The organism is Pedobacter hartonius, from assembly GCF_900107535.1.
GTDB classification, from domain to species: Bacteria; Bacteroidota; Bacteroidia; order Sphingobacteriales; family Sphingobacteriaceae; genus Pedobacter; species Pedobacter hartonius.
The window spans coordinates 1-115343 of record NZ_FNRA01000005.1 but is presented as its reverse complement, the minus strand read 5'-3'; the positions used below and the strand labels follow the sequence as shown (position 1 = coordinate 115343).

Here is a 115343-nt window from a genome sequence, read left to right as displayed (position 1 = left end):
GATCTGAAGTCGTCTTTGAGGTATTTAAACGTGGAATTTTTTATGCTGATCCCTTCTGCATGGCGCACGTACAGTGCCCAGGCAGGCAGCTCTCCGAACATACTGAACTCCGGATATTCAGCTGCCATTTCAGGAATTTTAGCGAGTGAATCCAGAGATACATACGCTTTGTTTTTATCCGCCCCGCCACCATAAGTAACCACTATATTTTCGAGGGTAAGGTCCTGTACCGGATATCCCGGCAGGCCCACGATTTGTGCAGGCAGCAGGTTATGCGGATAGATATCTTCTTCCGGAGGCCCTTCGAGTGCATACCCCGCATCCGTTTTCGCATTCGGCACCTCAACATTCATATCGCTGATATGGATCCTTCTGATGATGCCCGGAGGCGAAGTTTTCCGGCGTTGTCCTAAACGGATAAAGATCGCTCCGCCGGTGTTTTTGGCGATGATATGGGAAATGGTCACATCTTCCATCGTTCCGCCGTCCACAATTTCAAGGGCGATAGCTGTTCTGTAGGTATCAAAAGCGTAGATATTCTTTACCCTTATATTTCTAAAGCCACCCACTGAAGCCGTTCCGAATTTCACGCCGCTTGCGCTGGAACGTACTTTACAATCCGTCACCAGGACATCTTCACAGGCACTTTTCGGGTCGCTGGATTTCAGGCATATCGCATCATCAGCAGCATCGATATTTGAGTTTTTCACCACTACATGCTGGCAGTCCTGGATGTCAATACCGTCATTGTTCCAGTAGGCAGTGCTTTTAACAGTGATGCTGTCAATGGTCAGCTGTGTACAATGGTTATAGGTCTGCACCCAGCAGGCTGCATTGAGCAGGGTTATACCCTTGATCAGTACCTTGTCACTGCGCTGGATCTCTATCAGCTGCGGGCGGAGCCTTTCATTGGGGCGTTTTAATACAAGGGGGTCTATGACCGATCCGTTCTTTACCATTTTCAGCACGTTCAAAGCCAAAGTACGCCCCTGCCCGTTGATCGTTCCCTGACCGGTAATCCCTATGTTCTGCTGATCATCGGCAATTAAAAGCGCATACCAGCGGTCGTTCTTTTCATAATCTGCAAGATTGGTGCTTCCTAAAAGGACGGAGTTTTTTTGCAGCACCAGTTCTACGCCTGTTTTTAAATGTACCGTTCCGGTGAGGAAAGTTCCCTCCGGTACGATCACTTTACCACCGCCCTTTGTATTTACTTCATCTATCGCTTTCTGGATAAATTCAGTATTCATTTTCAGCCCATCACCAATGGCTCCAAAGTCTTTAATATTCACTGTCTGTGCGTGAGTATATAAACCTGACAGGATAAACAGTACGGTTAAACTCGTTTTCAATTTCATCATTTATTTAGCGCTAATATTTTATTCGTATACGGCCTGTACTGAGGCTGTTACTGTAAATTCCTATTGAAAATTATATCGATAATGATAAGTACCTGAGCCCAGTGAAACCTTAACATCGCTATTACCGCCAGTCTTTGCCATTGGTTTATTGTTCAGCGTAATCACCGCAGCCGCAGATTTCGGCAGGGTGACTTCAGCCGTTGTATTTGGCGGAACGGTAACATCCAGCTGGAATATGCCATTTTGCAGCTGCCATTTTGAGCCGGCTTTTCCGTACAGGGTTTCCAGTTCGGCATTCACCATCGTCAGGTTGCCGCCGGGATGCGGGGCGATGCGGATTTTCTTATACCCGGTGGCGGTTTCATCCGTATTGAGCCCGGCCATTACACGGTACATCCAGTCGCCAATAGCACCATAAGAATAGTGGTTAAATGAGTTCATACTCGGGTCCTGCATATCACCATTGGCCTTAATCCCATCCCACCGCTCCCAGATGGTGGTAGCCCCTTTGGTAACAGGGTACAACCACGAAGGATAAGTATCCTGCAGCAATAAGGTATAAGCCATATCATCATAGCCAAACCGGCTGAGCACGTGGCACAAATAAGGTGTTCCCAAAAATCCCGTAGTAAGGTGATTGCCGTAATCCTTAATGTTTTGAACCAGGCGTTTTACCAGCTGGTCCCTCCTTTCAACAGGCAGCATATCAAAAGATAACGCCAGTGCAGCCGCGGTCTGGGTACCCGAAACCAGCCTGCCGTTTGCCGTCATATATTCCTTTACAAATGCATCTTTGATCTTTTCCAGCAAAACACTGTAGGTTTTAACATCTTCCGTTTTTCCCAGCACTGTGGCTGCATTGATCAGCAGCTGTGTAGAATGGGCATAAAATGTCTGGGCAATCAGGTACTTGTCTGTCACGGCAGCCTTACCGCCATCATCCGTCGGGCTTGGGCTGTAAAAACACCAGTCGCCAAAGTGCGTACCCGTATTCCACAGGTTGTCTACGCTCTTACGCTGCATAAAATCTACCCAGGCTTTCATACTGCCATACTGCTGGTCCAGGATCCGCTGGTCACCATAAGCCTGGTAAACGCTCCAGGGAATGATCGTCGCCGCATCTCCCCAGCCTGCTACGCCTGCAGAGGTTTTCGACATCATATCCGGCACTACCCAGGTAACCGCACCATCCTCATGCTGATCTGCAGCAAGGTCTTTCAGCCATTTGCTGAAAAATCCCGCTACGTTCATATTGTATTCGGCCGTGCGGCTGAATGCCTGAGCATCCCCTGTCCAGCCCAGTCTTTCATCCCTTTGCGGGCAATCTGTAGGAACGTCAAGGAAATTCCCTTTTTGCCCCCACTGGATATTGTGCTGGAGCTGGTTTAACATCGGGTTAGACGTCACCAGGCTGCCTGTAGGCTGCATATCAGAATACATGGCTACTGCCGTAATACCAGCAGTATCCAGCTTCCCGTTATAACCCTCAATTTTGATATAGCGGAAACCCTGATACGTAAAATGAGGCTCATGATGCTCCACTGTATTACTGCCAAGGATATACCTGAGCTCACTTTTCGCATGGCGAAGGTTAGTGGTATAAAAATTACCCGTTTTATCCAGTACCTCTGCATGATAGATCCGGATCTCATCTCCAGGTTTACCTTTGATGTTGAGCACTACCCAGCCTACCAGGTTCTGCCCGAAATCGATTACCGTTTCCCCTTTGGGCGTAGTGATCAGTTTCTGCACATGGAAAACTTCGTGTTTCCTCACTCCCGGCATTTCCGGGGCAATCAGATTTGTCTTCGCTTCATCGGCTATGCCAACCTGCTGCCAGCTGCTGTCGTTATAACTGCCCAGGTTCCATCCTTTCTTTTCCAGCCTGCTGTCATATGTTTCACCATTGTAAAAGGTAGAGGTCAGTATAGGCCCCGTGGCCGACTTCCAGGTTTCATCGGAACCGATCGTTTCTTTGGTGCCGTCAGTATACTTCAGCTCCAGCTGAAACAGCAGGGCAAGGTCTTTACCCCAGATATTTTTCCATTTATCCAGGTGCCCGCGGTACCAGCCATCGCCAACAATTACACCAGCTGCATTCTTTCCTTTATCCAGCAGGGAGGTAACGTCATAGGTTTGGTATTGCAGGCGTTTTTTGTAGCTCGTCCAGCCCGGCGCAAAATAATCGTTGCCAACCCGGTGCCCATTTAAATACGCTTCAAATACTCCCTGAGAGGTGATATATAGACGTGCAGACTTCAGGGTTTTGTTCACAGTGAAGGCCCTGCGGAACATAGGGCTTGGCCCGTCCGCAGTATCTGCTGCAAGATTACTTTTGATCCATCTGGCCTGCCAGTCGGATGCCTTCAGCAAACCCATTTCCCAGAATGCAGGTTTGCTCCATGCGGAGGAATTACCTTTATTATCCCGGATCTTCACCTGCCAGTAGTAGCGCTGTGAAGAAACAAGTGCAGGCCCATTGTATTCTATATGGACAGATTGGTCGGATTTCAGGTTTTGCTGCCAGAACAGGTTCTTCCCTTTGGTCAGCGAAAGAGAGTCAGTTGCCACACGCAGCTCGTAGCCGGCCTGCATCACCTCTGTTCCCGGTGCAATGATCTTCCAGCTCAGGCGGGGTTTAGCGATATCTATCCCCACAGGATTATGCTGGTATTCAGCGGTAAGTGCAAACAATGAAAGTTTTTGCGAATAGCAGGACATGGAAACTAACATGCCGATGATCAGCAATGAGATGTACCTCAACATGATTTCGGTATTTCCTGGTTTCGTTCTGAGTTGAATTAAGCGCATTAGTTGGTCAGGTTTAATTTTACATTAGTCAGATCTGTTGAATTGGGGCCTACCATCACGGTAAACTCCCCGGGCTCAGTGATCCATTGGCCATCCTTCCAGAATTCGAGGGATTTGCGGCTGACAGGGATCTGCACCTGCCTGGACTCGCCTGGCTGCAGCGAGATGCGCTGAAATCCTTTTAGTTCTTTCAGCGGGCGGGCCAGTGAAGAGATCTCATCCCGGACATACAGCTGAACGATCTCGTCGCCCTTCATTTTTCCTGTATTTTTTATGGTTACTTCCGCATATATCGTGTCAGCTGTGGTCATCGAAGATTTCGAAAGATGGAAGTCTGTATAAGCAAAGCTCGTATAGCTCAGGCCAAATCCAAAGGGGTAGCTTGGCTCAAATGAAGAACCCCAGATCTCGCGCGGGCGGCCCGGCGCAAGGGAGTTATAATAGGCCGGTACCTGGCATACATTGCGCGGATAGGTAACCGTTAATTTCCCGGAAGGATTGAGGTCGCCAAAAATGGCTTCAGCAATGGCAGTTCCTGTATCCTGACCTGCAAACCAGCCATCCAAAATGGCCGGAATATGCTCCTTCGCCCATTGGATGCCCGGAGGACGGCCATGCAAAAGAACCAGCACCACAGGTTTTCCCGTAGCGGCAATTGCTTTCATTAACTGGTCCTGCGCGCCCGGCAGTGCAATATCATCACGGTCTACATTTTCCATCACCGTTTTATCGTCATCACCCAGCACGAGGATGCAGATATCGGATTGCTTTGCGAGCGACACGGCCTCAGCAATCTCCCTGTCGTCCGGATGCTGGATACTGGTGCCTTTGGCATATACTATCTTTGCCTGGCCAGCCACTGCATTTTCTATCCCCTGTCTGACGCTGATAAAATGTTTAGGCTGCTGTGTAGAGTAGGTTCCTAAACGGATCGTATCTGCATTGGGGCCAATTACTGCGATGGTTTTATACTGATCTTTTCTGAGCGGCAGCAACTGGCCTGCATTTTTGAGCAGGATCAGGCTTTTCCGTGCAGCTTCAAGCGCAAGCTGGTCATGAGAAGGATCATTTAATACTTTTTTATAATGCTTACGCGGGTAGGAAAGGGAACCGTCAATTTGCGAGAAAAAGACGTCCGCCTCTACATCAGCGTTCTTTGTTTCAGTTTTAAGCCGTGCCATTTCCCTGCCCATCGGATTTTCTTCATTTTCAAGATGCAGTGCAAACTTAAATTCAAGCACTTTCCTTACGGCATCATCTAATAATTTAACGGGGATCTGTCCGTTTTTCACTGCTTCGGCCAGCGGCGGACCGTACATTCTGTTAGGGCCCCAGGTTTGTTTAAAGGCAAGCTCAGTATGTACCCCTGCCTCGAGTGCTTTTCTGATCGTTTCTACGCGGCTGCCTGTTGCCTTCAGGCGGTCCTGCACCCAGCGGATGTCGTTATTATCAGAAACCACCAATCCGCTGAAGTGATATTCATCTCTTAAAATATCATTTAATACATCACTGTTGATATGGCATGGCACACCGTTCAGGCTATGGTGAGCAGGCATAATTGAACCTACCCGGGCTTCTTCAACAGCCGCCCTGAAGGGAGCGAGGAAGATCTCATGTAAGCTGCGCAGGGATATTTCCACCGCTGCACCATTGGCTCCTAACACAGGTTCGCCATCGGCAACAAAGTGTTTGGCCGTAGCCAGCACATGATTGGTATTGTAACGTTCCTTTCCTTTGCCCTGCAGGCCATTGATAAAAGCTACTCCGGTACGGCTAACCAGAAAAGGATCTTCGGAATACGCTTCTTCAAAGCGGCCCCAGCGGGCATCCCGCACTACACCCAGCATCGGTGTATATACATGCTGGATCCCCAGGGCACGGGCTTCGGCGGCGATCACGGTAGAAACACGTTCCACGAGGTTCATATCCCAGGCGCTGGCCAAGGCAATAGCCTGTGGGAATGAAGTGGCTCCGGCTGCCACTACCCCATGCAGGCACTCTCCTGCCTGCATATGCGGAATATTTAATCTCTTATTGGCATTGGGATAAAAAGAAGCAAGCTGATGTGTTTTTTCATCCAGTGTCATCTCGCTGAGCAACTGCTCAATTTTGGCGTGTTCTTTTGGGGTTAAAGGAATATAATCCGCCAGCTGCTGTGCCTGTGCTTGCACAAAGGACAGACAAAAAATGAGGGATAAAATAAATGAAATTGATCTCATAAAAAGGTTTTAAAACGGGCATAAGCCTGTTTAACTGTAAGCATGGTCATCAAGGCAAAAAGCAAGAGGGGAGCAATCCTGCCAGCCCGCTCTTGCTACTACTAACTATTATTTAACTACCTGAGAGCGTTAAATTCCATTAATAACCAGGGTTATTGACGATCTGTGCACCAACGTTCCTGTCGATTGCCGTTTGTGGGATAGGTAACAGGTTGTTATTTGGTGAAACGGATGCTGCCGAAGCCTCATAACCAAATCGTTTTGTCCTGTCATAGATCAGCCCCAGACGTCCCAGCGTTAACATCCTGAACTCCTCTCCATACAATTCACGGGCGCGTTCATCCAGGATATAATCCAGGGTAACCTCTCCTGCCGCAACCGGTGTTGCCTTTGCACGTGCCCTTACCACATTCAAATCGGCAGCCGCACTGGCAAGATTCCCTTTGTTCAGATAAGCCTCGGCCCTCAGGAAATACGTTTCTGGTAAACGGATCACATAAAAATCCCTTACATACCCGTTATCTGGTGTTCCGTTGATGTGTTTGTCTGTCCCGAATTTTGCCCAGTTGGGGTATACGTATAACATGGTGTCATCACGACTGGTCAGAAAAGACTTAGGGATCAGATCTTTGGGCTTAAAGCCAGTACTTGCGGCAACCGTCGGCCCGAAATAAAACTTACGTTTGATATTCGTTTCATTGTTCCTCATATCGGTTCCGGAATTTTTCCAGATCGTATAGTTTACGTAATTGGTCATCCTTACGAAGGCTACCCCCCTGCCAGACGTATCACTGGCTACATTGGGATATCCTGCTTTCACCAGTGACCATGGCTTAGACCACATCATCCTTTCGATCAATGGTCTGGTAAAAGGAGTTGAAACACCAGGTGGCGCCGCTACACCGCCAGGTACTACGGCACCGGTAGCTGTAACCTCAAACTGAGCAACAAAAATACCTTCTGTGTTCCCGGTCTGCCTGTTCTGGTTGCCCATAGCAAACAGGTCATAATAATAATCTTTGCTGATATCCAGTGCCGCAGTAGTATTACGGCTTCCGAAACGGGCGTTTACCAATGCATAAGACCCATCAGTACCATCGATGACGCGGGTAGCCGCTGCAATAGCTCCATCGTAGTCCTTCAGTGAAATATCCACTTCAGACAGGAAGTGATCTGCTGCAGCACGTACCACGCGGCCCGGAGCGTTAGTAGTCAATGGCAGGTATGTTCTTGCAAATTCCAGGTCAGCTTTAGCAAAAGTCCATGTCTCTTCACGGGTACTTCTCTGGAAATCTACCTTAGGTGTAGCCACGGGCTCAGATACGATAGGTACCCCACCGTAAGCGTTGGCCAGGTTGCGGTAGGCAAATCCCCTGAAGAAACGTGCTTCAGCGATGGTGGCATTTTTTTCTGCCTCACTTGTCCACAATACTGCAGGGTTTGCTGCTGCGCTGATCAAAGTATTTGCTACTTTGATCATATCATACTGCAAATTAAAAAAATCTGCAGAGATCGTTTCCTGTGAATTTACCAGACCCCAGTTATTGTATTTTGTGGTGTTATCCAGGGGATCAAACATCACATCAGTTCCCAGTCCAAGTACCCAGGCATCATGTACACCATCCACAGCAGTATACAGCAGCTGTACATCGTGGTACATTGATGCGCTTAGTGCATCAAATTGTGCTTTACTCGTGAAACCACCTTCAACAACGAGCTTATCTCTGAGGTCTTCTTTTAAAAACTTGTCATCCTTGCAGGCAGAAAACAACAGGGAGCTTGCTGCGATGACGATTAATATATGTTTATATGCTTTCATAGCTGTAATAATTTAATTAGAAGCCTAAGTTTAAACCAAACGAAACGGTACGCATGAGGGGTAATGAAGTGTTCACACTGGTGTTTGATGAACCGCCGTTACCACCGATCTGTGCGCCGTTAGCAGGATCTAAACCTGTCCAGCCGGTTAACGTAAAGAGGTTTGTACCACTCACAAAAACTTTGAGGTTATTAATTTTTAATTTTTCGGTTACCTTTTTAGGGAAAGTGTAGCTCAGGGACGCATTCTGCAGCCTTGCAAAGGTTCTCGACTGATAGAAGCCATAGGAGAAAGTATTGGCATAATTTGGTCTTACTGTAGTTGTACTTTCGTGCGCAGGCGTCCAGTATTCCTTGTTCAGCCAGTTTGCCACTGTAGGCAAAACTGCACCCGGATCAAGTCCCCGAATGTTGGTAGACATAAAAAAATTGTCCTTACCGCCACCAATTATAGCGTTGATGCTAAAGAACAGCTGAAAGTTTTTATACGTGAACGTATTGGATAAGTTCATATTGTAATTCTCTTTTCCATAACCGATCACAGATCTGTCCTTAGGATCAATTACCCCATCGCCGTTCAGATCACGGATCTTGAGGTCACCCGGTACAAATATATTTGTCCCTGTGGCTGTTTTATACTTGTTCATATACTCTGTATCAGAGCTTTGTACCACACCATCAACGGTATAGTCATAAATGGCGCCCAGTGATTTTCCGATAAATAAAGAGTTGTCGATGTCATCATCTTCCTTACCGTCTTTATTTACATCCAGCCCGTATAAGTGTACCAGTTTATTTCTGTTCAGCCAGAAGTTGTAACCGGATTCCCATCTGAAACCGCCATCTGTTTTCAGGTTTACCGAGTTAAAGGTGATCTCGATACCTTTATTCTGTACCTCGCCTATATTTGCATTGACGGTCTGGAACCCTGTAAAGATTGGGATATAGCGGGTAAGCAGCTGATCAGTGGTTTTACTTTTGTATACATCGATATTACCAGACAGGCGGTTATCGAATAAGCTAAAGTCCAGACCAAAGTTAAGGGCAGCTGTTTTTTCCCAGGTTAGTGTGTTGTTGGCGATAGAAGATGGTGTGCTATAAGCGGTACTGGTACTTCCGAATACAGTATATCCTGATCCGATCAGTGCCTGAGTAGCGTAAGGGGATATTCCCTGATTACCGGTTTTACCATATGAAGCTCTTACTTTCAGGTAATTGATAAAAGTTAAGCTCTTCATGAAATTCTCTTCACTTAAAGCCCAGGCTACTGATCCGCCGGGAAACCAGCCAAATTTATTACCCTCTGAAAAAGCCGAATATCCGTCTCTTCTAATATTCAGGGTAGCATAGTATTTTTGAGCGTAATTATAATTTAACCTTCCGATATAACCTACGTTCTGGTATTTGGAATAACCACCGGTATTACCTGGCTCATTGATGAGACTGGTAGTTGCACCATTGAGGATCGTTTGTGTAGTGGCTTTATAAAGGCCATTGTAGCCCAGCGAGGTGGTACCAAAAGCAGCAAAATCCGAGCCGCTGACAGCAAGGCTTTCTATACGGGTATAGTCGCGTGTATAACCTGCCAGTGCATCTATATTATGCTTGCCAAAAGAATGCGTATAACTCAGCAAATTGTTAATCAGCCAGTTGGAGCTGGATGTAGCAGACATTGATCCGTTCGCTTTTGATAAGAACTGCAGCGGATTGGCAATTTCTGCAGGCACCAGCGTATTCACCTCGGCACCTTCATGGTGGAAAGAGGCGAGCTTTGCATTTGCGCGGTTACCGGTAACGTCAAACCTGAAGTTCAGACCTTTGATAAAAGGGATCTTTGCATTCAGAAATCCCGTACCCCTGATGCTGTTCGATCTTTCCAGGTTGTCATCATAATAGCCCTGAGTAGTTACTGTACCATTACCCCAGAAAGGATTAAATAATGAAGTATTCCCCGCAGGATACCTTTGCAGCAGCTGGTCATTTGTTCCATCAACGTATTTATAACTGAAAGGCGACAAATAGGTAGCCATATACAGATTTGGTGAAACGCCCGAATAATCCGTCGAAGAATAATAACCCGTGGCTCCGTATGACAGCCAGTCGGTAATATTATTTTCCAGCTTCAGCGTAAAATTCGGTTTTTTGAACTTGTCATTGTATATGATCCCTTTCTGATCCAGGTAACCGCCGGAAAAGTAATAGTTCATCTTATCTGTTTTACCGGAGATACTTACCTGATAATTCTGAATCGGCGCATATTGCATCACCTCGTCTATCCAGTCCATGTTATGACCTTCGTTATAGGCTTTCAGCTCCAATGGTGTCAGTACCTTGGTGATATCAGTAATGTCCTGACCCCTGATTGACATGTTGTCTTTCCTCCATTGCAGGAAATCTTCACCAGTACGCATTTCCGGTATGCGGGTAGCGTTCTGTATCCCATAATAGGTACTGAAGTTAATTGTCGGCGCATCAGTCCTGCCACGTTTAGTGGTGATTAGCACCACACCGTTTGCAGACTTAGATCCGTAAATAGCCGCTGAACTTGCATCTTTCAGGATGTCATAAGTGGCAATATCATTCATATTGATCTCATTCAGGTTCCCGTTATAGATCACTCCGTCCAGTACAATTAAAGGTGAGGTATTCGCGTTTACCGAATTCTGCCCCCTTACAACGATATTCGGGTTTGCACCCGCGCTTGTAGAAGGGCCAACGTTGATACCCGATGTTCCCTGCAGGGCCTCAAGTGCGTTGACATAGGGTACGGAGGATTTAGGGCTGTCTTCCAGACGGATAGTAGTTACCGCGCCGGTTACATCTTTTCTTTTTTGCGTTCCGTAACCTACTACAACCACATCATTCAGCTGACTGGCATTTTCAGACAGGTTAATATTGATGACGGCACGCCCGCTCACCTTTACTTCCTGGGGAGCATAGCCAATATAGCTGAAAGTCAGCGTAGCATTATCTTCAGTTCTCAGGGTATACACACCTTTTGCATCAGTAACCGCAGCAGGGCCCGCAGAACTCCTGACACTCACACCAATCAGTGTTTCGCCCCTGCTGTCGGTCACCTTACCGGTAATGGTAATAGGTGCGTGTTTAACTGCTGCCAGCAAATCCTGATTCAGCGCAGAGCAGAGCAGCAACAGGAGTGTGGTCAGCACAATTTTTCCAGTCCTTAACTTGGAAGAGCAGGAATAAATGAGTCGATTTTTCATCATACATAATTTGTTTAGGTTGTTGGTTGATTTTGGTGATGTTCGGTTGGATGGTTCTTGTTCAACAGGGCTTAGTGCTCGGATACAAAAATAATATTTGGTGCCGCGCACAAAGTATTTTAGAAGCACTGTGTGCGAACACAATTTTATAATTATTTTTTTATAAATCCTAATTTTTTTTTTAAGTTTGGCAGTACGCAATGCAAAACCGCTGACATGGAGTAAAAAAACCACATATAAATTGTATTCGAACGATCATTTCCGTTGCTGAATAAGAAATAAACTAAAAGAATCACTCTTTAACAACCGTTTCTATGAAAAAGCTCTTACCATTAAGTTTGATCCTGCTCAATGCATTTAGTTACGCACAGAACAAGGACAAACTTACCCATGCCATCGATGTAGATGCCATCAGGCAAACGGAATTAACGGGTGACATCGGATTACGCCCCACAATCATGTCTGTAATGGCTAAACGAGCAGGTGTTGATGCCTATCTGAAAAAGTTTCCTGCAAAAAAGTACTTTACATTCCCTGAAAGCAGGAAAAATTCGATCAGGCTGCTGGATGGCCTTCCGGAAAAGTGGCTTTCCTATTCGTCTGAACAATCAGAAACGTTTTCAGACCAGGCAAAACCAGGAGAATACTTTGTTTTCCAGGTGGGTGTGTACGCATCCAATCAGCCGCTAAAAAATATCAGGGTTAAATTTACGCCGCTGAAGGGTACCGGCGGAACGTTGCTTAAAGATGTGACTTGCTTCAATAGCGGAGGCATTTCTTTCAAGGGTGATGAATTTACGAAGGACCTGAACCTGGGTGCAAAAAAGGTACTGCCTTTATGGTTCGGCATACAAATACCGGAGAGCGCCAAAGGAGCCTTTAAAGGCACAATTGAAATTAAACCCGAAGGGTTGCCTGCTACGTTGGTCGCGGTTAACTTAAACGTAAGCGGGGAAGTTGTTGAAAACCGCGGATACAATGACCAGAACTCTTTGTCGCGCCTGGCATGGCTCAATTCTAAAATAGGGCTTGACGATGATATTACTACCGGATACCAGCAAGTGGTCAGGAACCAGAAAACCATCTCTATTCTCGGCCGCACCATAAAACTTGCTGAAACGGGTCTGCCAGAAAGCATAGAGACGTATTTCGACCTGAATAATGAGAAGATACTTCCCGAAGGACAGCCGGTAATTGCTAAAGCGCTGCAGTTTATTGTCGCGCAAAACGGCAGCCCGATGAAATTTAAAATAGGCCCCACGCATTTTACGGATCACCTGCCCGGAGCAACCAGCTGGGAAACGAAATTCAGTAATGCCGATGTAGTGATTACCTTAAAGGGCCGTGCCGAATATGACGGATTTATTGGCTACAGCGCGGTAGTTACTCCTTTGAAAAACACTGCTGTTGATGACATCAGGCTTGAAATCCCTATGCGCCCGGAGAAAGCAACCTATATGATGGGACTGGACAAAGAAGGTGGCTTTTCACCCAAGGACTGGCACTGGAAGTGGGATGTGCTGGAAAAACACCAGGACGAAGTCTGGATGGGCGCAGTAAACGGAGGCCTGAAGGTCAAACTGAAAGGTAAAAACTACCATCGCCAGCTGGTGAACATCTATTACCCTTTTGGCCCGCTCAGGGAACCGGAATCATGGGGAAATAACCATACCGGCGGTGTAGACATCGGCACGGTAGATAATGCTGTACTGATCAAAGCCTTTTCCGGCAAACGCAACCTGCAAAAAGGCGAGACCTATGAATTCGATTTCGAATTGCTAATTACGCCGTTTAAAACAATCAACAAAAACATCCTGTTTAACGACCGCTATTACCACTCCGACATTGATACCAGCTTAAACTTCATCAAAGTAGCCAAAGAGAAAGGTGCCAACATCGTGGTAGTCCATCATAAAAAAGACATTTACCCTTTCATTGACTATCCTTTCCATGAAGAAAATGTTCCCGATCTGAAGGCCTTCATTGACAGTTCCCATGTAAATGGCCTGCAAACCAAAATCTACTATACCACCCGCGAGCTCACCGTAAACGCGCCCGAGCTCTGGGCCATGCGCGCACTGGACAATGAGATCCTGTACCCGGGACCGGGAATGGCTACACGGTCGCTCGTTAACCCAAAAGGCGTGCACCCCTGGCTGGGCGAAAACCTGAAGGAGAACTTTATCCCCGGATGGGTGGCAACGTTTACTGCCGGAAAATATAAAGGACGACAGGATCTTGCCATTTTAACTACCCCTGATTCAAGGCTGAACAATTTCTTCCTCGAAGGGCTGGACTGGATGGGCAAAAACCTGAAGATTGACGGCATCTATATGGACGACCTGGCGCTGGACCGGGAGACAATGAAGAGAACACGGAAAGTGCTGGACCGGGAGCGCCCGGGTGCAAAGATCGATATGCATACCTGGAACCATTACAATAAATATGCAAAATGGGCATCATCACTCAACCTCTACATGGATATGCTGTCGTTTATCGACCAGCTCTGGGTGGGTGAAGCGCGCGACTATAACCGGTCGTCAGATTACTGGCTGATCGAGGTCAGCGGTATTCCTTTCGGGCTGACTTCCCAGATGTTAAACAAAGGTGGAAACAAATGGCGTGGCATGACCTTCGGGATCACCAACAGGCTGGGATGGTACAGGTCTACCTCTCCGGAATACCTCTGGAAATTCTGGGACGAGTACCACATCGATAAAAAAGAAATGATCGGCTTCTGGAACCCCACAAGTCCGGTTAAAACCGATAACCCCGAAACTGAGGTCAGCATCTACAAGGGAAAAGACGAAGTGATCATTGCCCTGGCCAACTGGACCAGTAAAGAGCAGAAATGCCGCTTAAAGATTGACTGGAGAGCTCTGGGCCTGTCGCCTGACGAGGTAACCGCAGAAATTCCTGAGATCACTGAATTTCAGGAGAAAAAATCCATCAATGTGAAAAATGAGATTACACTGGAGTCTGAAAAAGGATTTCTGATCGTCTTGAAAAGGAAATAGAGATGAACCCGGCATGATTAAAATAATGATTAAGCACACAGGGCAATAATTATTTTAATCATCAAAGGCTCCATCTAACCACTGAAAAAAATAGAAGAATAGATGAAAAAAGGCCTTTTTTTTAGTTTTGGGTTGCTGTGCATGCTGTTGTCAAACACTAGTTTTTCAACAGCTGCTGCGCAGGGCGTCACCAGGATCTTCGTTTCCCCCGGGGGAAGTGCCAACGCTTCAGGAAGCAAAAAAGATCCTCTGAACACCATTTCCGCAGCATTGGAAATGGCAGAAAAAGTCAGCCGCAAAAACCCCAGGTCAATGGAGATCCTGCTGCGTGAAGGAACCTATTTTCTGGACCGTACACTGGAAGTGGTGCAAGGCAAAACCTGGAATTCTTCTGTCCCTTTAACGATAGTTGCGTATAAAAAAGAAAAAGCTGTTTTACATGGCGGCAGCATCATTGCCCCTGAATTGCTCAAACCTGTGTCAGACAAAAACCTGGCGGCCCGTTTTCTGCCGGAGGCCCGTAGCCGCATCCGCCAGATCAGCCTGACAGATGCAGGTATTACCAACACCGGGAAGCTGCATGCTTTTGGCTTTTCCAGGCCCATGGCTCCGTCATGGCTGGAGATCTTTGTAAACAGCAAACCAGGAACGCTTGCCCGCTGGCCAAATGAAGGCACAGTGCTGATCAAGTCTGTACTCGATACAGGTTCCATCCCCCGATGGGGAGATAAAAGTAACCGTGGCGGAAAATTTACGTACGCAGCTACCAAAAGACCTTCCAGATGGAAGAATCCCGGCAAGGCATGGATCGCAGGGTACTTTATGTGGGGATATGCCGATGATGCCGCACAGCTGAAAAGCATAGATACCATTAAATCCGTTATCAGCACGCAAACCCCTTCTTATTATGGTTTTGGGAACGGTAAACCCTGGCGTGCCTGGTACGCCTATAACCTGCCTGAAGAAATTGACCTCCCCGGTGAATACTATGTAGATGTAGAAAGCAAAATGCTGTATTTCATGCCGCCGGATTCGCTGAAAAAAGTAGAGATATCAGTATTGGAAACACCAATGATGGCCATGGAAGGCATCAGCAACGTCAGCCTTAAAAACATTGATTTCAGCTGCAGCAGGGGAATGGGAATTTCGATGGAACGCACAACAGGTGTGCTGATCGACGGCTGTACATTTTCAAACCTCGGCATGATGGCCATCTATATGGGCAAGGGCATTCAGCCTGAAGACCCCACATCAAATGCCGGCGGAACACCGGCTTCAAGAACGGCAGGAAATATTGTTCAGTATGTGTATGAACACAGCACGTTCGACAGGGAAGCGGGAACAAAAAACGGGATCATCAACTGCGAAATATTCAATACCGGCAGCGGCGGTATCTATATGAGCGGAGGAAACCGCCTTACGCTGGAACCTGGGGATAACTATGTTGATAACTGTAAGGTGCATGATTTTACCAGAATCGAAAAGACCTACAGGCCAGGCATATGGATCACCGGAGTGGGCAACCGTATTTCACATTGCGATGTTTATAACTCTCCATCGGTAGGCATATTCCTGCACGGGAACAACCACCTGATCGAATACAATAACCTGCACCACCTGGATACAGATGCCGATGACATGGGCGCCTTATATTTCGGGCGTAACCCTTCAGAACTGGGAAACGTAACCCGGTATAATTACTTTCATGACATCGGCGGCGAACACAAGACCATGGCTATTTACCATGATGACGGCGCCTGCGGAATGCAGGTATATGATAATATTTTTTACAAGGCCGGCACCGTGGCCGGGTTTATTGGCGGCGGAAGGGACAATGTCTATACCAACAATATCTTTATCTACACAAAATTTGCAGCGCATATAGATGACAGGCTGAAGAACTGGGCCAGGGCCATGCTGCTGAAAGACGGCCTCTACCAGCAGCGGCTGGAAGCCGTAAATTTTAAACAGGCACCCTATTCGGTACAGTACCCAAACCTGGCGAAATACTGGGAGGATGATCCTGCAAGCCCTAAACGGAACACCTTTTCCAGGAACCTGCTGGTGAACATACAGCAGGTTGCAGAAGGCCAGCCAGAATGGCTGCCCTATCTGAATGATAATTACGAGACAAAAAAAGATCCCGGATTTAAAGATTATACCGAAAAAGATTTCCGCCTGAGCAGAAAATCTGAAGTATGGAAAAAGATCCCCGGATTCAGGGCTATCCCTTTAAAAAAGATTGGCTACCGCCCGGATCATCAAAAACATAAGGCAGGATAATGCTTGAAATCCCCTATTTGCAACCATACAGCCGGCATTCGGCCATTGAAGAACTTGCGCTGAGGCTGAAGGTGGAACCCTGGAATGCCATCACACACACTCCCTGGCAAAAACCTTATCCCAAACCGGAGGCATCATTCGCCATCGCACATGGAAATGATGCCGTGTTCCTCAAATACAGTGTAGAAGAGGAGACGCTGAGGTCTACCTATGTTCATCCGAATGACCCCGTGTACAACGACAGCTGTGTTGAATTTTTCATCGGCTTTGAGGGGGAACCGGGTTACTATAACTTTGAGTTTAACTGTGCCGGCACCTGTCTGGCAGGCTTTGGGGAAGGGAGGGAAAGACTGCTGCTGCCGGCAGAGAAAATACTGAAGATCAGGCAGCACTCCCTGGTCAGCAAAATGACCGGAGAAAATCTCATCCACTGGGAGCTTACGCTGATCATCCCACTGGAGGTATTTATCCATCACCAGCTGAAGGAGCTGTCAAAAATGAATGGGAAGGGCAACTTTTTTAAATGCGGCGATGGGTTGCCTAAACCCCATTACCTCAGCTGGACTGCCATAGCAGCACCGGAGCCGAATTTTCATTTGAGCGAATTTTTCGGGAACCTGTCATTCATGCCCTGAGCTTTTAAATTTCAATCCTGCACAGGCGAAATTAAATTGCTTGCCATTATGCTAATTTTTTTTTAATCTTGCTGAAATCTTCGTCACCTACAAGGACAATATATTCAAACAGAAATCAGATGTTTCAAGAAGAGAGCTACAATAAACACGGAGAGTGGTACAATACACATTTTCCTACTAAGGAGTCAAAAAAAGCCTTTTTTCAGAAATTTAAAGATGCAGATCAGAACACGATCAACAACTGGCTTCAGAAAATACTTTTTTCCTGTGTAGACCCGCTCCTGGTTACCCCCGGCTTAAGCTGGCTGACGGTAGGTGATGCCTATGGACTGGATGCACATTATATCCATTCCAACAGTGCCGGCCATACTGCTCATGCAAGCGACCTCAACAGTGACTTCCTTGATGTAGCCAGCAAAGAAGGTTTTGTGTCTGGTTTTTCTGCCGAGAATGCCGAAAAACTTTCTTTTGAGAACAACACTTTCGACTATGTGCTGTGTAAGGAATCTTACCACCACTTCCCCCGTCCCTATATGGCAGTGTACGAGATGCTGCGGGTGGCAAAAAAAGGAGTAGTCATTATTGAACCACAAGACCCAATCTCGAAGATGCCCGCATTGCTGTTCATCACCAATATACTGGCTGCCATTGGCGATAAGATGGTGGGCAAAGTCTGGAAGAACAGGTTTTCCTATGAGCCGGTGGGCAATTTTGTTTACAAAGTCTCGGAACGGGAGTTTGAGAAGCTGGCAGCCGGTATCAACCTGCCTTTCGTAGCTTTCAGAAGAATTAACCCCAACTTTTATTTTAAAGGTGCAGAAACGGCTAAGGCGACCGATGACAACAAACAGTTCCGCAAACTGAAGTTTAAGAAAAAGATATTTGACACACTGGTTAAGCTTGGAGTGATCTGCAGCCAGGCAGTAGGCACGATCATTTATAAAGAAATGCCTACAGCAGCAGAGATCCTGCAATTAGAAGCCGCAGGTTTTCACACTGTAAAAGTTCCCGGGAACCCATACCTGTAAAAACCCGGGACTTTATGCGGAGACAGGCAGGCTCCTAAAGCCTGTTGTACAGCATAGATTCGTCAATATAGTAATTGAGATTTTCTTTGGTCACGATATCCAAAGGCAGGAACTTTACTGCTGAGATCTCCTTTTTAAATACCAGGTGGTCTATCAGCTGGTTGATGCCCCAATAGCCCTGTCCTAAAGGATTCTGATTGATCAGGAAGCTGATCAGTCCTTTATTGAGATAGTAAAGGTTCTGAGGAATCAGATCATACCCTATGATTTTGATATGGGTAATAAATTTCTGCTCAAAATATTTTGCAATCTCATGTGCTTTAGAGGTGGTCACAAAGCAAAACTGTATCTGTGGATTACCTTCAAAAATGGTATCCAGCTGTTCTACAAATTTAGCATAGTTGCTCCTGTTGAGCTCGGCTTTGATGATCTCATAGTGATGGTTCAGGTTATTCTGCGCAAAGTAGTTCCTGAGGCCCTGCTCCTTTTTGGTAAGGTGGGCAGAGTTACTGATCTCCTCGTCAATATGCGCCACCAGGATAGAGGGGGGCTGCGGGTTTCCGAAATGGATCAGTTTACCGGCAACCATGCCGCTCTGATAAGAATCCTGCCCTATATAACTCAGGGGGTCAAACTCAGGAATCTGCGTATTGAATAGCACAAACGGTATTTCCTGCTCTTTCCAGATCTGGAAGAAAGGGATGACCTCCCGGTAAAACATGGGAGCAAGTAAGATCCCGTCCGGATTGGCCGCTGTAACCTCTTCTGCTTTTTTTACAAAGGAATCTGCATCATAAGGGTTGAAAATGAACAAACTTACTTCAACACCGTACTGCCTGGCCTCCCTGGCCGCCTTTTCAATTCCTGTTTTCGGATCATTCCAGTAACCATCTACTCCCGGATCCCCAATCAGGGCCGCAAAATGATATACCTTCTTGGTTCCCAATGCGCGGGCCATAAAATTGGGCTCGTAATTCATCTCTTCGATGATCTTCAGGATCTTTTCCCTGACCTTTTCTGAAACATTCCCCCTATCGTGCAACACCCGGTCAACAGTCCCCGTTGACACCTTCGCCTTGAGCGCAATATCCTTAATACGGATGTTCTTCATATTCAATTATATCATAAATGTTGCACAAATGTATTTAATTAGCCGACAAACAAAAAGGTATAGTCCTAAAACCCAAACCTGACCAATTAAATCTATATCGCGGTTAATATATCATAAAAAATGTATACGTATTACAAAAAAAATAAATTTTGATGGTTTAAATACAATTTAGACAGTTGTGTGCGTACACATTTATTTAACGTATTCCTTGCTTTTGAATATTTTGTTAATTATGTTTGATGATATCAAACCCGGAAATTCATTCCGCTGACAAAATAAAAATCTTAAACTATGGGAAACGACGTAAAGAATATTGAAAAAGCATTTATCAGGAAAGAACTGGTGGTGCTTGACACATATCCTTTTTCTGATCCCAGTCCGGTACCCGAGTTTGGCCGTTTATATCCCTATAACCGCTTTGACGGTTATACCTGCGAGTCCGTCAGCCAGGCCTGGGAAATGGTGGTGATGGAGAACAATTACATCAAACTGTGGATCAATCCATCCGTTGGCGGCAAAATATGGGGAGCCATAGAAAAGTCTACCGGTAAGGAATTCATCTATTTCAATCATTCGGCAAAATTCAGGGACGTGGCGATGCGCGGACCATGGACCTCAGGGGGAATGGAGGTCAATATGGGCATTATCGGGCACAGCCCCTCCTGCTCTGCTCCTGTGGATCATCACCTGTCAGAAAATACAGACGGGAGCGTCAGTTGCTTTATCGGCGCTACCGACTGGCCCTCACGTACGGAATGGCGCGTAGAGATCCGGCTGGCGAAAGATGCGGCGGCTTTCAGTACACGCAGCTGGTGGTATAACCACAACTGCCTTACACAGTCCTATTACCAGTGGAACAACGTAGGTATAAAAGTTTCCGGAAACCTGGAATATGTTTATCCGGGGAACAAAAGAATAGGGCATTACGGGAATGCCCAGACCTGGCCACTGGACGAAGAAGGAAGAAAAATATCCTTCTATGACCAGAACAACCATGGCGAATATAAATCTTACCATGTGGTTGGCTCCTATACCGACTTCTGGGGCTGCTACTGGCATGACGACCAGTTTGGTCTCGGGCACTCTTCTTCATACGATGACAAACCGGGAAAAAAAATATGGATCTGGGGCCTGTCACGCTATGGAATGATCTGGGAAGACCTGCTGACAGATACTGACGGCCAGTATAGCGAGGTGCAGTCTGGCAGGCTTTTTAACCAGAGCATCGCGTCCAGTTCTAAAACACCATTTAAACACCGCTCATTTTTACCTTATACCCTTAACAGCTGGGAAGAACAATGGTTCCCCATTAAGGACACCAAAGGTTTAACCTACGGCAATCAGCAGCTTTCTTTTTATCTCGAAGAACGGGAGGGCATGCAGTTCATGAACATCTGTGCCAATGAACCCCTGAGCCATCTCTTTAAACTGCAGCAAAACGGCCGTCAGATTCTGAATGAGCAGATTGAGCTGCAACCGATGCAGAACTGCAGTTTCGGATTACCCTACCCCGTTCAGATTGAACAGGCAATCGTATACCTGAATGACAGCATCATTTATAACGGCCCGGAAGCAAACCAGGCGCTGAGCCGCCCGGTGGAGACCGATGAGGCCTACGACTTTAACTCAGCCCAGGCTTTGTGTATACAGGCCAGGGAATGGGAAAGACAGCGTTTTCATGAACGGGCGATCCGTTATTATCAGTTATGCCTGGAGCAGGACCCTTTTTTCCTTGAAGCACTGACGGGACTTGCAGAACTTTATTTCAAACACCTGAAGTTTGAGGAAGCCTTAAAGCTGCTGATGACAGCACTGACGATAGATACTTATCACGGAGAGGCGAACTACCTGTATGCTTTAGTGAACGACCGGCTGGGCCGGATGGCAGATGCGAAGGACGGGTTTTCCATCGCGAGCCAGTCGCCCGAGTACAGGGTTCCCGCTTTTCTGGAACTCGCAAAGTTATTCCTTCGTGAAGGTCAGACAGCTAAAGCCCTTACCTATGTAAAAAAAGCAGACCAGAACGATAACCTTCAGGCCTCTTATCTGAACATCATCATCCACCGTTTAAAAGGAGACAGGGAGACTGCTGTAAAGCTTTGCAAAAAGGTATTAGCAAACGATCCCATTAATTATCTGGGCAGATTTGAACTGGCAACTGCCGGCAACATCTTGCCTATGCAACTCAGTACCAGCGAGCTTCCTTATGAAACCTATATTGAGCTGGCGATCTTCTATTACCGGTTAAATTTATATACAGATGCCATTAACTGTCTATCTGCCGCACCGGATTACGCGATGGTTCACCTGTGGAAAGCATACCTGTATCATGCCGCAGGCAGGATAACAGACAGCGCTAATTCCCTTTCCTATGCCGCCGGCCTGTCGGCCGATTTCGTTTTCCCCCATCGTGAAGAAGATGTAAAGATCCTGCGCTGGGTAGTAAGCAATCACCAGAGCTGGAAATTCAGCTATTACCTGGCGCTGGCCTGTATCCAGAACCTGAACACCGATGAAGCACTTGCACTGCTTGAAAGCTGTGGCAATGAACCAGATTCCTATCCTTTTTATAAGGTAAGGGCAGATCTTAAAAAAGGCGGCAACGAGGACGGCCGCCTCGCCGATCTGGAAAAGGCAGTGGAACATGCACCGGCAGAATGGAGAACAGCATATGATTTGTCGAGATATTTTGCAGAGCACCATGATTGGGCAGGGGCGCTGTCCGTCGCCGAAAGTGCAGGCAAAACACACCCGGACAATTATTACCTCGGCCTGCAGCTTGCAAAATGTTATATGCAGACCCAAAATTTTGAAAAAGGCATTTCATTAATGCAAAACATCAGGGTGCTGCCAAATGAAGGGGCCTCTGAAGGCAGAAACAGCTGGCGCGAAACCCATCTGCTTAGTGCATTGGCCGCGATAGATCAGAAAGAATGGAAAAAAGCAGTTTATCACATCGATGAAGCCAGAAAATGGCCCGAAAACATGGGCATTGGAAAACCCTACCATGTAGATGAAAGGCTGGAAGATTATATGCAGCTGATCTGTCTGGATAAAGCAGACACGGCAGCGCAGCAGGAACTGATACTGCGCATTGCACACTATAGAAAAGACGATTCCACTTCACCTTACGGATCAGCCGATTTTATCAGTATGGTTCTTTTAACCGCAGCCGGCGAAAATCAGGCAGCTGCAGAGCTGAGGCTGAACTGGCAGCAGCAAGACCCGGGCGACCTGGCCTTGAAATGGACCCTGGCCTGTATTCAGGGAAACACTAAGGACATTAAAAAATTATCGCTGCTGGAACCACCGGTAAGAGAAGCATTGCCCTATGAGATCCTGTTTGAAGACAGGCCATTTCCTTTTATCAAAAAACTGTACAGCAGGGGCCTGTTTAAAAAGTACTTACAATTCGTAACAATAGATCAATCAACCCTGGTATCAACAAAAACTTAAGAAAATGGAAACGAACCAACTCCAAGACCTTTCTGAATACCACCAGCTGGTATCGGATTTTTTCAAATGGCCAACCAGCAAAGCAGAATGGGAACAATATCGCCTGAGCGATGAGCAACTGGACTTCTTTAAGGAAAATGGTTATCTGAGCGGCATAAAACTATTAGAGGAATGGCAGGTAGACCAGCTGAATCACGACCTGATCAGAATGATGGACCCAAACCTGCCGGACCATACCCTCTTCCACCAATTCTTCTCCAACGCATCTGCAGACCCCAATTCGGTATTATTTCATGCGCTTGGCGCCTGGAGGATCACCCCCGGCTTTCATGATATCCTGTGGAACCCTGCATTTGTAATGGCAGCGAGCCAGTTACTGGGCAACAGGGCCGTACGTTTCTGGCATGATCAGCTCTTCTGCAAACCCGCTAAACATGGCGGTGTAGTGGCCTGGCATCAGGACTATTCTTACTGGACCCGGACAATTCCGCTGCAGCATTTAACCTGCTGGGTAGGACTGGATGATGCGACCACTGAGAATGGCTGTATGTATTACGTACCGAAAAGCCATAACTGGGGACTGCTGCAAAAACCGGAACTGGCGGGTGAAATGGAAGGCCTGATGGAATTTCTGACAGCCGAGCAAAAAGCTGCATTTAGTCCTGTGCCGATAGAATTAAAAAAGGGATACGGCACCTTTCACCATCCTTTGCTGGTACACGGGTCTTATGAAAACCGCTCTGACAGATCCAGAAGGGCATTCGTACTCAATATGTTTGCAGACGGAACCATTTCCGACACGGAGCAGACGCTGATGCCCGGAACCCCGGCGATACCGAAAGGTGAGAAAATAAGCGGGCAGTTTTTCCCGCTGCTGATTGATCCGCAGACAGAATTTGCAGTATAGACAATGGAAATATTATTTTTTTGCACACGCTGGGGCAGTGAGGAGCTGAAATGGGCAGATTTCTCGCGCAAGGTAAAGGATGCAGGTTTCGACGGAGTGGAAGCCAGTCTTCCTTTGCATCCCGGCGATCAGGAAAATATGATGGAGTCACTGTCAAAGTATGACCTGAAGTTAATCGGCCTGCACTGGGATACCGTGACCCACAATTTTGGCAGGCACAAAGCCGAGATGGAGCAGAGGTTATTTGCACTGGCAGCAATTGACCCGCTGTTCATCACTTCACATACGGGAAAAGACCACTTCAGCTTTGAGCAAAATATTGAATTGCTGTCGCGCGCCGAAGAGATCAGCCTCAGCACGGGAGTGCCTGTCTTACATGAAACCCACAGGGGAAAATTCAGCTTTGCGGTACATCAAACCAAACTGTTCCTGGAACGGCTGCCATGGTTAAAGCTTACGCTTGACATTTCGCACTGGTATACGGTAGCAGAAAGTTATTTACAGGATCAGCACGAAGCGCTTGAACTGGCATTGTTCCATACCTCGCATATCCATTCAAGGGTAGGTTTTACGCAGGGGCCGCAAATTACGGACCCCCGTTATCATGAATGGCAGGAAGCATTGCAGCATCATTTGATCTGCTGGGATAAAGTGCTCAATATTCAGAAAAATGAAGGCGCACAATTTTTTACCTTTACCTCAGAGTTTGGACCCTATCCCTATATGCCGTCTGCTATCGCGGCAAATGCCGTAGCGGGATGCCAGTGGGACCTGAACAACTATATGAAAGATCTGCTGAAAGGCAGATATACTAACCATTTAACCAAATATTATGCTGGCTGAAACCACTACCATCGAAGTATCTGCGAATAAAGGGCTGAATAAACAGATTGCCACTATCGGGGCTTTCTTTTTCATCTTTGGCTTTATTACCTGGGTAAATGGCACGCTGATCCCCTATCTCAGGATAGCCTGTGAACTGGAGGAATGGCAGGCATATCTGGTTACCTTCGCTTTCTATATATCTTATACAGTAATGGCTATTCCTTCCAGTAAATTACTGGAATACACCGGTATGGTGAAAGGTATGCGTGTAGGTCTGATGGTCATGGCCTTTGGCTGCGCACTGTTCATTCCGGCAGCGCTGATGCGCTTTTATCCCCTGTTTCTGCTTGGCCTCTTCATCGTTGGCACCGGCACTACCTTGCTTCAAACAGCAGTTAATCCCTATATTACCCTGCTGGGTCCTCCTGAAAAGGCAGCTCAGCGCATCAGTATGATGGGTATCTGCAATAAATTTGCCGGCGTACTGGCCCCGCTGATCTTAGGAGCCGTCATCCTCAACAATTCTGACGGATTGATCAGGGAACTTGAGCAAATGACTACAGCACAGCGAAATGTTCGTTTGGATAACCTTGCACATGCAGTGATCCTGCCTTATATTGTGATCGCCCTGATCCTGATGCTCATTGCATTTCTGATCAGATTTGCCCATTTACCTGAGATCAGCTCTTCAGCCGTAACATTTACAACAGCGGATAGCCCTAAACTCAGCGCCAGGCAAAGGATAAACTTCCTCCTGGGTTTTATCGCTACATTTTCTACAGTTGGCCTGGAAGTGATAGCCGGCGATACGATCGGCAACTACGGAATTTATCATGGTCTGTCATTAGATGTGGCCAAAAGCCTTACCTCTTATACCCTGGCAAGCACGATGGCCGGATATATCTTCGGGGTATATGCCATTCCGCGCTTCATTCCGCAGGAGAAAGCCTATCTCTATTCTGCCTGGTTTGGTGTACTGATCTCCCTGCTGGTCATATTTGTACCCGGGGCAACATCTATCGCCTTCGTGGCGTTACTAGGGTTAGCCAATGCTTTATTATGGCCGGCGATATGGCCACAGGCATTGAGGGGGCTCAGCGGCAAAATGCTGAACCGCGGCTCCGCGATCCTGATCATGGGAATTGCCGGCGGTGCCATCATGCCCCTGGTTTATGGAGCACTGGCCAGATACACCAACAACCAGTACGCTTATTTAATTTTAATACCTTGTTACTTCTTTAATGTTTACTATAGCCGCAGAGGGAAAAGACAAGCCGAAACACTACCTGAAAATCATGTTATATAACTCTCCCCTTCAAAAACTGACGCTCAGTATCCTGTGCCTTTCCACAGCACTAACTGTTACGGCGCAGGAAGTAAACTATGGCCGCAGTATTGTCAGGAAACTTGCTTCTCCCGAATTTAAGGGCCGCGGATATGTAGAGGACGGCGCAAAGAAGGCATCGGTATTCATCGCTGCTGAATTTGCAAAGGATGGCTTAACCCCTCTTAATTCCGGATCTTACTTCCAGGACTATCACCTTTCTGTAAACACCTTTCCGGGAAAAGTCATAGTTCAGCTGGATCAGGCTACCTTAAAAACTGCGGTCGATTATCTTGTCAGTGCCTCCAGCCCCTCCGTCAAAGGAACGTTTAAGGTGATCAGCATCAGCAGGGCGCAGCTCATCAGCGCCGGCTCTGCAGCAACATTAGCTGAAAGCGCCAAAGGTTCATTTATCTTGCTGGACAACAGACCCGAAAAGGAAGAAACACCGGAAGAGAGCAGCGAGATCAAAAAGAATATACAGCGATTGGAATATGATGAACAGCTGGATTTTAAGGGACTGATCATCTACACTACAGAAAAGCTTACCTGGACCACCTACACCTATCAATCGGTAAGACCCGTAATTACGGTGAACAAAAAAGATCTCGATCCGAAAAGTATACGCCAGATCAATGTTCAGATAGATGCCAGTTTGGTTGCAGATTATCAGCCCCGGAACGTAGGGGGCATGGTCAAAGGAACTGCCGTACCGGATTCCATGATCGTGATCACAGCACACTACGACCACCTGGGGATGATGGGCAGGAAGGTTTATTTTCCGGGGGCGAACGACAATGCCAGTGGCACGGCACTGATGATGACTATGGCCAGATATTATGGCAGCCATCCGGGCAAATACACGATGGTATTCATTGCCTTTTCAGGAGAAGAGATTGGGATGCTGGGATCTGAGGCCTTTGTTGAACACCCGCTGATCGATCTGAAAAAAATCAGATTCCTGACCAATTTCGACATGGCAGGCACCGGTGAGGAAGGAATCAGGGTAGTAAACGGAACGATATACAGGAACAGGTTCGATCAGCTGGTACAACTGAACGACAGGTACAAATTACTGCCCAAAGTTGATATCCGGGCTGAATCCTGCAACAGTGACCACTGCCGTTTTTACCAGCGTGGGGTTCCAAGTTTCTTCATCTACACCCAGGGGGGTATCAGGGCGTATCACGATGTGTATGACCGCGCAGAAACTTTACCGCTGACCGTATTTGACAATTATTTCAAACTAATGCAGAAATTTTTCGACCAGCTATAAGCAGACAGTTTATTTTAACAGAAAAAGGAATAAGGCAAATATTTCAGGATGATTTTCCTTTAATAGGATTCTCAATCGTTTTAGCGCTTCGGAAATATTATTACGTACGGTTTTCTCAGAGATATTCAAAAGGTCTGCGATCTCTCCGTTTTTCTTCCCTTCATTTTTACTGAGCTGGTAACACTGACGGGTTGTTTCCGGAAGCTTTTCCACGATCACATTGATCTGCTGATGCAGTTCACGTGCCATCGTATTTTCTTCGGCAGAATGATCAAGGGTATTCAGCCCTTCCAGTAAAAGACCTTCATTCTTCAGCTGGATATTTTTTCTGCGAAAAGCGGAAATCACCTGGTTCCTGGCAATTACATACAGATAGGGCTGTATCTCACGAATAGTGTGCAGGCTGTCCCTTTTCAGCCAGAGCTCCAGAAAGATTTCCTGTACCACATCTTTAGCATCCTCTAAATCCGGAAGACGCAGGTTCACTACTGCAAAAACACTTTTCTTATGTTCCTGATAGAATTTCTGAAATAAGTCTCTATCCATCATGATATTCGTCAGCCTCAGCTTTGGCACCAAAAGTAGGCTTATCGTATATTCATGGGATTACCCTAATGTTAAGAATATATTAAACACCCTTTTATGGATCCATTGGTTCATCAAAATCGATCTGCAGTGAAACTGCCAGGGGATAGATTTCGGCCTCGGTATCAGAAAACCTCTTCCCGTTTCTGTAAGGTAGATAACCCAGTTCCTTTTTAGACCTGCCGGGAACAATATCGGTAATGTAATAACTCTGGGAGGCTGCAGTTGAGGTAAGAAAGGGTTTATCCATAGGAAAACCGTACCTGAAGATCAGCCTTGCGCAGTTGCGCAGGTTGGTCGTGGTATGCCTGGCATGCGGCTCTACCAGTATGGCATGTTCAGGAATATGAAGTACCCCGACCATGAATTTTTTCATCTCCAGGGCTTCATTATATTTTGTCTTGAAGGGATGAACGCAGCCGCCTGACACCATAATATAGGGGGCAAGGCCGTCCTGGTACTGCAGGGCAGCAAGCCGGCACCTCAGCATTCCGCCCGCACTGAGCTCCGTGTCCCTTTCTTCGGGCCCGGCTCCGGGAACCAGGATCAGGGTATACCTGTACTGCTCCCACTTTATCTTTTTGGAGTAATCATAAGCCACTTTATTTACCGTTTCAGCTAAAGGTTCTTCATCTGCGGCACGGTTCCGTTCATTCATTTCCAGGCTGTGCAGCGCAAAAATCAGGGAAGGCGAAAAGAATAACCCTTCCTTTTTTGCTTCAGCAGCGGAAAGCCCGGTATTCAGTGCCATCAGCTCAGGGTAACTTTTGTCCCTGACGTTAAAACTGATAGAATCTATCTGCGCGTAATTCGGCTTTTGTCCTTCAGCGTACACACTGATCGTATAGTTAACTGCTTTCGCATCCTGTTCCCAAACGCGGGTCAGCATTTCGCGGCCGCTCATTTCAGCATACAAAGAATAACATCCTGAAGGAATCAGGTGATTTGCCACCAGTTTTCCCAGCTCATTATCTGCCCGGTATAACTCACCAAGCCTTGCTCCTACGTTTCTGATTTCTTCGTCGGTAAATTTCGCTGCACGGATATAACAGCCCACATCCTTCCCGCAGCTTTTTACAGCATCAGCAAAGCCGGCCTGTTTGCCGGAACCTATTTTAGATAATACCGGATCGCTTACCAGCATCTTCTTCAATTCCGGGACCTGGTTGAACAGGGTCAGCAGGTAGTAATTCTTGGACTGAACATAATTTCCACCGCTGATGAGCTTATACTTAGGATCAGGCTGTGATTTTTGGGCAAACCCATGCACGGATAAAAACAGTAAAGCAGTGAATAAAAATACCTTGTTCATTTGTTAAAATTATACTGCAAAGCTATTAAACAATAAGTTAAGTTAATATGAACTAATCTGTATTTGATTGGAGTAAAAAAAAAGCGAATGGCTGCTCGGGCCATTCGCTTCTCAACAGTTCATTTTATACTATTTCTGAGCCCACCACAATGGCGTCAGAACAGCATCCTGCCCGCCCAATGCACTCACAGCCTGACCGTAACCAGTTGAATTGGCATTCGGTAAACTTGAAGGATATTTCAGGCGTTGCGGAAAAAACTTTACGCTGCTGGTCATATAGGTTGCATCCGTTAATGCCGGCAATGTGGTAATAGGAAGTTCGGTAACCGGGTTTTCAAAGAAAGGCAGCCCTAACCTTCTATGGTCATTCCAGGTTTCTAAAGGTAACCATGGAGTTTGGGCAATGAATTTCTGAGTGATGATCTTTGTCAGGTGATCATTTTTTACCGTTCCGTTTTTGTAAAGATCATTTTTTGGATAAGCTACGGTTGTGCTGCCTGCAGCACCGGTGATGCCGTCCTCGTAGTTCATCACGCGGGATGTTGGTTCAGCAGTGTGGTTCCAGCTCACCGAAGTTCCAACCCTGTTATAATCCTGAGATGTCAGGTAAGTACCTAAGGCTATGCCCCAGTATTCAAAACTTTTGGCAATACCGGTTTCATAGGCAGTCTGTGCTGTAACCGGAGTTGCCCATCCTCTTTCTGCACCTTCTGCCAACAGGAAGTAAGTTTCCCATGGCCCAAAAAACAACCTCTTTTGGGTACTGTTTCTGAATTGGTTATTGATACGCGGCATAGTGCCACCATAATTCACTAACTGGTTCATCGGGTCTTTTGCACCCCAGTTACCGTCAGTTTTAGCATTCCAGGTATAAGCGGCATCAACTTCTTTTACAGTTGCTCCGGCTGCATTTCTAAGCAGTCTTTTAGTGATCTTATCATAGTCGCCATTCTGTTTCGGATAGTTGGTATTATTAATATCGCCGGGAATACTAAACAATACATAGGCACGCGGGTCAATCGTGAACGGTAATCCGTTGAACCAGTATCCCGCCGCAGGATCATTCGTTTTAGTGCTGAACTGATCGGGATATCTCTGGCCTAACCAGTTTGCAGGTTTAATATAAGGCTGAAAGCTGCCCGCCAGCTGTGATTGGGTCTGGATACCGCCCAGACCAACGAATAAATTATTCAGTGTAGCAGAAAGCGGCTGTGTATCCCATGATCTGGTCATTACCCCTGTAAGCGCACTCCAGCCATCTACTTCCTGTACCTGGAAGCTTTCCGTTTGAAGGGTGATAAAATCGTTTGTTGCAGCGGCGGCTTCAAATTCTGATTTCGCTTTAGCGGCATCCACTTCAGATAAACGCATTGCCAGACGCAAACGCATAGAGTTCGCGTATTTTTTCCACATGGCATATTTGTAGCCGTAAGCAGGATCCTGTTTATCCAGGCCGGACGGATTGGCTACTGCCATGTCCAGTTTCGAACTGGCATCCTTTAATTCATCCAGTATATAATAATAAACCGTTTTAACATCTGAAAAATCGGGATTAACACCTTCAAAACCTTTAACAGGGATGGGGCCAAAGTTGTCTGACATTTCACTCATCAGATAGGCTCTCCAGATCCTGGCTACCTGGATCAGGTTATTGGTATATGTTTTGGACGTTCCCGCCTCGATTTGTTTATTACCAATCTGTATGGCCGTATTTGCGGAGTTCAGCCATCCTGATACCTGGTTGTAATAGGCGCCGGACCAGCCGTCATTATAGTCGGCCCATGAGATCACGCCGCCGTCCACATCAGCGGCCTGCCGGCCTGCCGGTTTCCAGTAAAGTACAAAAGATCTTTCTGCAACATCCGGGTTCATCTGGGCTTCAACAATAGAGTTATTGATAAAATATTCAACCTGCACCTGCTCATCATTTGCAGCAGTAGGATTTACATTTACTTCATCGAATTTTTTACAGGATACCATTATCAGGGTTGCTGTAAGGACAACGCATGATTTTTTAAATATTGAGTTCATGATATGGTTATATTATGATTAAAAGCCTAAGGTTAAGTTGAATGAGAACGTACGCGTGGTTGGGGGGCTGGAGTTTTCAAATCCTACAGCATTTCCGCCTGTTGCAAAAACCGACTCAGGATCGATGCCATTCAGGTGGCTGGTGATTAACCAGACATTGTTACAGGACACTCCGATCTTCGCCCGCTGAACGAACGTTTTAGCCAATAGTTTCGGAGAAATGTTATAACTCAGGTTAACGTTTCTTAAACGGATATTGGTTGCATCATACAGGTTGGCCTCGGTAATTCCCAGGTTACCAACTCCGGCAACAGCTGACCAGTATTGCTGAGGACTTACTGCATGCGTATTTGCTTCATAGGTATTGCTGGCGGTATTTAACACAGCACCTGCGGCAACCATATTATCTCTCAGCCCATTCACAACCGTATTATTGGCTGTACCGTTTTCCTGCATCTGCGCCAGTGTGCCAGAGAAGATCTTTCCACCAAAACGTCCGTCAACCAAAAACGACAGGTTAAATCCTTTATAGCCAAATGTGTTGGTAATACCAATCAGGGCATCTGCCTGCTGGTTTCCTAATTTCACATTCTGCTCGCCTCTCTGAGGAAGACCATTGGCATCCAGGAGCAGCTGCCCGTCTAAAGCACTGCCCGGGCTATTTACCCGTAAAAATTTACTTCCGTAGATTTCTCCGTATTTTCCTCCGGCAACAGCCAGGATACTGATGTCGTCATATCCTCCAAGTCTGTACTGACTTACATCACCGCTCAGATACTTTACGGTATTGTCATTATGTGAATAGTTTGCAGAAAGGTTCCAGTTCAGTGAATTCGGATTGCTGAGGATATTTGCATCCACCATCAGCTCCACACCTTTATTCTGAATATTTCCGGCATTGATCTTTTTTGATGAATAACCACTCAGCGGGTCTAATGGAAGGTCAATCAGCTGGTTGGTTGCATTGGATTTATAAAATGAAAGATCAAAGCCAAAGCGGCCGTTCAGGAAACGCATTTCAGCGCCTGCTTCAAATGATTTGATCAGTTCATTCACCACATTCTCATCGAACAATACGCCATTTCTGCTGGCTGTAGTATTTCCGTTAGGGTCTTTCCCAATATTATACGTGTTGTACAATTGATATGCGCCCAAATCATTACCCACAGTAGCGTATGAAGCTCGCAGTTTGGCAAAACTTAACCAGGTTGGCAATGTTTTACCCATTTTTGTAAACATCTCAGTAACCACATAAGATAAACTGACAGATGGATAAAAGAAAGAACGGTTGGACGGGCTCAAAGTAGAGCTCCAGTCATTTCTGAATGTACCATCCAGGAATAAATAACCATCCCAGTTCAGCTGCGCCGTACCGTACACTGAATTGATCTTTTTACGTCTGTAAGTCTGTGAAACAGTGGGGCTGTTTATACCATTATTGAGGGAGAATAAGTTTGGCACGACCAGCTGGCCTGAGCTGGAACCCAGGATACTGTTTTCCTGTGACATCAGGTTACCGCCCGCAGAGAACGCTCCGCCCAAACGGCCGAAAACATTGTCTTTACGGCCGGAGATCAAAGCACTAAAGTTAGTTTCTGTAAAAGTTTCCTTGCTCAGGCTGTACTGACCTGTTGCTGAAGAAGGACTTCCTCCGTATAACTTACCCTCAACAGTAGTGCTGTAGCTGTCGGCACCGCCTTTGAGCTCTGCATTCAGCCAGCTGTTAAAATTATATTTTACAGACCCGTTCATCACATATCTGTCACGAACATCCTGGTTCAGGTTATACTGTTTGGCCCAGTAAGGGTTGAGGTCGGTACTGGTCGGATTATACCAGATCATTTTACCGTCTCTGTCCGTAGATGGATTAAACTGCGTAATGTCCAGGGATCTTGGAAGATTATATAATGTAGCAAACACGTTGTTCACATTTGCCCCGTTGTTTGGCCTGTTCTCTGCCTTCGAGTTGGTATATTGTATTTTAGTATCCGTTACCCACCTGTCATCCTTACCAAATTTGCTGGTTGCCCTGGCCAGCAGGTTAGTTCTGTGCAGTTCTGCACCCGGGATAATACTTTTATCATCAAGCTTATTAAATGAGGTATAGACCGAGGTAGAATTTACCTGTTGCTGGAAAGAAACGCTTTGATTGGAACTGATCCCCTGATCAACATAGTTACCGATGTTATCATACGACCGGAGCGGGCCGTCGCCATTCCATGCAGCTACCGACTGACCGCTGATTTTAGGTCCCCAGCTTAAATCAGAAACTTTATCAAAAACACCATTGGTGCCCTGACCAAAGTCGCCCTGTAATTTAGGATTAGTAAAAACGCTTTCAATGCCTAAAGTAGAGGATACCGTTATTCCGAGTCCTTTTTGTAATTTCCCACTTTTGGTGGTCACCATAATCACACCATTACCGGCTCTTGAACCGTATAGCGCTGATGCAGATGGGCCTTTTAACACGGAAATACTCTCGATATCTTCAGGGTTGATATCCGAAAGACCATTTCCCATATCTATTGCCGGGTTATAGTAATCATTGTTCAGCACACCGCTTGAAGGATTGATGTTCCCTGTAAAGTTATTCAGCGGAATACCATCAACAACAATAAGCGGCTGGTTATCACCCGTCAGTGAATTATTCCCCCTCAGGGTGATCTTTGATGATCCCGCAGGCCCGTTACTCGAACGCGTAACCTGTAATCCCGCTACTTTACCGGAAAGCGTGTTCACCAGGTTCGGTTCACGTGTCTCAACCAGGGTGCTGCCTTTCACTTCCTGTACGGCATAACCCAGGGATTTCTTTTCCCGCTGGATTCCGAGTGCCGTCACAACAACCTCAGACAGGTCATTTTTATCTTCCAGCAATACCACATTTACGATACCCGATGTGCCAACTGCTGTTTCCTGTATTTTGAAGCCCAGGTACCTGAATACCAATACGGCATTTGCAGGCGCTGATATGGAGAACCTGCCGGTCCCGTCAGTATTGGTACCCAGTTTTGTACCTTTTACCATTACACTTACCGCAGGAAGGGGATCGCCTCCGGCATCTTTCACCGTTCCTGTTACTGTCTTTTGTGCATAGGTGCTCATTGTCAAGAGGCTTAACAATAGGACACAAAAACACCTCACGTAGATTTTTTTCATGTTGATTATGTTTAGTTGTTTTATGGTTGGAATGTTTATTCGAATTTGTGGTTCTCGATTACTAAAGCAGCAGCTGCAAGGAGTTGTGCACGATCAGTCAGCTCTGAAAGAACAACAGAGGTTTGATTTGCCATCCTTGGAATACAAAACTGGTTGATCGCTTGTTGAATAGGTGGCAGCAGCAATTTACCGGCAATTGCCCCGCGTCCGCTCAGTACAATGCATTCGGGGTTCATGATGTGGATGAGCGTAGCCAATCCCTTCCCTAACGCGAATGCAGCATCAGAAAGGATGGAAACAGCCAGCGGATCATGGTTACGTGCTGCAAGCAGGAACTGCTCTCCGATATCTTTGCCCCTGTCTTTAAAAAGCTCGGTCATGCTTGACGCTGCGCCTTCGGCAATTTCAGATTTTGCCCTCTCGGTCATGACTAACAGTGAGGTTTCTACCTCCAGACAGCCTCTTCTGCCGCAGGAGCATAAGTTATTTTTATTGGAGAGCGGAATATGACTGAACTCCCCGGCGTACCCACCCTTGCCCCTGTAGAGCTGTCCGTTTAAAATCATGCCCAAGCCGGTACCCCAGCCTATATTAGCAACAAGGACGTCACTCATGCCGGCAGCCACTCCAAACCTGGATTCGGCCATAGCAATCAGGCTCGAATCATTGTCTATGAACACCGGTATGCCCAGTTCCTCAGCTAAATATTTACGCAGATTGACATCCTTTTTTGGTTTCAGGTAAGAATAGTTGGCTCCTTCTTCAATACTGATAAAACCGGGCATGCCCAAACCTAAACCTATCAGGTTGTCTATTTGAATACCGGATGTATGAATGTTCTCCCGGATAAAATCAATGAGTTTATCTGCAGAATCAGGATCATCTGCGATCAAAAGATCAATAGACTTTACCGGTATAACTTCATTATTGGCCAAATCATACATCACCAGCCGTGTGACCAGCTGATCAACTGCAACAGAAACAATATATTTTTGCTTGTCCGGATTTAAATGGAATTGGGAAGCCCTTCTTCCGCCAGTTGAAGGTGCAAGCCCCTCTTCAACAACATACCCGTCATCTACTAAGCCACCAATCGCCTTGGTTACCAATGAAAGGCTCTTTTTAGTGACTTTACATAGCTCGGTCAGAGAAAGAGGATGCTTATAATAAAGTTCCTTTATTAACAGAATTCTTAAATTCCTGCCATTTTCGGTAGTGATGTTCATTAATTGAGAGAGTTAATACTTCAAACATAAAAAATAAACTGAAACTTTAATAAAAAAAATGAAAAGTATTTTAAAGTTTTAATAAAAAAATCAAATGTATAGAGTTGTTGCATCATTTTTTATTTATCAACCGCTGTTTAAAATTGGGTAGTTAAAAAAACAAAACTATTTTTTTCTGTTTCCGTTGTCATTCATCAATGACCATATAATGAAACGATGAAGAAGTATATACATGTAGTGGAGGACAATGAAGATATCAGGTATATTGTAGAATTTTTTCTGCTGGATTTTGACTATGAAGTGCAGTCGTCAGCCAACGTAAAGGACTTTTTAGCCAATATGAAGAATCCCCTGCCAGACCTCTACCTGGTTGACGTAATGCTTCCCGACGGAAATGGATTAGAGATCTGCAGCTACATCAAAAACAATGACCTCAGCAAACATATCCCTGTTATTATTATGTCTGCACATTCAAACGAAGACGAAATCAGAAAGGAATCCGCGGCCGATGACTTTATCAGTAAGCCATTCGACCTGAACCACCTGGTAGCCCGCATAGAAAAGCACCTTCAGGCTTCTTAGTTCTCCTCTAAAGAACACGCAGTATAATAACACTGCATATTATTTTTATACACTAATTTTTATTTAACAATACTTATATTTGAAACATGTCCAAATTAATACAGATTATAGAAGACGATGAAGCTATCCGGGATGTAATAGAATACCTTTTACAGCAGTCGGATTATGAAGTGACCGTAGCTGCAAATGCCAGAGAATTTAAAATAAACCTGTTCAATACCTTGCCTGACCTGCTGCTGATGGACGTCCGCCTTCCGGATGGTAACGGATTGCAATTGTGCCGAAAACTGAAACAGAACATCGATACCAGACATATTCCGGTAATCATCATGTCTGCCCATGCAACAGCAAAAGAAAGCAGTAAAGAGGCGCTCGCGGATGACTTTATAGCTAAACCTTTTGACCTGGATGATCTTCTAAAGCTAATTGAAAAACACCTGGCTTAACAGCGTTCCTTTTTCATTCGGGCCTGATTCCTATTCAACCAAAGTATTGAATTTAGACTCGATATGGCTCTTTGCCTGTTTCTGGAAATCTTCAGGTGAAGACCCGGTTTGCTTTTTAAAGAACCTGCTGAAATAAGGGCGGTCACTAAACCCAAGGTCATAGGCGATTTCTTTTAAGGTGTTTTCGCTGTGAATGATCTTCCGCTTTGCTTCCAGGATAATCCGGTCATGGATCAGCTGCATGGCAGTTTTATCAAGTTTTTCTTTCAGGATCTGGTTAAGCCGCTTGGAACTGATCCCGAGCACATCCGCATAAAAGTCAGCATTACGCTCCTGCTGATAATTTCCTTCCAGCAATATCATAAACTCATATACCCTTTTCTGGTTCACATCCTGTGCCGTGAAAACATGTTCTTTGATCCTGATCAGTTTCAGCAGGAATACCTTTAGTAACGCTTTCAGGATAACGTAACTGTCGGGCTGCGCGCTGTATTCTTCTTCGAGCAACAGGTAAATCTTACGCAGTTCAGCCGCATTATCTGCGCTTAAGGGAAGACAGGAAAATTCTCCCTGAATGTTAAAGATCTTGAAAATGTCCAGGTAGAACTCTTTGTCCTCTTCCTCCAGGAAATCCCTTTTAAAAGAAAGCAGAATACCATTTTTACCTGCTTTATTCAACTGGTGTACGCGGTATGGCGGAATCAGATAGATCCAGTCGCCCTTTCCCTGCTCCTCCTCATCCTTAACAGCATGTAACGGAAATTCATTTTGTAACCATACGATTTCAAAGAAATCCTTACTGCCGGGATCATTCAGATAACTCGGAGGACAATGTTCCAGGTTTCTGATATAGATCAATGATTTTTCTAATCCCAAGGTTGTATGCGTTTCCATTATTCAAATATACTTTTTCCTGATACAGGGCATTGGACTATCTGGAAATTGAGCTGTACTTATTTCCAAAACCCATTTTTTTATGGCATTCCTGTGATCTTCTGTCGCCTGTGTTTCCTGATTGTCCCACATAATGCGCATATAGTATAACGTACAGGCAGCAGAGCAGGGTACCTTTGACGCAGATTAAAGAAAGTATATGAATACACCCGTTCAAAAGGAAACCGCTGCCGGACTGAAAACAAATCTCGGACTGATCCTGGAAGAGAACCTGAAACTGGCAGAGCAGCTTGATTTTGATCAGATTGCCTTACTCCTTCCTTATATTCAACATGCAGAACGCATCTTTCTGATTGGTGCAGGCCGCTCCGGTCTGGCTTTACGTTCAGCAGCTATGCGGCTGATGCACTTTGGCCTGACAGTTTTTGTTGCCGGTGAAACTACTACTCCTGCCATCAGGAAAGGAGACCTGCTCATTGCCGCTTCGGGATCCGGTACAACCAGCACGATCGTTAAAGCTGCAGAAAAAGCAGTTGCTGCCGGTGCTGTCGTGATTGCAATGTCCACTACGGCCGACTCGCCACTGGCGGCCTTATCAGCCCTTACACTGATCCTGCCTGCGGCACAGAAACAGGATCACGGAAAAACTATCTCTGCCCAATATGCAGGAAGTTTATTCGAACAGGCAGTACTGCTGCTGAACGATGCCATTTTTCAAACCCTCTGGGCTGCCGATGGCACTCCGGCTGAAGAGTTGTGGAAAAGACATGCCAACCTTGAATAACAAAACCTCAAATTACATACATAAAAACAAATCATCATGGCAAAATTACAAGTCGCAATAGATTTACTGACTACAAAAGATGCATTAGAACTCGCTGCAAAAATTGCACCTTATATCGATATCATTGAACTGGGAACTCCACTGATCAAAAACGAAGGAATTGCAGTAGTTACCGCAATGAAAGCTGCACACCCTGATAAATTGGTATTTGCTGATTTAAAAACAATGGATGCTGGTGAATTAGAAGCTGATATCGCTTTTAAAGCTGGTGCCGACCTCGTTACCGTTCTGGGAGCCGCAGGTGATGCAACAATCGCAGGTGCAATTAAAGCAGGTAAAGCACATGGCAAAGGTGTTGTTGTTGACACTATTGGCGTAGCAGACCGTGTGAAATGCGCTCAGGAAGTAATTGAACTGGGAGCTGAATTCGTAGAGCTGCATGCAGGTTTAGATGAGCAATGGACTGAAGGATATTCTATCCAGGTGCTGATTGACGAAGCTGCACGTGCAGGTGTACCTGTATCGGTCGCAGGTGGAGTAAATATCACCAACGTTGCCGCTGTAATCAAAGCAGGAGCAATTGTTGCTGTTGCCGGTGCTGCTATCTATGGCGCAGAAGATCCTGCAGCTGCTGCAAAAGCATTACGCGAAGCAATTGACGCAGCATAATCATTAACACACACTATAAGGAGCTGGCAGATATCATCTGGCCAGCTTTTTTTATACCCAACATAGCTATACCGTCAGCACCTGTCGTTTCTATATTGGAACAATGTTTGATAGCAATTAAACTTGAAATTATAGAGGATTGGATATGACTAAAAGAATACATGTTCTTGAAGATGATGGCGATATCAGATATATCATTGAGTATTTATTGAAAGATGAGGGTTATGAACTCCAGCTTTCTTCGTCTGTCAGTGAACTAAAAAGTAAACTGAGGGACTCGCTGCCTGACCTGTTTGTTATAGATGTGATGCTGCCTGATGGCAACGGCATTGAAATCTGTGATGACCTGAAAAGCGATATGTTCACCAGGCATATTCCTGTAATTGTGATGTCTGCAAATCCAAGGAGCAAACAGATGAGTTCGCAGGTATGCGCAGATGACTACATCAGTAAACCTTTCGATCTGGATGATGTGGTCAACAGGATCAACAATCTCCTCGTGAAAAGGACTGCCTGAGAAGATCCGTCACTGTTAATCTGAACTACGATCCTTTCAGGTATTTGCTGATCAGACCGGCTGTTCTGGCTGAAGCACCGGGTTTTCCCATCAACCGGGCCAATTCGAGGTAATCTTCCATCATACGTTCTCTTTCAGGCCCGCTGATCAGATCCTGAAGGCTGGCACTGAGGTTCTCTGTATTGCAATCATTCTGGATCAGTTCCCTGACTACTTCCCTGTCCATAATCAGGTTCACCAATGAAATGAACCTGACCCTGATCACCATTCTTCCAATGGCAATGGAAATTGTCCCTCCCTTGTATACGACTACCTGTGGTACCTTAAAGAGCGCGGTCTCCAGCGTAGCTGTACCCGAGGCCACGATTGCCGCAGTTGCAACATGGAGCAGATCGTAAGTCTGCCCGAATACCAGCTTTACATTTTTAGCAGCAATGAATTGCTGGTAATAAGCAGCCGGGAAAGTTGGTGCCGCCGCTACCACAAACTGCTGCTCAGGAAAATGCTCAATGACACTGAGCATCTCAGGAAGTAAGCGTTCTATCTCCTGTCTGCGGCTTCCCGGAAGCAGGGCAATAATATCAACCTCATTCAGCCCGTTCTTCAGCCGGAAATCACCATCCGGTACAAAAGCAGCTTTTTCATCCAGTAGGGGGTTACCTACATAATCTACCTTCATCCCCCATTTCTTATAAAAATCTACCTCGAAGGGAAGGATACAGAACATTTTGTCTACCACCTTTTTTATCTTCAGCACCCTCTTCTGGTTCCAGGCCCATACTTTCGGAGAAATATAGTAACATACCCTGATGTTCTGCTGTTTCGCAAAAGCGGCTATTTTTAAGTTAAAACCCGGAAAATCGATCAGGATCAGCACATCAGGCGCGTAAGCCTCAACGTCTTCTTTACAGGCTTTCATATTTCTGAGAACGGTACGCAGATTAAATATAACCTCCGTGAAACCCATAAAGGCCATCTCAGCATAATGTTTGACCAGGGTCCCTCCCTCGGCCTTCATTTTATCGCCGCCGAAATATCTGAATTCTGCCTCCGCATCCTGCTCACGAAGTGCCTTTATCAGGTTAGCCCCATGGAGATCGCCGGACGCCTCACCGGCTACGAGGTAATATTTCATGATTGTGATATTTTATAAAAGAAGAAAAGAAAGCCCCAGATAAATGTGGCACTCAAAATTCCCCTTCCGGTATTTTCCTTGTTGATCTTAAAAAAATATTTCAGCAGCAACGCGTTTACGGCAATACAGCCGATCAGCAGCAGGTCCGCCTTCGCCAGTAAAGGAACACGGTGCATGATAAACCATACAATGCCAACCAATACACCGGGAACAAACAGCCCGATGCCGAAGCCCGCCCAAACACTATTTTGTATCCTGTTAATCATTAAATGTCCATGAATTTAAAACAGGGATTGCATGGTGCGCCGTGAGGTCGAACTGCACGGGTACAACTGAAACATACTTATGTTCCAATGCCCATACGTCTGTATCCTCACCTTTATCATTATTCTCGAACACGCCAGACAGCCAGTAATACGGACGGCCATGCGGGTCCATGCGTTCATCAAATTCTTCCGTCCATTTCGCATTTGCCTGCCTGCATATTTTGATGCCCCTGATCCCTGCACCCCTGGGAAAGTTCACGTTCAGCAGGGTAGCCTGCGGCAATCCGTTATCCAGTACCTGCTGTGCGATCGTTTTGACGTATTTCAGGCAGTGACTGAAATCCGCTTCCTCAGAAAAATCATCCAGGGAAAAGCCTATGGAAGGAATCCCTTCTATCGCTCCTTCTACCGCGGCAGACATCGTACCTGAATAAATGACGTTGATCGAGTCATTCAGTCCGTGATTGATCCCTGAAACACACAGATCCGGCTTTTTGCCTTTAAATATATTATTAACGGCCAGTTTTACACAGTCTACCGGTGTACCTGAACATTTATACATTTCTACACCTTCATACAGGTTTACCTTATTGAAACGTAAGGGTTTCCCGATGGTAATGGCATGTCCCATTCCTGACTGAGGCCCGTCAGGTGCCACCACCACTACGTTTCCAAGCTCTTTCACAGCTTCAATCAGATTTTTAATACCCGGCGCAGTGATGCCGTCATCATTTACCACTAAAATATTGGGTCTGGAATGCTCTTTCTTCATAGGGGGTAAAAGTACAAGATTATAGGATGAAAACTGTGATAATTTCATTTTCAAAAGTATATTTGAGGATAACTTATTAAATAGGAAAGCTTCATGATTTTTCACCTGACGAAACCAGCCTCCGGGTTCCTGAATTCAAATGAAGAACTCAGGGAAAGGGACTAAGGATCATGATAGCTTCCTCACCATTAAAATCAAATATAAACTGATGAAAAAAAATTTATTATCGCTGTTGTGCCTCCTGCTCGCGGGGCATGGCCTGATGGCTCAGACTGTATATCAATGGAAGTCAGCCTCCTCCGGTGGATACACCTACAGGTATGTCAGCAATGACCCTACCAAGTCCCGCTTTTACACCCTCGGAAACGGGCTGACGGTAATTCTTTCTGAAAATACCAAAGAACCGAGTATCCAGTACAGAATGGCCGTAAGGGCAGGCAGTAATACCGATCCGCGTACTGCTACAGGATTGGCGCATTACCTGGAACATCTTTTATTTAAGGGAACTGACCGTTTTGGTACGATGGACTACGCAAAGGAGAAACCGCTGCTGGACAAAATTGAGGGCCTGTATGAAAAATATCACGCCACGACCGATCCTGCAAAACGGAAGGAAATCTATGCAGAGATAGACAAAACATCGGGAGAAGCCTCAAATTATTCGATTGCAAATGAGTATGACAAGATGATGAAATCTATTGGCGGACAGATTACCAATGCCCATACCTGGTATGAAGAAACCGTTTACGAAGAAGATTTCCCTTCAAATGCAACGGATAAATTCCTGGCTTTGCAAGCCGAGCGCTTCCGGGCACCCGTATTCCGCATTTTCCATACAGAACTGGAAGCGGTCTATGAAGAAAAGAACCGCGGACTGGACAATGACAGCTGGAAGATCAGCGAAAAGCTGAACGCATTGTTATATCCTACGCATAACTATGGTCAGCAAACTACCATCGGTACCATTGAGCACCTGAAAAACCCTTCGCTGGTAGAGATCCGCAAATTCTATAACAAGTACTATGTGCCCAATAATATGGCACTCGTTCTATCCGGCGATTTCAAATCAGATGAGATGATCAAAAAGATAGATGCAGATTTTTCCTATATGAAATCCAGGCCCATAGTTCCCTATGCCCCGGCACCGGAAAAACCACTGCTTAAAATTCAGACGGCAGATATCTATGGCCCAAGTGCAGAAGTAGTGAGGATCGGATACCGTGGTTATGCCGAAAACACCCGGCAGAGCATGTTACTGGATCTGATCGGCAGTATTCTTTCCAATGAAAAAGCAGGACTGCTGGACATCAACCTGAATAAAAAACAAAGGGTTTTAAATTCAGGAGCAGGTTATCAGCAGATGAAAGATTATGGTACCTTCATCCTGCTGGCACAGCCCAAACAGGGGCAAACGCTGGAGGAAGCCAAACAGTTGTTACTGGAGCAGGTCGGATTGCTGAAAAAAGGCCGGTTTGATGAAAGCCTGATCAAAGCTACTGTGGCCAACAGCAAACTTGCCTTATTGCAGTCTTTCGATAAAAACGATTTCCGCGCAGAGACCATCACCACCGAGTTCATTTTGAACCGGGCTACCAAATGGGACAAGTCGCTCGGTAATCCTGATGCCATGGCTAAGGTTACAAAAAAGGAAGTTATAGACTTTGCGAACCAGTTTTTCAAAGACAACTATGTCGTGATCTTAAAACATAAAGGGGAGGATAAAAGCATTCAGAAGGTAGAGAAACCGGCGATTACACCGGTAAAAACAAATACCAATGAGATTTCAGGCTTCACCAGAGACCTGCTTGCCGCATCGTCAAACCCTATAGAGGCAAGGTTCCTGGATTACACCAAAGACCTTAATTTTGGTAAGGCCGGCATTGCCGATGTGGTGACTGTTCAAAATAAGGAAAACAGTATCTTCAACCTCAGCTACCGCTTTGACATGGGTACCTGGAACAATAAGATGGCTCCTTTTGCGGCTAAATACCTTACTTACCTGAGTACAGATAAATATACTGCCGAAGAGATCAGCAAACAGTTTTACAACATCGCCTGCAATTACAGCTTTAACGTAACCAATGAGATCACCACAGTAACCATCAGCGGCCTTCAGGAAAACTTCGACCAGGCGGTAAACCTTGTAGAGCACATCTTCGCCAATTGCAAGGCGAATGAGACCGCTTTAACAGAACTAAAAAGCAGTATCCTTAAATCAAGGGAGAATACCAAACTGAATAAAGCAGCCATCCTTTCCGGTCTGATGAGCTATGCGCAATACGGGCCTCAGAACCCTTTAAATTTTGCACTGACAAATGACGAGGTGAAACAAATGACCTCAGCTCAGTTGCTTGACATCATACACCACCTGAAAAATTACAAGCACAGCATCAATTACTATGGGCCGGAAACCCTGGATGTGTTTACCAAAAATATAGAGAAGGTACATACTCTTCCTGCCGCTTTCACAGAGGCAGCACCTGCACAGAAATTTACTTATACCAGCAACACAGACAATCAGGTATACTTTGCCAATTATGACATGGTGCAGTCTGAGATCCGCTGGATCAGGAACAACGGTGTGTATGACCCCACACAGGCTGCAAAAATCACCCTGTTTAACAGCTATTTTGGTGGCGGTATGGGTTCTATTGTATTCCAGACCATCAGGGAATCGAAAGCACTGGCCTACTCAACTTTTGCAATCTACTCTACCCCGGATAAGAAAACCAAGGATTATGCAATGGTTGCCTACGTAGGTAGCCAGGCAGACAAGATGACCGACGCAGTCGGAGCCATGAATGAGCTGCTGAATGTCCTGCCGGAATCTGACAAGAACTTTGAATCTTCGAGATACAGCGCCTTAAATGCAATTGAGACTTCAAGGGTAACAAAGGATGATATCATTACGCATTATTATGCGGATAAAAGACTGGGGCTTGACCATGATTCCAGGATCGATGAGTATAACGGACTGAAACCGTTGACCTTTGCAGATATCAAAGCTTTTCATGCGGAGAAGGTTGCAAACAAGCCTTACAGCTATTGCATCGTTGCATCTGATAAAAAAGTAAAAACAGAGGAAATGCAAAAATTTGGTAAACTGAATACACTGAGTTTAGAGCAGATATTCGGGTATTAAGCATAAAACCGGCTATGTGATTGTTGCGCATAACCGGTTATTCAGAATCATGGGATCATCCGTATCGTATCACAGGATCATCTCTTATGGAAAATCAGGTAAACTCTATTCCGGCTGCATTAATTTGCTGCGCAAAAGAACGCCAGGCCGTCATAGAGTTCACCTGATTTTTTAAAGATCTTCTAATGGATGTCCTAAACTAAGCGGCCAAACTACCGTATTCAGCAAGGCGCAAGCCATCTGGTAAGTATCCTGCCAGACCGCGAATACAAGCCATCATGCTACAGGATAACCTCAAAAAAAATGGTATGTTATATTCCGCCCTGGCCGTTCTTTCGCGTAGCGAATTAATGCAGCCGGAATATAACATACCATTTTTTTCAGCGAAGCCTGGATAAACTCCTATAAGATCTGATGTCTTGTACGATCAGGCATTATCACCTTATAACGATTTCAGCCAGTTGATCACTTCATCACGTGTCTTACCGGTTTTTTGCTGAATTCTTCCATAAAGTTCATCATCTTTACCTTCTTCATGTTTCAGGTCGTCATCAGTAAGATCACCGTAAGCCTGCTTCACTTTACCTTTCAGCTCGTTCCATTTTCCTTTTAACTCTAACTTATCCATAGTAGTATGTTTTTAGTTATTTGATATTTAACTGTATAGACAACACCATGGATAAGAATTTGTTTTCATGCGATACCTGCCTATAATTTTTTGGCAGCGGCAATGATTTCGTCTACTACTGCAGGATCCAGCAGGGTACTGGTATCACCAAGGTTTTCGGTATCACCTTCAGCAATCTTCCTCAGGATCCGGCGCATGATCTTTCCTGAACGTGTTTTAGGCAAGCCCGTAACGAACAGGATCTTATCAGGTTTGGCGATCGCACCGATCACACGGGTTACCGTTTGCAGGATGTCCTTTTTTGTCAGTTCAGATTCACTGTGAAGTTTCGGATAGATCACAAAAGCGAAGATGCCCTGTCCCTTAATCTCATGCGGATACCCAACTACGGCACTTTCAACTACGCCGGCGTGCATATTGATCGCATTTTCTACTTCTGCAGTACCTATGCGGTGTCCGGATACATTGATCACGTCATCCACACGTCCGGTGATCTTATAATAACCGTCTTCATCCCTCATACACCCGTCTCCCGTAAAATACAGGTCGGGGTAAGTAGAGAAATAAGTCTGTTTGCAGCGTTCATGGTCTCCATACGTAGTGCGCAGCATTCCAGGCCAGGGGAACTTAATGCACAGATTTCCGTTCACTCCGTTTCCTTCAATTTCCTTGCCCTGCTCATCCACCAGGATCGGCTGGATACCAGGCAGCGGCAATGTGGCACAGGCCGGTTTGAGCGGCGTGACAAAGGCAATAGGTGAGATCATCAGGCCTCCTGTTTCCGTTTGCCACCAGGTATCTACGATCGGGCAGTTTTTATGTCCCACCTCTTCGTCAAACCAATGCCATGCTTCTTCATTGATTGGCTCCCCTACTGAACCTAAAACGCGCAGACTGCTCAGATCTATTCCTGCAAGAGGTTCTTTACCATAACTCATCAGTGAGCGGATGGCCGTAGGTGCAGTATAGAGGATATTAACTTTATGTTTTTCTATCACTTCCCAAAGCCTTGATGGCGTAGGATATGTAGGCACTCCTTCAAACATCAACGTAGTGGCTCCCTGTGACAGCGGGCCATAAACGATATAAGAGTGACCAGTAATCCATCCGATATCAGCAGTACAGAAGAAAACCTCATCCGGCTGATAGTTGAATGCATTGCTGAAAGTATAACCGGCGTATACCATATATCCGCCAACGGTATGTACAACTCCTTTAGGTTTACCTGTAGAGCCCGAAGTATACAGGATGAAGAGCATGTCCTCAGCATCCATTTCCTCAGCAGGACAGTGAGTATCTACCTGTTTAATCTCATCTTCAAACCAGAGATCGCGTCCTTTTAACATCGAAACCGGCGTACGGGTGTGCGTCAGTACGATCACTTTTTCAACTGTAGGACAGCCGATCAGTGCATCATCAATCACCTCTTTTAACTGGATCTGCTTGTTGCCACGGAAAGATCCGTCAGCGGTAATCACCAGTTTACAGGCAGAATCATTGATCCTGTCGGCGATCGACTTGGCAGAAAAACCACCGAATATCACGGAATGTACCGCTCCGATACGTGCGCATGCCAGTACGGCAACGGCCAGCTCAGGCACCATCGGCATATAGATACAAATACGGTCTCCTTTTACTACTCCGTTCTTTTTCAGCACATTGGCAAAGCGACAGACCTGTTCATGCAATACTTTATAAGTGAGGGTAATACTTGACTTTTCGGGATCATTGGATTCCCAGATAATTGCCGGCTTGTCACCGTTTTTTGCGAGATGACGGTCCAGGCAGTTTTCAGTGATGTTCAATTTTGCGCCTTCAAACCATTTGATATTTGGTTCGGTGAAATTCCAGGACAGAACTTTATCCCATTTCTTTCTCCACAGGAAGTTTTCAGCTATTCCGGCCCAGAATTTTTCAGGCCATTCCACGCTAAACCTATACGTTTCTTCGTATTCGGCTAAAGATTTGATTTGCATAAAATGATAATTTGGTTGTGCTAGTTATAATTTGGTTGTGCTTAAATTCTTGTGCTATATTACTCAAATATAAATTATTCGAAAGGTATAAAAATATTATTAATGGAAATATTACCTCATTCATTCCCATTAAGCGGGGCACAGGATAATCCCGGGCCTGTATTTCATGGAATTTAAGTACCTTTACAAAGGAGATGCAGCCACATCCGTATTATTTTGAAAAATAATCGCATGTAGTATTGGTTGTTACAATTATTTTTGTGATATTTGCACACTCTTAAAAAATTAAGCGAAGAACAATTTAAATATATATATTAAAGGCATGTCTAGAGTTTGTGATTTAACCGGAAAAAAGGCAATGAGTGGTTTTAATGTTTCTCACTCAAACGTTAAAACTAAACGTAAGTTTTATCCCAACTTACAACTTCAGAAATTTTATATTCCTGATGAAGACCGTTGGATAACACTGAAAGTTTCTACTTCAGCTATCAAAACCATCAATAAAATTGGTATTACTGAAGCGATCAACCGTTTCGTTAAAAAAGGATTTTTGTAAAAAACATTGTTGATGCGAAATCAACTAAAACAATAAAAAAATGGCAAAAAAAGGTAACAGAGTACAAGTTATTCTAGAGTGTACAGAGCATAAAACTAGCGGCATGCCTGGTATGTCTAGATATATCTCTACAAAAAACCGTAAAAACACTACAGAGAGATTAGAATTGAAAAAATTCAATCCGGTGTTGAAAAAAGTAACGGTTCATAAAGAAATTAAGTAATAACCATTTCCAATCTTTTAGATCATGGCAAAAAAAGTAGTTGCAACCCTTAAAACAGGTAAAGGTAAAGAATATTCAAAAGTTGTTACGATGACTAAATCACCTAAAAGTGGTGCTTATTCTTTCAAAGAAGTTATCGTTCACAACGATCACGTTAAAGATGCTATTGCTGGAACAAGCAAGTAATTTTAATATTTAATCATATTAAAGCCGTCCCTTCATTCTGATGGGAGGGCTTTTTTTGTTTTCATCTATATTTCTATGGGATTATTTGATTTCTTTAAAAAAAAGGAAACTGCTCCTGAAGCTCAGGAGGCACTAAATAAGGGTTTAGAGAAAACTAAAGAAGGGTTCCTTAGCAAGATCACGAAGGCTGTCGCCGGAAAAACGACAGTGGACGACGATGTGCTGGACAATCTTGAAGAAGTGCTGGTCACTTCTGATGTGGGCGTTACCACTACACTGAAAATCATAGAACGTATCCAGGAAAGGGTGGCAAGGGATAAATACCTTTCAACCTCCGAGCTGAACCTGCTGCTGCGTGATGAAATCCAACTCCTGCTGGCTGAAAACAACAGTAATGATTTCCGCAGTTTTGAGTATGGGGACCACAAACCCTATGTGATCATGGTGGTTGGCGTAAATGGCGTAGGTAAAACTACAACCATCGGCAAGCTGGCACATAAACTGAAGGCCGAAGGGCTCAAGGTTGTACTCGGGGCGGCCGATACATTCAGGGCCGCTGCAGTAGAACAGATCAAACTATGGGGCGAACGTGTTGATGTGCGCGTAGTAGCGCAGGCAATGGGCTCAGACCCGGCTTCTGTGGCATATGACACAATCCAGTCGGCCGTAGCCAATGGCGAAGACGTAGTGATCATTGATACCGCCGGCCGTTTGCACAACAAGATCGGCCTGATGAATGAACTTGGAAAGATCAAGAAGGTCATGGAAAAAGTAATTCCCGGTGCACCTCACGAGATCTTACTGGTTCTTGATGGCTCTACCGGACAGAATGCCTTTGAACAGTGTAAACAGTTCACCGAAGCAACGGATGTAAATGCACTGGCCATTACGAAACTTGATGGCACCGCTAAAGGTGGTGTAGTGATCGGCATCTCCGATCAGTTTAAAATCCCTGTTAAATATATCGGGGTTGGTGAAGGTGTGAATGACCTTCAATTATTTGATAAAAAAGCTTTTGTAGACGGACTCTTTAAATAGCCTCTTACAGCAAGCTAAAATATATACATACAATGAACACAAAAACTGCTTCCAGAATTATCCCCGTTAAAAAACCTAAGATCAATGTCATTACATTGGGCTGCTCGAAAAATATCTATGATTCGGAGGTATTGATGGGGCAATTAAGAGGAAATAGCCTGAATGTGGTTCATGAGGCGAATGAGATTAATAAAGACGATATCATTGTGATCAATACCTGTGGTTTTATAGATAATGCAAAACAGGAATCTATAGATACCATTCTTCAATACAGCCAGCTGAAAGATGAGGGCAAGGTCAGCAAGGTGATCGTTACCGGTTGTCTTTCAGAACGGTATAAACCGGAACTGGAATCGGAGATCACAAACGTAGATGCCTTTTTTGGCACGAATGACCTGCAGAATATCCTTCATTCCCTTGGGGCAAATTACAAACACGAATTAATTGGAGAGCGGTTGCTGACCACTCCCTCGCATTTTGCCTATTTTAAAATTGCCGAAGGCTGTAACCGTCCCTGCTCTTTCTGTGCAATTCCGTTAATGCGCGGAAAACACGTTTCCACAGAGATGGAAGCATTGGTTCACGAAGCAAAAATATTGGCTGCCAATGGCACAAAAGAACTGATCCTGATTGCACAGGACCTTACCTATTACGGACTGGATATATACGGCAAACGTAACCTTGACGAGTTACTGAGACGTTTATCGGACATCAGCGGCATCGAATGGATCCGTTTGCAATATGCGTACCCTTCAGGATTCCCGATGGAGATCCTGGATGCAATGAATGAACGCGAGAACATTTGTAAATATCTGGATATGCCTTTGCAGCACATTACAGACAATATGCTGAAATCAATGCGCCGCGGGATCACGAAACAGAAAACTATAGATATCGTCAACCAGATCAGGGATAAGGTTCCGAACATCGCCATGCGTACTACGCTGATCTGCGGTTATCCCGGTGAGACGGAAAGAGATTTCGAAGAAATGTTACGCTGGGTAGAAGACACCCGTTTCGACAGGCTGGGTTGCTTCACGTATTCACATGAAGAAAAAACACATGCGCATAACCTGGTTGATGACGTTCCTGATGAAGTGAAACAGGCACGTGTAGATGCAATTATGGAAGTACAGCAGGGAATATCTTTTGATATCAACCAGGAAAAAGTAGGCAATACCTACAAAGTTCTGGTAGACAGAAAAGAGGGCGACTTCTTTGTCGGACGTACCGAATATGACTCTCCTGAAGTAGATAATGAAGTTTTAATCGATGCCAGTACAGGTTATGCCGCAAATGGCAGTTTTGTAAATGTACTTATCGAACGTGCTGAAGACTTCGATCTATATGGACAGATTGTAAAATAACTTTGGCTTTTGATAATTTGTGGTTTATTAGCTTAATTTCGTGGCAATGCAGGCCAAGTACATCACCTATCAACAAACACATTCTTTCTCCTCCGTTGTATTGGATTACATCGACGGGAAGGATAACCTGGAGTCTTTTTATCAATACTCCCCTACCCTTCAGGGCTTTGAAAAGGCCGTAGAAGAACGTAAGTTTTCGGGCGACCGCAATTTACTGGTAAATACCCTTCAAAGACAATATGCACAACTGAGTCCCTCAGCCCTGGTTGCAGAAAACATTAAACGCTTAGCTGATGACCGTACGTTTACGATTACTACCGGTCATCAGCTCAATATATTTACCGGCCCTCTTTATTTCATCTATAAGATCGTAACTGCCATTAAACTGGCCTCCGACCTGAAAGAACAGTTTCCAGCATATAATTTTGTACCTGTTTACTGGATGGCCACGGAAGACCATGATTTCGAAGAAATCAACCACGTCAAAGTAGAAGATAAACTGATTGGCTGGAAAACAAAGGCGGCAGGTGCCACCGGAAGGATAGATACCTCATCGATCACCGAAGCACTGGCTGCCTACAAAGGCTTTCTTGGCATCAGTGAAAACGGAAAAAAACTGGCTGCACTGGTAGAAAAGGCCTATACCACCAATCAAACACTGGCTAACGCAACACGGGAACTGGTTGATGCCTTATTCGGCGCCAAAGGACTGATCTGTGTTGATGCGGATGATGCCGCTTTGAAAGCGCAGTTTGCCCCGATCATCTACCGCGACATTACTGAACAAAACAGCTTTAAACAAATCACTGAAAGCAGTGAAGCCCTGGAAAAGGCCGGCTACAAACCGCAGGTGAACCCCAGAGAGATCAATTTCTTTTATATGGATGATCAGCTGCGTGAACGTATCGTGGAAGAAGATAACCTGTATAAGGTACTCAATACATCCATCAGCTTTACGGCAGCATCTCTGCAGGAAGAGATCAGCAGACATCCTGAACGGTTCAGTCCCAATGTAGTGATGCGCCCCGTATACCAGGAAGTAATTCTCCCTAACCTTGCCTATATTGGCGGCGGCGCCGAAGTAACATACTGGCTGCAGCTGAAAGCCAATTTCAGCTTCTACAACGTGCCTTACCCTGTTTTACTGTTAAGGAACTCTGCCCTGGTAATTGATGAAAGAAGCGCAAGAAAAATGCATATCCTGGAGATCAGTTCCACCAGTTTATTTGACACTGATGAACAGCTGAAAAACCAATGGATCAAAGCCCATGTGGGTGATTCACTGAGCCTCGACGACGAACAGCGGGCCATCAGGGCTGTCTTTGACCAGATCAAGCTCAATTCCTATAAGATAGACAAAGGACTATCCCTCTCAGCCGAAGCAGCCAAGGTAAAGACACTGAGGCTCGTGACCAACCTGGAAAAGAAAATGCTGCGTGCCGAAAAACGTAAGCACACCACTTCCCTACAGCAGATCGATAACCTTAAACAGAAACTCTTTCCTAATGGAGTACTGCAGGAACGGGTACTTAACATTGCCCCGATGTACGTGCTCTACGGAGATAATTTTATTGAAAGCCTCTTCACTGCATTTAAACCGCTCGACTATAAATTCACTGTTATATACGCATAAGCCCACAAGATGACCTCTCATACTTTTACCGAAGAACGGCTCAGGAATTTTACCAGAAATGTCTTTTTAAAAATGGGCTGTCCTCCGGCAGATGCAGATCTGGCTACCGATGTATTGTTAAGTTCCGACCTCCGGGGCATCGACTCTCACGGCGTTGCAAGATTAAGCGGTTATATCCGTCTATGGGAAAAACAGCGTATCAACGCTACTCCTAATGTCCGTGTAGTGCATGAAACGCCTACTACGGCAACGGTAGACGGAGACGGCGGACTGGGACTTGTGGTGGCACCCTTTGCAATGAAAGTAGCTATAGAAAAAGCCGCAATCTATGGTACAGGCTGGGTGGCAGTAAAAAATTCCAATCATTTCGGTATCGCCGGTTATCATGCACTGATGGCTGTCGAAAAAGATATGATCGGCATCAGTATGACCAATGCCAGTCCCCTGGTAGCCCCTACTTATGCCAATGAACGGTTATTGGGTACCAACCCGATGTGTTATGCCTTTCCCGCAGGGAAATATCCTCCGGTGGTAGTAGATATGGCTACAGCAGCTGCAGCAAACGGTAAACTGGAAATTGCACAGCGTGCCAATCTTCCGATACCTGAAGGCTGGGCCCAGGATAAAAACGGGAAGACCTCTACAGATCCTAACGAACTCAAAGCCGGCGGCTCATTACTTCCGCTGGGCAGTGATAAAGACCACGGCAGCCACAAAGGCTACGGGCTCAGTGCCACCGTAGATATTCTTACGGCAGTACTTTCAGGCGCAAATTACGGCCCCTGGGTGCCTCCCTTCGTAGCTTTCCTCGAACCTCCTTCCGATCCCGTAGGTGAAGGCATAGGCCACTTCTTCGGCGCCATGCGCGTAGACGGGTTCCGTCCAACGGCTGACTTCAAACAACACCTCGACAACTGGATCGAACGTTTTAAAAGTGCCAAAACGGTTGACCCTACAAAAAAAGTGATCATTCCCGGAGAACCGGAATATGCCTTTGAACAAGAGCGCAGGGTATCAGGTATTCCACTGGTAGAACCTGTGCTGCTCGATTTGAACGAACTTGCGGATAAACTGGGAATCGAAAGACTGGGTAATTAGGTAATGCTACATTGCATTCAGGTTCTGTTCCGGGCATGTCCGGTACATCCCTATCTTATCCCTATCCTAAACCTATCCCCGATCTATCAGCTGGATAGGCCTGCATTAAGTTTGAATCAGGTAAAATACAGGCCGGATATATGCTTTCATCGAACGCCTGTAATATGAAGCGGCAATTGCAGACAAATGACGACAACAGCCTGGTTTTGTGCCTGTAATAGATTTTTACTGCTTAATTTTATTTTAAACTTTAAACTCAAGATCATGGCAATACAAAAAAATGGGCCATTGGGGCCCTTCTCCGGAAAATTAGGTAAAGTAATCGGTTATGTAGATAAACGCGGGCAGCAAAGGCTCCGTACTGTGGGCAGCTATAATTTTGATAATCCCAGCAATGCTTTAAAGGAAACCTGGTTAAAAACTTCCATCACAGCAGTTTTTCTAAAACCCGTACTGGAATTTATCAGAATGGGGTTTGCTGTACAGGCAAACGCTATGCGCACAAGTGCCTACCATCTTGCTGTATCGTTAACCAGAAAGGCTGTCACAGGAAAATTCCCGGATCTGCAAATCGATTTTAGTAAGATATTATTTTCTGCTGGAGACATGCCTGTTGTAGAACATGCCGAGGTCATTAACATTGAAGAAGGACTGATGTTCACATGGGATACTACAGCTAACCGGGAGCATGGTACCAGACCAAGTGACCTGGTAATGTTGATGGCTTATATCCCGGAAATCAAAAAAGCTATATTTTTAAGAAGTGGTCCTTCGCGAAGCCAGGGATATGCCTATTTAACTTTGCCCCACATTGTTCAGAAGCTTACGCTGGAAACCTACATTTCGTTTATCTCAGAAGACCATAAGAGCATTTCAAACAGCTTATATACCGGACAGGTCAACTGGGGCGGCCCGCAATAATTAACAAAAGCAGATGATAGGCAAGAAATCCGGTATGCATCATGCTACAGGATACCCTCAAAAAAAGAGGGGTACTGGATCGGTGCCTTCTCTGCTGCGCTTCAGCAGCAGGCAGCACCGATCCAGTACCCCTCTTTTTTCAGCGAAGCCAGATGATCTATAAGGTTACTGAAATAGCACCTCTTTAACTAGTGAATCCCTCTGAATATCCTGCTCCATCTGATCTTATTAAAGAAAGATCCGTTGGTATCATAACTCATCCAGATAAACAAAGCCTTACCAACCACGTGGTCTTCGGGAACAAAGCCCCAGTAACGCGAATCCAGGGAATTATGCCTGTTGTCACCCATCATCCAGAAGTAGTTCATCTTGAACGTATAACTATCTGTTTTCAGGCCATTGATCAGCCAGCCACTACCCGATTTTTCCAGTTTATTCCCTTCATATACTTCAATAGCACGTTTGTACAATGGCATTGAATTACTATCCAGTTTAACCGTCCAGCCTTTCTTCGGGATCTGAATTGGCCCCCAGTTATCCGCATTCCATTTCCTGTTTGGGTCCTGAGGGAATACACTAGGTTCCGCAGCATCTGGTGCAGCAGTCCGCGTAGTAACGGAAGTCACAAAATCCAGTTTCCTCACCTGCTCCATCTGATCAGGAGTTCCGATGAAATTATAGCTATCCTGTGAGATAGCCATGATGTCCCTTTCAATGATAAAACCCATGTCTTCAAAAAGCTGAAAATTGACATCACTGGTTTTAAACTTAACCGTATAATCAATCTGCCCGGTTCTTTTCATCGGCTCCGCCTTACCGTTTACTGATACCAGCCCGTTAGACATGCTCATGATATCTCCGCTGATACCGATACAGCGTTTGATATAGTTCTCCCTTTTATCTACAGGCCTGCTGACGATCGTATACTGGCTCCGGATCGCTTCGCGTCCTACCGACCGTACCATTTCATAATAATCACGGTCCTGAGCTTCCAGGGCTACGGTATCACCATCGGGAAAATTAAATACCACAACATCATTTCTCTTGATGTCCTGCATTCCGGGTAATCTCCTGTATTTCCATTGTACGCCGTCCCAATATGCTTTTGTACCTGTTACCGGCATGGTATGATGGGCAAAAGGAAAGGCTACCGGTGTCATCGGGATCCTGGCACCATAGTTCACCTTACTTACAAACAGGAAATCACCGATCAGCAGGGATTTTTCCATTGATCCTGTCGGAATCGTATACGCTTCTATAAAAAACACGCGGATAACAGTTGCGGCAATTACAGCGAAGATGATAGCATCGAACCATTCTTTACCTTTAGTTTTTTTCTTTTTTGGCGCAGTATCATTCCTCTTTTGCCAGAACTTCCAATTCATATTTTTTGTTATTTAAAATTAAATATATCAGATATATTATAAAATCCCTGTTTGTTTTTTAACCATTCTGCAGCAACCACTGCCCCCAGTGCAAAACCCGCACGGCTGTGGGCGGTATGTTTGATCTCTATCTCGTCCACTTCAGAGCTATACAGCACGGTATGCGTCCCAGGGATATTCTCAATTCTTTGTGAAGCGATCAGCACCTGGTCCTGCTTTACCACCTCAATTTCAGTTTGGCCTTCCAGTTCGTTCACCCATTCCGTTTTGCGGTCAAGGTTATCGATAATCGCTTCGGCAATCGTCATTGCCGTACCACTTGGTGCGTCGAGCTTTTGCGTATGGTGTATTTCTTCCACCTGAACATCATAAGCCGGGTAATCATTCATGATTTTCGCGAGCACTTCATTGATATGGAAAAACAGGTTTACCCCTATACTAAAGTTCGACCCGTATAACAATGAAGTGTTACGGCTCAGGCATTCGTTTTTTATTTCCTGCAGCTGCCCGTACCAGCCCGTAGTACCAACCACCAATGGGATATTGGCATCAAAGCAGGTATAAATATTTTTAATGGCAGTATCAGGAGTACTAAAGTCTATAGCTACGTCTGCTTTTCTTAAGTTTGAAACGGTAAGTTCATCCAGGTTGCCTGCGCTGATCTTCAGGACCACCTCATGTCCTCTCTCTAGCGCAAAACGCTCAATAATCTGACCCATTTTACCGTAACCGATTAAAGCTATATTCATTTCTTTTTTATTTTAAATATGGATGTTGTGGTTAGTTACATACTGTGTTTATAGCCTGAAGGCAATCTTTAATCCCGGAGCAGAGGCGTTATACCCGTATCTCATATCTGAACTGATGATTGTAGGAGAAAGTTTCATCGTTAGATTGTCGCCAACATCAAAATACTTCAGGCGGGCGTCTACATAAGCTTCGATGATGTTTACCGCATACAAAGCTACAAATGAAAACATAACCACCTCCCTGTTTCTCCGGTAGATATCTTTGGCCGTAATCAGTCCTGAAGTTTGTGTGTACCTTGCCAGCGGGCTGCCCGGGGGAGACTGGTCATTGTTGGCTTTCCTGTATTGAATTTCCTTCAGGAAGGTGTGATAGTCCCGGTTGTTTTGTATATAGGATAAAGCCAATAATGTTCCACCGGTATAAATGGCCGCTATTTTAACCCCGCGGTAAATGGTCAGTCCATTGCCGAACTGTCCCCATCCCGGGATCATGGCAGAGCGGATCGCTGCCTTTCTGGCTGCGATCTTACCCAGGTTCACATACTTTGCGGTATCAGATCTTTCAGGAGTACGTGCAAGACTGTCGCCTTTTACAGTAAAGTGGTCCTGCCCCCTAACTACAATTGCGGTGCAGCACAACAGAACCGATAATAATAAGATTTTTGACATTACCAGTCTAATAATTCTAATATTCTGCTGAGGTCATCGTCAGAAACAAAAGGGATCTCAATAGCACCTTTGCCATTTTCTCCCACCTTTAGTTTCACCTTGGTGGCAAACCTTGAGGCCAGGTCCCTTTGCAGCTTCTGGTACTCGAAGGAAACACCCACCGGCTGTTTGGTTGCCTTTGGTTTGATCTGAAGGCTGTTGATGCTTCTCACCAGCTCTTCCACCTTACGTACGGAAAGGCCTTTGTCAATGATCTCCTGGTGGATGAACAGCTGTTTTGCAGGTTCTTCCACATTGATCAGCGCACGCGCATGGCCCATAGATATTTTCTGGTCCCTGATGGAGATCTGTATTGCAGGAGGTAATTTGAGCAGGCGCAGGTAGTTGGTCACCGTAGAACGGTTTTTCCCTACGCGTTCGCTGAGTTGTTCCTGCTTGAGGTTGCATTCTTCCAGCATTCGCTGAAAACTTAAAGCTACTTCTATTGCGTTCAGATTTTCACGCTGAATATTTTCAATCAGTGCCATTTCCAGCATCTGCTGGTCATTTGCCTGGCGGACATAAGCCGGAATTTCGGTCAGCCCTGCTAATTTAGACGCTCTTAACCGCCGCTCACCTGAAATCAGCTGGTATTTTCCTCCATCGGCACCGCGTACGGTAATTGGCTGGATTAAACCCTGAATCCGGATGGAGTCAGCCAGCTCATTTAAGGCTACCTGGTCAAATTCCGTTCTTGGCTGATAGGGATTGGTGGCAATATCACTGATCTTTATCGTGCCTATATGATTTGGCTGAGCCCTCTGTTCAGTTTCACTGACCGGGTTCATCGCATTTTTAGGCGGATGTACCGAATCAGAGTCATCCAAAAGCGCACTTAACCCCCTGCCTAAACCTGTTTTTCGCTGAAAAGATGTCATTAAATTATATTTAAATAGTAGTTGCTGAAGTCACACCCTGGGTTTCTTTAACCAATCCGTTTTTACGGACGATCTCCCGGGCAAGATTCAGATAATTAATTGCACCCTTACAATTGGCATCATGCATGATCACAGACACGCCATAACTGGGTGCTTCGCTCAAACGTGTATTCCGCTGTATAATCGTATCAAATACAAGGTCCTGAAAATGCGTTCTTACTTCTTCTACAACCTGGTTAGATAAACGTAAACGTACATCGTACATCGTAAGTAAAATCCCTTCGATCTCCAGCTCAGGATTTAACCTGTTCTGTACAATCTTTATGGTGTTCAGCAGTTTGCCTAAACCTTCCAATGCAAAGTATTCACACTGTACCGGAATAATCACAGAGTCTGCCGCTGTCAGCGCATTGATGGTGATCAGGCCCAGTGACGGGGAACAGTCAATAATGATAAAATCATACTGGTCTTTGATCTTCTCCAGAACAGCTTTCATTTTATATTCCCTGTTTGTCAGGTTGATCATCTCAATTTCGGCACCTACGAGGTCGATATGGGCGGGCAAAAGGTCCAGGTTAGGGGTTTCCGTCTTCTGGATTGCTTCTGAAGGCTCAACATCGTTGATGATACATTCATAAATACTATTCTTGATACTCCTTGGATCAAATCCAATTCCTGAGGTAGAATTGGCCTGAGGATCTGCATCTACTAACAGGGTTCTGTATTCTAATACGGCCAGGCTGGCGGCTAAATTTATAGATGAAGTTGTTTTACCTACACCACCTTTCTGATTTGCCAATGCAATAATTTTACTCATTTATTTTTTTGATAATTACCAATTATTTCCCTGAGAACTTGTGAATTAGATTTCCTTATGTACAAAAACGCTATTTTTTCCTATATTTAGGCGCTTTTTAACAATTAGCTAAGATACAAACTAAATGACAATATTAGTGTTAAACACATAAGTGTTTTAAACATCTTATTAACAATATCACATGGTTACCATCATTTCCGGAACAAACCGACCTGGAAGCAATACGCTCAAAGTCGCAAAATATTATCAGGATGCACTTGCTGAAAAAGGACAGGAGGCTAACCTATTGAATCTGATGGACCTTCCGGAAAATTTTATTCAAACCGATATGTTTGGAAAAAGATCGGAAGCCTTTGCGAAAATCCTCGGCATGATGGAACGTTCAGCAAAATTCATTTTTATCATTCCTGAGTACAACGGTAGTTTTCCGGGTGTTTTGAAAGCTTTTATTGACGCCTGTGATTTTCCCGGAAGTTTTTATGATAAGAAAGCCTGCCTGGTAGGGATATCCGGAGGTAAGTATGGCAATATCAGGGGTATAGATCATTTTGTTGGGGTTTGCGGGTATCTCCATATGAACGTATTGCCCCTGCGTTTACACATTCCCGCAATTAAAACAGAGCTCGACGAACACAACGCTTTCTTTAAAGAGGATACCCTGAAATTTACCGGGGAACAGCTGGATAAATTTATAGCCTTTTAAACACCAAATCCCGTCCAGGTCTTTCCTTCATTTCCAAATACAAAGTAACCGGGATACAGTATTTCTGCCATGTCTTCCATCGAAGACACAAAAGATTCGGGATCGCTCAGAAAAGCAGAAGCATCCTCCATCAGGTAAACCCTGTTGTATTCTACCGCTGGCCATTCATCCTCCAGCAAGGCAGGTACAGCACCCATCAGGTCCATGATACTGAGCTGTGTTTCATGGTAGATCAACACCTTCGCCTGCATAGGATCAGTTTGAATCTCGCCGCCTGCCGCCTCTATCAGCATATTTAAAACCGGATTATTTATATTCTCATTATCCAGACAGCATACCGGCACTTTGTCCATAAATTTAATCTTATGCAGAATGATATCTACGCGCTCCTGCAGGATCTCACGCAGCGTTTCATCTTCAACATTATTTATAACTGCATTTAAAAAAGACATAGGATTAATTTATTACTTTGTGCAAAAATAGTATTCCTGAACTGATGCCCCGAATTATAAAAAATATTTTTTACGCTTTGTGTGTAATTGCGCTATGCAGCTGCAGCCCATCAGCAGAGGACAACGGCAAAAAGGTGTTTAACCTCAACCTTGATCAGAACCTGACCTCAATGGACCCCGCCTTTGCCCGCAACCAGTACGCGATATGGATGATCAACCAGATCTTCAACGGGTTGGTACAGATAGATAGTGCACTGAATACCGTCCCCGCTATAGCGAAGTCATGGGAAGTTTCTCCTGACGGCCTGAGTTATACCTTTCACCTCCGCAATGATATCTCCTTTCAGGATGATCCGCTTTTTAAAAACGGAAAAGGGCGGAAAGTAGTAGCGTCCGACTTTGTATACAGCTTTAACAGACTGATCGATCCCAAGGTAGGCTCTTCAGGAGGCTGGATATTCAGTGATAAAGTAAAAGACATTCACAATTTCGTGGCACTGAATGACACCACTTTCAAAATCAATCTGACCAAGCCCTTCCCTGCTTTCCTTAACCTGCTCTGCACACAGTACTGTATGGTGGTTCCGCGGGAAGTAGTAGAACATTACGGAAAGGATTTCAGAAGCCATCCGGTAGGCACCGGCCCCTTCCGGTTTAAATACTGGAAAGAAGATGAGATCCTGGTACTGCTGAAGAATGAGCACTACTGGGAAAAAGAAGGCAACGTCAGACTGCCTTACCTGGATGCCGTAAAAGTTACTTTCATCAGCGACAAACAAAGTGCCTTTATGAATTTCATTAAACAGGACCTGGATTACTTCAACAGCGTTGACGGCAGCTACAGGGACGATATTCTAACCAAAAGCGGCAACATGACCAGCAAGTATAAAGGCAAGTTCCAGCTGATCAAGGCACCCTATCTGAGTACAGAGTACGTTGGCATACTGGTAGACACCTCCAAATCGATGGTGAGGGAATCTCCGCTGAGGTTCAAAAAAGTAAGGCAGGCAATTAACTATGGCATCGATAAAGCAAAGCTGGTTAAATACCTGAGAAACGGCATTGGTATTCCGGCCACCTCAGGATTTGTACCCAGCGGTATGCCCGGGTTTGACAGCACGCTGGTAAAGGGTTATCATTACGACCCGGTAAAAGCAGCGCGACTACTTGCGGAAGCCGGTTATCCGAATGGAAGGGAAATGCCCGAAGTGACACTGACCACCTCTACCTCTTACAAAGACCTGATCGAATTTATCCAGGGTGAGCTCAATGCCCTGGGGATGAAAGTGAAAGTAGATGTGAGGCCAAGTGCCAGCCTGCGCGAACTAATGGCAAAAAATGAGGTTAACTTTTTCAGAGGTTCATGGATAGCAGATTACCCTGATGCAGAGAACTATCTTTCTGTATTTTATTCGAAGAACAAAGTTCCCTTCGGGCCGAATTACACCGGATATTTCAATAAGGACTTTGATCAGTTATTTGTAGAAAGCTATTATGAGACCGACGCAAAAAAGCGTTATGTGCTGAACCGGCGCATGGACAACATGGTCATCGAAAATGCCTCCGTAGTACCGATCCTGTACGATCAGTCGGTGACAATGCTGCAGAATAATATCAGTGGGTATTCTATCAATCCGCTGAGCTGGATGATCCTGAAACACGTAAAGAAGAAGTAGATTATCTTGTTTCGCTAAAAAAAGGGACATGGCTTGAGAGGATGCCTTTGACACTTGTTTAGAAGATTCCCCGGAAAATCTTTAAAAAATAAGGCCTGCTGTATCAAGGCCTTCTAGCGCCCTTCAGCGCTATACAGCCTTGATACAGCAGGCCTTATTTTTTATTTCAGATGATTCTTAGAACCAAAACAAGCCCCCTAAGCAATCCTACTGCTTCGGCTGCACACCCCCACCCATACCACCGGATCCTTCATCCTGTTTCAGGTCGTCATTGTTGACGCCTTTCTTCTTTTTAGGCTGGGAGAAGGTAACTTTTCCGAACTTATAGCTGAAGTTTACGCCAAAGGAGCGTAGGGGATAATAGATATTCGTAGTCTGCAAAAAGGTAGTGCCTGAATTCTCGGTACGGATGTGCAGGTCCCTGTTGAACGGATTCAGGACGTTGATCCCTACTGTGGCCGTTTTCTTCATGATATCCTTCTTGAACGCACCACCGTAAAAAGCCATTGCGCCTGCAGTACCCTGGAATGTTCTCCTTGTACCGTTGTATACGCCAAAGATTTCGGTGTTCCATCCGCCTTTAAAGGCGATAGCTGAACGGGCGAAAATGCTATAGTTTGCATAGTTCCCCGTGCTGGCGCCCGTCTGGGCATTCTTCACATTATAGGTGCTTACACTAAAGTTACCCATGAGGGTCCATTTCGGCAGGGGATTATAGGAACCGAACACATTGGCACCGTAGGACTTATTGTTACCCACATTAGAATAAGTGGTGAGTTTCTGATCCGGCAGGTAGATGCTTTCGATCACATCCATTGTAGAGCGGTAGAATATGGAAGCGTTGATTACTGAACCCTTGATAAAGGTAGAATATCCCAGTTCAACAAGATCGGTTAACTCAGGACTCAGACCGGGATTTCCCTGTGACTGGTTCTGCGGATCGGTCCGGTTCAGGAAAGGATTCAGGAAGTTCAGGCTTGGCCTTTGCATACGCCTGTTGTAACTCAGCTTTAAAGTAGAGTTGCCCTTCATCTTTTTAGAAATGATTGCACTTGGAAACAGGTTAAAATAATCGTTATTGAAATTCAGATCCGAACCGGAAACCCCGCTGATGTCAGTATATTCTGCACGCAGACCGCCTTTCACGTCGATGGTTTTGGCAAGTTTAAAGCTCAGTACACCATAGGCGGCACCTACATCCTGGTTATAGTCAAAATCCTGATCACTGCTCTGGTATGTACTTTTGATCGTCCTGAAGATCCCTTTCAGCCCGGTTTCAAGAATTACGCTTTTATTAAACGGATAAGTATAATCTGTCTGCAAAGTGTATTCATTGTTTTTACCTGTATTATCACCGTTAACCGGCAGGGTATTTACACCATCAGGGAATGCGTTATAGGTACTGAAGTCTGTTGTATTTCTACCAAAACTTGCCTGTCCGGAAATACTGAATTCCTCTCCTTCCTTTTTAGAAGTTCTTCTGTAATCTGCACTCCAGTCCAGGTTTTTAAAGCTTACATTATTGTCAGACAAACGGCTGTAATATGACGTAGAATCCCTTATGCGGTTAATTACACCTACACTACCGTCTGAGCCTGTGCTGAAGTCATTGTACTTGATGTTGGTAGAAAGACTATTGTATCCGTTGATATCATAATCCAGGCCTATACTTCCATTATATCCATATCTCTTGGCCCTTGTGTAGCCGTCCTGCAGCAGGGAAGTATTGCTTGTATAGTTATCGTTCAGCAGGACAACCTTTGTATCCTGAGGTATAGCATATTGCCCTCCGAAATTACTGCTGATCCCTAAACGGCCGTTTTTTGCATTTAAACTGAAATTGCCGTTATTCTGACGTGTGCCTGCGGAGAGCGCTGCATTTCCGTTGATACCTTGTGCGGTTTTCTTTTTCGTGATGATATTGATGATACCGCCGGCACCCTCTGCATCATACTTTGCGGATGGGCTGGTGATGACCTCGATACTTTTGATCTCCTCGGCGGGGATCATTTTCAGCGCGTCAGACACACTGTTAGACATGGTTCCTGACGGTTTACCGTTGATCAGCACCCGTACTGCACTTCCCCGCAGCGTAGGGTTACCATCAATATCCACAGAAACCATCGGCACCTTACGCATCACATCACTTGCATTTCCTCCGGCAGTGGTCACGTCCTGTTCCGCATTGTAAACCACTTTATCGATCTTAGTCTCTATCATCGGCGTTTTACCTACAATGGCCACCTCTTTGAGATCACTCTGTGTACCTGAGATATAGATCGTTCCAGCATTCAGATCGGGCTTTTCCTGGCTTGTTTTTAATAGCACTGTTTTGTTTCTGTAGCCCATAAAGCCAATGGACAGTTTATATTGATCCGGGGCAACATTCTGCAGCACCACTTTTCCTTTTGCGTCGGTAACCGCCCCGTTTACAGATTTATTGTCTTTTACGCGGATAAGGGATACGGTAGCATAATCAATTGGGGTTCTTGTAGCAGAGTCGGCAATTAAAGCCGTTATCCGCCCTGTTATCGTCACTTTTTGTCCCCCGCCACCCAGGCCGAACTGCGCCTTTGTTTCCTGCATCAAAGCGATGAGCATAAATAATAGTAATAATCGTTTCATTTAGGTAATTGTTAATAGTTTCCGTCTGATTTCTCTGCAAATTTAAATTTGTTACGCTACATAAAAATTGTTTTTTTGCCGCCGGAAGAAAAAAACCGGCGAAAAGTGGAAATCTGCCGGTAAAAAAGCCCTGACTTCATTCATCAGGGCAAAAAATAAAACTATTTCACAAAGATTATACTATTCAAAGCAAACTTATTGAAGCCGTAGCGCCGATTATACTATTGTTCTGCCCATAAAAGGATCACTAAAACTTGTTTTACCCGTTTCAATGCGGCCGGCATATCTTTTGGTAAAGTGATCGTAACCTTTTATTTTGACACTGAAATCATACCATCCATAGCTGCTTTCCAGGTTCAGAATAATACTTGTGGTCAGGGATGCCTTTGCTGTTTTATGGTGATTGTTAATTTTATAGCTATGGTCAATAATTTCAACCTGATAATCGTCAGGGTATAAATTGGCTATTTTTACTTCTAGGTTTCCTGTAAGGGTACCCTTTCTGACAGGGTTATGCTGGTAACGTACACTAATATTTGCCAGGGGATCATTTACATCGCCCATAAACTCGCGGTAAAAACCATTAGGTCCGTATACCCGCAAGTGATAAATGTCCTTTTCAAATTCAGCAAGCGGCCATTGGTCATTTAGCCTGTCGCCCGCTTTCAGTCCGTAAGCCCATGTCCTTACTTCATCCAAAACACCCGGATGATTGATATTCATGTATTTCCCGGGAGCATAAACGTTAAAGGGTGCACCTGCAGTTCGCTTGCCAAAGACCTCATCTTTATTTTCAAAAGTGATCTCAAATGATTTTTTATCAGCACTCAGCCTGCCTTCAACATATAGCTGATAGGGCAGCGCATTTGCAGGGCGGATTCCTGGTTCCTGTCTTGCCATATATGGAGAACTTTGAGGATCACGGTTGAGCTGTGCGATTTCCTCTGCTGTCAGTAGTTTAAAATCAGAAGGTATTTTTTTGAATTTGGCTTTATGGATCTCTTCCAGAAAATCGTTTTTAACGACGGGCTCAGGGTTAACCATTTTTTCGTTGCCATCGGGCCTGAATACAGAGCTCAGATCGCCGCAAATCGTACGGCGCCATTCGCTGATATTAGGTTCCTCTATTTTTTTACCCGTTTTTTTTGATAAGAACTTCTCCAGGAACTGTAATGTAGACGTATGATCGAACACCTCAGAATTCACGTAGCCACCACGGCTCCATGGCGAAGCGATGATCATAGGCACCCTGTATCCAAGTCCGATTGCGCATTCACGGTCATATTTCACTGGAAAATCTTTCCTGGCAAGCTCCTGTTCCAGGGTAACATACTCTACCCGTGTGTCTATTCCCGCTGAAACTTTACCTGTACCCTTTTTATGAGAATGAGGCGCTACGAAAGGGGGCACATGATCAAAATAGCCGTCATTCTCGTCATAGGTCACGATAAAGATTGTCTTCTTCCACACTTCAGGGTTCTTCGTCAGGATGTCCATTACCTCGGAAATATACCATGCACCATACCAGGGAGCACCCGGATGGTCTGAGAAGTTTTCAGGGGCTACGATCCATGAAACCGCTGGCAGATGCCCGGTCTTCACATCGTCTCTGAACTGATAAAGCACATCGCCTCTGGGCACTTTCATGCTGCGTGGGATGCCGTTATCATTGTAAGCAAGATCAGTCAGCAAATGGTAGTTGGCATCTTTCTTATTGGTATCAAAAGCCTTTAAATGTATATTCTGCTGATGTTGGGGAAGCCGGTCAAATTGCCCAGGTTCCAATAAAGTTTCTTTATTTTTATAGTCCAGCAGCTTTTCGTTTAGCTGTTTTTTCAAAGGCTCAGCCTGTGCATCTCCGGCCGGCAGTGCGGCAAGCTGTTTTTTCAGTGTTACAATATCGGCCACCAGGACGGGAAGGCGTCTTTTGATCTGCTCCAGGTGCTGGGGATGCAGATCGGCATGGTATTGCGAGAAAAATTCGAGTGGGTTATCCGTAAAATTTGACAGCCATGCATCTTCTTCACCTCGAAGGCCTACATCAATACTCAGTTCATTCTGGTAACACTTCCAGCTGATTCCGCTTTCTTCCAGTCTTTCCGGGAAGGTCTTCCAGTTTAAAGTACCGAAATCTGCATCGTCGTTCCATACATGGGCTTTTGAATTTTCATTTTGCTCTTCGCGAATGGTGCCAGACCACAGGAAAAGGCGGTTTGGGGTAGTCCCGGTCAATGCAGAACAAAAATTCTGGTCGCACACCGTAAAGGCATCGGCCATGGCATAATAAAAAGGGATATCATCCCTCGTATGGTACCCCAGTGTGAGCGGCATCTTGGCGTAAGCCGGAGTGCCGGACTGCTTTACATTCAGCCACTGGTCATATTTACCGTCATTACGCGCATTTACCTGGTTATTCCAGCTGTGGGGCAATGAATTCATCCAGGTGGATTTAGTATCTTTAATATTCAGGCGGAATGGGGCATAGGTTTCGCCCGCGGCGTTGCTTTGCATCCATACCTTGTTTTTATTGGGCAGGTCAATTGCACGGGGATCATTAAAGCCCCTCACTCCTTTGAGTGTGCCAAAACAATGGTCAAAAGAACGGTTTTCCTGTATCAGGATCACCACGTGTTCCGCGTCCATATAGGTACTTCCCACCTTTGGGTCAATAGCCATTGCTTTTAATATCGAGGCGGGCAAAACGCTGTACAGGCCTGCCGCTCCGGATAAAAGTGCTGCCTTTTTTATAAATTCTCTTCTGTTGTCCATAAAGCGAAAAATAAATGTATGGTATGAATAGGAGATGAATTTATGATAAAATATTTGTACGACCTTCAATTATTTGCTCACACAAACCAAAAGATAGGGTCATTCCATTTCCGCCAAGGCCATTGATGATCATCACTCCGGCTTCGGCCTCGAGGATAAACTCAGTTTGTCCGTTTGGCATCTTCGGATAGCTGCCGTTCCAGGTCTGGATCAGTTTGTTGCTCTTTAAAGTGGTAAAAGTCTGAAGGTAATCCAGGATCATCCGGTTAATAAAATCTTTATCGAAAGGATCCTGCACCAGGCCATATTCATGTGAATCACCCACGGTAAGTTCACCCGTATGGTTTTGTGATATCATTACATGCACCCCCCATTTCAGATATTCTGCGTATTGCTGTTCATACCGTTTCCGTAAGGCCGGTAGAGAAGGAGCCGATTGAAAGCCGGGATAATGGATCATTGACAAACCGCCGCAGAGCGAAGGCCCGATCCGCCAGCCATCGGGCTGTGCTTCCAGCCGCATCATCTGCAATTTACACTTGGTGATAGCCGCAGCGCTGAACAATTCCGGGTACAGAGTTTCAAATTCAGCCCCGCTGCAGACAAAAATTTCGTCCGCTTCCCAGCGCTGCCGGCCCGAGATCACTGCAGGATGGCGGATCTGGCTGATGGCCGTATTCCAGTGAAATTTTACTCCATATTTTCCGCTCAGATAGTCTGCTACCTGATGTATGGCTGCACGGGCTTCCACGATCATTTCCGTTCCACTCCACAAGGCGCCTTTCAATCCATCAGGGTTTACTGCAGGTGATCTTTGTAAAGTCTGCTCAGCTGAAAGCAGGCTGCAGTCACGAATTGACCGGTTTGCTTCTGCATATTCGGTCATCACCTGAAATTCATCATCATGATACGCGATATGCAAGGAACCTACTTCATCATGCCAGATGCCTGCCTCTGAGCAGATTGCTTTCCAGATTCCCCTGGAAAGCATTGCACGTTCAAATAACGGGCCTGTTGGCTGTCCGATAGGCCAGACCATGCCGAAATTACGGATCGAAGCGCCCACAGCCCGTTCATTACGCTCAAAAACAGTTACTTCGTAACCTCTGACCGCCAATGCCCTTGCGGTAGCCAGCCCTACTATGCCTGCGCCAATAACTATGGCTGATCGTTTACTCATGCAGTATATAAATTAAGTTTACGCTTTTCTTTTTGTTCTTTATTTGCTGTTTGTAAAAAGTAAAGCAGCGACAGTATTGCTCCAATCCCCCCGACGACCGATAATAGCAGCAGGCCATGTTTAAAAAACTGACCCCAGCTGATTCCCGGTTTTACCACTTCTTTGATCAGCAAAATACTGATACTGCCAAGATATCCCATGGCATCGGCTACATACATCACAAAACCTACATTACTTTTATAGTTGAAGGAAGCGATCATGCGTTCAAAAAAGATCGCATTGTATGGCACATATCCTAAATATAACCCTAAACCGGCCATAGTCATCCAGCTGATCGGGTCAATGAGCTTAAGGTTGAACAATACTGTAGCAATCCCTGCCAGTATACAGCCGCCAATGATCATGATGTGAATCAGGCTGAAAGCAAGCAGGTTCTTTCTGACCAGGACCAGCAGGCTCATTGCCGTTAAAACAATAATAGATATGATCGTATCAATATGCGTATAGATGTTATTGCTTTTGATGCCCAGTCCTGCCCAGATCTCTACTTCAAAGTTATCCCTGATATCGCGCATCATGGTAAGCATCACATAAATGATCACGGTCAGGGTAATGCCGGGAAGAAAGCGGATTAAGAACGCCTTCCTTTCTTCAGCAGACATTGGCGCACGTTCTGCCCTCAGCTGCTTATCCTCTGTCCTGGGCGGAGGCATCAGCTCCATACAAAACACAAACAGTAACAAAGGAATAACAAATAGTGCACCTGTACAAAAGGGCATAAAATATTCATTGATATGGAATCCGTCTATCAGCGTACGCCCGGCCGTTTTCACAAAACCTGAGGCAAAAATCAGGCTGATAGACATGACAGACGCCATAAACTCTGTATACTTCCGGCCTTCGAGATAGCCAAAAACCAATCCCCAGATCATGCCAAGAGGAAAGCCATTGACAAAAAGCATGGAGATATTATAAGGTGCGGGAATCAGCGCAAAGCCAAGCAGGGCAAGCCAGGAGATACCAATCAGCACCAGGATGCTTTTTGCCCTGTTTGCAGGCCTGACCTCTGCAATGAAACGGATCCCATAAAACTTACTGATGGTATACCCTAAAACCTGTGCAATAACCAGCCATACTTTATAGTCAATATGAAAATACTGCTGCCCGCCGTAGATGCCTGCAGAAAATGCTCTACGGAAGGCATACATGCAGGTATAGGTTCCGAACGCGGCAAATGCGGTCATGACGGAATGCAAACCATATGGCCATTTGGCCACTCTGGCTTTAAGATGGCTGAGGACCTGCATAACCTTAGCTTTTGATAATATCGAGAACCTCTGCTATATTGTCAATGATATGGGTTGGGTGATAAGGCTCCAGCTGAGCCCTGCTGAATGCCCCGGTAGTTACCCCGATCACAAACCGGCAGCCCGTATTCTGCCCTTCACGGATATCTACTTCGGTATCCCCCACCTTCACTACATCGTTGGCATCATTGATATTTCCTTCTTCCATCATCTTCCCGATCATGAATGGAAACGGACGCCCCTGTTTCACCTCATCAGAGCCAACGAGGTAATTGATCAGGTTCTTTTCACGCCATTGCAGCCGGTTTACAATGGCTTCAGCAATATTGCGGGAAAAACCTGTATTGATCCCCACCTGAATTCCCTTCTTCTGCAGCGCAGCAAAGGTTTGCTCTACATTTGGTAAAGATTCAATTCCTTCTGTAAAACAATAGTGATGAATCATCTCACCAACAAAATCCTTGTGGATATCGTGGATTAGATCAGCAGTAATCTTTGAGGCATCGGGCTCATGCGTATTTAACATCATCGTAATCGCCTCATTTTTTTCATAACCCATAATAGGATTAATCAGCTCAAGAGGGATGTTGTACCCATACTTACCTAAGGCCGACTGAAAGGCTTTGCTTACATCATTGTTGTCTTTAACCGTAGTACCGGCAAGATCAAAAACCACTAGTTTGACTGACATATATTGCTTATTTAAATGTTAAGCAATACTAAACTTTGTTTATTAAGCTTAAACTAAGTAAATATTAAGATATGATTAAATATCACCTTAATTCTTTTCTTCAAAAAAATAAACCACCAGCATTCTTGCGGTTTGCCGGCCCAGGTTCTTTGGTGTATGCGGGATCCTGCCATCGAATAACATAGAGTCGCCCTGGTTGAGCACATATTTTTCTCCGTTGAACTGGTACTCTATTTTGCCCTGCAATATATATTTATATTCAAAAGCCTCAGTTTGTACAAGCGGGCGCAGCGCATTAGGTTCTAATTCCAGGATCACAATATCTACAGTAGAGGCGGTAAAGGACTGTGTAAAAACCCGCTGATATAAAAAGCCCTCAGCATGTTCTTTTTCGAAATGATCGTAATCAGCCCTGCGTTTAATGAGCACGGGCGACTGGCTTTCTTTAGACCTGATGTCTTTGAAAAAAGAATTCAGATCAATTTCAAGTGCCTTGATAATATCTATCAATACCATTAACGAAGGGATGGTGCGGCTGTTCTCAATCTGAGAAATCAGGCCCTTACTGACATTTGCCCTCAGAGATAGTTCCTGTACTGTAATATTCATTTCGCGCCTGCGTTCTTTTATCCGGTTACTAATCTGTATCAGTACGTCACTTCTCATTGTCCTTTAATATTTTCTTTTATCAAACGCCGCAAAAATATAAAATAATTCGGCCCATGACAATAATCACGGACTTACTACACCATAAACAGAAAACAACAAACAATTGTAAAACAAGAGGTTAATCTGACCGTGCTCATTATATAGCACTGACATAACAATAACATAACATAGAGAATTTTTCTTTGCTAAAAACAAAAATCATATGCCAGTATCCGCACGTAATGCCCAGATCATTGTGAACGAAATCTTTGCTTTGTATGAAAAGCATGGAGATGAAGACTATATCGGAGAACCTGTATCCCAGTTAGAACATATGTCGCAGGCCGCAGCGCTTGCCTCCGCAGAAGGATATGATGACGAGGTGATACTGGCCGCGTTTTTCCACGACATCGGCCATCTTTGCGCAAGTGATGAGGCAGACAGCATGGACGGTATGGGAGCGGCAGACCATGAAAAACTAGGTGCCGAATATCTTTCCGAAAAAGGATTCTCCGACCGCCTTACCCAACTGGTTCAAAGCCACGTCATCGCTAAACGTTATCTCACCTATAAATTCCCCGAGTATTACGAAAAGCTGTCTGATGCCAGCAAAACTACGTTAAACTTTCAGGGCGGAAGAATGAGTACAGAGGAAGCAGCAGAATTTGAATCTCATCCTGATGCCACTCTCATGATCCAGTTGCGTTACTGGGATGATAAAGCTAAAGAAACCCATCTGGAAGTTAATAACATTACATTCCTCAAACAACTGTCACTAAAACATTTATCCAATACAGAATTTTAATATACAAATTTAACATTAAGCAATTGTAAAATATATATCTGCGGTACATTACCAGAACCCATCCGCTTAACCATTAGGACATGAAATGTTAAGATATACTTAACCTAATCTTAGTTTACAAATAATAAACAAAGTTTAGTATTGCTGCATCAAAAAACTATTTCATTTCTCAAATAAATATAAGCAGATGGGACACATTTACAAACCGTTAAAAACTTTGTTGACTATACTGTTAATTTACATTGCTCCGATGATATCATTCGGACAATCGCAAATAACAGGTACGGTTAATGACGAAACAAATCAGCCCTTACCGGGCATCAGCATTGTACTGAAAGGCACAAACAAAGGAACAACTACCGATGGGAATGGCCGCTTTACAATTTCAGCAGCTCCGGGACAGGTACTGGTCTTCCGCTCCGTCGGATTTGATCCGAAAGAAATGACCATTACAGGCAACACCGCATTGACAGTAAACCTGATCAGCAACAGCAGTCAGCTGAGCGAAGTGGTGGTTACCGCGCTGGGTATAAAAAAAGAAACCCGCCGCATCGGTTATGCTACGCAAACCGTGAAAGGCGGCGACCTGACTACCGCCCGCGATCCGAACCCCATTACCGGATTGATCGGTAAAGTAGCGGGTTTATCAGTTGGTCCTTCTCCTGAATTACTGGGCTCACCGAATGTAAGCCTCAGGGGAAATACCATTTCACTATATGTTGTAGATGGTTTCCCGATCAATACTGATACCTATAACATCAGTCCTGATGACATTGAAAGTTACACCGTTTTAAAAGGCCCTGCGGCTGCAGCCCTCTATGGTAACCGCGCCTCTTACGGAGCAATCCTGATTACTACCAAAAAATCCAATAAAGAAGGTAAAGGACTGGCCGTAGATTTCAACAGCAGTACTGTGATCAACAAAGGGTTCCTGGCCTTTCCAAGGATACAGCATTCTTATGGCGCAGGAGAGAACACTCAATACCAGTTTGTGGATGGTAAAGGCGGGGCACCGGGTGGTGTAGATGCTGATTATGATATCTGGGGACCTTACTTCAATGGTCAGCTGATCCCCCAGTATGACAGCCCTGTAGTAAACGGTGTAAGACAAGGCACTCCATATACCGCAAGGGGTGCAGACAACTTGAAAAACTTTTTAAAAACAGGTTATCAAACCAATAACAATATTTCCCTCTCTTCTACCGGAGATACGTATACAACCCGTTTTTCTGCTTCTCAGCAACATCAGTCGAGCTATATCCCCGAACAATACCTGGATATCGCAAACCTGAATGTGTATGCAGCGTTTACGCCAAGCAAGCGCTGGAAGTTTGAGGCAAACGTAGATTTCAACAGACAAACAACTGATAACTTCCCTGACGTACAATATGGTCCCAATAGTATCATTTATAACCTTGCAATATGGACAGGCGCCGACTGGGATGTGAATGCCCCTGATATTAAAGCAATATGGCAGCCAGGTAAAGAAGGTGTACAATCGCAATTTGCAGAATATACACGTTACCATAACCCCTGGTTACTGGTAAAAGAATGGACCCGAGGACATTATAAGAACGATCTTTACGGATATTTTTCAGGCAACTATAAGATCAATGACAACCTGAATGCAACTTTGCGTTCACAGATTGATACTTATAACATTCTCCGTACCGAGAAACTGCCCTATTCTGCCCACCCTTACGGACGTGAAGGAAACCAGGGAGATTACCGTGAAGACCGCAGAGACCTGTTTGACAACAATACAGAGGTAATGCTGAACTATGATTATACCGTTAAAAAGTTCCTGAACCTGTCCGGTGTACTGGGCGGAAACATGAGGAGCTTCAAATACAACTCAAGCTGGACCTCAACAGATTATTTAAGCGTACCTGAAGTATATACTTTCAGTAACTCTAAAAACGCCATACAGTCTACCAGTTTTAACTCTCAGCTGCGTGTACTGAGTGCTTACTACTCGTTAGATGCAAGTTTCGGAAAATATGCTACGTTATCCAGCACAGGCCGGATAGATAAATCTTCAGCTTTCCAGACACCAACTACCTATTATTACCCGAGTCTGTCACTAGCGACAGTCGTATCTGATTATATTAAACTTCCGGCAGTAATATCTTATTTAAAAGGCCGCGTATCCTATTCAAGTATCAAATCTGATGCTACATCTACTACGATTGGCCCCGCTCCGTACAACTCTATTTCAGTGTTGGGCGGAACAACCTCAGGTGTTGATCCCCTGTTTTATAACCCGCTCGGATACGGAACAACGTATAAATCTCCATACAATGGCCCCGATTATTCTTTGGTAAGTTCATATTCATCTACCAAACCTTATAACAGCCAGCCTGCCGGATACGCCTCTGACTATCTGTTTCAGAATGGAATCAAAACCTCTACACGCTTAAACTATGAAGAAGGTTTTGACATCAAATTCTTAAAAAACCGTTTGGGTTTTAGCGGTACCGCTTTCCAGTATATCGACGGGCCGCAAATATTAGCCAATACGATATCAACAAGTACAGGTTATACTACTGAATATATCAATGCTTTAAAAACCAAGAAAACAGGTTATGAAGGCTCCCTTACCGGAAATCCAATCAGGACTTCAACCGGTTTTAGCTGGGACGTAATGGTTAACATCTCTACCTTTAAAGAAGTTTACAAGGAACTGCCTTCGGGACAGGGTGTTTATAAAACCTTCTTTAAGGAAGGCGACCGCACAGATAAATTATACGGAACTGCATTTGTTAGGACCCAGGATGGGCAGATTATCAATGATGCATCAGGTAAACCACTGATCAATCCGGTGCTGCAAAATCTCGGCAATGAAAATGCAAAGTTTGCCTGGAGCATTTCAAATACCTTCCATTACAAGAGCCTGAGCTTAGGCTTCCAGTTTGACGGATCAGTAGGCGGTGTGATTGTAGATTATGTGCACAATAAAACCCTGCGCGGAGGTAGTAACATTGAGACTGCTGAAGGCGCACTGGGCGCTGCACGCTACCAGGATTGGCTAAACTATGGTAAAGACAACTATAGTGGTTCTTATGTAGGCGAGGGTGTAGTGATCTCTAACGGAAAAGCAATCAATTACAACTCGGCAACTGGTGCAGTACTGAACTATGGCGACCTGCAATATTCGCCCAATACGAAAACATCTCTTGTACAGGGTTATGTAAGTCAGTACTACAATGCTGACGAGGCCAACCTGATGAGCAAAACTTACGCTAAACTGCGCGAAGTAACCCTGGGATATGAACTTCCCAAGAAATACCTGGAGAAGTCATTCATTAAAAAAGCATCTGCTTCTATCTACGGACGGAACCTGCTGTATTTCTACAAAGACAAGAGATTTAAAGATGTGGACCTTGATCAATACAACTACGCCACCAATACTACGGGCTTACAGTCGCCCACAGTACGCAGCTATGGTTTCAATTTAAACCTTTCATTCTAAGATCTATGAAAACAAACATTAAAATATATATACTGCCCCTATTAATTATACTGGCAGCAACAAGTTGCAAAAAGAGTTTTGACGACTTAACAAAAAACAATAACAAGCCTTCTACGGTACCTGCTTCTTTACTTTTTAACGGTATAATGAACAGCATGGCTGATCTTCCGGAGAAACAACCGGAGATTTATGACCAGTACTACCTGTACAACTATGATTACTATGGCAATAACAGATATGATTTTGCCAGCGGGGATGATTATTATTCTGCATTAAAAAATGTAACTGCTATGGAAACTGCAGCAACAAATACCGGTGGCGCAGCTGTCAATCCATATGAAGCAGTAGGTAAGTTTTTCAAAGCCTATTTTTTCAGTAAGATGAGCCTGGAAATGGGAGACATCCCGATGTCACAGGCACTGCAGGGACTGAATACCCTGGAGCCTGTCTATGACACTCAAAAAGCAGTAATGGTGCAGTCACTGGCCTGGCTTGAAAGCGCAAATACCGATATGACACAGCTGATCGCTAACCCCTCGGCAGGCGGTACGGGAGAAGGTGCTGCGCTGAATAACGACATCTTCTATGGCAATGACCTCAGCAAATGGCAGAAAGCTGTTAATGCGCTCAGGTTACGCCTGCTGGTTGAACTGAGCAAAAAAACAGCTGATGCAGATCTGAATATAGCTGCACAATTTGCGTCGGTACTGAACAATCCCGCCAAATATCCATTGATGTCTGGTGTGGATGACAATATGCAGTATACGTATGTTACTCCAAGCAATTTTTACCCTTCAAACCCCAACAACTTTGGGCAGAGCGGTTCCCGTAAAAATATGTCTGCCACTTATGTCAGCCTGCTGACCCAGTTAAAAGACCCAAGGGTTTTTGTTACTGCTGAGCCCTCACGTGATGCAGTAGATGTACTGAAACAGAGTCCTACAGATTTCAATTCATTTATCGGAGCGGACGCCGGACTGGATTTAAGTATCATGTACAATAACGCCGGGCTGCAGAAATATTCATTCATCAACAGAAAGCACTACTATTCAACATTCACCGGTGAGCCTACCATACAAATCGGTTATGCAGAACAGCAATTTAACATTGCAGAAGGAATTAACCGTGGCTGGGCAGCAGGAGATGCATCAACCTATTACAAAGCAGGGATCAAAGCTTCGATGACTGGCTATGGTATACCTGATAATGGCATTTTTATTGCTTATTTCTACCGTCCGGGATCAACGGATGTAACCAAGGCATCGAACTACGACAACTATAGCATCACTGCAAACTTCGATGCTTATTACGCCCAGCCATTGGTTCAATATGCGGCTGGCAGTACAGGCCTGACCAGGATCCTGCAACAGAAATACATTGCCCTTTTCCGCCATTCAGGTCTGGAGTCGTATTTCACTAACCGCAGAACAGGCGTTCCAACTTTCACTACAGGCCCCGGCACGGGTAACGGAACACGTATCGCTACGAGATTCCAATATCCGGTGTCTGAAAGAACATCTAACACAGCGAACTATAATAAGGCTTTACAAAGCCAGTTCGCGGGTAATGACGATATTAACGGCGTCATGTGGATTCTGCAGTAGGTTCCCTTTGGGAGATTTTTTGAGTTAAAATAAGAGTACGCTATCAATGCTGCTTGCTGCTGAAGCGCAGCAAAAGGCCTTGATAGCGTACTCTTTTTTTTTAAAGGGTAATCCTCCTGCAGTACATTCAGGAGATCATCCGGGGATCATCAATTATATAGATGAGTCCAACAGCATTTGCATTTTTTCCTTAAGCTCCGGAAGATCATTCTTAGCAATCTCCCAGACAAGCTGCAAGTTCAGTCCGAATATTCATGAATTGACATATTCCTGAAACCTATTATTGCTCTCCACGGAATATCCGTATGAGCAGACTTCAACTCGTTTGTAATGGCATTACATGCCTCTCCAATAATCTCGATTTGTTCTATAGTTGCAAAACGTTTCTCTGAATTCCCAAAAATTGCTCGATAGTAACATCATAAAGATAATTTTCAATTTCGCAAATTGAATCAAGAATATGCTGTAACCTTAATTTATCACCTAATCTGCCTTTCATAGATCAGGACCTTATCTTTATCAACAAAGGGTTTCACATATTTGGATAAACCTTCATAACTAACAAGGTCAACTTTTTTCTGCAAAATCTGCTCAAGTTCATCCTGATAAGAAAAAAATTTCATTCCAATGGGTGTGGTATGAATGAACCAAATACATATGCCTTTATAACCGGACGACCAGAAAAAAAATTCTTAATATAACCGATGTGCTGTTCTGAAAGAATCATCTAAACAAAGATTATCAATTCTTAAACAATAAATCAGTTGAAGTTTTCCATATCCAGAAAAAAACAAATAAGATACGATAGCCATATAATTAAGTCATTAATTAATGGATAAGTTGATGGTTTGACCGGATTAAACCACCAGGTTAACAATCCTCCCCTTCACCACGATCACCTTCTTCGGCGTCTTGCCATCAAGGTACTTCTGCACCTGCTCATCCGCAAGTACGATCTCCTCAATTGCCGCAGCATCCAGTGCCAGGCTCAGGTTGATATTCAACCTCGTTTTCCCATTCACGGAAACAGGATAACTAAACTCATCCTCCACCATATACGCCGGGTTAAACACCGGGTAAACTGCAAAGGATAAACTTTCCTTGTTACCTAATAATGACCAGAGTTCTTCAGTAATATGCGGTGCATATGGTGAAAGCACGATCACCAGGTCCTGCAGGATACTACGTTTATTACATTTAAGATCAGTCAGCTCATTCACAGCAATCATAAAGCTGGATACCGAAGTATTGAACGAGAAACGCTCGATATCTTCCTGCACCTTTTTGATGATCTTATGCAAGGCCTTCAGTTCTGCCTTTGTTGGTTCCTCATCGTTCACATTAAATTCCCAGGCATCGTTATGGAACAGACGCCAGAACTTGCGCAGAAATTTAAACACACCTTCAATACCATTGGTATTCCATGGTTTGCTTTGTTCCAGCGGCCCCAGGAACATTTCGTACATCCTCAGCGTATCTGCACCATAACTGCTGATCAGCACATCAGGGTTCACCACGTTGAATTTAGACTTAGACATTTTCTCTACCTCTACGCCACAGATATATTTTCCGTTTTCAAGGATAAATGCTGCACCGGTAAACTCAGGCCTGAAAAGCTTAAACTTTTCAATGTTCAGGATCTCATTGTCTACAATATTCACATCCACATGCAAGGCAGAAGTTTTGTACTGGTCTTTCAATCCATGAGAAACCAGCGTATTTGTAGCCCTTCCATTTGCTTCAATCACGCGGTACACAAAATTGCTCCGTCCCTGGATCATTCCCTGGTTGATCAGCTTTTTGAAAGGCTCCTCTTCATTTACATAACCAAGATCTTTCAAAAACTTATTCCAGAAGCGGCTGTATAACAGGTGCCCTGTAGCATGTTCCGATCCGCCGATATACAGATCCACATCCTTCCAGTATGCAATGGCTTCTTTCGAAGCAAATTCAGTTTTATTCTGCGCATCCATATAGCGGTACCAGTACCAGCTGGATCCTGCCCATCCCGGCATGGTGCTCAACTCATAGATATACTGGTCCTCATAGCTCCAGTTTTCAGCCCTTCCCAACGGTGGCTCACCGGTTTCCGTTGGCAGGTACTTATCGATCTCAGGCAATAACAGCGGCAATTCTTCGGCTTTGATCAGGTAAGGGATTCCCTCTTTAAAATATACGGGGATAGGCTCTCCCCAGTAACGCTGACGGCCAAATATGGCATCGCGCATGCGGTAGTTAACTTTAGCCTTACCTACTTTCTTTTCTTCCAGCCAGCTGTTCAGTGTTTTCACTGCTTCGGCATAGGCCATTCCATTGATAAAGCCGGAATTGATATACAGGCCTTCTTTAGTAGGGTCAGCCTGAACTTCGATGTCTTTCTGTCCGTCCAGGATCTGCACTACAGGCAGATTAAAATGTTTTGCAAACAGCCAGTCACGCTGGTCACCGCTTGGCACGCCCATTACCGCACCTGTACCATAACCGGCAAGTACGTAATCGGCAATCCACAGTTGTACGCGTTCAGCACTAACGGGGTTGATCACATAACTTCCTGTAAATGCTCCGGAAACGGTTTTCGTATCTGCCATGCGGTCTAACTCAGACTTTTTCTTTGTCTGTGCGATATAATTTTTAACCGCATCGTGCTGTGCCGGCGTAGTTACAAAAGGAACCAGCTCATGCTCCGGTGCCAGTACAAGGTAGGAAACCCCGAATATCGTATCTACACGAGTAGTAAACACCTCAATGTAATCTGCAGGAACTTCTGCACCTTCGCGGGCTTCAATATTGAAGCGCACACTTGCTCCCACACTTTTCCCGATCCAGTTACGCTGCATCTCTTTTACCGGCTCCGGCCAGTCGATCGTATTGAGTCCTTGCAGCAAACGCTCGGCATAGGCCGAAATACGCATGCTCCATTGCATCATCTTCTTCTGCTCTACGGGATGGCCGCCACGTTCAGAGTATCCTTCTTTCACCTCATCATTGGCCAGTACCGTTCCCAGTGCTGCGCACCAGTTCACGGTACTTTCTCTCAGGTAAGTTAACCGGTATTTCAGCAGTTCTTCCTGTTTTTCCTCCGCGGTCATCGTTGCCCAGTCGCCCGGCATAAAGCTTTTCACCTCTTCGTCACAAACCGCCCTTACATCGGCACTGCCCGAAATATTGAACTTTTCGATCAGCGTACTGATATCTTCAGCCTTGTCCGTATCCAGGTTATACCATGAATTGAACAGCTGCATAAAAATCCATTGCGTCCATTTGTAATAGTCGGCCTCACTGGTGCGCAGTTCCCTGCTCCAGTCGAAAGAAAACCCGATCTGATCCAGCTGGCGCCTGTAAGTATTGATATTTACCTCAGTAGTTAATGCAGGGTGCTGACCTGTTTGTATCGCATATTGTTCGGCAGGTAACCCGAATGAGTCGTACCCCATAGGATGCAGCACATTAAATCCTTTTATTCTTTTATATCTTGAAAATATATCAGATGCAATGTAACCCAGCGGATGGCCAACATGTAAACCAGCCCCTGAAGGGTATGGAAACATATCCAGCACATAAAATTTAGGTTTTGCAGAATTATTCTCTGCCTTAAACGTTTGGTTTTCCGCCCAAAACTGCTGCCACTTCTGCTCTATTTCTTTAAATTGGTAATCCATTTACTGCTATTCCTTTATACAGCGCGAAAATAACTAAATAAAGGGTGTTTCAGAAAGGTTATGAAAAGAAATTGGATCAGAGGCCAATAACATACGATACAATACTGTTTAACCGTTTAAAAGGCATATAATTAATTTTTTTGCTTATATTTTTTTATTTTCGCAGAACATAAATAAATAACATGGAAGAATTTGAAGTTAGTGATGCTTCTAAGAAAACAAAAACCATTTATATTTCTACTATTTTTAGTATCACACTGGTTTTGTTAATGCTGGGTGTACTGGGTTTAATACTGGTACATGCAAAGAACCTTTCTAACTATGTGAAGGAAAATATTGTATTAAATATTATTGTAGACGAAGGCGCTAAAGAAGCGGATGTGCTGCAGTTTCAGAAAGAACTGAATGCCAATCCGGCAGTCAAACAAACCCAGTATGTAAACAAAGAACTGGCGGCAAGAAACCTTACACAGGACCTGGGCGAGGATTTCGTAAACTTCCTTGGCTATAACCCCCTGCTGTCTACGGTAGATGTGTACCTCAAAGCCGACTATGCAAATAACAAAAGTATAGACGCGCTGAAAGCCAATATCAGTAAAAATCCTGTCGTTAAAGAGGTGATCTACCAGAGTTCTCTGATCGACATGGTGAACCAGAACATCAATACCATAGGCCTCATCGTCCTTGGGTTTGCAGCAATATTGTTAGTGATCTCCATTGCCCTGATCAACAACACCATCAGGCTGGCTATTTTCTCCCAGCGTTTCATCATCAAGAGTATGCAGCTGGTGGGCGCCACCAAGAATTTTATCCGTCAGCCTTTCATTTTACTGGCCATGTTACACGGACTGATCGCTTCATTCATTGCAGTGATCATTTTGTTAGGCCTTTTATATTATGCGCAAAAAGAGATTCCGGAAATTGTTATTCTAAGGAATTATACAGAATTTGGTATTGTGCTTCTCTTTTTAGTTGGTGTTGGCATTTTTATTACGGCCATCAGTACAACTTTTGCAGTTAACAAATATTTACGTTTAAAAATTTACGACCTTTACAGATAATCATGGAGAAAAAAGCAACACCTGCAAACCAGGACCCTAAGAATGAACTGGTTTTCACCAAAAAGAACTATCAGCTGCTGCTGATCAGTATTGCAATTGTAGCCTTTGGTTTCATACTGATGATGGGTACTACAGACATCTATGACGTAAGAAAAACCATGATCGCTCCTATGGTAGTGCTCTTTGGATTTGGTTTCGGTATCTACGCAGTCCTGAAAAAGTAAGCCCTTCATGAATTTCATTCAAGCAATTATTCTCGCTGTGATAGAGGGACTAACGGAGTTTTTACCCGTCTCTTCTACCGGTCACATGATCCTTGCCTCTTCCTATATGGGAATAGCGTCTGATCCTTTTGTTAAACTTTTTACAATTGTCATACAACTCGGAGCCATCCTTTCTGTAGTTGTTCTGTATTTCAAACGTTTTTTCAAAACACTTGATTTTTACTACAAGCTGATCGTGGCATTTATTCCTGCAGCAGTGTTCGGCTACCTGTTAAGCGATAAGATCGATGAATTGCTGGAAAGCCCGATGACTGTCGCAATTTCCCTTGTAATTGGTGGCTTTATCCTTTTATTTGTGGATAAATGGTTTAGTGAGCCTACCATCCATAGCGAAGAAGAAATTACTTACCTTACCGCCTTAAAGATCGGGTTCTTCCAATGTCTGGCCATGATTCCGGGAACATCAAGATCCGGTGCCAGTATTGTTGGCGGAATGACACAAAAATTAAGCAGGAAGGTTGCTGCCGAATTCTCTTTCTTTCTGGCCGTGCCTACCATGTTTGCCGCAACTGCCAAAAAGTTACTGGATTTTTACAAAGCCGGCCATACCGTTTCACATCAGGAAGTTCAGATCCTGCTGGTAGCCAATGTAATTGCTTTCATTGTTGCCTTACTGGCGATAAAAAGCTTTATCGGCTTTCTCAACAAAAATGGGTTCAAACTCTTTGGATGGTACCGGATCATCGCAGGAATCATCATTATCCTGCTTATCTACAGCGGGCATGACCTGCAGATCATATAATTGTGTAAATTGCCGCTTAATTTAGATCATCGTTTTGAGCGTAGAAAAGTTAATGGAAAGAACCTTCAATTTTGCTGAAGGCGAGTTGTTACTCATCAACAAACCCTATAAGTGGACAAGTTTTGATGTAGTGGGGAAGATTAGAAACTCCTTAAAACCCCTCAAATTAAAAGTTGGCCATGCCGGCACACTTGATCCGCTGGCTACAGGCCTGCTGATCCTCTGTACGGGAAAGCTGACCAAACAGATCGATACCTTCCAGGCAGAAGATAAAGAATATACCGGCACCATGATCCTTGGTGCTACCACACCCTCCTTTGATCTGGAGACTACCGTAGATGCAGAATATCCGCTGGACGCAATTACCGGGGAGGCAATATATGCCGCCACTGCGCCCTTTATTGGTGAGATCCAGCAGTACCCGCCAGCCCATTCCGCAGTAAAAGTAAACGGAGAGCGTTTGTACGTCAAGGCCCGAAGGGGTGAAGAGCAGGAACTGAGGCTTCGTTTTGTAAATGTCCCGGTTTTTGAAATCACCCGCATTGCCCTGCCGGAGGTAGACTTCCGCATTGTATGCAGCAAAGGTACCTATATCAGATCGCTCGTGTCAGATTTTGGCAAACACCTGAATAATGGCGCATACCTGTCTAAGCTCACACGTACCCGCAGCGGTGATTTTCTTTTGGAAAATGCATTTGAGGTAACAGATCTCGTTGACTATCTTCGCAGTAAAAGGGAAGCCGCCGCAATCCCATCAGCAAATACCTGATATGCATAACCACCTGAAAAATAAATACCTGCAGTACGGGAGAGATTTTCTCCTGATCACCTGCGGCATCTTTTCCGCCTGTTTCGGCCTGAAGAGTTTCCTGATGCCCAGCGAATTCATCGATGGCGGGGTAACAGGTATCTCACTGCTGATCAGTACCCTGACAGGATTAAAACTATCTTATCTGATCCTGATCATCAATATTCCCTTTGTGATCCTCGGCTTCAGCCAGATCGGAAAAACCTTCGCGATTAAAACAGCCTGCGCAATCGCTGTACTGGCCGTGTTGTTGATCATCCTCCCTTTTCAGCCCGTTACGCATGATAAACTCCTGATCGCCTTTTTTGGCGGTCTGTTTTTAGGCGGAGGCATAGGCCTGGCCATGCGTGGCGGATGTGTGATTGACGGAACAGAAGTACTTGCACTCTATATCAGTAAGAACAGCATGTTTACCGTAGGCAATATCATCCTGATCCTGAATATCATGATCTTTGCTGTGGCAGCAATTTTCCTCGGTGTGGAAACAGCAATGTACGCGATACTGACTTACCTGTCTGCCTCCAAAACGATCGATTTTGTGGTGAATGGCCTGGAGCAGTATATCGGGGTAACCGTAATTTCTGAGAAGAAGGATGAGATCCGCCAGTTCCTGATCAACAATATGAAACGCGGGGTAACTATCTATAAAGGCGAGGGCGGCTACAATGAGAAAAAAGAGATCGATATATTATATACCGTAGTGACCAAATTAGAAATGGGCAAACTGCAAACGGAGATCCGGCAGATCGATCCGGATGCCTTTGTAGTTCAGCAACAGATTTCCGATATCAAAGGAGGGGTGGTTAAACGCCATGCCCTGCATTAATTTTAAAGATTTTGAAAATATATAATCACCTGTCCGAGTTTAAGCGGTTGAACAATGCTGTTGCAACCATAGGTACTTTTGATGGCGTACATTTCGGGCACCAGAAAATCATCAACAGGCTTTGCGAACTGGCCAGATCTACCGGCGGCGAAAGCGTGATCCTTACCTTTTTCCCCCATCCGCGGATGATCATTGATCCTGAAAACCAGGACCTGAAGATGATCAATACCATTGAAGAAAAAGCAGAGATCCTGGCAGTACTGGGTGTAGACCACCTGATCATTACACCTTTTACAAGAGATTTTTCCAACCTGAGCCCTTCGGAATACATTAAGAATATCCTGGTAGATACCATAGGCATCAAACAGATTATCGTAGGTTACGACCACCGCTTTGGCAAAGACAGGACCGGCGGAATGACAGACCTCGCTGCCTTCTCCGGTCCTTACGGATACCAGATTGAAGAGATAGACGAGCAGGATATCAATGATGTGGCTGTCAGCTCTACCAAGATCAGGAAATCACTGTTAAGCGGACAGGTTGGCCTGGCCGCGGAATATCTTGGTTACCCATTCTCCTTATACGGGCCGGTAATTAAGGGCGACAAGATTGGCCGCACCATCGGTTTTCCTACAGCAAATATATTCATCGAACAGCCTTATAAACTGATTCCCTCAGATGGGATCTACGCGGTAACGGTAGATATGGCAGATCAATCCTACCAGGCAATGGCCTATATTGGTCAGCGCCCCACCATTAACGGAATGACCAGGAATATTGAGGTCAATATCTTTGATTTTGACAGGGAAATTTACGGACAGTATATCAGGATGAACTTCCATGAGTTCCTGAGACATGACGTAAAATTTACCGGACTGGAAGCCCTGAAATTACAGCTGCAAAAGGATAAAGAAGATACCCTGGCCTATTTCTCCGGGCGCATTTAAAAAAAGAAAAGCGCATTTTCTTATTGAAAAACGCCATATTTTAGTATATTACGATAATCAGATCTTTCGTCAGCATATCATTGTTTTTTACCGGTCATGAAGCTATCATCAGCATATCATGACTGATTTTAAGCTGTATGCTGATGATGGTTTCATCAATGATTATTTTATATGCTACATTTACCCGTTTTAATAACCGATTTAGGTTTAATACTCGCGGCCGCAGGGGTAACTACCCTTCTTTTTAAAAAGATAAGACAACCCTTGGTATTAGGCTATATTCTGGCCGGGATGCTGGTTGGCCCGCATATCCACTTTTTTCCTACAGTTACCGACAGTGAAAGCGTTCATATCTGGGCGGAGATCGGGGTGATCTTTTTATTGTTCAGCCTCGGCCTTGAATTCAGTTTCAAAAAATTGGTTAAAGTTGGTGGCTCTGCCTCCATCACCGCTATTGTAGAAGTCGCTTTTATGCTCCTGATCGGCTTTGTGGCGGGTAAACTGATGGGCTGGGCGCTTATGGACTGTATTTTTCTTGGAGGAATCCTGTCCGTCTCCTCTACCACGATTATCATCAGGGCCTTTGAAGAACTGGGCGTAAAACACAAAAAATTCGCCGGTCTCGTATTTGGCGTCCTGATCGTAGAAGATCTGGTAGCGATCCTGCTGCTGGTGCTGCTTTCCACCCTGGCCGTCAGCAGACAATTTGCCGGGGCGGAAATGTTCTTCTCTATCCTGAAATTGTGCTTTTTCCTGGTATTGTGGTTCATTGGCGGCATCTTCCTGGTGCCAACCTTTCTGAAGGCTACAAAAAAGCTGATGAACGATGAGACGATGCTGATCGTTTCGCTTGCCCTTTGCCTGCTCATGGTCATGCTGGCAGTGAAAGTAGGCTTCTCCCCTGCCCTGGGTGCCTTTATCATGGGTTCCGTGCTTGCAGAAACCACACAGGCCGAAAAGATAGAACACCTTACAAAATCTGTGAAGGACCTGTTCGCGGCGGTATTCTTTGTATCTGTCGGCATGCTGATCGATCCGGGTATCCTGGTCAGCTATGCAGTTCCCATACTGATCATCACTTTAGCCACGATCATCGGTAAATTCCTGAGTTCAGGAATGGGCGCACTGATCTCCGGACAGCCCCTTAAAACGGCTGTACAGACAGGGATGAGCCTGGCCCAGATCGGGGAATTTTCATTTATCATTGCCACATTGGGTATTACGCTGAAGGTAACCAGTGATTTCCTGTACCCCATTGCTGTAGCCGTATCCGCAATTACTACTTTTACCACACCATACCTGATTAAAACCTCCGAACCGTTTTACCTGTTCCTGGAACGGAAAATGCCGCAGAAATGGGTAGAGGGAATCAACAGGTACAGCAGCAGTACGGCGGGTATTACTACCATGAGCGACTGGAAGATCCTGCTGAAAGCCTATACCTTCAATACGATCATCCACGCTGTGATCCTCATCGCCATTATCTTTGCCGGCTCCAGGTACCTGCAGCCTTTTATCACCGAGCATATCATCAACGGCAATAAGGGGATCATCATCAGCCTGATCGTCTCACTGATCGTCATGGCCCCTTTCTTATGGGCGCTGGCCATCCGCAGGATAGAACGGAAGGCACATGCTCATTTATGGCTCAATAAAAAATATACCCGCGGGCCGCTGATCTCACTGGAAATACTCCGGATAGGCCTGGCCCTCTTTGCCGTGGGGTTTCTGATCTACCAGTTTTATAGCACCTGGGCGTCGATCATCGTTGCGCTGGCGCTGATCATCCTGGCAATGACAATTTTCTCCAGGAGGCTGCAGGCCTTTTACGACAGGATGGAAAATCGTTTTCTGTATAACCTGAATGCCAGGGAAGAGCAAAACAAACAGCCCGAGATCTTGCCCTGGGATACCCATCTGACGGAATTAACCGTTTCCCCGGAATCAGACCTGGTAGGGAAATCACTTATAGAACTGGCCGTAAGGGAGAGATATGGTGTAAATATCGCGCTGATTGAGCGGGGCACTAAAATGATCCCCACTCCAGGCCGGGATGAAAGGTTATACCCCAATGATAAGGTCATGCTGATCGGTACCGATGATCAGCTGGCAGCAATCCAGGAATTGTTCAATGGTGCCATCAAAGACAATGACGAAACCTATTTCCCAAAAAAGGACATGACCCTGCAGAAGATAGTCATCAACAGCTCCTCTCCCGTTTTTGCGCAGACCATCCGCGACTCCGGGATCAGGGAGCAAACGCAGGGACTGGTAGTAGGTATTGAACGCAAGGGAGTACGGATACTGAACCCGGATTCGAACCTCATATTTGAAAACGAGGATATTGTATGGATCGTAGGGAACAATAAAAAGATCCCGGACCTGCTCAGGAAAACTTAAAAAGTATTTTTTTGTTATCGCTTAGAGGATTAGCTTCGTTGAAGCGGTATTCCGATTAAAATATTCATTGCAGTAATAATGAAGATAGACCAGGAAAAAAGTGAGTTTTTAGACGAAATGCTGGAGCACTGGCAGGAAGAGCAGCTGCTGACTGAAGCCGAAGTCCGGAAATTAAAAGCAAGTTATGAGGCCAAATCGTTCGACTGGCGGAGGCTGGCACAGTATTCTTTCTGGATTGCGATGGCCTGCGGCGTGATCTCCCTCGGGGCATTACTGATTGACAACCAGATCCTCGATTACCTGAAAAAGCTCTATGATACGCCTGACAGTATGATCAGTCTGTTATCCGCTGCTGCTGCCGGCATGTTGTACTGGTTAAGCTTTAAAAGAAAAAAATCATTGCCCATGGAAGTGTTCAGCAATGATGCGATCATCTTCACCGCGGTGATGCTGACGGCAAATGCGATTGCTTACCTTGGCAAAGCCATAGGCAGCCAGAGTGGTCATTTTTCACTACTCATCTTATTTTCCGTTTTCGTTTATGGCGTACTGGCTTTTGTATTTAAATCACGTCTGATCTGGGTATTTGTACTGATCTCTCTCGGCGCCTGGTTTGGAACAGAAACCGGTTACCTTTCCCGTGGTAACCTCTACTTCCTCGGGATGAATTACCCGTTACGTTTTGTGATCTTCGGCCTGGTGATTACCGGCATATCACTGCTGTTCCGGAAGGTAAAGGCTTTTCAGTTCTTTTACCTCAGCACCTATATCAGTGGCATGATGTACCTCTTTATTTCTCTCTGGCTGATCTCCGTTTTCGGGAACTTCGGGACGCTGGACCAATGGTATGGCATAAAACAGATCAGTTTGTTCTACTGGGCACTGATCTCGGCAGCGGCCTGTGCAATCAGCATCATGGCCGGGCTGAAGTTCAGGGACGAGGTAGCAAGGGAGTTTGGTATCACTTTTCTTTTTTTAAATCTCTATACCCGGTACTTCGAGTACTTCTGGGATACCTGGCACAAGGCCTTGTTCTTCTGCGTCCTGGCGGCATCATTCTGGTTCATCGGCCGCAGGGCGGAAAAAATATGGAACCTGGAATTCCTGAAGAAATAATGCTAGTTTTTTATAAAATGAATATAGATCAGCTTGAAGATATGATAGGCAGACAAGGCGAAAAACAATCCCGCAATAGCCTTATTCACCACATAATTGTTCAGCGTAAACTTCGTCTGGATATACTGTGCAAACCTTGCGAAGCCATATAAAGCAACTGCAGCCCCGATTCCGGAACCTATACTAAAGATGCTCAAAGAGATATACCCCTTGTCTATCCATTCATGGGAAATCAGGTATGTACCTACGAACAGCCAGTAAGGGATCTGCATGGGGTTAAGTACACCCAGCAGCATGCCATACCTGATACTGTCTTTTTTAGAATAGTCCGCTTTAGGCATTTCCTTGCGTGAGCGCCAGGTGCTTATTCCCAGTATGAGGAACATGATGATCATTACGCCGTCAATGTATTCCCCCACCTTGATCTCACTGGACAGCCACTGTACAAACCGCATTACCCCAAGGGTAAAAAGTACCTCGATGGCTGAGAAGGCAAGAATAAAATAGATCGCCTGCTTGATTCCTCTTGTGACCGTGATCTGAACAACGGTCAGATTAATATTTCCCGGCGGGATATAACCTATAGAATTAAGAATTATTCCCAGGAAAAAGGTTAAAAAAAGCATGTGCGAATATAGATATTTATTTCTCTGTTAATGAAGGTGTCAGATGTTCTTTCAGATATTTTGCCGTGTAGGACGTTTTCTCATTGACAAGATCTTCAGGAGTTCCTTCAAAAACAACATTTCCGCCTTTATCGCCGCCTTCCGGACCAATATCAATTACCCAGTCGGCAGATTTGATCATATCCATATTATGCTCAATCACCAGGATCGTATTCCCCTGTTCTATCAGCGTGTTCAAAGCGATCAGCAGCTTTTTGATATCATGAAAATGCAACCCGGTAGTAGGCTCATCAAAGATGAACATCGTTTTACTGGCGTTATTGCCTTTAATTAAAAAGGAAGCCAGTTTAATCCGCTGTGCTTCCCCGCCGGATAAGGTATTGGAGGATTGTCCCAGATGAACATACCCAAGGCCAACGTCTACCAGCGGCTGCAGCTTATTCAGGATCTTTTGTTCATTTGCAAAAAAGGCGACAGCCTCATCTATGGTCAGGTCCAGGATGTCAGCCACATTTTTGTCCTGATAGGTCACATCCAGTATCTGCTGCTTGAATCTGCGTCCGCCGCAGGCCTCACAAGGCAGGTAAATGTCTGCCATGAACTGCATTTCTATTTTCACTTCTCCCTCACCCTGGCAAACATCACAGCGGCCCCCCTCAACATTGAAAGAGAAGGCTGCCGGTTTCAAACCTGCGGCTTTCGAGGCCGGTAGTGCAGAGAACAAAGCCCGCACGTCATCCCAAGCTTTCACATACGTCACCGGGTTTGATCTTGAAGAACGCCCGATAGGGTTCTGATCCACCATTTCAACCTGGCTGATCAGGTCGTAATTTCCGGATATCCCGTCATAAAGACCGGTCTGCTCGCCCGCATAATTGCCAATGGCCTTCTGCAGGGCAGGATACAGGATCTTTTTGATCAGGCTGGTTTTACCGGAGCCTGATACCCCGCTTACTACCGTGAACACCCCAAGCGGGAATTTCACTTCTATATTCTTAAGGTTGTTCTCTCTTGCCCCCTTGATCAGGATATGGTCTGCCCACTTCCTTCGCGTTGCCGGGATTGAGATACTCTCCCTGCCGGACAGGTACTGCCCCGTCAGGCTTTTCTTGTCTTTAATGATCTGGTCATAAGTACCGCTGAAAACCAGGTTCCCACCTAAGGTACCCGCTTCAGGGCCGATATCAATGATATAGTCCGCCGCTTTCATCATTTCCTCCTCATGTTCAACCACAAGAACGGTGTTTCCTACATTCCGCAGGGACAGCAATACTTCAATCAGTTTATTGGTATCTCTTGGGTGTAACCCGATACTGGGCTCATCCAGTACATAAATTGAGCCCACTAAACTACTGCCCAGTGAGGTAGCAAGGTTAATCCGCTGCGATTCTCCACCTGACAAGGTATTGGATAACCGGTTCAGCGTTAAATAGCCAAGGCCAACATTATTCAGATAAAGCACACGGCTGGTTACTTCCGCCAGTAAGCACTTGGAGATTTTAACATCAGTTTCCGACAGCTCAAGCTTGTCAAAGAAATCCTGGATGGATGACAGGGGCATCAGCACCACATCTACAATAGATTTTCCGGCGATCTTCACATAAGAAGCATCTTTACGTAATCTGGACCCTTTACAGTCCGGGCAGATTGTCTTTCCGCGGTAACGTGATAACATTACACGGTACTGGATCTTATAGGTCTGCTCTTCCAGTTCTTTGAAGAAATCGTCCAGTCCTCCAAAGTATTTATTTCCCGTCCATACCAACCGCTGTTCCTTCTCCGTCAGCTCACTGAAAGGGCGGTGAATAGGGAAATTAAACTTGTCGGCATTTTTGATCAGTTTATTCAGCCATTCGCGCATTTTTTCCCCTCTCCAGGGCGCAACGGCATTGTCATAAAGACTTTTGCTTTTATCAGGAATGACCAGGTCTTCATCTATACCGATCACATTCCCGTAACCTTCACAACGTTTACAGGCCCCGTACGGGTTATTGAAGCTGAAAAAATTAGGGGTAGGTTCTTCAAACCTGATCCCGTCCAGTTCAAAACGGTCGCAGAAATGCGAAACCTGATCTTCGTGCTCCACATAACAGTCTCCTTTACCTTCAAAAAAGGCAGTCTGAACAGAATCCGCCAGCCTGCTCATGGTCTCGTCATCATCATGAAAAACGATACGGTCAATCAGGATCTTTATGGTAGACGCATCTGTAAGTTCGTAGTCCTTAAAACCCTCATCTTCGAGGATGGTCTCAATTTTACTCAGCTTGTCATTCAGGTAAACCCGCAGAAATCCCTTTTGAAGCAATACGGCAAGCTCTTCTTTTACCGAACGGTTGTTGTGCGGGTGCAGCGGACAGAAGATCGTTACTACACTTTCATTCCCTAATCCAGACACAAAATCAACAACAGTGCTCACTGTATCTTTTTTTACGATCTGTCCTGTTTCAGGAGAGATCGTTTTACCGATCCTGGAGAACAGCAGTTTAAGATAATCATAGATCTCCGTTGATGTACCTACTGTAGACCTGGGGTTAGAGGTAATTACCTTTTGCTCAATCGCAATAGCCGGGGCTATTCCTTTAATATAATCAACATCAGGTTTGTTCATTCTTCCCATGAACTGACGTGCATAGGATGACAGGCTCTCCACATAACGCCGCTGCCCTTCCGCATACAGCGTGTCAAATGCCAGTGAAGATTTTCCGGACCCAGACATACCTGTGATGACTACCAGCTTGTTCTTTGGTATGGCAACGTCGATATTTTTAAGGTTATGTACCCTGGCTCCCTTTATTATAATATTTTTATGTGGATCTTTCTCGGTTTCCTTACTCATTTAATTCCTTATGGGATTTACAAATATAACCTAAAAAACACAAAATTAGTTTTTTTGGGGAAATGCAAAAATACGGCTCTGCAACTACTTTTAATTTTTTTTAGTATTTTTATTGTTGTATTCTGATAAAAAAATCCTTCTTTTGAATAAATATAAGTAAACAATTAATCCATCTCATTAAAAAACATAGGAGAAACGCTATAGAACAAAACATCTACTAAGTATTTTTTAGCAAAACAGCAAGGGAATTTAGTACATATAATCCTATGAATTTACAATCCTATAGTGATCAGGACTTGGTGAAGTTATACCTGACCGGCAATGAGTCGGTTTTGGAGGAACTTTTGAACAGACACAAGTCCAAAATATACACTTCTATTTATTTACTGGTCAAAGATCAGTACCTGGCAGAAGATATTTTTCAGGATACTTTTATAAAAGTGATCAATACGCTACGATCAGGCAGATATAATGAGGAAGGTAAATTCTTGCCATGGGTGATGCGTATTGCGCACAACCTGGTGATCGATTACTTCCGCCGTGAAAAGCGTGCCCCGGTAATTACCAGTGCAGACGGTACTGACGTGCTCAATATGCTGCAGGTATATGAGGAGAGCGCTGAGGAAAAGATCCTTCGTGAACAGACCCATACAGACCTTAGAACGCTGATCCAGTTATTGCCTGACGAACAGAAAGAAGTACTGATCATGCGCCATTACGCAGACCTGAGTTTTAAAGAAATTGCAGACCTCACAGATGTGAGCATTAACACTGCCCTGGGAAGAATGAGATATGCACTGAGCAATCTCCGTAAGATGATGAAGGTGAAAGAGGTAACCTAACGGGCGAATTAAAATTCGATTAAAAATATTGTTATCGGATACAAAATAAATAGTAACTTGTTTCGTTCTATTGATAACTAAAACAGAACAGTTTATTGCTTATGATAACAACATCTACTTCTACTCCCGATTTAAACCACTTAAATCAGCAAGCTGAAAATTTAAGTGGAGAATTTCTTAATGACCTGGATTTAATGTTCTATGAAAGCATTAAGCCACAAATGGACCGCCTGAATATGAGCCCTGAGGATGAAACCATCTCGAGGATACTTGCCTATTCAAAATCCCTTTGATTGCGTAAAATATTGAGCTGCCAGCTTACTGGCAGCTTTTTTTATTTTATCTTTGCACATGCTCAAAAAAGAAAGGTATAAACAATTTGTAGCCTATTTTTCTGCTAAACAGCCTGATGCTGAAACAGAATTGCACTATAACAACCCTTTTCAGCTGCTGGTTGCAGTAATCCTGTCTGCGCAGTGTACCGATAAAAGAATCAACCAGGTGACCCCTGCATTATTTCAGCGCTTTCCAAATGCCAAAGCGCTTTCAGAAGCTACAGCTGATATTGTATTTGACTACATCAGAAGTGTGAGTTACCCTAATAATAAAGCAAAACACCTGGTAGGAATGGCCAATATGCTGGTCACTGAGTTTGACAGTCAGGTACCATCTGATATTGATCAGTTACAGCGGATGCCCGGTGTGGGCAGAAAGACAGCGAATGTGATCGCCTCGGTGATCTACAACGCTCCTGCAATGGCTGTTGATACACATGTTTTCCGCGTGGCCAACAGGATCGGCCTCACTAACGGAAAAACACCGCTGGCAGTGGAAAAAGATCTGGTGAAATTTTTGCCTCAGGAAGATATCCATATCGCACACCATTGGCTTATCCTCCATGGAAGATATATTTGTGTGGCCCGCTCACCAAAATGTGATATCTGCCCGATCACTTCCATTTGCAGATATTTTGAGCGCCTGAACAAACCAGCTAAAGAAATTAGCCATTTTACGAATTAAAAATCATTATTTTTAGAGGTTATGTTATTTATTGAAAAATAATACCTAATATTGCTAATATATTTAGCCATAATACATCAATAGGTAGTTTTTATAAAGAATAAATATTTTATATTTACGCACACAATTTAACAAGATGACTCCAAACGCAGATAAATTAAAAGCATTACAACTTACACTTGATAAGTTAGAAAAATCTTACGGTAAAGGTGCCGTGATGAAATTGGGTGATACACCTACTGAATCTATTGAAGCGATTTCAACCGGCTCTATCAGTTTAGATATTGCTTTGGGCATTGGCGGCGTTCCTAAAGGACGTGTGATCGAGATCTATGGTCCTGAATCATCTGGTAAAACTACCCTGGCTACACATATTATTGCTGAAGCACAGAAAAAAGGTGGTGTAGCAGCCTTTATTGATGCAGAACATGCATTTGATAAATTCTATGCTAAAAAACTGGGTGTAGATGTAGATAACCTGCTGATTGCACAACCGGACAATGGAGAGCAGGCACTGGAAATCGCCGATAACCTGATCCGCTCCGGCGCGATTGATGTGATCGTGATTGATTCCGTTGCCGCATTGGTGCCAAAAGCGGAGATCGAAGGTGAAATGGGTGACTCAAAAATGGGTCTTCAGGCACGTTTGATGTCACAGGCATTGAGAAAACTTACAGGAACAATTGCTAAAACAGGATGTTGCTGCATATTTATTAACCAGTTGCGTGAAAAGATCGGTGTCATGTTCGGTAACCCCGAAACGACTACCGGTGGTAACGCCCTGAAGTTCTATGCTTCAGTACGCCTTGATATCCGCAGAACTTCCCAGATCAAAGATTCTGATGAAGTATCCGGTAACAGGGTAAAAGTGAAAATCGTTAAAAATAAAGTAGCGCCTCCTTTCCGTGTTGCAGAATTTGATGTGATGTTCGGACAGGGAATCTCTAAGGTAGGTGAGATCATCGATCTTGGAGTAGATTTCAATATCGTGAAAAAAGCAGGATCATGGTTTTCTTACGGAGATACTAAACTTGGACAGGGAAGAGATGCAGTGAAACAGCTGTTGCTTGACAATCCTGAACTGGCGGATGAAATCGAAGCTAAGATCAGGGCTGAAGTTACCGGGGAGAAACTGGAAGAATTGCAATAGATAACATTGCCTGGAGCTTAAGGTTATCCTGGCTTCGCTGAAAAAAGGGGTTAGCTGTATCAATGCTGCCTGCTGCTGAAGCGCAGCAGAGAAGGCATCGATACAGCTAACCCCTTTTTTTTAAGGCTATCCCATTGCATGGAGCATACCTGTATGGTGGCTGTTACAATTGCTGATACTTATTCCACATACTGAGTATAACTTGTACAACAGGAGTAACGCTGCGCTTTGCGGGAGCTGTTATGGCTGCGTGATATTGGTAGATTCCGGGGTCATGTATTTCGCGTCAACCGTGATGATCACGTAGGCAGCAACAAAAATTGCAATCACCAATACGATCAGGCCAATATAATTCCTGTTCTTATCCTGTTTGATCAGGTAGATCAGGAATATAATTAAAGGAATCAGCATCAGGCCAAAAAACAAAAAGCTCATCGAATTCATAATGATAGTAGTTAGTACGTTAGTATTGTGTTAGAATTCCATTCTTGACGCAGGAGCAATATCCTGGCCTACAAATTCTTTGTTTATATATTTATAATGCCCGGCAATGGCAATCATTGCAGCATTATCGGTGCAATATTCAAAAGCCGGGATATACACATTCCAGTTCAGCTCTGTTGCTTTTTCGGCCAGTGCGGTACGTAAGCCGGTGTTGGCAGAGACTCCTCCCGCAATGGCAATGTCCTTAATCTGATATAATGCCGCAGCTTTCTTTAATTTATTCAGCAGGATATGAACAATACTGTGCTGCACAGAGGCACAGATATCATCCAGGTTTTCTGCGATGAAATCAGGATTCTCCTTCTCCTGCGCACGGATAAAATACAGGATTGCCGTTTTCAGTCCGCTGAAGCTATAGTCCAGGTTCTTTATCTGAGGCTCCGGGAACTTAAAGGCCAGGGGGTTTCCATGTTTTGCATGCTGATCAATGAGCGGCCCGCCAGGATATGGAAGGTTCAGGATCTTCGCCGTTTTATCAAAGGCCTCCCCTGCCGCATCATCCAGGGACTGCCCAACGATTTCCATATCAAAGTAGTCTTTCACCAGAACGATCTGGGTATGCCCGCCCGAAACGGTAAGGCATAAGAAAGGGAATGTAGGTTTAGGATCGTCAATAAAATGGGCCAGGATATGCGCATGCATATGATTGACCGAAATAAGAGGCAGGTTTAAAGCCAGCGCAAAGGATTTAGCAAAAGATACACCAACCAATAAAGAGCCTAATAATCCAGGCCCCCTCGTAAAAGCTACTGCATTTATATCCTTTTTGCTAACTTTAGCATCAATTAATGCCTGCTGGATAACCGGAACAATATTTTGCTGATGTACCCTCGACGCAAGCTCGGGAATTACTCCACCATAATTTTGATGAATAGTTTGGTTTGCAATAACATTGGCAGTAATTTTGCCATTGTTACAGATCGCAACAGAAGTTTCATCACAAGAAGATTCGATAGCAAGTATTACTGACACCTTTGATTATAATTAAGCTACAAAACTATCAAAAAACTATTAAAAATACTTCTTTGGTTTATTGCATCAATTCTGCTGCTGCTTGCGATAATTCTATTTTCGCTCCAATTTAAGCCTGTGCAGACATTTGTCGCAAAAAAAGCTGCTGGTTATCTCTCAAAAGAATTAAATACTACGATTTCTTTACACAGCATTTATATTAAACCGTTTAAATCGGTGGTCATTGAAGACCTCCTTGTACTCGATCAGCAGAAGGACACCCTGCTGAATACCCCTAAGTTTATTGTAGAGCTCAATATGTTTTCCCTCGAAAAAAGAGTTCTGGACATCAATACCGTACAGATTAATAATGGTACGTTTTTCCTGAAATCGTTTAAAGAGAAAGACAAGGGTACCAATCTCGACTTTATCATTGATTATTTCGACTCCGGGCCTTCAACAGGAAAGAAAAAGAAACCTTTCCAGATTTCCGTGAACAGGGTAATCATCAATAACCTGCAGCTCAAATACAAAAACCTGCAGGCAGACACCGTGATCAACGGCGTAAACTTCGACGATGTTGAACTGAAGAACATGAACGGCATTTTTGATCAGCTCAATACCAAAGACCATTTAATGCAGGCAGACATTAAAAATCTGACCTTCAAAGAAAAAAGTGGCTTCTATCTCAAAAACCTGACGGCTTTCACTACGATCGATACGAACCGTATCGAGCTGAAAAAATTATTGCTGGTCACCAACAAAAGCCGCCTGACGGATTATTATGAGATGAGGTTCAATAAATTCGCCGACTTTAATGATTATATCAATAAGGTACGGATGAAAGCAAACTTCAAAAACAGCCATCTTGCCTCAAGGGATATTTCCTTCTTCTCCCCTGAGCTATCAAAGATGAACCTGGATATCGATATTGACGGACAGATCACCGGCCTTGTCAATAACCTCAGGGCGAAGAAACTGGCAGTAAAGGCAGGCAAAGCTACCTATGTTAAAGGCGATTTTAATGTCAAGGGCCTGCCCAACCTGAAGGAAACCTTTATGGAGCTTAAGTTCGATATGGCTGCTTCCAATAAAAAAGATCTGGATGAAATCCTGGGGAATACTACCGGAAATAAAAGAAATGTGATCCCCGTGATCGTGGAAAAGTTCGGGAATATCTATTTCAACGGAACCTTTACAGGTTTTCAGAACGACTTCATTGCCTTCGGAGAATTTAAAACAAAGCTGGGAAGGGTGGTCTCGGACGTGAATATGAAGATCAATGCCAGGGGAATACCTTCTTATTCAGGAAATGTGAAAACATACGACTTTAACCTGGGTAACCTGCTCGACGAAAAAAGCCTCGGCAAGATCACCGCGGCGGTGTACGTAAAAGGCAGGGGAACCGAGATCAACAGCTTAACCGAACAGGTAAATGGTGACATCAGGTATATCGATTTCAACGATTACAGGTATTCCAATGTAAAAATAGACGGCACATTCGATAAAAAATATTTTGATGGAACCCTGAAAATAAACGACAGGAACTTACAGCTCATGTTTGATGGAGGAGTAAATTTAAACCCCAAACTGCCTGTATTCAATTTCAAGGCCACTATAAAAAATGCAAAACTCAGGTCATTGCATTTATTTAAAGATTCATTAAAAGTGGATGCTACCTTCAGCACCAATTTCTCCGGTACGAACCTGAATAATATCCAGGGAAACCTGCTCATACAGAAAATCAGGCTCGATAATGTAAAAGGAATTTACAACATCGATTCTGTACAGCTGCAGGCACAGGGAATCGGAGCTGACAGAACCTTAAAGATCAATTCCGATGTGCTGGATGCCAGCATCAAAGGGCAGTACGACCTGAATACGCTTCCATCGTATTATAAGGCACTGGCAAAAACCTATATTCCATCACTCAAAACGGATATCGTTAAATTTAAGGACCAGATCTTCCAGTTTAACCTGACCATCAAACGCTTTGAACCCGTTGCCGAACTGATTGCACCAGGGCTTGAAATTGAAGACCAGGCTATCCTGATCGGTAATTTCGATTCAAAAAAGAATATTGCAACACTGAATGGCTTTGTGAAAAAACTCACCTACAAAGGAGTCATTGCCAACAACATTATCATTGATGAGAATACCACCTCAAACCAGCTGCAGGCTATCATCACTTCAGACCGCGTGGACCTCAATGACAGTCTGTACATTAAAAATGTCAATATCTCAAATATTCTGAGAAATGACAGCCTTGGCCTGAACATTAAACTATCTAATGCCGATGACGCCAACCAGCTGGATTTGAACGGACTGGTGGAGTTTGGCAAAGATACCACCGCAAGGATCAGTATCCTGCCTTCTATACTGAAGATCAATAGCCAGGACTGGACCATCCAGGAAAAGGTACGCATCAATTTCAGAAGCGGAAAAACCGAGATCACTAACTTTGATCTCAGAAACGGGAACCAGCTGCTAACGGTGGATGGTATTTTGTCAGCAGACCCGAATGAGGCACTTACCCTTGGCTTTAAATCCTTCAGTTTAAAAACACTGAACCCTTTTGTAAAAACCCTGGGCGTAAAATTATCCGGAAATGTAAACGGCCAGACTAAATTGTACAGCCTGCTGAAATCGCCGCGCATCAGTGATGGGATCAAGATCGACTCTCTTGATTTAAATGACACTTATATCGGTACGCTTACCGATACTTCTTCCTTCAATCAGGAAGCCAATGCGGCCAATATCTTTATGCGGATCAATACCAGCGAAAAGGAAACATTCAAAATAAATGGTAAGCTGGATCTCAAAGAAAAAGACCTGGACCTGACTGTTAAAATGGATGAAACTGAACTTGCAGTGCTCACTCCCTTTGTGAGCGACCTCGTGTCCAATCTCAAAGGGCATATTTCATCGGACCTTACTGTAAAGGGACCGTTTAGCGCTCCAAAAATCAATGGTGATATCACACTTGACGAAGCGCAGGTAATGGTGAACTATTTAAAGACCACCTATAAGATAAATGATAAGGTCCATGTAGAGAACAGCGTGATCCAGATCAACAACCTTGATCTGAAGGACACGGGCGACAATACGGCGACAGCCAACGGCTCGGTAGACCTGAACCAGATCAATACGCCTACCCTCGATATCACGATTAAAGCACGGACATTCATGGCGCTGAATACCACTGCTAAAGATAACCAGCTTTATTTTGGCCAGGCTTTCGCAACGGGAACATTCATTTTCAAGGGGCCTACAAATAAAATGTATATCGGCATCGACGCCAAGACAGAAAAAGGAACGGTCTTTAACCTTCCTCTCAACAGCTCGGAAACGGTATCCTCAAAGGATTTCATTACCTTCCTGAGCAAAGATACCGCAGCAAATGCAAAAAAAGCCACAAACTTTGATGGCCTCACCATGAGTTTTAAACTTCGTATCGATCCCAACAGCACCGCAAACCTGTTTACCAATCTGGGCAACCTGAGCGGTAAAGGAAACGCAGACCTGGATCTGGAGATCAATAGCCTGGGCGATTTCGAAATGTCCGGTGATTATATCATAGAATCCGGTAGTTTTGATTTCACTGCGCAGGAAGTGATCAATAAGAAATTTACCATCCGCCAGGGTGGTACGATCCGCTGGATAGGCAATCCAAATAATGCACAGATACAACTGAAGGCGATCTATGAGCTGAGAGCAGGCCTCTCAGACCTTTACCTTGCTGCCAACAGGGATAATAGCAGTAATGCAAATTTAAGGGTTCCTGTGGAGGTTGAAATGAGTTTAAGCGGACTGCTTACGCAGCCTGAAATCAAGCTTGATATCTTCTTTCCTTCAAACCCCTCTATTAAAGAAGAGCTTCAGGCTTATTTCAGCGATGAAAACAACCTCAACCTGCAGGCCTTCAGTCTGATCATCCGCCGCAGTTTTGCCCCGGGTTCCGGCAGGCAGGATTTTGGGAAACAGATATCTTCCGGTGTTGCCAGCACGGCCACAGAACTTCTTTTCAACCAGTTTAACAATGTATTGTCGTCACTTAACCTGGATTTTGTGGATATCAATATCAGGTCACTGAGCGAAGCCAGTGCCTCCTTTAGGTTCTTCGATAACAGGGTAACCGTAAATGCGGGCGTTGTGGACAGACGGAGTACGAATGACCTTTCCCCGATCGGTTTCTCCAGCAGCAACGTTGGAGGCGAGGTCGAGATTCTCGCGCTGATCAGAAGAGACGGTACGCTGGTAGGTAAACTGGCAAATAAACCGCCCACCATACAGAGTACTTTTACCAATGTGGGTATAAATCCGAATACTAACGTGACATCCTTCGGACTCATCTATTCGCAGCAGTTTGATAATTTCAGGGAATTTGTTCAAAAGGTAACCGGAGAATACCGGCGGAACCAGAAAAAGAGAGAGGCTGAAAGACAACAGAATTCCAGACAGTCCATTAACAAGGAGGCTATCACTGAGGAACAAAAGAAGCTAAAGAAAAATAAATAGCTTCTTTTGCTCAGCAATTTTATCCTTTCATAATGGTATGGCCCATTTTGTCTCTTTTGGTCTTCAGATAGGTTTCATTGTGCGTATTACTCAATATTTCAATCGGAATATTTTCTACAACCTCTAAACCATATCCGATTAACCCGGCACGTTTGGTAGGGTTGTTTGACATCAGGCGCATTTTGCTGACACCCTGTGCCCTTAAGATCTGTGCACCAACGCCATAATCACGTTCATCACCTTTAAAACCCAGTTTAATATTGGCCTCAACAGTGTCAAACCCTGCATCCTGAAGATTATAGGAAAGTAATTTGTTTACCAGCCCTATACCACGCCCTTCCTGGTTCATATACACTACGATGCCCTTACCTTCTTCCTGAATCATCTGCATCGCTTTATGCAACTGCGGTCCGCAATCGCAGCGGCATGAACCAAAGATATCACCGGTGATGCAAGAACTGTGCACCCTCACCAGGACAGCCTCTTCGGGTGTCCATTCCCCTTTGCTCAATGCCAGGTGGATTGCATTATTTTCCAGCTGTGTGTAGGCCGTCATCTTAAAATCTCCCCATTCTGTCGGCAGATTAATGGTTACATCTTCCCTGATCAGACTTTCTTTACTCAAACGGTAAGCGATCAGGTCTTTGATAGAGATGATTTTCAGCTGATGTTGTTCGGCAATTTTGATCAGGTCAGGAAGCCTGGCCATCTCTCCATCATCTTTCATGATCTCCACCAGTACCCCGGCGGGTTCCATACCTGCCAGCCTGGCCAGGTCAACAGCAGCTTCAGTATGTCCGGCACGCCTGAGCACGCCGCCATCCTTTGCACGCAATGGAAAGATATGACCGGGTCTGCCTAACTCATTAGGGTCGGTGTCCGGATTGATCAGTGCCTTTATAGTTTTAGAACGGTCAGACGCAGAAATACCGGTTGTACAGCCATGCCCGATCAGGTCTACAGAAACTGTGAAATTGGTTTCGTAGGCGGCAGTATTCTTACCTACCATCAATTCCAGGTTTAACTCTTCGCACCTGGCCTCGGTAATTGCTGCACAGATCAGCCCTCTTCCATATGTAGCCATAAAATTGATAACCTCAGGAGTGGCATTGGCAGCAGCAGTAAGAAAGTCGCCCTCATTTTCACGATCTTCATCGTCTACAACAATCACAACTTTACCGGCTTTAATATCTGCAACAGCGTCTTCTATTGCGTTCAGTTTAATTTCCATTTCTTAACGTCTTCATCTTATCAAAGGATACAGCATGCTATCAATGTAAGAATCATAAACAAAGTTACAACCTTCTTTGATATTATGTGTGTCAAAATATCATCCCTAAGTAAGGAACATCAGCACAGCCTATTTTGTAAGAGGAGATTTCTTTTTGCCGAAAATTTTGCCGAAAAAGGCCTTGTAAAGAGAGATATCGAAGAGTGCAGAATCTACGGTGGCCTTGTACGTTAAAAATGCCCCCACGGGGCTGAGAACAATGATGGCCATCCATATCCCGAGTATAGGATTGATATTGCCCTGGTTGGCAGATTTTTCTGCAACAGTAGTGATAATATGATAAAACAGGAAGAAGATGATGGCCATAACTACAGGCAGCCCCAGCCCTCCCTTTCTAATGATCGCACCTAAGGGAGCCCCAATAAAGAACAGCATCAGGCAGGAAACCGCAAGCGTAAACTTTCGCTGGTATTCAATCCTGATCCGGATCAGGTTCTTAACCCTGTCTGTATGATCAGCAACCCTGCCGTCGGCAGTTTGTTTGATGGACTTGGCCTGATCAAGCGCAGACTGTAAAGTAGCCACTCTCTGATCCTTAGGCACGCTGTTCAACAAAGGTCCCTTCAATTTCACAGGGGCCATTTTGATTTTTGTGTAGCCCCTGGTATAGTTGTTCATTTTGAAATAGGTACCCATAGCAACCCTCGAATACCGGTTTACACTATCCAGCTCTTTGGTCAGCGAGTCCCCTTTATGTTTAAGTCCGTCCAGGTTGAGCATCTGGTTGTTTGTCCTGAAGCTATTCTCATCAGTCCGGTTCATCTTAAAACTGGAAATATCAAACTTCTGCGCTGTTTGCCCGAACCGCATCCTGGTGAGCTGCTGCCTTGGATTATAAGTAGCATTCTGGCTGCTCGACTCTTCATATCTTACGCCGTCATTCAGTTTAAGCACAAGGAACTGCTTATCCTTCGTGGTGTTCATCGTACCATTCTTTGCGATAATGATCTTTGGAACACCATTATTTCCCGTATGGTCATAGATCATAATGCCCGTTAAAGATACCCCGTCTTCCCCTTTTTTATCCACACGGATGGAATATTGAGGGATACTATTGTTAAAGACCCCTTCCTTGATCAGGAAGGACAGCTTTTTGTTTCTCACGTCCCACAGCAGCGATCCGAACTTCAGGTTGGCCTTGGGAAGCATATACTCTGAAAACAGGAAAGAGGAGAAGGCGATACCGATGATCAGCACCAGCAGCGGCCGCATTGCTTTTTGCAGCGATATACCGGCCGATTTAATTGCTACCAGCTCATAGTTCTCCCCCAGCGTTCCAAAGGTCATGATGGAAGACAACAAGATGGCCAGCGGCAGGGCCATTGATACATTCGCAGCAGATGCATAAAACATCAGCTCCAGAATAATATACCATTCAAAGCCTTTTCCTATTAAATCGTCCACATATTTAAAGAGGAAAAACATCAGCAAGATGAACATCACCACTAAAAATGTGACTAGAAATGGCCTAATGAATGCTTTCAGCAGAAGTACATGGATCTTTTTCAATATACAAATGTAGACAATGCATCTGAAAAATTATGCACCAATTACACTATGCAGGTAGGTGATCTGGTTATCCCAGATTTGTGTTCTCTCTTTAAGCGTTTCTTCGGTAGCGAAGTCTGTGATAGACAGGGCCACATCATTTGTCAGTTCATCCTGCACAATTTCCATCTCAAAATAACAATGGGGATCATCATCAATCCATTTGAACTTCACCATTTTATTTTCTTTGAAGCTTAACATTTTGGCTTTCTGAACTTCATCATCCCAGGTAAAAGTGTATACCTGATCACGGAAAACTACATCATCTGCAAACCATTGGGACAGACCGTTTGGCTCACTGATAAAACTAAACAAAATACGCGGAGACGATTTCAACTCATATTCCAGGGTAAACTTTTTCTTTTCTGACATCTTAAATCGCTTATATCTTGTTATTTGTAGATTATTTTTTTATTTTTTTCTAAAGAAAAGTATTTTATTCTATATTTGCAACTCTTTAAAAAAGAACCTCCCCACGGCGGGGTAGCTCAGATGGTTAGAGCGCAGGATTCATAACCCTGAGGTCGGCAGTTCGATCCTGCTCCCCGCTACTGAAAAGCCCATCTTCGATGGGCTTTATTTTTTTAATAGAATTCCAAATCTGTATTTAGCCATAAAAACATTGAATTCTAATCGGGATAAAGGCCGCAAACGGTAAATAAAACTATTTCGACGTATAATAGCTAAAACATTCGGTTTTCCAACATTATTGAAAATAAATAATGAAAAATATCATGCAGATGTCATTGGCGCTGCCATCAATTGACTAATTCCACTTCTATTACTTGTGTTATCATTTAAATTATTCTTTGTAAAATCTCTGTTAAGAAATGCCGAACGGGTGATAGATCTCTATTTTATTTCCACTCGAAAGTATAGGTTCCTGAAGGCAGCTGTTTTGCAGCCCCTGTAATCAGCTTTCCGTCAAGATAAACCTTCAGGTTCTGTTCGGCGGGAAGGATGACCGACGCTGTAGCATTAGCAGGAATTTCTACCTGGTAAGAGACACTATTGCTTTTTCTCGTCCATGAAGACAGGATATTGCCATACGGCCCCATATGTCTGGCTTCAAAATGATCCAGCCCTTTTACAAAATGAGGTTCCAGGATCACATTCTTGAATCCCGGACTGGCAGGGTCAGGTTTGATCCCTGCAATACCTTTATATAACCAGGCACCGATTTCGCCAAACATGATATGGTTCATCGATATGTCCGATTTTGCATCAATAGGCCAGTTTTCGTATAGCGTGGTGGCACCATTTTCCATCCACCATCCCCAGCTGGGATATGTTTTTTGCGCTGCAACTTTGTAAGCGATGTCTGCATATCCGTTCTCACTTAAAGCATTCAGGATTGCCTTCGTACCGAGTAATCCTACGTCCAGATGGAAGCCATCGGCCTCCACGCGTTTAGCAAGGCTTTGGGCAACCCGGGCTTTGTATTCATCAGGTACAATGCCCCAGTAAAGCGGAACACTCAATTCAGTTTGTACTCCATCGCCGTAAATACCGGTTTCTTTGTGCAGGTATTTTGCATTAAAAGCATCTTTTATCTTCCTGGCCAGCGCTGTATACTTTTCAAAATCGGCCTTTTTACCAAGGATTTTTGCCGTTTTGGCCAGGATCAGCGCATCGGCATAATAATAACAGGTAGAAGTAAGTTCCACAGGTGATTTAGACTTCACAGGAACCCAGTCTCCCAGGCCCCAGCTCGTCAGGCCTGTAGGGTATCCTTCATCAATATGGTCTACATATTTTTTGATATTCAGGTAACAGTCGGCAAGTAATCTCTGGTCTCCGTAGAAGAGATAAATATTCCAGGGAATAATGGCAATTGTACTGGTCCAGTCGGGCCCGTTGCCCCATTCATAACCCCAGCCATCCGTTGGGATAATGGAAGGCAGCACCCCGTTTGGCTGTTGCTCGTCACGATGGTCGGCCAGCCACTTTTCATATACCGTAATGCCGTCAAAATTATAAAGCCCTGTTTCAATCGCTATCTGTGCATCCCCTGTCCAGCCGTTTTTTTCACGCTGAGGACAGTCTGTCGGGTACCCGAAAAAGTTAGACAGGTAAGAATTGTTGGTAGCAGACCAGATCTTGTTGATGAGCGGTTCGGATGAATTCACATTGCCTGTAACGGGGACATCGCTGTGCATAAAATAGCCAACCAGGCTCGTCTTGTTCAGCTCAACAGGGACACTGCTGGTTACTTCTACATACTGGAAGCCCTTATAATTGAAATGTGGCATAAACGTTTCTTCACCTTTTCCGCTCAATGTCAGGATATCCGTCTGGAAGGGGTCCTGATTATCCGTAGGGCGGTAATGCACATCGATATTAGAAAGGTCTGCCCTGCCGTTCGGATACAGCCGTTCAGCATGTTTAAGCCTCAGGACAGTTCCTGCCGCACCTTTCACGGTGATTTCAGACACCCCCGAGATGTTCCTTCCCAAATCAAAAACATAGGTGGTATCATTGAATTTCTTCAGGCTTTTTGCCGCAATTTCTTCTACATTACGAATGGGGTGCAAAGCCTGGGCAACAATATGATCAGAAGGGGCAGATCTGTTAATTACATTTTTCCATGCAGAATCATCAAATGCAGCTGTATTCCATCCAGTTTTTTCCAATCTTGCATCATAATGTTCGGCCGTATAAATGCTGTTGAATACGATCGGGCTCAGTGCCGTTTTCCAGTCCTTACCCGAAGTAATGGTCTCCACGGTACCGTCTTCATAAGTGATTCTCAGGTCAAGGCAGAAGGCCGGCCGGTTGCGCCACGGCGCCCTGTCAAAATCCCATACAGCGGTAGACTGATGGTTATACCATCCATTTCCTAAAAGGACGCCAATTGCATTTTTGCCGTTAACCAGAGATGTAGTAACGTCATAAGTAACATATAATGTGCGCCTGTCAAAACGGGTATACATCGGGTCCATCCTGTGGTTGCCGATCTTAGCTCCGTTGACCGATAGTTCATAAAGGCCGGCAGCAGCTATATATGCCCTTGCCGATCTGATTTTTTTATGGGTTTCCACCACTTTACGAAAGTAAGGCGCCGGTTTCATCCTGATATTTTCGCTGTCTGATATCCAGGAACCTTTCCAGTTCTCCATATTCATCATCCCCGTTTCAAAGCTTGCGGCCTGTACAGACTTCGATTGCTTTCCCTTTTGGTCTGCCAGGTCAACGCGCCAGTAATATCTGGTAAAAGGTTTAAGCGCCGGACCGGAAAACTGCACCAGGTTACGGTCTGATTTGACCCAACCCGTGTTCCACAACTGTCCGTGTGGTTTGCTCAGCCCCAGGGAATCCGTATCCATTACTATGCGGTAAGCTGTTTGCCTGGCCCCCTGGCGCTGATCTGCCATTTGCCATGTAAAACGGGGGCTTGGCTGATCTAATCCTATTGGGTTAACCAAGTATTCCGTTTCTAATTTAAACGGATAGGCTGATGTCTGAGAAAACGACGGTCTGGCGGCTGAAAGCAGCAGCAGGATTAAGCAAAATTGTCTGATCATGTTTGAATTTGTGGATGCTAGCTCCACAAATCTAATATTAACACCATAATGATCAGCATTTAATTCAAAAAAAAGCAGCAGGCGAACTCATCTTTCCTACTGCTCCATTCTAACCAAAGAAACGGTCTTTAAAATACGTTAACAATCAATTGTAGTGCTCCATAATTCTTTTCAGGGTTGAACATGGCTGTTGCGGCAATCGGCATATGATATTTAAATACGACCAGGTCTTTGTTAATGGTTACACCGGTGTTCACCACATTCGGTCTGTCACCATAAAAGTTCGCTTGTCTGCCAAAGGCAAATCCGCCACCTACAAAAATATGGAACTCCGAAGTTCCGTCTTTCCACAACCTGTAATCCAGCTCGGAATAATGTGAATAACTATTAGACACTCCCCCCTCTCCTGTAGGATGGGTATCACGCCCAAGAATAATAGTAGCCCAGTTAACAGTTAACGGAAAAGAATCGCCAAACTTATATCCTGCCCTTACATCTACAAAATGTGACGTTGATCTGGGGTTGTAGTTAAACAGCCTGGCATTGGGAAAATCAGTAATGTTATTCACATCCCAGATGGAGAAACTATAGGTAGGTTTTGTATAACTGATATAGTAGTCAAATTCCTTATAGTCACCGGTAAAACCTGCGCCACCCCATATTCCTATCGCCAGGCTTTTGTCTTTCGTGACATTATAGTGTATATCCACATCGGTAATAGGCGAATTCGAAACTTTAAATCCACGCCATACATACAGGCTTCGCACCTGCAGGTTAATATCAAAAGGAACAACCTTTTTTACCTGGGCTGTATCGGTTTTTTTTTCTGTTGTATCCTGTGCCATACCATTCAGACAGAGGCCAAGCCCAAGTATAGCAAGCAGGCTACTTTTTAAAAGAGTTTTCATCGGCATATTTGTTTTCGTATTTGGTGATGAAACCGTCATAGGTTTTGAATTCCTGTTTGTAAGCTTATGATGATTTCATATGATCTGTTTTATTCCGGGGAAATAATTAAACGTGTAAGTTCACATAAAGCAGGGCCGCAATCGCTGTACCTATGATAGGCCCCAGGACAGGGATCCATGCATAAGCCCAGTCGCTGGTTCCTTTACCTTTGATCGGCAGGAGCGCATGCATAATTCGCGGCCCGAGATCCCGTACGGGATTAATTGCATAACCGGTGGTACCACCAAGCGAAAGACCAATTACCCATACCAGTAAAGCTACAGGAACAGCACCTACAGAACCTAAGCCTATAGGGGTTTTAGAAGGTGTTATTTCTGCGCCGGTAATATAAAAGATCGTAAACAGCAGCACAAAAGCACCAATGATCTCACTTGCGATATTAGAAACATAATTACGCACAGCAGGCCCTGTAGAGAACACCGCCAGAATAGAAGCCGGATTATTGGTCTTTTTAAAGTGGTCGAAATACATGATCCATACGAGGAAGGCACCTATAAAAGCCCCTATAAATTGTGCACAGATATAAGGCAATACACTTGACCATGGAAATTTACCAGCAATGGCAAGGCCGATAGTGATCGCAGGGTTGAAATGCGCGCCGCTATAAGGGCCTGCAATGGTTACGCCGACAAAAACGGCCAGCCCCCAGGCGGTAGTAATCACCATCCAGCCACTGTTATTTCCTTTGGTATCGTTTAAAACAACGTTGGCGACTACGCCATCGCCCAGCAGTATCATAAACATGGTACCGAGCAGTTCAGCTATAAAAGGTGTCATAATAAATAAGTTTTATGAATAATTTAAGCCAGTTCAGATTTGGTAAGATTATCGCCTGTAGATTGGGCAGCATGAATAGCCTTTTTCCAACCCTTCACATTCTCCCTAATCTTATCCTGGTCACCAGCCGGAACAAATTCCTTTTCAGCCTTCCACAATTGTTGTATCTCCGCAATGTCTTTCCAAAAACCAACGGCCAGCCCGGCAAGGTAGGCGGCACCCAATGCTGTAGTTTCCGGAACAGTTGGCCTGATCACGTTTACGCCCAGCAGGTCCGACTGAAATTGCATCAGCAGGTTATTGGCCGTAGCTCCGCCGTCAACCCTTAATTCTTTGATTTCCATTCCGGAATCAGCTTCCATTGCTTTCAGTACATCCATCGTTTGGTAACCGATAGACTCAAGCGCTGCACGTGCAATATGTCCGGCAGTGGTACCACGGCTAAGGCCAATGATCGTACCCCTTACATCCGGTTTCCAATAGGGTGCTCCAAGTCCTGCAAATGCCGGAACAAAATAAACTCCATCGGTATCCTCCACACTTAAAGCGAGCTTTTCTACATCAGCAGAAGTTTTGATAATACCCAACCCATCGCGGAGCCATTGTACCACAGCCCCGGCAATAAAGATACTGCCTTCAAAAGCGTATTGGATCTTACCGTCTATTTTCCAGGCAACGGTGGTCAGCAGGTTATTTTTAGATTCAATGAACTCATCGCCTATGTTCATCAGCATGAAACAACCTGTTCCATATGTATTTTTAACCATCGCTTTATCAATGCACATCTGGCCAAACAGGGCGGCCGACTGATCACCGGCAATACCGGCAATCGGGATTTTAGATGCAAAGATCGTTGTAGCTGTTTCTCCGTAGATCTCACTTGACTGTTTCACTTCAGGAAGCATGCTCTTAGGGATATCAAGTATTTTCAGCAGCTCGTCGTCCCATTCCTGGGTGATGATGTTAAAGAGCATCGTACGGCTTGCATTGGTAATATCGGTTACATGTACATGGCCACGGGTAAATTTCGACACCAGCCAGCTGTCAACGGTACCAAAAGCCAGTTCACCTTTTTCAGCCCGCTCACGGACACCTTCAACATTGTCCAGTATCCATCGTATTTTAGTACCTGAAAAATAAGAGTCGATCACCAGGCCCGTTTTTGCACGGATCGTATCTTCATGGCCATCAGCTTTCAGCTGATCACAGAATTCAGCTGTACGTCGGTCCTGCCAGACAATCGCATTATACACTGGCTCGCCAGTTGCCCTATCCCATACAATAGTGGTTTCACGCTGATTGGTGATCCCTATTGCTTTTATATTTGTTCCGTTAATACCTATTTTCACGGTCGCTTCAGCGGCTACACTGGCCTGCGTAGACCAAATTTCGTTAGGATCGTGTTCAACCCAGCCGGAATGGGGGAAAATCTGTTTAAATTCACGTTGAGCTACAGATCTAACCACTCCTTTGTGATCAAAAACAATAGCGCGAGAGCTTGTAGTACCTTGATCTAAGGCTAATATGAAATCTTCCATAATGTTATATGTACTTGGTTGTTAAAAAATATTTATGAGGTATTGATATACTTGTTTATGGAGCGTTAATAGCTGTTATGCCGGCACCGGATAGTCTACCAGCAGATATGATTGTGCAAGTTTGATGAAGGTACTGACCTGATCTTTCTCCCAAGTTGCATCTCTATGCAATTCAGCAGCAATTAAAGCAGCGACCTTAGGCGCCACATCGATTGCCATACGGGCGTCCAGGAACAGGATTCTTACACGTCTGGCTAAAACATCTTCCAGGGTTCTCGCCATTTCATTCCTTACCGCCCAGATGACCTCAGCGGCTATATAATCAGCCCTCGGGTCAAGTTTTTCTCCCCAGGCCTTGTTTTCATTTACTAAGGCAAGCAATGCATCACGATCCGTTCCATATACATATAAATGGTTATTACGGTTTACATTTGTTGTGCTGCCATGAATGGGCAGGTCTTTGGTCTTCACTGGTTTATTTACTAGTTTACCCACCTCAATAGCTTTGTTAACTGTGTCTTCAGCCATTTTACGGTAGGTAGTCCATTTTCCTCCGGTGATGGTGATCAGTCCGGAATCCGAAACAAAAATCTTATGACTTCTTGATATTTCTTTTGTTTTTTCAGATCCGCCCTGTGGGGCAGCCAGTGGTCGCAGTCCTGCAAACATACTCAGTACATCTTTTCGGGCAGGGGCTTTAATCAGGTACTGATCGGCTGTACGCATGATAAATTCAATCTCTTCGTCAAGCGCCAGCGGTTCAAGGCTATGCTGGGTTAAAGGGGTATCAGTAGTTCCGATCACCAGTTTATCATGCCATGGCACTGCAAAAAGTACACGTCCGTCAGAAGTTTTCGGAATCATCAGTGCATCATCAGCCGGCATAAATGACATATCTACCACAAGGTGGATACCCTGACTTGGCCTTAACATTGCCTTATTGCCCGGTTTATCCATTTGTAAGATCTCATCGGCAAATACACCAGTAGCGTTGATCACGGTTTTACCTTTAATGGTATAGGTAGTTCCTGTCTCGGTGTCGGTAGTGACAACTCCGGCAACTTTGCCCTGCTCATTTTTTAACAGGTTGACCACTTTAAAGTAGTTGAGTACCGTGGCGCCCTGCTCAAGGGAAGTCTGCGCAATGTTTACGGCAAGCCTTGAATCATCAAATTGTCCGTCATGGTACACCACGCCGCCATACAGGCCTGTTTGCTGGATGGTAGGCAGCCTGCGGGCTACCTCTTTTTTAGAAATATGTTTAGCCCTTCCAAAACCCAGTTTTCCCGCCAGCAGGTCATATAAAGTTAAACCTATTGTATAAAATATACCGCCCCACCACTCATAGTTGGGAATAATGAAAGACTCATTTTTCACCAGGTGGGCCGCATTTTTGAGCATTAGTCCACGTTCATGCAAAGCCTCTATCACCAAGCCTATATCACCCTGTGCGAGGTATCTTACCCCGCCATGCGCAAGTTTAGTGCTCCGGCTTGACGTTCCTTTAGCAAAATCTATTTGTTCAAGTAACAAAGTTTTATATCCGCGGGATGCTGCATCGAGTGCCGTACCTAAACCGGTAGCACCACCACCAACAATAATTACATCCCACACTTTTTCAGGATCTGATAAACCTTTAACTATTTCACTTCTTTCGGTACTAATCATTTTAATGAGATTTAGATATTTTATTAAATTTCAGATGTCCTCATTCCGTTTCAGTAATAATAGCTCTAAAACAAAATAATTCAAAATAAATAAAAACAATAAATCGCAAATAATATGCCAAACAGTACAAAATACAACATATAAATTAGAAAAATCTGAATACAAAACTTAAAACGAAACAAAACGAAAGTATATCTGTACCTTTATAATCAATTTAAGCTATAGCTATATTATTGCCGCTTAATTGCTATTTTTGAACTTATAACTGAATATTTTGCACCGTTAGAATGAAAAGTATAACCGAAAGACATCAGGTAATTCTAAGGAAATTAGAAGAAAGCGGACATGTAAATGTACAGGAGCTCAGCATACAAATGAAAGTTTCTGATGTGACCATACGCAAAGACCTAAAGCTGCTGGAAGACAAAAATCTACTTTTCCGTACACACGGAGGTGCATCTAAAGTCAATCCATATACCAATGATAAACCCGTAGCTGAAAAAGAACGCCTGAATGCTGAGGAGAAAAGGATCATTGCAAGGACTGCTGCAACAATGATAGGTAACAATGATTCTATCATTATCGGCTCAGGAACCAGTATGCTGGCACTCGCCCGGGCCATACATCGCCAGGCACATCTTACGGTAATTACCTCCGCACTAAATGTCGCACTTGAGCTCTCCAATCATATCAATGTGGAGGTATTGCAACTCGGCGGACAACTCAGATTAAATTCATCATCTGTAATGGGACCTTACGCAGAACAGATCCTTGCAGATATATCCTGCAGCATTTTATTCCTGGGAGTAGACGGGATTGATCTGGAAGTAGGACTAACAACGACCAGTTTAATGGAAGCCAGGCTAAATCAGAAAATGATGGATGCCGCCCAAATTACCGTGGTTTTAGCAGACAGCTCCAAATTCGGTAAAAGAGGCCTGGGTAAAATATGCCAGGTCGATCAGATCCAGCATATCATTACCGACAGTGGTATATCAGCAGAATTAGTTAAATTACTAGAAGAAAAGGGTGTAAGTGTAACGATTGCAGATTCAGACTGAATTGTAGCTACGAGCATCCCTTTAAAATCTTTCATATGTGGCAGCTGAAATGGTTCCAGACTTGAGCAACAGGTTTGCCGGACTGATCATATGCCACTACTTTTATTGTACCAGGCTTATATTTCACATCAGTCCACATCAGGCAGTATCTGCTGGTGCTTGAACCATTGTTTTTCACCTGTTTACCCATACTCCTGCCATTTACGAAAAGTTCGGCCGATGGGTAACTGGTAATACCTGTCTTTTGGCATACCGGCGAGATTAATGATTCCAAAATAAGAACTGTGTGATGGCCACTTTTCGTCATATAGAGTGGGCTCACCCAGATAATCAAACCCTGTCCATACAATTCACCCAGTACATACTGCAGATCATCCTGTTTCACAAATTCATCATCAGGGATCTGTGACCAGGTACAAAATTCAAAGTCGTACGAAGAACTCTGGTTATCATCATATACTTTATTTTTATAGAATACAACAGGGAACTTATAAACGCCGCGTGAACTCAGGGTTGATGCAGTCTCTGTTCCCAATATGAACCCCGGCGGCAGCCTTGTGTTCGCCTTTTCATACCATGCAGGCTTATAATTGAAATCCGGAATATCAACAGCAGAAACAAAATTGTTATCCAAAGCATTCTCAATCCTGTCAATTCCCATTGTTACCGGTCTTGTAGGATCTTCCCTATGGCAGATATCCTGCAGGAAGGTCACCACTTTATTTCCATTCATACGCCCTGATTTGGTACTTCATTCCCTACGCTCCACATCACTACTGAAGGACTGTTCCTGTCCCGGTGAACCATCTTAACCATATCTTTTTCTGCCCATTCATCAAAAAGGTGGCTATATCCGTTTTTTACCTATGGCGACTTCCATTCGTCAAAAGATTCCACCATCAGCATAAAGCCCATTTCATCACATAATTTTACCAGTTCAGGTACGGGCATATTGTGTGAGGTACGGATCGCATCACACCCCATATCTTTTAATAAGGTTAACTGGCGGCGTAAGGCTGCAACATTGATTGCAAAACCCAATGGTCCTAATTCATGGTGATTACAAACTCCTTTAAATTTCCTGTATGTCTCATTGAGAGAAAAAACCTTTCCGGATTCAAATTTGATGGTACGGATGCCGAATGCAGTTGAGCATTCATCCTTTAAGACATCCCCTGAGTATAATTTAGAAACCGCTGTCTACAGATTCGGTGTTTCCGGCGACCGTAAAGCTGGCGTATTCACAATAAGCTGCTGTTCAAACTGTCCATCATCAGTCGCCAGCAGCACTGAGCTAAATGCACTCACAGTCTTCCCTGCCGCATCTTTGATCTCAGTAGCCAGTCTTAAAGATGAAGTCTCCGCCTTAATGCCTTCAACCTTTGTTTTCAACAGTACCTTAGCAAAACCAGCACTCACTACCGGGCTTGTAATATAAGTTCCGCAAGCCGGAATATGAATCTCATCAGTAATAATCAGATGCACGTTGCGGTATAAACCGGCCCCAGGGTACCATCTTAAAGCTTCAGGAAGATTTTCCGGCCGAACTGCTATGTAGCTCAGAAAATACAATCAATAGATGCGGACAGGTTTGATAAAAAAGTCTATATCTCCGAAGAATACTTTTAAATCGTAGCAAAATATTATGGGCTCAAATGTTTTAAATAGTCTTTAAACAAGAAAAGCCTTTCAGTTTCCTGAAAGGCTTTCTTTAAGATTTGGCACCGACCTACTCTCCCACGTGTTACCGCAGTACCATCGGCTCTGGTG

The 115343-nt window shown here is 44.6% G+C and carries 87 protein-coding genes, 1 tRNA gene and 1 pseudogene (1 of these 89 running past the window's edge); 43 read left to right on the top strand and 46 right to left on the bottom strand.

Translation table 11 applies throughout. The features are described 5' to 3' along the window. The 5 genes from BLW16_RS10810 to BLW16_RS10790 all read right to left on the bottom strand — a co-directional run. Positions 1-1361: the 5' portion of a glycoside hydrolase family 28 protein gene (locus BLW16_RS10810; protein WP_090556600.1), read on the bottom strand. Its footprint begins 163 nt before the window's first position; 1361 of the gene's 1524 nt are visible here — the first part of the coding sequence; it begins with the start codon at positions 1359-1361; the stop codon falls past the left edge of the window. Between the two features lie 60 nt (positions 1362-1421). Next, positions 1422-4172 carry a glycoside hydrolase family 78 protein gene (locus tag BLW16_RS10805; protein ID WP_245735220.1) on the bottom strand — a complete coding sequence of 917 codons (2751 nt, stop codon included), beginning with the start codon at positions 4170-4172 and terminating at the stop codon, positions 1422-1424. Then, positions 4172-6391: a glycoside hydrolase family 3 N-terminal domain-containing protein gene (locus BLW16_RS10800; RefSeq protein WP_090556599.1), complete on the bottom strand. Its 2220-nt coding sequence runs from the start codon at positions 6389-6391 to the stop codon at positions 4172-4174. The genes BLW16_RS10805 and BLW16_RS10800 overlap by 1 nt, the downstream gene beginning before the upstream one ends. 139 nt (positions 6392-6530) lie before the next feature. After that, positions 6531-8210 carry a RagB/SusD family nutrient uptake outer membrane protein gene (locus tag BLW16_RS10795; protein WP_090556598.1) on the bottom strand — a complete coding sequence of 560 codons (1680 nt, stop codon included), beginning with the start codon at positions 8208-8210 and terminating at the stop codon, positions 6531-6533. A 16-nt stretch (positions 8211-8226) separates the two neighbouring features. Further along, positions 8227-11436, bottom strand: coding sequence for a SusC/RagA family TonB-linked outer membrane protein (locus tag BLW16_RS10790; RefSeq protein ID WP_090556597.1), 3210 nt, complete (start codon positions 11434-11436; stop codon positions 8227-8229). A gap of 311 nt (positions 11437-11747) precedes the next feature. Here BLW16_RS10790 and BLW16_RS10785 point away from each other — a divergent pair, with 311 nt between their 5' ends. The 4 genes from BLW16_RS10785 (at position 11748) to BLW16_RS10770 (ending at position 18396) form a co-directional block, all read left to right on the top strand. Further along, positions 11748-14450, top strand: a complete 2703-nt coding sequence (locus BLW16_RS10785) for a glycoside hydrolase domain-containing protein (RefSeq protein WP_090556596.1) — start codon at positions 11748-11750, stop codon at positions 14448-14450. Between the two features lie 102 nt (positions 14451-14552). After that, positions 14553-16733, top strand: coding sequence for a right-handed parallel beta-helix repeat-containing protein (locus tag BLW16_RS10780; protein WP_090556595.1), 2181 nt, complete (start codon positions 14553-14555; stop codon positions 16731-16733). Beyond that, complete coding sequence (locus BLW16_RS10775) at positions 16733-17368, top strand: carbohydrate-binding family 9-like protein (protein ID WP_090556594.1); 636 nt, start codon at positions 16733-16735, stop codon at positions 17366-17368. Before BLW16_RS10780 ends, BLW16_RS10775 begins: the two co-directional genes overlap by 1 nt. Positions 17369-17487: 119 nt before the next feature. Further along, positions 17488-18396, top strand: a complete 909-nt coding sequence (locus tag BLW16_RS10770; RefSeq protein ID WP_090556845.1) for a class I SAM-dependent methyltransferase — start codon at positions 17488-17490, stop codon at positions 18394-18396. A gap of 34 nt (positions 18397-18430) precedes the next feature. On the opposite strand, the gene BLW16_RS10765 is transcribed toward BLW16_RS10770, so the two are convergent. Next, positions 18431-19507, bottom strand: coding sequence for a substrate-binding domain-containing protein (locus BLW16_RS10765; RefSeq protein ID WP_090556593.1), 1077 nt, complete (start codon positions 19505-19507; stop codon positions 18431-18433). A 291-nt stretch (positions 19508-19798) separates the two neighbouring features. Between BLW16_RS10765 and BLW16_RS10760 the strand changes: the two genes are divergently transcribed. The 5 genes from BLW16_RS10760 to BLW16_RS10740 are packed head-to-tail and all read left to right on the top strand — an operon-like array spanning position 19799 to position 27295. Then, the gene (locus BLW16_RS10760) at positions 19799-22963 is read left to right on the top strand and encodes a DUF5107 domain-containing protein (protein WP_090556592.1); all 3165 of its coding nucleotides are present in this window, start codon (positions 19799-19801) and stop codon (positions 22961-22963) included. A 4-nt stretch (positions 22964-22967) separates the two neighbouring features. Next, positions 22968-23870, top strand: a complete 903-nt coding sequence (locus BLW16_RS10755) for a phytanoyl-CoA dioxygenase family protein (RefSeq protein WP_090556591.1) — start codon at positions 22968-22970, stop codon at positions 23868-23870. 3 nt (positions 23871-23873) lie between these two features. After that, entirely contained in the window at positions 23874-24713 is an 840-nt protein-coding gene (locus BLW16_RS10750) for a sugar phosphate isomerase/epimerase family protein (RefSeq protein WP_090556590.1), read from the top strand. Further along, positions 24703-26001, top strand: coding sequence for a sugar MFS transporter (locus tag BLW16_RS10745; RefSeq protein ID WP_090556589.1), 1299 nt, complete (start codon positions 24703-24705; stop codon positions 25999-26001). The genes BLW16_RS10750 and BLW16_RS10745 overlap by 11 nt, the downstream gene beginning before the upstream one ends. After that, positions 25937-27295, top strand: a complete 1359-nt coding sequence (locus tag BLW16_RS10740; RefSeq protein WP_245735218.1) for a M28 family metallopeptidase — start codon at positions 25937-25939, stop codon at positions 27293-27295. Before BLW16_RS10745 ends, BLW16_RS10740 begins: the two co-directional genes overlap by 65 nt. 9 nt (positions 27296-27304) lie before the next feature. On the opposite strand, the gene BLW16_RS10735 is transcribed toward BLW16_RS10740, so the two are convergent. The 5 genes from BLW16_RS10735 to BLW16_RS10715 all read right to left on the bottom strand — a co-directional run bounded on the left by BLW16_RS10735 (position 27305) and on the right by BLW16_RS10715 (position 35605). Next, entirely contained in the window at positions 27305-27844 is a 540-nt protein-coding gene (locus BLW16_RS10735) for an RNA polymerase sigma factor (RefSeq protein ID WP_090556588.1), read from the bottom strand. Between the two features lie 91 nt (positions 27845-27935). Beyond that, entirely contained in the window at positions 27936-29192 is a 1257-nt protein-coding gene (locus BLW16_RS10730) for a YdcF family protein (protein WP_090556587.1), read from the bottom strand. 129 nt (positions 29193-29321) lie between these two features. Next, positions 29322-31223 (bottom strand): SusD/RagB family nutrient-binding outer membrane lipoprotein, encoded by a 1902-nt coding sequence (locus tag BLW16_RS10725; protein ID WP_090556586.1) that lies wholly within the window; start codon positions 31221-31223, stop codon positions 29322-29324. An 18-nt stretch (positions 31224-31241) separates the two neighbouring features. After that, a complete protein-coding gene (locus BLW16_RS10720) occupies positions 31242-34379 on the bottom strand; it encodes a SusC/RagA family TonB-linked outer membrane protein (RefSeq protein WP_090556585.1) in 3138 nt (1045 codons plus the stop codon). A 35-nt stretch (positions 34380-34414) separates the two neighbouring features. Beyond that, on the bottom strand, positions 34415-35605 hold the full coding sequence (locus tag BLW16_RS10715; protein WP_090556584.1) for an ROK family transcriptional regulator: 1191 nt from the start codon (positions 35603-35605) through the stop codon (positions 34415-34417). Between the two features lie 216 nt (positions 35606-35821). On the opposite strand from BLW16_RS10715, the gene BLW16_RS10710 reads away from it, so the two are divergent. Continuing rightward, positions 35822-36187, top strand: a complete 366-nt coding sequence (locus BLW16_RS10710; RefSeq protein WP_090556583.1) for a response regulator transcription factor — start codon at positions 35822-35824, stop codon at positions 36185-36187. 86 nt (positions 36188-36273) lie between these two features. Continuing rightward, positions 36274-36633: a response regulator gene (locus BLW16_RS10705; RefSeq protein WP_090556582.1), complete on the top strand. Its 360-nt coding sequence runs from the start codon at positions 36274-36276 to the stop codon at positions 36631-36633. Between the two features lie 30 nt (positions 36634-36663). Here BLW16_RS10705 and BLW16_RS10700 read toward each other — a convergent pair whose 3' ends face one another. Further along, the gene (locus BLW16_RS10700; RefSeq protein ID WP_090556581.1) at positions 36664-37527 is read right to left on the bottom strand and encodes a helix-turn-helix domain-containing protein; all 864 of its coding nucleotides are present in this window, start codon (positions 37525-37527) and stop codon (positions 36664-36666) included. Positions 37528-37726: 199 nt separating this feature from the next. Between BLW16_RS10700 and hxlB the strand changes: the two genes are divergently transcribed. From hxlB to BLW16_RS10685, 3 genes are all read left to right on the top strand, one after another. Next, positions 37727-38311 (top strand): 6-phospho-3-hexuloisomerase, encoded by a 585-nt coding sequence (hxlB, locus tag BLW16_RS10695; protein ID WP_090556580.1) that lies wholly within the window; start codon positions 37727-37729, stop codon positions 38309-38311. A 36-nt stretch (positions 38312-38347) separates the two neighbouring features. Further along, positions 38348-38980 carry a 3-hexulose-6-phosphate synthase gene (gene hxlA / locus BLW16_RS10690; RefSeq protein ID WP_090556579.1) on the top strand — a complete coding sequence of 211 codons (633 nt, stop codon included), beginning with the start codon at positions 38348-38350 and terminating at the stop codon, positions 38978-38980. A gap of 145 nt (positions 38981-39125) precedes the next feature. Then, a complete protein-coding gene (locus tag BLW16_RS10685) occupies positions 39126-39497 on the top strand; it encodes a response regulator transcription factor (RefSeq protein WP_090556578.1) in 372 nt (123 codons plus the stop codon). Positions 39498-39522: 25 nt separating this feature from the next. Here BLW16_RS10685 and lpxB read toward each other — a convergent pair whose 3' ends face one another. From lpxB to surE, 3 genes are read right to left on the bottom strand one after another with little or no spacing between them, the layout of a single operon-like run. Then, on the bottom strand, positions 39523-40632 hold the full coding sequence (gene lpxB / locus BLW16_RS10680) for a lipid-A-disaccharide synthase (RefSeq protein ID WP_090556577.1): 1110 nt from the start codon (positions 40630-40632) through the stop codon (positions 39523-39525). After that, entirely contained in the window at positions 40629-40898 is a 270-nt protein-coding gene (locus BLW16_RS10675) for a stationary phase survival protein SurE (protein ID WP_090556576.1), read from the bottom strand. The genes lpxB and BLW16_RS10675 overlap by 4 nt, the downstream gene beginning before the upstream one ends. After that, a complete protein-coding gene (gene surE, locus BLW16_RS10670) occupies positions 40891-41670 on the bottom strand; it encodes a 5'/3'-nucleotidase SurE (RefSeq protein WP_090556841.1) in 780 nt (259 codons plus the stop codon). Before surE ends, BLW16_RS10675 begins: the two co-directional genes overlap by 8 nt. A 208-nt stretch (positions 41671-41878) precedes the next feature. Here surE and BLW16_RS10665 point away from each other — a divergent pair, with 208 nt between their 5' ends. Continuing rightward, complete coding sequence (locus tag BLW16_RS10665) at positions 41879-44812, top strand: M16 family metallopeptidase (protein ID WP_175470550.1); 2934 nt, start codon at positions 41879-41881, stop codon at positions 44810-44812. Positions 44813-45254: 442 nt separating this feature from the next. Here BLW16_RS10665 and BLW16_RS10660 read toward each other — a convergent pair whose 3' ends face one another. Then, complete coding sequence (locus BLW16_RS10660) at positions 45255-45440, bottom strand: CsbD family protein (RefSeq protein ID WP_090556575.1); 186 nt, start codon at positions 45438-45440, stop codon at positions 45255-45257. A gap of 80 nt (positions 45441-45520) precedes the next feature. After that, entirely contained in the window at positions 45521-47416 is a 1896-nt protein-coding gene (gene acs, locus BLW16_RS10655) for an acetate--CoA ligase (RefSeq protein ID WP_090556574.1), read from the bottom strand. Between the two features lie 322 nt (positions 47417-47738). Between acs and rpmB the strand changes: the two genes are divergently transcribed. The 8 genes from rpmB to BLW16_RS10615 all read left to right on the top strand — a co-directional run bounded on the left by rpmB (position 47739) and on the right by BLW16_RS10615 (position 54438). After that, complete coding sequence (gene rpmB / locus BLW16_RS10650; RefSeq protein ID WP_037437638.1) at positions 47739-47972, top strand: 50S ribosomal protein L28; 234 nt, start codon at positions 47739-47741, stop codon at positions 47970-47972. Positions 47973-48012: 40 nt separating this feature from the next. Further along, complete coding sequence (gene rpmG / locus BLW16_RS10645; protein WP_008242799.1) at positions 48013-48195, top strand: 50S ribosomal protein L33; 183 nt, start codon at positions 48013-48015, stop codon at positions 48193-48195. 24 nt (positions 48196-48219) lie between these two features. Then, positions 48220-48381 carry a DUF4295 domain-containing protein gene (locus BLW16_RS10640; RefSeq protein WP_090556573.1) on the top strand — a complete coding sequence of 54 codons (162 nt, stop codon included), beginning with the start codon at positions 48220-48222 and terminating at the stop codon, positions 48379-48381. 75 nt (positions 48382-48456) lie between these two features. After that, positions 48457-49419 carry a signal recognition particle-docking protein FtsY gene (gene ftsY / locus BLW16_RS10635; protein ID WP_090556572.1) on the top strand — a complete coding sequence of 321 codons (963 nt, stop codon included), beginning with the start codon at positions 48457-48459 and terminating at the stop codon, positions 49417-49419. 32 nt (positions 49420-49451) lie between these two features. Next, a complete protein-coding gene (gene rimO, locus BLW16_RS10630) occupies positions 49452-50786 on the top strand; it encodes a 30S ribosomal protein S12 methylthiotransferase RimO (protein ID WP_090556571.1) in 1335 nt (444 codons plus the stop codon). A gap of 46 nt (positions 50787-50832) precedes the next feature. Further along, a complete protein-coding gene (gene bshC / locus BLW16_RS10625; RefSeq protein ID WP_090556570.1) occupies positions 50833-52419 on the top strand; it encodes a bacillithiol biosynthesis cysteine-adding enzyme BshC in 1587 nt (528 codons plus the stop codon). A 9-nt stretch (positions 52420-52428) separates the two neighbouring features. Beyond that, complete coding sequence (locus BLW16_RS10620) at positions 52429-53517, top strand: Ldh family oxidoreductase (RefSeq protein ID WP_090556569.1); 1089 nt, start codon at positions 52429-52431, stop codon at positions 53515-53517. A 264-nt stretch (positions 53518-53781) separates the two neighbouring features. Further along, positions 53782-54438 (top strand): DUF6266 family protein, encoded by a 657-nt coding sequence (locus BLW16_RS10615; RefSeq protein WP_139298306.1) that lies wholly within the window; start codon positions 53782-53784, stop codon positions 54436-54438. Positions 54439-54626: 188 nt separating this feature from the next. Here BLW16_RS10615 and lepB read toward each other — a convergent pair whose 3' ends face one another. Genes lepB through BLW16_RS10590 form a run of 5 tightly spaced genes read right to left on the bottom strand, consistent with a single transcriptional unit; the run spans position 54627 to position 58975 of the window. Then, positions 54627-55823 (bottom strand): signal peptidase I, encoded by a 1197-nt coding sequence (lepB, locus tag BLW16_RS10610; RefSeq protein WP_090556567.1) that lies wholly within the window; start codon positions 55821-55823, stop codon positions 54627-54629. A gap of 8 nt (positions 55824-55831) precedes the next feature. Then, on the bottom strand, positions 55832-56572 hold the full coding sequence (gene dapB, locus BLW16_RS10605; protein ID WP_090556566.1) for a 4-hydroxy-tetrahydrodipicolinate reductase: 741 nt from the start codon (positions 56570-56572) through the stop codon (positions 55832-55834). A 48-nt stretch (positions 56573-56620) separates the two neighbouring features. Next, positions 56621-57241 (bottom strand): DUF5683 domain-containing protein, encoded by a 621-nt coding sequence (locus tag BLW16_RS10600; RefSeq protein WP_090556565.1) that lies wholly within the window; start codon positions 57239-57241, stop codon positions 56621-56623. After that, positions 57241-58158: a ParB/RepB/Spo0J family partition protein gene (locus BLW16_RS10595; protein WP_090556564.1), complete on the bottom strand. Its 918-nt coding sequence runs from the start codon at positions 58156-58158 to the stop codon at positions 57241-57243. The genes BLW16_RS10600 and BLW16_RS10595 overlap by 1 nt, the downstream gene beginning before the upstream one ends. Before the next feature lie 10 nt (positions 58159-58168). Beyond that, positions 58169-58975 (bottom strand): ParA family protein, encoded by an 807-nt coding sequence (locus BLW16_RS10590; protein ID WP_090556563.1) that lies wholly within the window; start codon positions 58973-58975, stop codon positions 58169-58171. Positions 58976-59156: 181 nt separating this feature from the next. On the opposite strand from BLW16_RS10590, the gene BLW16_RS10585 reads away from it, so the two are divergent. Continuing rightward, positions 59157-59678, top strand: a complete 522-nt coding sequence (locus BLW16_RS10585; RefSeq protein ID WP_090556562.1) for an NADPH-dependent FMN reductase — start codon at positions 59157-59159, stop codon at positions 59676-59678. Here BLW16_RS10585 and BLW16_RS10580 read toward each other — a convergent pair. Then, entirely contained in the window at positions 59675-60130 is a 456-nt protein-coding gene (locus tag BLW16_RS10580; protein WP_090556561.1) for a hypothetical protein, read from the bottom strand. The two genes, BLW16_RS10585 and BLW16_RS10580, sit on opposite strands and share 4 nt — an antisense overlap. 44 nt (positions 60131-60174) lie before the next feature. Between BLW16_RS10580 and BLW16_RS10575 the strand changes: the two genes are divergently transcribed. Next, positions 60175-61806 carry an ABC transporter substrate-binding protein gene (locus tag BLW16_RS10575; RefSeq protein ID WP_090556560.1) on the top strand — a complete coding sequence of 544 codons (1632 nt, stop codon included), beginning with the start codon at positions 60175-60177 and terminating at the stop codon, positions 61804-61806. A 207-nt stretch (positions 61807-62013) separates the two neighbouring features. Here BLW16_RS10575 and BLW16_RS10570 read toward each other — a convergent pair whose 3' ends face one another. From BLW16_RS10570 to BLW16_RS10545, 6 genes are all read right to left on the bottom strand, one after another. Then, positions 62014-64431 (bottom strand): TonB-dependent receptor, encoded by a 2418-nt coding sequence (locus BLW16_RS10570; protein WP_090556559.1) that lies wholly within the window; start codon positions 64429-64431, stop codon positions 62014-62016. A 216-nt stretch (positions 64432-64647) separates the two neighbouring features. Further along, positions 64648-67200 carry a phosphocholine-specific phospholipase C gene (locus BLW16_RS10565; RefSeq protein ID WP_090556558.1) on the bottom strand — a complete coding sequence of 851 codons (2553 nt, stop codon included), beginning with the start codon at positions 67198-67200 and terminating at the stop codon, positions 64648-64650. A gap of 40 nt (positions 67201-67240) precedes the next feature. Beyond that, a complete protein-coding gene (locus BLW16_RS10560) occupies positions 67241-68380 on the bottom strand; it encodes a TIGR03364 family FAD-dependent oxidoreductase (protein ID WP_090556557.1) in 1140 nt (379 codons plus the stop codon). Beyond that, positions 68377-69687 carry a DUF5690 family protein gene (locus tag BLW16_RS10555; protein ID WP_090556556.1) on the bottom strand — a complete coding sequence of 437 codons (1311 nt, stop codon included), beginning with the start codon at positions 69685-69687 and terminating at the stop codon, positions 68377-68379. The genes BLW16_RS10560 and BLW16_RS10555 overlap by 4 nt, the downstream gene beginning before the upstream one ends. A gap of 4 nt (positions 69688-69691) precedes the next feature. Further along, on the bottom strand, positions 69692-70378 hold the full coding sequence (locus BLW16_RS10550) for an HAD hydrolase-like protein (protein WP_090556555.1): 687 nt from the start codon (positions 70376-70378) through the stop codon (positions 69692-69694). A gap of 87 nt (positions 70379-70465) precedes the next feature. Further along, positions 70466-71044: a helix-turn-helix domain-containing protein gene (locus tag BLW16_RS10545; RefSeq protein ID WP_090556554.1), complete on the bottom strand. Its 579-nt coding sequence runs from the start codon at positions 71042-71044 to the stop codon at positions 70466-70468. Positions 71045-71249: 205 nt separating this feature from the next. On the opposite strand from BLW16_RS10545, the gene BLW16_RS10540 reads away from it, so the two are divergent. The 3 genes from BLW16_RS10540 (at position 71250) to BLW16_RS10530 (ending at position 76907) form a co-directional block, all read left to right on the top strand. After that, a complete protein-coding gene (locus tag BLW16_RS10540) occupies positions 71250-71831 on the top strand; it encodes a phosphonate degradation HD-domain oxygenase (protein ID WP_090556553.1) in 582 nt (193 codons plus the stop codon). 250 nt (positions 71832-72081) lie between these two features. Further along, positions 72082-75303, top strand: coding sequence for a SusC/RagA family TonB-linked outer membrane protein (locus tag BLW16_RS10535; RefSeq protein WP_245735216.1), 3222 nt, complete (start codon positions 72082-72084; stop codon positions 75301-75303). A gap of 5 nt (positions 75304-75308) precedes the next feature. Next, positions 75309-76907, top strand: coding sequence for a SusD/RagB family nutrient-binding outer membrane lipoprotein (locus tag BLW16_RS10530; protein ID WP_090556551.1), 1599 nt, complete (start codon positions 75309-75311; stop codon positions 76905-76907). A 239-nt stretch (positions 76908-77146) separates the two neighbouring features. Here the strand turns inward: BLW16_RS10530 and BLW16_RS24020 are convergent, their stop codons facing one another. Both BLW16_RS24020 and leuS read right to left on the bottom strand, forming a co-directional pair. Continuing rightward, positions 77147-77311 carry a HepT-like ribonuclease domain-containing protein gene (locus BLW16_RS24020; protein ID WP_090556550.1) on the bottom strand — a complete coding sequence of 55 codons (165 nt, stop codon included), beginning with the start codon at positions 77309-77311 and terminating at the stop codon, positions 77147-77149. Between the two features lie 453 nt (positions 77312-77764). Continuing rightward, the gene (gene leuS / locus BLW16_RS10520; protein ID WP_090556549.1) at positions 77765-80566 is read right to left on the bottom strand and encodes a leucine--tRNA ligase; all 2802 of its coding nucleotides are present in this window, start codon (positions 80564-80566) and stop codon (positions 77765-77767) included. A gap of 182 nt (positions 80567-80748) precedes the next feature. On the opposite strand from leuS, the gene BLW16_RS10515 reads away from it, so the two are divergent. From BLW16_RS10515 to BLW16_RS10480, 8 genes are all read left to right on the top strand, one after another. Beyond that, positions 80749-81627: a cell division protein FtsX gene (locus BLW16_RS10515; protein ID WP_090556548.1), complete on the top strand. Its 879-nt coding sequence runs from the start codon at positions 80749-80751 to the stop codon at positions 81625-81627. 2 nt (positions 81628-81629) lie between these two features. Further along, positions 81630-81851, top strand: a complete 222-nt coding sequence (locus BLW16_RS10510; RefSeq protein WP_175470549.1) for a DUF3098 domain-containing protein — start codon at positions 81630-81632, stop codon at positions 81849-81851. A gap of 7 nt (positions 81852-81858) precedes the next feature. Continuing rightward, on the top strand, positions 81859-82653 hold the full coding sequence (locus BLW16_RS10505) for an undecaprenyl-diphosphate phosphatase (RefSeq protein ID WP_090556546.1): 795 nt from the start codon (positions 81859-81861) through the stop codon (positions 82651-82653). 52 nt (positions 82654-82705) lie between these two features. Continuing rightward, positions 82706-83422 carry a tRNA pseudouridine(55) synthase TruB gene (gene truB / locus BLW16_RS10500; RefSeq protein ID WP_090556545.1) on the top strand — a complete coding sequence of 239 codons (717 nt, stop codon included), beginning with the start codon at positions 82706-82708 and terminating at the stop codon, positions 83420-83422. A 1-nt stretch (position 83423) separates the two neighbouring features. Further along, on the top strand, positions 83424-84287 hold the full coding sequence (locus tag BLW16_RS10495; RefSeq protein ID WP_090556544.1) for a YitT family protein: 864 nt from the start codon (positions 83424-83426) through the stop codon (positions 84285-84287). An 11-nt stretch (positions 84288-84298) separates the two neighbouring features. Then, complete coding sequence (locus BLW16_RS10490) at positions 84299-85234, top strand: bifunctional riboflavin kinase/FAD synthetase (protein ID WP_090556543.1); 936 nt, start codon at positions 84299-84301, stop codon at positions 85232-85234. Positions 85235-85405: 171 nt separating this feature from the next. Beyond that, positions 85406-87634, top strand: coding sequence for a monovalent cation:proton antiporter family protein (locus BLW16_RS10485; RefSeq protein WP_090556542.1), 2229 nt, complete (start codon positions 85406-85408; stop codon positions 87632-87634). A gap of 78 nt (positions 87635-87712) precedes the next feature. Beyond that, positions 87713-88750, top strand: a complete 1038-nt coding sequence (locus tag BLW16_RS10480; RefSeq protein ID WP_090556541.1) for a DUF2157 domain-containing protein — start codon at positions 87713-87715, stop codon at positions 88748-88750. 2 nt (positions 88751-88752) lie between these two features. Here the strand turns inward: BLW16_RS10480 and BLW16_RS10475 are convergent, their stop codons facing one another. Then, a complete protein-coding gene (locus BLW16_RS10475; RefSeq protein WP_090556540.1) occupies positions 88753-89376 on the bottom strand; it encodes a LysE family transporter in 624 nt (207 codons plus the stop codon). A 16-nt stretch (positions 89377-89392) separates the two neighbouring features. Beyond that, a complete protein-coding gene (gene uvrA / locus BLW16_RS10470) occupies positions 89393-92212 on the bottom strand; it encodes an excinuclease ABC subunit UvrA (protein ID WP_090556539.1) in 2820 nt (939 codons plus the stop codon). Positions 92213-92478: 266 nt separating this feature from the next. Here uvrA and BLW16_RS10465 point away from each other — a divergent pair, with 266 nt between their 5' ends. The 4 genes from BLW16_RS10465 (at position 92479) to recA (ending at position 95224) form a co-directional block, all read left to right on the top strand. After that, positions 92479-93054 (top strand): RNA polymerase sigma factor, encoded by a 576-nt coding sequence (locus tag BLW16_RS10465; protein ID WP_090556538.1) that lies wholly within the window; start codon positions 92479-92481, stop codon positions 93052-93054. Positions 93055-93155: 101 nt separating this feature from the next. Beyond that, positions 93156-93347, top strand: coding sequence for a hypothetical protein (locus tag BLW16_RS10460; protein ID WP_090556537.1), 192 nt, complete (start codon positions 93156-93158; stop codon positions 93345-93347). 58 nt (positions 93348-93405) lie between these two features. After that, a complete protein-coding gene (nth, locus tag BLW16_RS10455) occupies positions 93406-94074 on the top strand; it encodes an endonuclease III (protein ID WP_090556536.1) in 669 nt (222 codons plus the stop codon). 136 nt (positions 94075-94210) lie between these two features. After that, a complete protein-coding gene (gene recA, locus BLW16_RS10450; RefSeq protein ID WP_090556535.1) occupies positions 94211-95224 on the top strand; it encodes a recombinase RecA in 1014 nt (337 codons plus the stop codon). Between the two features lie 240 nt (positions 95225-95464). Here recA and BLW16_RS10445 read toward each other — a convergent pair whose 3' ends face one another. Both BLW16_RS10445 and tsaD read right to left on the bottom strand, forming a co-directional pair. Next, a complete protein-coding gene (locus BLW16_RS10445) occupies positions 95465-95659 on the bottom strand; it encodes a hypothetical protein (protein WP_245735214.1) in 195 nt (64 codons plus the stop codon). A gap of 39 nt (positions 95660-95698) precedes the next feature. Continuing rightward, entirely contained in the window at positions 95699-96700 is a 1002-nt protein-coding gene (gene tsaD, locus BLW16_RS10440; protein ID WP_090556533.1) for a tRNA (adenosine(37)-N6)-threonylcarbamoyltransferase complex transferase subunit TsaD, read from the bottom strand. Between the two features lie 117 nt (positions 96701-96817). Here tsaD and BLW16_RS10435 point away from each other — a divergent pair, with 117 nt between their 5' ends. Then, positions 96818-101197, top strand: a complete 4380-nt coding sequence (locus BLW16_RS10435) for a translocation/assembly module TamB domain-containing protein (RefSeq protein WP_090556532.1) — start codon at positions 96818-96820, stop codon at positions 101195-101197. A gap of 19 nt (positions 101198-101216) precedes the next feature. On the opposite strand, the gene BLW16_RS10430 is transcribed toward BLW16_RS10435, so the two are convergent. The 3 genes from BLW16_RS10430 to BLW16_RS10420 all read right to left on the bottom strand — a co-directional run bounded on the left by BLW16_RS10430 (position 101217) and on the right by BLW16_RS10420 (position 104408). After that, positions 101217-102428 (bottom strand): bifunctional 3,4-dihydroxy-2-butanone-4-phosphate synthase/GTP cyclohydrolase II, encoded by a 1212-nt coding sequence (locus BLW16_RS10430; RefSeq protein ID WP_090556531.1) that lies wholly within the window; start codon positions 102426-102428, stop codon positions 101217-101219. Between the two features lie 129 nt (positions 102429-102557). Beyond that, positions 102558-103997 carry an LptF/LptG family permease gene (locus BLW16_RS10425; protein WP_090556530.1) on the bottom strand — a complete coding sequence of 480 codons (1440 nt, stop codon included), beginning with the start codon at positions 103995-103997 and terminating at the stop codon, positions 102558-102560. A gap of 30 nt (positions 103998-104027) precedes the next feature. Then, positions 104028-104408 carry an START-like domain-containing protein gene (locus BLW16_RS10420; RefSeq protein ID WP_090556529.1) on the bottom strand — a complete coding sequence of 127 codons (381 nt, stop codon included), beginning with the start codon at positions 104406-104408 and terminating at the stop codon, positions 104028-104030. 105 nt (positions 104409-104513) lie between these two features. On the opposite strand from BLW16_RS10420, the gene BLW16_RS10415 reads away from it, so the two are divergent. Next, a tRNA-Met gene (locus BLW16_RS10415) sits at positions 104514-104587 on the top strand. A gap of 306 nt (positions 104588-104893) precedes the next feature. Here the strand turns inward: BLW16_RS10415 and BLW16_RS10410 are convergent. From BLW16_RS10410 to BLW16_RS10390, 5 genes are all read right to left on the bottom strand, one after another. Continuing rightward, complete coding sequence (locus tag BLW16_RS10410) at positions 104894-107560, bottom strand: alpha-L-rhamnosidase (RefSeq protein WP_090556528.1); 2667 nt, start codon at positions 107558-107560, stop codon at positions 104894-104896. Between the two features lie 128 nt (positions 107561-107688). Further along, a complete protein-coding gene (locus tag BLW16_RS10405; protein ID WP_090556838.1) occupies positions 107689-108468 on the bottom strand; it encodes a hypothetical protein in 780 nt (259 codons plus the stop codon). A 106-nt stretch (positions 108469-108574) separates the two neighbouring features. Beyond that, on the bottom strand, positions 108575-109306 hold the full coding sequence (locus BLW16_RS10400; protein ID WP_090556527.1) for an MIP/aquaporin family protein: 732 nt from the start codon (positions 109304-109306) through the stop codon (positions 108575-108577). A gap of 23 nt (positions 109307-109329) precedes the next feature. Next, a complete protein-coding gene (gene glpK / locus BLW16_RS10395) occupies positions 109330-110844 on the bottom strand; it encodes a glycerol kinase GlpK (protein WP_090556526.1) in 1515 nt (504 codons plus the stop codon). Positions 110845-110919: 75 nt separating this feature from the next. After that, the gene (locus BLW16_RS10390; RefSeq protein ID WP_090556525.1) at positions 110920-112512 is read right to left on the bottom strand and encodes a glycerol-3-phosphate dehydrogenase/oxidase; all 1593 of its coding nucleotides are present in this window, start codon (positions 112510-112512) and stop codon (positions 110920-110922) included. 287 nt (positions 112513-112799) lie between these two features. Between BLW16_RS10390 and BLW16_RS10385 the strand changes: the two genes are divergently transcribed. Then, positions 112800-113573, top strand: coding sequence for a DeoR/GlpR family DNA-binding transcription regulator (locus tag BLW16_RS10385; protein WP_090556524.1), 774 nt, complete (start codon positions 112800-112802; stop codon positions 113571-113573). A gap of 31 nt (positions 113574-113604) precedes the next feature. On the opposite strand, the gene BLW16_RS23505 is transcribed toward BLW16_RS10385, so the two are convergent. The 3 genes and pseudogenes from BLW16_RS23505 to BLW16_RS23490 all read right to left on the bottom strand — a co-directional run bounded on the left by BLW16_RS23505 (position 113605) and on the right by BLW16_RS23490 (position 115058). Then, positions 113605-114306, bottom strand: a complete 702-nt coding sequence (locus BLW16_RS23505) for a DUF4982 domain-containing protein (protein ID WP_245735212.1) — start codon at positions 114304-114306, stop codon at positions 113605-113607. Further along, positions 114303-114701 (bottom strand): annotated as a pseudogene (locus BLW16_RS23495) (glycoside hydrolase family 2 TIM barrel-domain containing protein). Before BLW16_RS23495 ends, BLW16_RS23505 begins: the two are co-directional and overlap by 4 nt. 72 nt (positions 114702-114773) lie before the next feature. After that, on the bottom strand, positions 114774-115058 hold the full coding sequence (locus BLW16_RS23490; RefSeq protein WP_217631553.1) for a hypothetical protein: 285 nt from the start codon (positions 115056-115058) through the stop codon (positions 114774-114776). Positions 115059-115343: the final 285 nt, after the last annotated feature.

Excerpts from the sequence above, each read along its gene's own strand:
- BLW16_RS10805 (WP_245735220.1), bottom strand. The coding sequence starts at position 4,172 with ATGCGCTTAATTCAACTCAGAACGAAACCAGGAAATACCGAAATCATG.
- BLW16_RS10800 (WP_090556599.1), bottom strand. The coding sequence starts at position 6,391 with ATGAGATCAATTTCATTTATTTTATCCCTCATTTTTTGTCTGTCCTTT.
- BLW16_RS10795 (WP_090556598.1), bottom strand. The coding sequence starts at position 8,210 with ATGAAAGCATATAAACATATATTAATCGTCATCGCAGCAAGCTCCCTG.
- BLW16_RS10790 (WP_090556597.1), bottom strand. The coding sequence starts at position 11,436 with ATGATGAAAAATCGACTCATTTATTCCTGCTCTTCCAAGTTAAGGACT.
- BLW16_RS10785 (WP_090556596.1), top strand. The coding sequence starts at position 11,748 with ATGAAAAAGCTCTTACCATTAAGTTTGATCCTGCTCAATGCATTTAGT.
- BLW16_RS10780 (WP_090556595.1), top strand. The coding sequence starts at position 14,553 with ATGAAAAAAGGCCTTTTTTTTAGTTTTGGGTTGCTGTGCATGCTGTTG.
- BLW16_RS10775 (WP_090556594.1), top strand. The coding sequence starts at position 16,733 with ATGCTTGAAATCCCCTATTTGCAACCATACAGCCGGCATTCGGCCATT.
- BLW16_RS10770 (WP_090556845.1), top strand. The coding sequence starts at position 17,488 with ATGTTTCAAGAAGAGAGCTACAATAAACACGGAGAGTGGTACAATACA.
- BLW16_RS10765 (WP_090556593.1), bottom strand. The coding sequence starts at position 19,507 with ATGAAGAACATCCGTATTAAGGATATTGCGCTCAAGGCGAAGGTGTCA.
- BLW16_RS10760 (WP_090556592.1), top strand. The coding sequence starts at position 19,799 with ATGGGAAACGACGTAAAGAATATTGAAAAAGCATTTATCAGGAAAGAA.
- BLW16_RS10755 (WP_090556591.1), top strand. The coding sequence starts at position 22,968 with ATGGAAACGAACCAACTCCAAGACCTTTCTGAATACCACCAGCTGGTA.
- BLW16_RS10750 (WP_090556590.1), top strand. The coding sequence starts at position 23,874 with ATGGAAATATTATTTTTTTGCACACGCTGGGGCAGTGAGGAGCTGAAA.
- BLW16_RS10745 (WP_090556589.1), top strand. The coding sequence starts at position 24,703 with ATGCTGGCTGAAACCACTACCATCGAAGTATCTGCGAATAAAGGGCTG.
- BLW16_RS10740 (WP_245735218.1), top strand. The coding sequence starts at position 25,937 with ATGTTTACTATAGCCGCAGAGGGAAAAGACAAGCCGAAACACTACCTG.
- BLW16_RS10735 (WP_090556588.1), bottom strand. The coding sequence starts at position 27,844 with ATGATGGATAGAGACTTATTTCAGAAATTCTATCAGGAACATAAGAAA.
- BLW16_RS10730 (WP_090556587.1), bottom strand. The coding sequence starts at position 29,192 with ATGAACAAGGTATTTTTATTCACTGCTTTACTGTTTTTATCCGTGCAT.
- BLW16_RS10725 (WP_090556586.1), bottom strand. The coding sequence starts at position 31,223 with ATGAACTCAATATTTAAAAAATCATGCGTTGTCCTTACAGCAACCCTG.
- BLW16_RS10720 (WP_090556585.1), bottom strand. The coding sequence starts at position 34,379 with ATGAAAAAAATCTACGTGAGGTGTTTTTGTGTCCTATTGTTAAGCCTC.
- BLW16_RS10715 (WP_090556584.1), bottom strand. The coding sequence starts at position 35,605 with ATGAACATCACTACCGAAAATGGCAGGAATTTAAGAATTCTGTTAATA.
- BLW16_RS10710 (WP_090556583.1), top strand. The coding sequence starts at position 35,822 with ATGAAGAAGTATATACATGTAGTGGAGGACAATGAAGATATCAGGTAT.
- BLW16_RS10705 (WP_090556582.1), top strand. The coding sequence starts at position 36,274 with ATGTCCAAATTAATACAGATTATAGAAGACGATGAAGCTATCCGGGAT.
- BLW16_RS10700 (WP_090556581.1), bottom strand. The coding sequence starts at position 37,527 with ATGGAAACGCATACAACCTTGGGATTAGAAAAATCATTGATCTATATC.
- hxlB (WP_090556580.1), top strand. The coding sequence starts at position 37,727 with ATGAATACACCCGTTCAAAAGGAAACCGCTGCCGGACTGAAAACAAAT.
- hxlA (WP_090556579.1), top strand. The coding sequence starts at position 38,348 with ATGGCAAAATTACAAGTCGCAATAGATTTACTGACTACAAAAGATGCA.
- BLW16_RS10685 (WP_090556578.1), top strand. The coding sequence starts at position 39,126 with ATGACTAAAAGAATACATGTTCTTGAAGATGATGGCGATATCAGATAT.
- lpxB (WP_090556577.1), bottom strand. The coding sequence starts at position 40,632 with ATGAAATATTACCTCGTAGCCGGTGAGGCGTCCGGCGATCTCCATGGG.
- BLW16_RS10675 (WP_090556576.1), bottom strand. The coding sequence starts at position 40,898 with ATGATTAACAGGATACAAAATAGTGTTTGGGCGGGCTTCGGCATCGGG.
- surE (WP_090556841.1), bottom strand. The coding sequence starts at position 41,670 with ATGAAGAAAGAGCATTCCAGACCCAATATTTTAGTGGTAAATGATGAC.
- BLW16_RS10665 (WP_175470550.1), top strand. The coding sequence starts at position 41,879 with ATGAAAAAAAATTTATTATCGCTGTTGTGCCTCCTGCTCGCGGGGCAT.
- BLW16_RS10660 (WP_090556575.1), bottom strand. The coding sequence starts at position 45,440 with ATGGATAAGTTAGAGTTAAAAGGAAAATGGAACGAGCTGAAAGGTAAA.
- acs (WP_090556574.1), bottom strand. The coding sequence starts at position 47,416 with ATGCAAATCAAATCTTTAGCCGAATACGAAGAAACGTATAGGTTTAGC.
- rpmB (WP_037437638.1), top strand. The coding sequence starts at position 47,739 with ATGTCTAGAGTTTGTGATTTAACCGGAAAAAAGGCAATGAGTGGTTTT.
- rpmG (WP_008242799.1), top strand. The coding sequence starts at position 48,013 with ATGGCAAAAAAAGGTAACAGAGTACAAGTTATTCTAGAGTGTACAGAG.
- BLW16_RS10640 (WP_090556573.1), top strand. The coding sequence starts at position 48,220 with ATGGCAAAAAAAGTAGTTGCAACCCTTAAAACAGGTAAAGGTAAAGAA.
- ftsY (WP_090556572.1), top strand. The coding sequence starts at position 48,457 with ATGGGATTATTTGATTTCTTTAAAAAAAAGGAAACTGCTCCTGAAGCT.
- rimO (WP_090556571.1), top strand. The coding sequence starts at position 49,452 with ATGAACACAAAAACTGCTTCCAGAATTATCCCCGTTAAAAAACCTAAG.
- bshC (WP_090556570.1), top strand. The coding sequence starts at position 50,833 with ATGCAGGCCAAGTACATCACCTATCAACAAACACATTCTTTCTCCTCC.
- BLW16_RS10620 (WP_090556569.1), top strand. The coding sequence starts at position 52,429 with ATGACCTCTCATACTTTTACCGAAGAACGGCTCAGGAATTTTACCAGA.
- BLW16_RS10615 (WP_139298306.1), top strand. The coding sequence starts at position 53,782 with ATGGCAATACAAAAAAATGGGCCATTGGGGCCCTTCTCCGGAAAATTA.
- lepB (WP_090556567.1), bottom strand. The coding sequence starts at position 55,823 with ATGAATTGGAAGTTCTGGCAAAAGAGGAATGATACTGCGCCAAAAAAG.
- dapB (WP_090556566.1), bottom strand. The coding sequence starts at position 56,572 with ATGAATATAGCTTTAATCGGTTACGGTAAAATGGGTCAGATTATTGAG.
- BLW16_RS10600 (WP_090556565.1), bottom strand. The coding sequence starts at position 57,241 with ATGTCAAAAATCTTATTATTATCGGTTCTGTTGTGCTGCACCGCAATT.
- BLW16_RS10595 (WP_090556564.1), bottom strand. The coding sequence starts at position 58,158 with ATGACATCTTTTCAGCGAAAAACAGGTTTAGGCAGGGGGTTAAGTGCG.
- BLW16_RS10590 (WP_090556563.1), bottom strand. The coding sequence starts at position 58,975 with ATGAGTAAAATTATTGCATTGGCAAATCAGAAAGGTGGTGTAGGTAAA.
- BLW16_RS10585 (WP_090556562.1), top strand. The coding sequence starts at position 59,157 with ATGGTTACCATCATTTCCGGAACAAACCGACCTGGAAGCAATACGCTC.
- BLW16_RS10580 (WP_090556561.1), bottom strand. The coding sequence starts at position 60,130 with ATGTCTTTTTTAAATGCAGTTATAAATAATGTTGAAGATGAAACGCTG.
- BLW16_RS10575 (WP_090556560.1), top strand. The coding sequence starts at position 60,175 with ATGCCCCGAATTATAAAAAATATTTTTTACGCTTTGTGTGTAATTGCG.
- BLW16_RS10570 (WP_090556559.1), bottom strand. The coding sequence starts at position 64,431 with ATGAAACGATTATTACTATTATTTATGCTCATCGCTTTGATGCAGGAA.
- BLW16_RS10565 (WP_090556558.1), bottom strand. The coding sequence starts at position 67,200 with ATGGACAACAGAAGAGAATTTATAAAAAAGGCAGCACTTTTATCCGGA.
- BLW16_RS10560 (WP_090556557.1), bottom strand. The coding sequence starts at position 68,380 with ATGAGTAAACGATCAGCCATAGTTATTGGCGCAGGCATAGTAGGGCTG.
- BLW16_RS10555 (WP_090556556.1), bottom strand. The coding sequence starts at position 69,687 with ATGCAGGTCCTCAGCCATCTTAAAGCCAGAGTGGCCAAATGGCCATAT.
- BLW16_RS10550 (WP_090556555.1), bottom strand. The coding sequence starts at position 70,378 with ATGTCAGTCAAACTAGTGGTTTTTGATCTTGCCGGTACTACGGTTAAA.
- BLW16_RS10545 (WP_090556554.1), bottom strand. The coding sequence starts at position 71,044 with ATGAGAAGTGACGTACTGATACAGATTAGTAACCGGATAAAAGAACGC.
- BLW16_RS10540 (WP_090556553.1), top strand. The coding sequence starts at position 71,250 with ATGCCAGTATCCGCACGTAATGCCCAGATCATTGTGAACGAAATCTTT.
- BLW16_RS10535 (WP_245735216.1), top strand. The coding sequence starts at position 72,082 with ATGATATCATTCGGACAATCGCAAATAACAGGTACGGTTAATGACGAA.
- BLW16_RS10530 (WP_090556551.1), top strand. The coding sequence starts at position 75,309 with ATGAAAACAAACATTAAAATATATATACTGCCCCTATTAATTATACTG.
- leuS (WP_090556549.1), bottom strand. The coding sequence starts at position 80,566 with ATGGATTACCAATTTAAAGAAATAGAGCAGAAGTGGCAGCAGTTTTGG.
- BLW16_RS10515 (WP_090556548.1), top strand. The coding sequence starts at position 80,749 with ATGGAAGAATTTGAAGTTAGTGATGCTTCTAAGAAAACAAAAACCATT.
- BLW16_RS10510 (WP_175470549.1), top strand. The coding sequence starts at position 81,630 with ATGGAGAAAAAAGCAACACCTGCAAACCAGGACCCTAAGAATGAACTG.
- BLW16_RS10505 (WP_090556546.1), top strand. The coding sequence starts at position 81,859 with ATGAATTTCATTCAAGCAATTATTCTCGCTGTGATAGAGGGACTAACG.
- truB (WP_090556545.1), top strand. The coding sequence starts at position 82,706 with ATGGAAAGAACCTTCAATTTTGCTGAAGGCGAGTTGTTACTCATCAAC.
- BLW16_RS10495 (WP_090556544.1), top strand. The coding sequence starts at position 83,424 with ATGCATAACCACCTGAAAAATAAATACCTGCAGTACGGGAGAGATTTT.
- BLW16_RS10485 (WP_090556542.1), top strand. The coding sequence starts at position 85,406 with ATGCTACATTTACCCGTTTTAATAACCGATTTAGGTTTAATACTCGCG.
- BLW16_RS10480 (WP_090556541.1), top strand. The coding sequence starts at position 87,713 with ATGAAGATAGACCAGGAAAAAAGTGAGTTTTTAGACGAAATGCTGGAG.
- BLW16_RS10475 (WP_090556540.1), bottom strand. The coding sequence starts at position 89,376 with ATGCTTTTTTTAACCTTTTTCCTGGGAATAATTCTTAATTCTATAGGT.
- uvrA (WP_090556539.1), bottom strand. The coding sequence starts at position 92,212 with ATGAGTAAGGAAACCGAGAAAGATCCACATAAAAATATTATAATAAAG.
- BLW16_RS10465 (WP_090556538.1), top strand. The coding sequence starts at position 92,479 with ATGAATTTACAATCCTATAGTGATCAGGACTTGGTGAAGTTATACCTG.
- BLW16_RS10460 (WP_090556537.1), top strand. The coding sequence starts at position 93,156 with ATGATAACAACATCTACTTCTACTCCCGATTTAAACCACTTAAATCAG.
- nth (WP_090556536.1), top strand. The coding sequence starts at position 93,406 with ATGCTCAAAAAAGAAAGGTATAAACAATTTGTAGCCTATTTTTCTGCT.
- recA (WP_090556535.1), top strand. The coding sequence starts at position 94,211 with ATGACTCCAAACGCAGATAAATTAAAAGCATTACAACTTACACTTGAT.
- BLW16_RS10445 (WP_245735214.1), bottom strand. The coding sequence starts at position 95,659 with ATGAGCTTTTTGTTTTTTGGCCTGATGCTGATTCCTTTAATTATATTC.
- BLW16_RS10430 (WP_090556531.1), bottom strand. The coding sequence starts at position 102,428 with ATGGAAATTAAACTGAACGCAATAGAAGACGCTGTTGCAGATATTAAA.
- BLW16_RS10420 (WP_090556529.1), bottom strand. The coding sequence starts at position 104,408 with ATGTCAGAAAAGAAAAAGTTTACCCTGGAATATGAGTTGAAATCGTCT.
- BLW16_RS10410 (WP_090556528.1), bottom strand. The coding sequence starts at position 107,560 with ATGATCAGACAATTTTGCTTAATCCTGCTGCTGCTTTCAGCCGCCAGA.
- BLW16_RS10405 (WP_090556838.1), bottom strand. The coding sequence starts at position 108,468 with ATGAAAACTCTTTTAAAAAGTAGCCTGCTTGCTATACTTGGGCTTGGC.
- BLW16_RS10400 (WP_090556527.1), bottom strand. The coding sequence starts at position 109,306 with ATGACACCTTTTATAGCTGAACTGCTCGGTACCATGTTTATGATACTG.
- glpK (WP_090556526.1), bottom strand. The coding sequence starts at position 110,844 with ATGGAAGATTTCATATTAGCCTTAGATCAAGGTACTACAAGCTCTCGC.
- BLW16_RS10390 (WP_090556525.1), bottom strand. The coding sequence starts at position 112,512 with ATGATTAGTACCGAAAGAAGTGAAATAGTTAAAGGTTTATCAGATCCT.
- BLW16_RS10385 (WP_090556524.1), top strand. The coding sequence starts at position 112,800 with ATGAAAAGTATAACCGAAAGACATCAGGTAATTCTAAGGAAATTAGAA.
- BLW16_RS23505 (WP_245735212.1), bottom strand. The coding sequence starts at position 114,306 with ATGAATGGAAATAAAGTGGTGACCTTCCTGCAGGATATCTGCCATAGG.